The sequence below is a fragment of the Frigoribacterium sp. CFBP 13712 genome, from assembly GCF_014842255.1.
Classification (GTDB): domain Bacteria; phylum Actinomycetota; class Actinomycetes; order Actinomycetales; family Microbacteriaceae; genus Frigoribacterium.
Genome location: NZ_JACYVH010000005.1, coordinates 112508 through 226801, shown reverse-complemented (window position 1 = coordinate 226801; position 114294 = coordinate 112508). Strand labels below are relative to the sequence as shown.

Sequence of the window (114294 nt, the reverse complement as noted above, 5' to 3'; positions counted from 1 at the left end):
TGAACGACTTCGTGAAGCCGAACTGCTCGGCCTCGCGCCGCAGGATGCGCACGCACGCCGAGTGGAACGTCGAGATCCACATGCCCTCGCCGGCCTGCCCGACCAGGTGGGCGACGCGCTCGCGCATCTCGGCCGCGGCCTTGTTGGTGAACGTGATGGCGAGGATCTGACTCGGCCAGGCCTCGCGCGACGCGATCAGCCCGGCGATGCGGCGGGTCAGCACGCTCGTCTTGCCCGAGCCCGCGCCGGCCACGATCAGCAGCGACTGCCCGCGGTACTCGACCGCCTCTTTCTGCTGGGGGTTGAGCCCGGCCGTCAAGGGGTCGCCGGCGGCACCGGTGGGGTCTGAGGGGTCGAGCACGATCGTCATGTCCGGGTCAGTCTAAACGGGGCCACCGACAGTGGGGCCGAGGAGGTGCGGTGCAGGTGGACGGGCACCGCGCCTCCTCGGCTCCCCGGCGTCGGTCGGCCGCTCAGAGTGCGTCGCGGACGGCGATCGCGAGCTCGGGCTGGTCGGCGAAGACCCCGTCGAGACCGAGGGTCATCAGGGCGCGGAACTCGTCGGCGTGGTGCCCCTGGGCCGCACGCCCGCCCGGACCCCGGTGCGCCTTCGACAGGAACGCGTTCTCGGCCCGCAGCGTCCAGGCGAAGACCTGCAGCCCCGCGGCGTGCGCCCGGTCGACGACCCGCGGGTCGGTCGTCCCGTCGGCGTCGATCAGGGTCGTCTTGTCGAGGCTGATGCCGTGCAGGCCGTCGGCGGCGAGGCCCGCGAGCGACGGCTCGTCGAGCTGCTCGGCGTAGGTCGGCGCGGCCGAGCCCAGACTCGCGACGAGGTCGGCCGCCGCCCCGCGCTTCTCGAGCAGGTAGACGTAGCGCGCGCCGACGCCCCGGGCCCGCACCTGGTCGAGCACGGTCCGCTCGAAGCTCTCGATCGTGAGGCGCTCGTCGCTCGCCCAGCCCGCCGCCTGCAGCTCATCGGCCACGAGGGCGTCGAGCGGCAGCCCGATCGACTCGAAGTAGGCGGCGTGCTTGATCTCGGCGACCAGCCCGACCGGCCGGCCGGCGGCATCGAGGAGGCGCAGCAGATCGGGCAGGCGGAGCATGCCTCCCGTCCCGTCGTGCTCGGCGCTGCGCGGACGCAACTCGGGCAGCCGCTCGCGCACGGTCAGGGTCGAGAGCTCGGCCCAGGTGAGATCCTCGGTGAACCAGCCCGTGACGTCGGCGCCCTCGATGCGCTTCGTCGTGCGGCGATCCGCGAACTCGGGGCGGTCGGCGACGTCGGTCGTGCCCGAGATCTCGTTCTCGTGCCGGAGGACGAGCACTCCGTCGCGACTGGCCACGATGTCGGGCTCGATCGCATCGGCTCCGAGCTCGACGGCCAGGCGGTACGCGGCCTCGGAGTGCTCGGGGCGGTAGCCGCTGGCTCCGCGGTGGGCGATGACGAGCGGGACGGGGGTCACGCGGCCACGGTAGCGCGCCTCCCTCGACGTCCCGGTCGCTTCCGACCGCCGCCGCGTGAACGGTGCACGAACTGCATGTTCGCTCGGCGCGAATACGGCTCTCATCAGGCGTATCCCCAGCCATCCGAGACAAACCAACCGTTACGGTTGACCAACGGTCGACGAGTCCCTCGGCGGCCGACACGATCACCAAGACAAGGATCCTGATGGCATTCTCGAATCCCGGCTTCAGTCAGTCGCCGGCCTTCTCTGAGAAGGGCGCTGCCGTGATCCGGCAGCAGCAGGCCGGCGCCGCTGCTGGCCAGCGCCCCGTCGAGTACGACGGCATGACCGCCGAGCAGCTGCAGAACCTCTACACGCAGCCCTCGGCCGGCCCGTCGCAGACCGACCGCATGACCTACGAAGACACCATCACGAAGACGCTCCTCGCCTTCGCGGTCGTGCTCGTCGGCGCCGCAGTGGGCTGGTTCGTCCCGGCGCTCGCGATCGTCGGCGCCATCGCCGGCTTCGTGCTCGCGCTGGTCAACATCTTCAAGAAGAAGCCGTCGGCCGGTCTCGTGCTCGCCTACTCGGCCGCCCAGGGTCTCTTCGTCGGTGGCATCTCGGTGATCTTCGAGAACCAGTTCGACGGCATCGTCACCCAGGCGCTGCTCGGCACGGCCGCCGTGTTCACCGTCACCCTGCTGCTCTTCAAGAGCGGCAAGGTGCGCGCGTCGAAGCGCGCCACCAAGATCTTCATGATCGGAATGGTCAGCTACGGCCTCTTCTCGCTGCTCAACCTCGGTCTCATGGCCTTCGGTGCGAACAACAACCCGTGGGGTCTCCGCGGCGGCGAGATCTTCGGCATCCCGATCGGGTTCCTCATCGGCATCGTCGTCATCCTGATGGCCGCGTACTCGCTGGTGCTCGACTTCGACCAGATCAAGACGGGCGTCGAGCGCGGCGCCCCGCGCATCTACGGCTGGTCGGCCGCCTTCGGCATCGTCATGACCGTGATCTGGCTCTACGTCGAGATCCTGCGCATGCTCGCGATCCTGCGGGGCAACGACTAGGCGACACGGCTGCACCCACGGCGGGGCTCGTTCCGAGAGGAACGGGCCCCGCTTTCGCGTGCGTCGTGCGCGTACGCGCGGGGCTCGCGTGTGGCGCTCACCCCCGTGATCGAGTGGTCAGAAGATGTCCTTCCGGGGCCCTCGAAGAGCATCTCCTGACCATTCGAGCAGAGCGGCACGCCCGCCCCGGCACGGGACGCGCCACGGGGCGACACGGAAGACGCCCCTCACGCGAACGCGAGGGGCGTCTCCGGGCCGGTCGACTCGACCGGTCAGACCACGAGAGCGACGTCGCGCGTCACTCCCACTCGATGGTGCCCGGCGGCTTCGACGTGACGTCGAGCACGACGCGGTTGACCCCGTCGACCTCGTTCGTGATGCGGTTCGAGATGCGGGCCAGCACGTCGTACGGCAGGCGGGTCCAGTCGGCCGTCATCGCGTCTTCGGACGACACGGGGCGCAGCACGATCGGGTGACCGTAGGTGCGGCCGTCGCCCTGCACGCCCACCGAGCGGACGTCGGCGAGCAGCACCACGGGGCACTGCCAGATCTCGTCATCCAGGCCGGCGGCGGTCAGCTCGGCGCGGGCGATCGCATCGGCTGCGCGGAGCAGCTCGAGACGCTCGTGCGTCACCTCGCCGACGATGCGGATGCCGAGACCGGGCCCGGGGAACGGCTGGCGACCGACGATGACCTCGGGCAGACCGAGCTCGCGGCCGATGGCGCGGACCTCGTCTTTGAACAGCGTGCGCAGCGGCTCGACGAGCTCGAACTGCAGGTCTTCGGGGAGGCCGCCGACGTTGTGGTGACTCTTGATGTTGGCCGTACCCGTGCCTCCACCGCTCTCGACCACGTCGGGGTAGAGCGTGCCCTGCACGAGGAACTTCACGTCGGACTCGCCCTCGGCCGCCGCCTCGAGCACGAGCGCCTCGGCCGCGCCCTCGAAGCTGCGGATGAACTCGCGGCCGATGATCTTGCGCTTCTGCTCGGGGTCGGTGACCCCGGCCAGCGCGTCGAGGAACTGCTGCTCGGCGTCGACCGTGACGAGACGCACACCGGTCGAGGCGACGTAATCCTCTTCGACCTGACGACGCTCGTCGGCACGGAGCAGACCGTGGTCGACGAACACGCAGATCAGCTGGTCGCCGACGGCCTCGTGCACGATCGCCGCGGCCACGGCCGAGTCGACCCCGCCCGACAGCCCGCAGATGACGCGCGAGGTGCCGACCTGCGCACGGATGCGCTCGATCTGCTCGGCGATGACGTTGCCGCTGTTCCAGTCGGCGGGGATGCCCGCGGCCCGGTGCAGGAAGTTCTCGAGCACGGCCTGACCGAACGACGAGTGCTTGACCTCGGGGTGCCACTGCACGCCGTAGAGCTTGCGGGCGTCGCTGGAGAACGCCGCGACCGGGGTCGAGGCGCTCGAGGCGAGCACGTCGAAGCCCTCGGGGGCCTTCGAGACCGAGTCGCCGTGGCTCATCCACGTGGTCTGCTCGAGCGGCTGACCCGAGAGCAGCGTGCTCTCGCCCGGCACGAGGGTGACGTCGGTCGCGCCGTACTCGCGCTGACCCGTCTGCGAGACCTCGCCGCCGAGCGCCTTCGCCATGGCCTGGAACCCGTAGCAGATGCCCAGCACGGGCACGTCGAGGTCGAGGATCGCGGGGTCGAGACCCGGTGCGCCCTCTTCGTACACGCTCGACGGGCCACCGCTCAGGACGATGCCCACGGGGTTCTTCGCCGCGATCTCGGCGGCGGTGATCGTGTGCGGCACGATCTCGGAGTAGACGTTGGCCTCGCGCACGCGTCGGGCGATCAGCTGCGCGTACTGCGCACCGAAGTCGACGACGAGCACGGGGCTCTGGGCGGTCTCGGTGGCTTCTGTCACGCGGATGCTCCCTGGGGCTTCGGGGTGGTCTGATCGGGCCTGGCCGCCTTGTCGGCGACGAGAGCGGCGTGCTCACGCAGCGCCAGCTTGGTCATGTGGCTCTCGACGAAGAACGAGAGCAGGGGCACGACGCCGCCGAGCGCGATGATGAGGAACCGCGAGAACGGCCACCGCATCAGGCTCCAGAGACGGAAGTCGGCGAAGAGGTAGACGACGTAGAGCCAGCCGTGGGCGATGAGGATCGCCGTCGACAGGTTGAACCCGGTCGTGATGGAGCCCTCGGGCACCAGGAACCCGCCCTCGCCGCCGAGCTGCATCTCGAGCTGGAGGGGCGTGTACTTGAACACCATCTCGAAGATGAGCAGCAGGAGCATCACACCGGTGATGTACGCCGAGACGCGGTAGAACTTGACCGCACCCGGGATCTTCGGGATGTCGCGTTGCCGGGGCTTGGGAGGCATGGCGTCGATTCTACTCGGGGGCGACCGGCCCGAGAGTCGCCGAGGAGGCGCGGGCCGGGTGGGTCAGGAGGTCGCGTCGGCCTCGAGGCGGGCCTCTTCGGCCTCGTCGATCTCGCGCTCGTAGGCGTCGCGCACGAGACGGAACCAGAGGAAGATGGCGAAGCCGGCGAACACGACCCACTCGATGGCGTAGAAGATGTTGAGCCAGTTCAGCGACACGTCGGAGTCCGGTGCCGGCGAGCTGATCTGCTCGAGCTCGCCCCAGCTGTCGGCCGCCACGACGTAGCCGCCGTAGACGGAGCCGTCGAAGTCGCCCCACTCGTTGACGAGACTCGCGACCGAGACGACCGTCTCGCGGCCGTTCTCGAAGTCGCCGTCGGAGGGAGCCTCGCTCGGCGAGTACCGACCCGTCAGCGTCAGCTCGGTGCCCACGGGCACGTCGGCCTCGGCCTCGGTCGCGTCGGACTCGTCGGCCGACCAGCCGAGCGCCACCGCCGCAGACGCCCCGTTCGCGTCGTCGACGAAGCGTCCGATCAGCCAGTAGCCGAGATCGCCGTCGTTGACGCGGTCGGAGACGACGCGGAAGTCGTCGGGCGCGAATTCGCCGGTCACGCTGACCATCTGACCGCCGACCCTGTCGTAGAACGGGGTCTGCGGCTCGGTCACGTCGGACAGCACCTTGACCGTCTCGGTCTCCGGGTTGGCGACCTGACCGCTCTCGATGCTGCGCTCGAGCTGCCAGTGGCCGAGCCAGGCGAAGATGCCGGAGATGACCAGCGACAGCGCGAGCATCGCGATCCAGCGACCGCGACGGGCCACCTGCCACATGCTCTCGGGCAGAGGCGAGCCGTCGGGACCGGTCGTCAGGGGACGTTCGTCGGTGCGGCTCACGAACGGCATCGTACCGTCGGCCGCCGGTGACCCCGCTGGGTGCGCGGGCGCGCGGCGGCTCAGTACTCGGGGTCGCGCTGCCGGGTCGCCCGCTGGTCGGACTGCTGGCCGGCCTGCTCGGCCCAGAGCGCGGCCTCGGCGGCGTCCATCTCGTCGAGGTCGTCGAGGTCGTCGTCGTCCGCGGTGCCGCCGGGGCGACCGGCGGGGCCGCCCGGGCGCCCGGCCGCACCCTCGGCGGTCGTCACCCCGGGGCCGAGGCGCCGCACGCGCTCGGGCTCGGTCTCGGGTGCGCCATCGACCGACTCGGCGGCGTCCGGATCGGCGAGCGCCGCCTCCATCAGGGCTATCTCGTCCGTGCCGCGGGCTGCCTTCTCGCGGCGCCGACGCTCGATCTCCTCGCGCTCGGCGCGCTTGCGCGAGCGGAGCAGGACTCCGCCGATGCGCTCCGAGTTCGACGCGAGGAGCGGACCGACGACGGCCATGACCAGGACGTAGAGGCCGGCGAACGGCTGCAGGCGTTCGTCGAGGCCCGCCCCCATCGAGAGGGTCGCCAGGATGAGCGCGAACTCGCCGCGGTTCTGCAGGATCGCCGCCGTGTTGATGCCGGCCTGCGGCCCGAGCTTGTTGAGCCACGCGACGAACTGCCCGGCGAGGATGTTGAGGCCGACGGTGATTCCGATCGCGATCGCCACGGGCCCGAGCACCGTCGGGAAGAGCGCGGGGTCGAGCCCGAGCCCGAAGTTCAAGAAGAAGAAGGCGCCGAAGACGTCGCGCATCGGCAGGGCGAACTGCTCGATGCGGTTGCGGTAGCGGGTCGCCCCGGCGATCAGACCGATCAGGAACGCGCCGATGGCATCGGTGACGCCCAGCACCTCGCCGAGGCCGCCGAACAGGACGGCGAGACCGAAGAACAGCACGGTGAAGAGCTCGTCGTCTTTGGTGCGCATCAGCCGCGAGACGACCTTGCCGCCCCAGCGCGCGATCGAGAACATGATCACCAGGAACGCGAAGGCGACGACGAGCTTGAGGATCACCGGCAGCGGGTCCGTCTCGCCGCTCAGCACGACCGACACCACGGCGAGGTAGATCGCGATGAAGATGTCTTCGACGACCGTCACACCGAGGATCATCGGCGTCTCGCGGTTCGCCAGCCGGTTGAGCTCGATCAGCAGCTTCGTGACGATCGCGCTCGACGACGTCGCCGTCATTCCGGCGATGATCAGGGCCTCGCGGGTGCCCCAGCCCAGCATGAAGCCGAAGACGAGCCCGACGCCCATGTTGACGAGGATGTAGCTGCCGCCCGAGACGATCAGCCGCCCCGCGTTCGAGAAGAACTCGTCCTGGTCGAACTCGAGACCGAGGTTGAACAGCAGCAGGATCAGCCCGAAGATCGCGATCAGCTCGATGCTGTCGGTCTCGAAGCTGAGCGGGAACCACCCCGTGTTCGTGCTGGCCAGCAGACCGACCAGCATGTACACCGGGATCGACGGGAGGCCGATCAGCTTGCCGGCCCTGCCCAGGACGTACGCGAGCAGCAGGAGGATGCCGAGGACGATCAGCTCTTCACCCAGGTGCACGGGCGTCAGCCCCCGGGAGGAGCGTCGACCGGCGACCGGTGCTTGAGTTCACCCGTGCGGTAGTACGAGAACGCCTTCGCGACCTTCTCAGGGGAACCCGCGACCACGAGCGTGTCGCCGGGGAACACCTTGAAGTCGCCCGACGGCGCGGGGTTGGCGGCGTCGCCGCGCACGACGGCGACGACCGTGAGGCCGACCACGCCCCGGGCGCCGAGATCGCCGAGGGGCTGCCCGGCGATGTGGTCGTCGTAGTCGACCGTGAACCAGTCGATGCTGAGACCCGGGATCTGATCGAGCGCCGAGAGCGACTCGGTGATGCGCGTGCCGCCCAGCAGCTCGGCCAGGGTGTGGGCCTCGTCTTCACTCAGACGGAGGGACACCTTCGTGACGTCGGCCGCGTCGGCCTCGTCGCTGAACGTGATGAGGTCGCTGTGACCCGAGCGGTGCGTGATGACGCCGCACTTGCCGCCGTCGTCCGTGATGAAGGTGTGCAGCACCCCGACGCCGGGGAGCTTGACTCGACGCACGTCAACCATGGTTCGTCTCCAGTGCACTCGGGGGCAGTCGTCTCAGCCTAGCGTCGGGTGACGACGCCGAGGCCGGGCTGCTCACGGCGGGTGCAACGGCATGCCCACGGGGTTTGTTCCCGGGTGACCGAGGAGGCGCGGCGGCGGTCGTCCCGTCGCCGCGCCTCCTGCAGGTCGGTCGCCCCGCGACCCCCGCGGCTCAGCCCACGCTGCCGCCGGGGCGGTCGGCGGAGGTGTCGTCGCCGGGGGTGCCGGCGGGCTCGACGACGTTCTCGTCGGGCTTCGGCGCGCCTCCCTGATCGGCACCGGGCACCACCATGTCGTCCTCTTCGAAGCCGAAGGCGATGTCGGGAGCCTCGAGACGGACCCGGTCGGCCGACTCGTCGTCGGGTTCGAGCTGGCTGGCGCGCTCGGCCGCGACCCGCTTGAGGTAGTTCGCGACCTCGGCCTCGGCCTCGTCGTCGCTCCAGCCGATCACGCCCGCCATCAGCTTGGCGGCGACGGGCGCCGCGGACTCGCCGCGATCCCACGCCTCGATCGAGATGCGGGTGCGGCGGGCGAGGACATCCTCGAGGTGCAGGGCGCTCTCGTGGCTGGCGGCGTAGACGACCTCGGCGCGGATGTAGTCGTCGGCGCCGGGCAGCGGCTCGGCCAGCGACGGGTCGTCGCGGATGAGGTCGAGTATCTCGTCCGTCGTGGTGCCGTAGCGGTTCAGCAGGTGCTCGATGCGCACCTTGTGGACGCCGAACGCCTTCGCGATCTTGCCGCGCTTGTTCCACGCCGCGTGGTACCCCTCTGCGCCGATCAGCGGGATCTCCATCGTGGTGCTCGACGGGATGCGGCCGTCGAGGGCCGCGACGGCCTCGTCGATGGCGTCTTCGGCCATGACCCGGTAGGTCGTCCACTTACCGCCCGCCACCACGACGAGCCCCGGCACGGTGTGGGCGACGATGTGCTCGCGCGACAGCTTCGAGGTCTGGTCGGACTCGCCGGCCAGCAGCGGTCGCAGCCCGGCGTACACGCCCTCGACGTCGTCACGGGTGAGCGGCACCGCCATCACCTTGTTGACGTGCTCGAGGATGTAGTCGATGTCGGCCGCCGTCGCCGCGGGGTGCGCCTTGTCGAGATCCCAGTCGGTGTCGGTGGTGCCGACCAGCCAGTGGCGACCCCACGGGATGACGAACAGCACGCTCTTCTCGGTGCGGAAGATCATGCCCATGTCGGAGTGGATGCGGTCGCGGGGCACCACCAGGTGCACGCCCTTCGACGCCCGGACCTTGAACTGGCCCCGCTCGCCGACCATGGCCTGCGTGTCGTCCGTCCAGACGCCGGTCGCGTTGACGACCTGCTTCGCCCGGATCTCGAAGTGCTCGCCCGTCTGGTAGTCGTGCGCCTTGACGCCGACCACGCGCTCGCCCACCTTGACGAACCCCTCGACGCGGATGCGGCTGGCCGCATGAGCCCCGTAGGCGGACGCCGTGCGGACCAGCGACGAGACGTAGCGCGCGTCGTCGACCTGGGCGTCGTAGTACGTGAGCCCCCCGACGACCGCGTCTTTCGACAGGCTCGGGATCGCCCGCATCACCTGCGTCTTGGTGAGGTGCCGGTGGTGCGGCACCCCGGGCGGACGCCCGCCCGTCCAGCTGAAGATGTCGTAGAGCGCCATGCCGGCACCGATGTAGAACCGCTCGTAGACCGGCTTGCTCAGCGGGTACAGGAACCGCACCGGCTTGACCAGGTGCGGCGCGAGGCGCTGCAGCAGCAGCCCCCGCTCGATGAGCGCCTCGCGGACCAGGCGGAAGTTCAACTGCTCGAGATAGCGGATGCCGCCGTGGACGAGCTTCGACGAACGACTCGACGTGCCCGAGCCCCAGTCGCGGGCCTCGACGATGCCGACGCTCAGACCCCGGGTGACGGCGTCGAGGGCCGAGCCGGCGCCGACGATGCCGCCGCCGATGACGAGGATGTCGAGCTCTCTGGTCTTCATCACCTCGACGGCGGCCGCCCGTTCGTCGGGGCCGAGCTTCGTCGAGAGCGAAACGGACGCGGACCTGGCCATGCGAGCCTCCATCGTTGGATCGGAACGGGGACGCTCGTCGCGCCCACCCGTCCATCCAACGCCCCCACGGCCGAGCCCGCCATGAGGCGGCGCTCAGCTGGGGACGGGCGACCGGCTAGTGAGGCTGGTAAGGGGCGACGACGACCTCGCTGCGCTGGAACTCCTTGAGGTCGCTGTAGCCGGTCGTCGCCATCGAGCGTCGCAGGGCGCCGATCAGGTTCGCCTGGCCGTCGACCGTCTCGGCGGGGCCGTAGAGGATCTTCTCGAGCGTGCCGACCTGGCCGACGTGCACACGGCGCCCCCGGGGCAGCTCGGGGTGGTGCGCCTCGGCGCCCCAGTGGTACCCGCCGCCGGGCACGTCGGTCGCCCGGGCCAGCGCGGCGCCGAGCATGACGGCGTCGGCGCCGCAGGCGACGGCCTTGACGATGTCGCCCGAGGTGCCGAGGCCGCCGTCGGCGATGACGTGCACGTAGCGCCCACCCGACTCGTCGAGGTAGTCGCGGCGCGCCCCGGCGACGTCGGCGACGGCGGTCGCCATCGGCGCGTGGATGCCGAGGGAGGCGCGGGTCGTCGACGCGGCGCCGCCCCCGAACCCGACGAGCACGCCCGCGGCGCCGGTGCGCATCAGGTGCAGCGCCGACGTGTAGGTCGAGGCGCCGCCGACGATCACCGGGACGTCGAGCTCGTAGATGAACTTCTTGAGGTTGAGCGGCTCGGTCGTCTTCGACACGTGCTCGGCGGACACCGTCGTGCCGCGGATGACGAAGACGTCGACACCGGCGTCGACGACCGTCTGGTACAGGTCTTGGGTGCGCTGCGGGCTCAGCGAGCCGGCCACGGTGACCCCCGCGGCGCGGATCTCGGCGAGGCGGGCGGTGACCAGCTCGGGCTTGATCGGCTCGGCGTAGATCTGCTGCATGCGGGCGACCGTCTCGGCCTCCGGCAGGCCGCGGATCTCGGCGAGCACCGCCTCCGGGTCGTCGTAGCGGGTCCAGACGCCCTCGAGGTCGAGGACGCCGAGGCCGCCGAGCTGACCGATGCGGATGGCCGTGGCGGGGCTGACGACCGAGTCCATCGGCGCCGCGATGATGGGCGACTCGAACGTGAACGCGTCGATCGACCAGCTCACCGACACGTCGCGCGGGTCTCGCGTCCGTCGGCTCGGGACGATCGCGATGTCGTCGAATGCGTACGCACGGCGGGCGCGCTTGGATACGCCGATCTCTACCTCAGTCACCGGGCCACCCTACCGGAGGCGCGGCTCGTGCCCCCGGGTCGCTCGCGCCCGGTTCGCTCCCCCGCCGCTGGGCCCCCGTCAGCGGGCGAGTCCGGCGGAAACGGGCCACCGGAGGCGCCCGTCTCGATCGAACTCGCCCGCTTTCGCGCCGTCGACTCGGGTGAGACGCCCGCCCGGGCCAAGACCTCACCGAGGCGGCGGGTGTCGAGAGCCGTCGACCAGCCCCAGCGGGCGAACCCCTGCACCTCGGGCAGGGACCGGATCTCGTCTTCACGATGCTTCTCGTCGATGACGACCTGCTCGACGGTGCGACCGTTCATCACCGCCGGGTCGGTGTACTTGATGCGACCGTCGGATTCTCCGACCGCTCCTGCGTGCGGCCACCAGTTGTCGACGATGGCGACTCTCCGACCCGTCGTGTCGAACAGGGGATGCTGCAGCACGGGGTCGGGCAGCCCGAGCAGCCGGAACCCGACTCGGCTGACCGATTCGAGGGGCCCCGCCGAGAGCGGGGAGGCGAACTGCAGCACGGCGCGGACACGGGTCGCGCCTCGTGCGGTGTCGCGCGACGCGAATTCCTGAGCCAGCTGCTCGAGGGTGACCGCTCCGATGCGCAGCGCGTGATCGGTCATGACGACCGCTCGGAGGAACGACTCGGTCAGGCACACGTCGACCAGGGTCGTCTCGACGGGTGTCACCAGCACGCCATCGATCTGCGGCAGACCCGGCAGGTCGTAGTCGGAGCGGGCGTGCTTGACGAAGCCGTGCTCACGACGACTGCCTCCCGGCGGGGCCACGAGCACGTGCACCACCGGCGGCGGCGCCCCCACGAGCGGCAGGCCGTGCAGCACCGCGGCCGAGAGATGGCTGACCACGACCCGGGTCCGGCACGCGGCCGCCGCGGCGACGACCGTCAGCCGGTATCGCTCGTCGACTCCGAGCCGCCGCCACAGAGCGGACTCCACATACGCTCCCCGGCGGACGCCGACGAGTTCGCCACGCCTGCAGGCTCGACGGAGCTCGGCGTCGTCGAGCCCGAGAGCAGTGAGGTCGCGACTGAGGATGAGACCCGGGTGACGCGAGGTGAGGAGCATCGCCCCAGGGTGGCGGGCCCACGGGCGGTCGGCCGGTGGTCTCCGTCGCCCTGTGGACGGAGCTGAGTCGCCGGCTCCTGTGCAGGTCGCCTCGCGGGTCCCCTGTGCACATCCCGCGGACAGGCGAACGGGCGAGTCCGGCGGAGGCGGGCGTGGTAACACGACCGGCTCCGCCGGACTCGCCCGTTCTGGGCAGCGCACCGCGCCGCAGCGCGGGGCGGGGCGGCGGACTAGCGGCGGTAGTTGGGAGCCTCGACGACCATCTGCAGGTCGTGCGGGTGGCTCTCCTTCAGACCGGCCGCCGTGATGCGGACGAACTTGCCCTTCGCCTTCAGCTCGGCGACGGTGCGACCGCCGACGTAGAACATCGACTGGCGCAGGCCGCCGGTCAGCTGGTAGACGACGTTGCCCAGCGCGCCGCGGTAGGGCACCTGGCCCTCGACGCCCTCGGGGATGAGCTTGTCGTCGGAGGGGACGTCGGCCTGGAAGTACCGGTCTTTCGAGTACGACGTGTTCTTGCCGCGGGTCTGCATGGCCCCCAGCGAGCCCATGCCCCGGTAGTTCTTGAACTGCTTGCCGCCGACGAAGACCAGGTCGCCCGGGCTCTCGTCGCAGCCGGCCAGCAGCGAGCCGAGCATCACGGTGTCGGCCCCGGCGACCAGCGCCTTGGCGATGTCGCCCGAGTACTGCAGCCCGCCGTCGGCGATGACCGGCACGCCGACCTCGCGCGCCGCGAGCGACGCCTCGTAGACGGCGGTGACCTGGGGCACGCCGACACCCGAGACGACCCGGGTGGTGCAGATCGAGCCCGGGCCCACGCCGACCTTGATGGCGTCGGCGCCGGCCTCGATGAGGGCCTCGGCGCCCGAGCGCGTCGCGACGTTGCCGCCGATCACGTCGATCGCGACGAACGACGGATCGGCCTTGATGCGGCGGATCATGTCGAGCTCGCCCGAGCTCTCGCCGTTGGCCGTGTCGACCACGAGCACGTCGACCCCGGCGTCGCGGAGTGCGCAGGCGCGCTCCCAGGCGTCGCCGAAGAAGCCGATCGCGGCTCCGACCCGCAGTCGCCCCTCGTCGTCTTTGGTGGCGTCGGGGTACTTCTCGCTCTTGTCGAAGTCCTTGACGGTGATGAGACCGCGCAGCTTGCCGTCGGCGTCGACCAGCGGCAGCTTCTCGATCTTGTGCTCGGCGAAGATCGCGATGGCCGAGTCGGGATCGACGCCCTCGGGCGCCGTGATGAGCGGTGCCGACGTCATGACGTCGCGCACGAGGGTGGTCTGCATCTCGAACGTCGACACGAAGCGCATGTCGCGGTTGGTGATGATGCCTACCAGCGTGCCGTCGGCCTCGACGACCGGGAGACCGGAGACGCGGAACTGACCGCAGAGGGCGTCGACCTCGGCCACCGTCGCATCGGGGCTGGTCGTCACCGGGTTGGTGATCATGCCCGACTCGCTGCGCTTGACCTTGTCGACGTGCGCCGCCTGATCGACGATCGAGAGGTTGCGGTGGATGATGCCGATGCCGCCCTGGCGTGCCATGGCGATGGCCATGCGCGACTCGGTGACGGTGTCCATGGCGGCCGACAGCAGCGGGACGGCCACGCGGATGCGCTTCGTCAACCGCGACGAGGTGTCGGCCTCGCTCGGGATCACGTCGGTGCGCCCGGGCAGGAGCATGACGTCGTCGTACGTGAGTCCGATGAATCCGAACGGATCCGGCTGGTCCATGAGTGCCCTTCGAAGGAGCGGATGGGGGGCGGTGTGCACCGGATCGCCGTCGAGTGCCGGTAGTCGATGTTAACCCTCGCCGCGCCTCCTGCATTCCGAGGCTCGACGGTCCGAAACGGCCGAGGAGGCGCAAGAAGGTCACAGAACAGCGACGATTTTTCGACTCTTGCCTGTGTCGTGCACGAAACATGGCCGACACACGGCGAAAGTAGCGTCACCAACGACGGTAGCCAGCGGCACCCGGGGCATCGCCCCGACTGGCACCTGTCCAGGAGGTTCCGTGAAACCCGACACGACCATCGCTCCGCCGACACCGTTGCGGCCAGCCCTGTTCGTCACAGTCCTGACGCTGCTGCTCGCACTCGCCGGCGCCTTCCTGTCCGTGATGATCGCGCCCGAGCCCGCCAGGGCCCAGGGCGGGGCGACCGCCTCGTGCACCGTCGACGACGCCACGGCCTGCATCCAGGGCAGCATCCGCACCTCCGAGGGCGAGCCCGCCTCGGGGGTCGTGCTCACCGTGACGGGGCCCGGCGGCTTCGAGGGCACGGCCGAGGTCGACGGCACCGGCCGCTGGGCCCTGCCCGTGACCGAGGGCGGTCAGTACACGGTCGCCCTCGACACCGACTCGCTGCCCGACGGCGAGTTCCTGACGAACGCCGAGCAGGACGAGCGCATGGTCAACGCCACGCTCGGCGCCAACGCCGGCGTCATCTTCCAGCTCAGCGCGACCGAGGGCGCCACCACCGGCGATTCGGCAGCCGCCTTCAACTGGGAGCGCGTCGGTCAGCAGCTCGCCTCGGGCATCCGCCTCGGCCTGCTGCTCGCCCTGGCGGCGATCGGCCTCTCGCTGATCTACGGCACGACCGGGCTCAGCAGCTTCTCGCACGGCGAGCAGGTGACCCTCGGCGGCCTCCTGGCCTACGTCTTCGCGAACCAGCTGGGCATGAACATCTTCCTGGCCGCGATGATCACCGTCGTGATCTGCGCCGCGACCGGGTTCATCCAGGACTGGGCGATCTGGAAGCCCCTCCGACGGCGGGGGTTGAGTCTCACCCAGCTGATGATCGTCACCATCGGCCTCTCGATCGCGCTGCAGTACGCGTTCCAGTACTTCTTCGGCGCCGCGACCGTGCGGATCCAGACGGCGAACCCGTCGACGGTCACCCTGGCGGGCATCACCCTGACGGTGCAGTCGTACGTGGCCATGGGCATCTCGATCGTCGTGCTGGTGCTGACCGGTCTCTTCCTCACGAAGACCCGCACCGGTCGCGCCACCCGCGCCGTGTCCGACAACCCGGCGCTCGCCGCGGCCTCCGGCATCGACGTCGACCGCATCATCCGCCTGGTCTGGACCGTCGCGGCCGCCCTCGCCGGTCTCTCGGGCGTCATGCTCGGGCTCGTGCTGAACGGCGTCAACTGGATGACCGGTCTGCAGATCCTGCTGCTCATGTTCGCCGCGGTGACCCTGGGCGGACTCGGGACGTCGTTCGGCGCCCTCGCCGGCTCGCTCATCATCGGCGTCATCGTCGAGCTGACCAACCTGGTGCTGCCGGGTGACTTCAAGTACGCCACCGCGCTGCTGATCCTGATCGTGATCCTGCTGTTCAGGCCGCAGGGCATCTTCGGTCGCGCCGAGCGGATCGGTTAAGGGGACTACTCATGGACTACGTCATCTCACTGCTCCGTGCCCTCACCGGCGAGGCGCTCGCGCCCACCACGGCGGCCTTCGCCCTCGCGGCCATCGGCCTCAACATCCACTTCGGCTTCACCGGGCTGATCAACATGGGTCAGGCCGCCTTCCTCCTGGTCGGCGCCTACGGCTTCGCCATCTCGCTGACCAGCGGTCTGCCGATCGGGGTGGCCGTGCTGATCGGTCTGCTCTGCGGGGTGATCTTCGCGCTCATCCTCGGCGTGCCGACCCTGAAGCTGAGGGGCGACTACCTCGCCATCGTCACCATCTGCGCGGCGGAGATCATCCGCATGGTCGGCAGATCGAGCATCCTGACCGACGTCACCGGCGGCTCGAACGGCATCACCGGCTCGTCGTACCGCGACGCCTTCACCGCTCTCTCGCCCCTGCCCGACGGTCAGACCACGATCCTCTGGTTCACCTACGACAACAACGGGGTCAGCGGCTGGTGGATCCGCATCGTGGCCTGGGGCCTCGTCGCCCTGCTCTGCGTGATCGTGTTCCTGCTCAGCCGCAGCCCCTGGGGTCGTGTGCTGAAGGGCATCCGCGAAGACGAGGACGCCGTGCGCAGCCTCGGCAAGAACGTCTTCTCGTACAAGATGCAGGCGCTGGTCTTCGGTGGTGTGATCGGCTCGCTCGCCGGGATCATCTACGTGCTGCCCTCGTCGGTGCAGCCCGACGCGCTCGGCCGCTCGACGACCTTCTTCATCTGGACGGCCCTGCTGCTCGGCGGCGCCGCGACGGTGTTCGGGCCCGTGCTCGGCGCGATCCTGTTCTTCGTCGTCCGACTGCTGATCCGCACCCTGGCCGGCGACTTCATCCCCGCGAGCATCATGAGCAACCAACAGGCCGACCAGTTCTCGTACGTGCTCGTCGGCGTCGCCCTCATGTGCCTGATCATCTTCAGGCCACAGGGGATCCTCGGTAACAAGAAGGAGCTGTCGTTCAGTGTCTGAGACAACCACGACCGGTGGCCGCGCACGCAAGGCCGGCTACGACTACGACCGCGACGCCCTCCGCGCCAAGCTGACCGGCGTCGACCGCACCCCGGGCTCGTCGAAGCCCGACCCCATCCTGACCGTCGACAACGTCGTGCGTCGCTTCGGCGGCATGACCGCCGTCGACGTCGGACACGTGGAGGTGCAGCGCGGCGCGATCACGGCGCTGATCGGCCCGAACGGGGCCGGCAAGACGACCTTCTTCAACCTTCTGACCGGCTTCGACAAGGCCTCGTCGGCCCCCACCGCGTTCAACCGCGGCGAGGGCACGGCGAAGTGGGTCTTCGACGGCAAGCCGATGGGCAACGTCGGCGCCGCCAAGGTGGCGCGCGCCGGCATGGTGCGCACATTCCAGCTGACGAAAGCGCTGTCGCGGCTGACCGTGATGCAGAACATGCTGCTCGGCGCCCGCGACCAGCCCGGCGAGAACTTCTTCGTCGGCATCGTCCCGCCGCTCTGGAAGGCCCGTGAGCGCGAGATCACGGCGAAGGCCGAAGATCTGCTGAAGCGGTTCAAGCTCGACGACAAGCGCGACGACTACGCCGGCAGCCTGTCGGGCGGCCAGCGCAAGCTGCTCGAGATGGCCCGCGCCCTCATGAGCGACCCCGAGATGATCATGCTCGACGAGCCGATGGCCGGCGTGAACCCGGCCCTGACGCAGTCGCTGCTCGGTCACATCCAGAGCCTGCGCGACGAGGGCACCACGGTGCTCTTCGTCGAGCACGACATGCACATGGTGCGCCACATCTCGGACTGGGTGATCGTGATGGCCGAGGGCAAGGTCGTGGCCGAGGGCCCCGCCGACACCGTCATGGACGACCAGGCCGTGATCGACGCCTACCTCGGTGCGCACCACGACACCGACCTGGGCGACGACTCGCTGCTGACGGACGCGGTGCTCGAGGAGCTCGAGCAGGAGGTGGCCGCAGAGGACGCGGCCCGCGCGGACGACGCGACCAGCGCCTCCTCGGCCACCGGCGGCGGCATCGCCGGACGCGATCTGCCCGGCTCACCCGACCCCTCGACCCCCGCCGCCACCAACGCGGCGGACGACCAGCAGACCGGAGACAAGAAGGCATGAGCGCCTCGACCACGCAGATGCACCCGGGAACCGAGAAGTTCGCGGGCATCGAACCGATCATGAACGCCAGCGACCTCGTGGCGGGCTACCTGCCCGGGGTCAACATCCTGAACGGCTGCGACCTGGTCTGCTACCCGGGCGAGCTGATCGGCATCATCGGCCCGAACGGCGCCGGCAAGTCGACCCTGCTGAAGGCGCTGTTCGGCCTCGTCAAGATCCACTCGGGCGCCGTCACCCTCGGCGGCGAGGACATCACGAACCTCAAGGCCAACAAGCTGGTGCAGGCCGGCGTCGGCTTCGTGCCGCAGACGAACAACGTGTTCCCGTCGCTGACCATCGAGGAGAACCTGCAGATGGGGATGTTCCTGCGCCCCAAGAAGTTCGCCGAGCGACTCGAGTACATCTACGACCTGTTCCCGGTGCTCGCCGACCGTCGCGGTCAGCGGGCCGGATCGCTCTCGGGCGGTGAACGACAGTCGGTCGCCATGGCGCGCGCGCTCATGATGGACCCGAAGGTGCTGCTGCTCGACGAGCCGTCCGCGGGCCTGTCGCCGGTGCGCCAGGACGAGACGTTCATCCGCACCCGCCGCATCAACAAGGCCGGCGTCTCGGTGATCATGGTCGAGCAGAACGCCCGCCGCTGCCTGCAGATCTGCGACCGCGGCTACGTTCTCGACCAGGGGCGCAACGCGTACTCGGGCACCGGCCGCGAGCTCGCCGACGACCCGAAGGTGATCGAGCTCTACCTGGGCACGCTCGCGAAGGACGTCGACGACTCGCACTGACGCGTCACCCGCATCACCTGGAGGCCCCGCACGCTCGTCGTGCGGGGCCTCCGTCGTGCCGTGGCGGCATCGTCCCGCACCGCGACCCCAGGGTGGGCGGAAAGCGCCGTTCCGCACGCCGCGATGGGCGTCTTCTGACCACCGCAGGGCGCAAGGCGCACGAGCCCCACACGCGCACCCGTGCCGCGACCCAGGTTGGTCGGAAAGCGCCGTTCCGCACGCCGCGATGAGCATCTTCTGACCACCGACGCACGCGAGGCGCATGAGCCCGCACGCGCACCCGTGCTGGCGACCCCAGGGTGGGCGGAAAGCGCCCCACGTCACGCCGCGAAGGGCCGTTTCCGACCACCCAGGCGGTGAGGTGCGGGCCGGCGACAGCACCCGGGCGCACGACGGAGGCCCCGGNGTTACTGGACCGTGCCCTCGACCGCCGTCTGGTAGACGATCTTGTTGTCGCCGTCGAACTTGTAGATGCCGATGAAGGCGCTCGACGGGTCGTTCTGGTCGTCGAATGCTCCGATGCCCGAGGGGCCGGTGTAGGAGATGTCGTCGCCGGCCTCGATCGCCGTCTTGCAGTCGGCGAAGGTCGAGCACTCGGTACCGCCGTCAGCACCCGACACCGCGGCCATGTTGGCCTGGATGGTGCCGGAGTCCGTTCCGCCGCCCTTCACCGCGGCGAGCGCGGCGAGCATGGTGGCGTCGTACGACTCCTGTGCGTACGAGTAGTCGGTCAGCGCCGAGCCCGCGCTCTCCTGGTAGTAGGTGTTGAAGCGCTCCTGCAGGTCGGACGACGGGAACGCACCGGGGATGGTGCCCTGGGCGCCCTCGAGGGTGCCCGGGTCGAAGTCCTCGCTGTAGTCGGCCGTGTTGCCGTCGGACATGTAGATGCTGGTCATGTCCGCACCCTGGGCGACGAGCTCGGGGACGATCGACTTGGTCTCGTCGAACGCGAGGATCACGATCGCGTCGGGGTCGGTGGCCAGGGCCGCCGTCACCTCGGACGAGAAGGTGGTCTGACCGGGAGGGAACTCCTGGCCTTCGCCGGTGCCGCCGTAGACGACGGTGCCGCCCGAGGCCTCGACGGACTCCTGCACGGAGTCGCGGAGACCGGTGCCGTAGGTGTCGTTGAAGACGAGGAACGCGACGTTGGCGCGACCGTCGTTGACGATCTGGGTGCCGAGCGCCGACCCCTGGACGGAGTCCGGCGGCGCGGTGCGGAAGTAGTACGACGAGTAGCCGCTGAGCGAGGACGCCGTGTTGGCGGGCGAGATCTCGACGATGCAGGCGGCGGTCAGCTGGTCGATGACGTTCAGCGTGACGCTGGACGACTCGGCGCCGATCGCGACCGGGACCTTCGCGTCGATGAGCTGCGTCGCTGCGGCACTCGAGACGGTGAGGTCGTTGCTGTCGCCGGAGTCGGTGCGGGGTTCGACCGTGACGTCCTGGTCGAGCACGCCACCGGCGGCGTTGATGTCCTCGACGGCGAGACCGATGCCGGCCTCGGCGGGCGGAGCGAGGTAGGCGAGGGTTCCCGTGTTCGGCAGGATCGTGCCGATGCGGAGCGCGTCCTGTCCGGGGCTGCTGGGAGCCTCGCACGATGCTGCGGGGTCGGCCTTCTGCGAAGCCGAAGGCGACGACGACGCGCCGTCCTCCGGAGTCGACGACGTCGACGAACAGGCGGCCAGCAAGACGGAGGCGGCCCCTGCGAGCGCCAGAGCCTTCAGGCCTTTGGTGGATCGGATCATCCGTAGTCCCTTTCGTGAAGCGCGGAGAGCCGGACCGACACTAGGCAGACGGTCCTCGCGATTGAGTAGAAACTAGGGCTGGATTGTTTCTGGCGTGTGTTCTGGTCGTCACTGGACCGTTTCGTTAGCAATTCGTGACTTGCGCTCAATACCGCGATTCCGCCGCGACGATCGCACCGCGTCGGTGGAGAGCACGATGAGCGCGACCCAGACGATCGCGAAGCCGATCCAGCGGGTGACCGGCATCTCTTCGTGCAGCAGCACCACGCCGACGATCAGCTGCAGCACCGGTGCGAGGTACTGCGTGAGACCGATCGTGGCCAGCGGCAGACGACGTGCTGCGGCGGCGAAGAGGAGCAGCGGCACCGCGGTGACGACGCCCGAGCTGATCACGGTCAGGGTGTGGACGACCGAGACGGAGCCGAAGACGACCCCGCCGCCGACCCCCGTGACGGCCATGACGACGAGCGCCGCCCCGGCCACCGGGGTCATCAGCATCGTCTCGAGCGTGAGACCGCCGATGGCGTCGACCCGCCCGCCGACCTGCTTCTTGACGAGACCGTAGAGACCGAACGAGGACGCGAGCACGAGCGACACCCACGGCACGTCGCCGGTGCCGATCGCGATGACCAGCACGGCGACGCCGCTGAGGGCGACGGCCGCCCACTGCGCGGGGCGCAACCGCTCGCGCAGGACGACGACGGCCAGCAGCACGGTCACGATCGGGTTGATGAAGTACCCCAGAGCGGCCTCGACGACGTGCCCGGCGAGGGCGGCGGTGATGAAGACCGTCCAGTTGACGACGATGAAGACGCCGGCGAGCCCCATGGTCGCGACGAGGCGGGGCTGCCGCAGCAGGCGGACGAATGCGGGGAAGCCCCTGGTCGCGGCGAGCAGCGCGAGGCAGAACACGAGGGAGAAGACGATGCGCCAGGCGACGATCTCGAACGGCCCCGACGGCGACATCAGCAGGAAGAACACGGGCAGGACGCCCCAGAGACCGTAGGCGCCGACCGCGAACGCGAGCCCGGATCGGGCGGCCCCGCCGGCGGCACCGGGCGAGCCGCCACCCTGCGTCTCGGAGACGAGCGGGGCGGCGGGAGCCGAGGAGGCGCGGGGGCGGCTGGTGGTCACGTCACGACTGTAGGCCGGGCGACCGACACCGCGACACGTCCACCTCCGACAGGGTGGCGCGTCCGACCGCCGCTCTCGGGAGGCGCGACCTGTGGAGGAGGCGACCCGCGCCTCCTGCGGTCCCTTAACGACGAGAACCCCCGCCGAAGCGGGGGTTCTCGAGGAGCTGTGTCGAACGACTAGCGGACGACGACGGCGAGGACGTCGCGAGCCGAGAGGACGAGGAAGTCCTCTCCGCCGTACTTGACCTCGGTTCCGCCGTACTTGCTGTAGATGACCTTGTCGCCGACGGCGACGTCGAGCGGCACACGGTTGCCGTTGTCGTCGATGCGACCCGGACCGACGGCGACGACGTCGCCCTCTTGGGGCTTCTCTTTCGCGGTGTCGGGGATCACAAGGCCGGAAGCCGTGGTCTGCTCGGCTTCGACCTGCTGGATGACGATGCGATCTTCGAGCGGCTTGATGGAGACCGACACGGTTGCCTCTACTTTCTCGGAACTTCGAAAAACGTGGGTTGGCACTTGCCACGTGCGAGTGCCAGAAACAACTGTAGGGCGTCACTGGCACTCGGTCAATCCGAGTGCCAGTGATGCGCGTCGGTCTCGTCGACCCCGGGCCCCGGACCTCGGCGGATGCGTGAGACTGGACGACATGGATGCGTCGGAGCTGCTCGAAGTCCTCTCTCCCGAGGGGCTGCGGCTGCTCGACTCCCTCCCCCCGTGGCGGGCCTCCGACGACGTCGTGTCGTCGGTCGCCGCGCTGCGGAAGCAGGGCCACCCCGCCGAGCGCGTGTCGGCCGTGCTGACCCAGGCGCGCCTCCGCAGCAAGGCGGAGGGGAAGTTCGGCGAGTTCGCCAGTCGCATGCTCTTCACCGAGGCCGGTCTCGAGCAGGCCACGCGCCTCGGCGTCGCCGCCCGCCATGCCGATCGCTACCGCTCGGCCGGACTCACCAGCGTCGCCGACCTCGGCTGCGGCATCGGCGGCGACGCCCTGGCCTTCGCGGCCCTCGACCTCGACGTGCTGGCCGTCGACCGCGACGAGGTGACCGCCGCCGTGGCCTCGTACAACCTGTCTCCGTGGTCGTCGTCGCGAGTGCGTCAGGGCGACGCCGACACGACCGACCTGACCGATGTGCAGGGGGTATTCCTCGACCCGGCGCGCCGCACCGGCGGGCACAGCGCCACGAAGCGGATCGCCGACCCCGCCGACTGGTCGCCGTCGCTCGACGTCGCGTTCGCCTTCGCCGACCGCCTGCCGACGGGCGTGAAGCTCGGCCCGGGGATCGACCGCGACCTCCTGCCCCGCGACGCCGAGTGCCAGTGGATCTCGGTCGATCGCGACGTGGTCGAGGCCGGGGTCTGGTTCGGACCGCTGGCACGGGCCGGGGTGGGCCGGTCCGCCCTGGTGATCAGCGCCTCCGGGGCGGCGGAGCTGACGGCGCCCGCCGACTCGGACGACGTCGAGGTGGGCGATCTCGGCGAATGGCTGTACGAACCCGACGGCGCCGTGATCCGCGCGCGTCTGATCGGCGACCTGGCCCGCTCGATCGACGCCCGCATGATCAGCCGCGACATCGCCTGGCTGACGGCCGACCAGCGGATCGAGACCCCGTTCGCCCAGGGATTCCGGGTGCTCGAGACGTTCCCCCTCGACGAGCGGACCCTCAAGCGCGAGCTGCGGACGCGGGGCATCGGCCGCCTCGAGATCAAGAAGCGCGGGGTCGACGTCGACCCCGCCACGTTCCGCAAGCGCCTCTCGCTGCAGGGCTCGGGGTCGGCCACGCTCGTGCTGACCCGGGTCNCGAGGGTGCGGCGGCCTCCGTCGCGGAGCCGGGTCTGCGGCTCAGGTGCCGCTGTAGTACCCGTCGCCCGTCGACGGCATCTCCGAGAGCACGCTGAAGAACAGCACCCAGGCGCCGATGATCAGGAGCGACAGGCCGATGCCCACGTAGCCGGTGATGAGACCGGTCAGCCAGAACCCGCGCGCATGACGTTCGCGCTTCTGCCCCACGTGACCGAGCACCACGCCGGCGATCGAGAAGAGGACTCCCGACCCGAAGAGCACCAGCGACATCAGCACGCCGAGGATCGACCCCGACATCGACAGGATGCTCAGCAGACTCGAGGGCCTGGGAGCGCCACCCTGCTGATAGGTGGCGTACTGCGAGCCGTAGGGCTGCGGGGCGCCGTACTGCGGGGCTCCGTTCTGCGGGGCGCCGTACTGCGGGGCGCCGTACTGCGGGGCGCCGTACTGCGAGCCGTAGGGCTGCGGGGCGCCGTACTGCGGGGCTCCGTTCTGCGGGGCGCCGTACTGCGGGGCGCCGTACTGCGGGGCGCCGTACTGCGGGCTCCCGTTCTGAGGGGCTCCGTACTGCGGAGCGCCGTAAGGCTGCGGGCGTCCGTACTGCTGCTGGCCCTGCTGGCCCTGCTGGCCCTGCTGCGCACCATAGGGCTGCTGCGGAGCGGCGCCGTACGGCGCTCCCCCGCCCGGCTGCTCGCCGAACGGCGACTGACCGGGCCGGGTCGGCGCCCCGTACTGCTGACCACCCGACGACGGCTGGGGTCCGTCGGAGGCCTGCTGACCGGGCGCGGGTCGTCCGTACTGCCCCGGCTGCCCGTACTGGCCGTACTGCCCCTGCGGACCCGCGCCGTAGGGCGCCGACCCGGGAGGCCCCTGCGGCGCAGGAGCGGACCCGACCGGAGAGGCCTGCTGCCCCGGCGCGACGAACGGGTCGGCGACCGGTCGTGACCCGGCAGGAGGCGCGGGCTGGGTCGGAGGCGCGGGCTGGGTGGGAGCCCCGGGGTACGCGGTCGGGGGCAGCGACGGCGACGCCGCCCCGCCCTCGGCGGTCGCGACCGCGGGATCAGCGCCCGACGACTCGGCACCCGACCGATCAGCCCCCGACGAGCCCGACGTCTCGGACCCCGACGGCGCGGGCGAGGGAGTGGAGGCCGGAGGGACCGGGCCGGGAGGTGTCGTGTCGTCGGTGGCCATGAGGACCCTTTCGAGTGCGGTGCGGCGGTCGTGACGGACGGACGAGCGCCCGATGCACGAGGGGGCCCGCGCCGGTGAGCGCGGACCCCGTCATGGTATCGACGTCGTCGATGAGTGGACTCGGAGCGATCAGAACCCGGACTCGTAGCTCTGGTCGTACGCGAATCCGCCGGCGGCGATCGCGACGATGAAGAACACGACGACGGCGATCGCGCCGAGCAGGCCGAGGTAGCCGAGCACGAGGCCGATGATCGCCATGACCTTGCCCTGCTCGCCGGTCCGCTTGATCTGGCGCAGCGAGATGTGGCCCGTGACGATGGCGACGATGCTGAAGACGAACGAGCTCAGGATGCTCGCGACGAGCGACACGATGGCCAGCACGTTGGTCTTCGGCGACTGGCCGCCGTAGCCGCCCTGCCCGTAGCCGCCCTGCCCCTGGGCCTGCCCCTGATAGGGGTTCTGCTGATACGGCTGCTGCTGCGGCTGGCCGCCGGGCTGCCCCTGCGTGCTCTGCGAACCCTGCGGGTACTGCGGGTACTGAGGCGCCGGGGGGTTCTGCGGGCCCTGGCGGGCCGGGTCGTGGTCGGTCATGCCGAGGTCTCCTTCTGTCTGAGTGGCCCCGAGCCTACGCGGACCCGCCCGCGCTCCGCCCTGAGGGCCCCCACGCCCCACGCCCCGACGGCTCAGACCGCCTGCACCGTCGTCACCGGCAGCGTCGAGTCGGCGCCGAAGTCGAGCGGCGACGGCGCGTGCCCGCGGGCGACGAGTTGCGCACCCAGGGCCGCGATCATCGCCCCGTTGTCGGTGCAGAGCGACAGCGGCGGCACGCGCAGCTCGACGCCCGCCGCCTCGCAGCGCTCGAGGGCGAGCTGCCGCACGCGGGCGTTCGCGACCACTCCCCCGCCGAGCAGCAGGCGAGGCACGCCCAGGTCGGCGCAGGCGGCCAGCGCCTTGGTGAGCAGCACGTCGGCGACGGCCTCGCGGAACGATGCGGCGACGTCGGCGACCGGCACCGCGCCTCCTTCGTCCCGTCGGCGTTCGACCCAGCGGGCCACGGCGGTCTTCAGCCCCGAGAACGAGAAGTCGTATCGATGCTTGACGAGGTCTTTGGGCAGCGTCAGCCCGCGAGGGAACCGGATCGCGGCCGGGTCCCCGTCGGCGGCGACGCGATCGATCTGCGGGCCGCCGGGATAGGGCAGGCCGAGGAGGCGCGCGACCTTGTCGAAGGCCTCACCGGCGGCGTCGTCGATGGTCTCGCCCAGCAGCTCGACGTCGTCGACGAGATCGCGCACGTGCAGCAGCGACGTGTGCCCGCCCGAGACGAGCAGCGCGATGGTCGGCAGCTCGAGCTCGCTGCCGTCGGCCCGCAGCACGTCGGCGCCGACGTGCCCGACCAGGTGGTTCACCGCGTAGAGCGGCTTGCCGGTGGCGAGCGCGAGGGCCTTTGCCGCGCCCACGCCGACCATCAGCGCGCCGGCGAGACCCGGGCCGCTCGTCACCGCGATCGCGTCGAGCTCGTCGAGCGTGACGCCCGCCTCGGCGAGCGCGGCCTCGAGGGCCGGCTGCATCGCGTCGAGGTGCGCCCGCGCGGCCACCTCGGGCACGACCCCGCCGTAGCGCGCGTGCTCGTCCATCGACGACGAGATGACGTTCGCGAGCAGGGTCGTGCCACGGACGATGCCGACGCCGGTCTCGTCGCAGCTCGTCTCGATGCCGAGCACGAGCGGGCCCGTCGGCGAACCGGCGCCGTCCGACGAGGCGGGTGCGTCCGACGAGGCGGCGGAGCGGGGAGCCGAGGAGGCGCGGGTCGGGTTCACGAGGAGGGTCCTGTCTGTGCGGGCGCGTCGTCGGAGGAGGTCGCCATGCTGAGGCGCATCACGATCGCGTCGACCCCGTCGGGCATGTAGTAGCGCGGGCGCACCGCGATCGACTCGAACCCGAGCGAGGCGTAGAGGCGCTGGGCGCCGGGGTTGTCGGCACGGACCTCGAGGAACACCTCTCGGACCCGGCGGCGCCGCGCCTCGTCGATCATCGCGGACATCAGGGTGCGCCCCAGCCCGTGCCGCCGGGCCCCGGGCACGACCGCGATCGTCTGGACGTCGGCGTCGGGTGCGCCCGGCAGCGCCAGGAGCCCCGCGTAACCGACGATGCCGGTGTCGGCGCCGGTCTCATCACCGGTGCCGGTCTCGGCCTCGGCCTCGGCCACCAGGTACCACCCGTCGGGCGAGGCCAGCTCGTGGGCCATGCCCTCGCGCGACCAGGCGTCGGTGACGAAGACCGACGTCTCGATGGCCATGATCCCGTCGAGGTCGTCGATCGTGGCGCGACGTGTGCGGAACGTCATCGACCGACCGGCTTCGGACCCGCCGAGACGGTGACGTCGGGCTCGCGGAGGTAGAGCGGAGCCGGGTCGGCGAACCCGCGGCCGTGCTCGAACATCCGCTCGGCGAGCATCCCGAGGGCCGCCGCCGACACGACGGTGTCGTCGGGATCGGTCCGAGGCGACGCCGAGGAGGCGCCCAGCGCGTCGTCGAGGTCGGCCGGCTTCACGAGCGACGGGCCCTCGACCCGCACCGGCAGCCCCTCGTCGTCGAGCCCGCGGTAGGCCGTCCACGCGACCTCGCGACGACGGGCGTCGGTCACGACCACGAGGGGCGCGTCGACTCGGCCGCTCGGCACGGCGACCGACCCGCTGCCGCCCTCGCCCGCCGTGAGCCGCGCGAAGGCGATGGCGTCGTGGCTCGCGAGCGCCAGGCAGGGGCGCCCGACGCCGAAGGCGAAGACCCGCGCGGCGACGATGCCGACCCGGAGCCCCGTGTACGGGCCCGGCCCGACCCCGGCGACGACGGCACTGAGATCCGCGGGGGCGACACCGGCCCCGGCGAGGGCCGACTCGATCAGGCTGCCGACCACCTCGGCGTGCCGTCGGGTGTCGGACTCGGTGCGCTCCGCGAGCACGCCGCGGTCGCGGTCGACGACGGCGACGGTCGTTCCCGCGGAGGTGTCGATGGCCAGGATCACGGGTCAATCGTAGGCGGTCGACTCGAGACGACCCGCGCCTCCTCGGCCGCCCGCCGCTCGTCTAGAGGTCGGCCCAGCGAGGGCCGTACATCGTGATGGTCACGTGGCGCGGCTCGTCGACGGTGGCGTCGGGGTCGGCGTCTGGGTCGAGATCGAGGGGGTCGCTCGCCGCGCCGGGTTCGCGCGCGGCGTCGGCGCCGGCACCCGTCGGTCGCTCGATGACCACCTCGATCCACGACTCGGCGACCCCGTCGAGCAGACCGGCGCCCCACTCGACCACGACGACCGAGCCCTCGAAGTCGAGGTCGAGGTCGTCCAGCTCGGCCGCGCCGCCCAGCCGGTACGCGTCGACGTGCACCAGCGGGACGCCCGTGGCGCTGGGATGCGTGCGCGCCAGCACGAACGTCGGGCTCGCGATCTGCCCGCGCACCTGCAGCCCCTCGCCGACGCCGCGGGTGAAGGTCGTCTTGCCGGCGCCGAGCGGCCCGGTCAGCACGACCAGATCGCCGGCCCCGAGCAGCCGACCGAGACGACGACCCAGCCCCTCCATCGTCTCGGTGTCGGCGACCGGCCCGTCGTAGAGCGGGAGGTCGTTCGCGGTCATCCCCGACGGCCCAGGTAGACGCGTGGCACACGGGCCCCGATGCGGCACGAGACCTCTTCGGGGATCGTGTCGGTCGCGTCGGCCCATTCGCCGATGGTCAGCTCGCCGCCGTCGCCCGGGCCGAAGAGCAGCACCTCGTCGCCGACCTCGATCGGGTCGTCGCCGACGTCGATCAGGAACTGGTCCATCGCGACCCGACCGACGATCGGGTAGCGGCGCCCGCGCACGGTCACCTCGACGCCGTGCTGCGCGCGACGGCTCACCCCGTCGGCGTAGCCGATCGGCACGAGGGCGAGGGTCGTGTCGCGGTCGGTGCGGTACGTGTAGTCGTACGACACCCCGGTGCCGGCGGGCACGCGCTTCACCCGCACGACGCAGGCGCTGAGTGTCAGCACGGGGCGGAGACCGCGATCGCTCGCGCTGACCCCCTCGGTGACGGGGATCCCGTAGCCGTTCGACCCCATGCGGACCATGTCGAAGCGCCGCTCGGGGTGCTCCATGCCGGCCGAGCTCGACGACATGTGGCGCTTCTCGAAGGTCGCCCCGAGGGCCTCGGCGTCGGCGAGCGCCTTGCGGAACACGACCGAGGCCGCGTGATCGTCGGCCTCGCTCGTCTCGGAGACGTGCGAGAAGGCCCCGCGGAGGCGCACCACGCCCTCGTCGCGGAGGGTCACCGCCCGGGTCACCAGCTCGGCCCAGTCGGCGGGCAGGCAGCCCTCGCGATGCAGACCGGTGTCGATGGTCAGGTGGACGAGAGCCTCGCGGCCGGCGCCGCGCGCGGCCTCGGCGAAGCACTCGAGCTGGTCGAGGGTCGAGACGCCGAGGTCGACGCCGTGCTCGACGGCGCCCGCGTAGTCGTCGTCGGGGCCGAGCTGCCAGGCGAAGAACGACGCCTCGAGGGCGATGCCGGCGCGGCGCAGCCGGAGGGCGGGCTCCAGCTCGACCGTGCCGAACCAGCGGATGCCCGCCGCCACGGCCTCGGGCACCATGACGTCGATGCCGTTCGAATAGGCGTCGGCCTTGACGATGGCCAGCACCTCGACGGGCGCGAGACGCTCGACGAGGGACTCGAGGTTGGCCCGGTAGGCGGCGAGATCCACGGTCGCGCGACGCAGGTAGCCCGTGCTCATACGTACCTCCGGGTCAGGGCGCCCGACAGGCAGGCGACGGTCTCGTAGGTGATCCCCCCGGAGGCGGTGGCCCAGTCGGCCGCGCCCTGGTGCCCGGCCGCGGGGTCGCCGAACAGGACGACGTCGTCGCCGACCTCGACGGGGTCGTCGCCGACGTCGATGACGAGGGCGTTCATGGCGATACGACCACGGACCCGGTAGGTGCGGCTGCCGATCGTCACCGACGCCCGATCGCTCGCGGCCCGATCGACGCCGTCGGAGTAGCCGACCGGCACGACCGCGATCGTCGTGTCGCGCTCGGGCCGGAACACGTAGCCGTACGACACGCCCTCGCCGGCGGGCACGCGCTTGACGGTGGTGACCGGGGCGGACAGGGCGAGGGCGGGGCGGAGCCCCCACTCGGCGGCCGAGCGACCGGCGAAGGGGCTGAGGCCGTAGGCGGCGAGGCCGAAGCGCACGAGCCCGTAGCGGGTGCCCGGGTAGCTGAGACCCGCGGCCGAGGCGGCGAGGTGCAGCAGCCTCGGCTCGACGCCCAGCCCGCCCAGCACCCCCGTGGCGCGGACGAACGCCGCCGCCTGTCGGCCGTCCTCCTCGGGCGAGGCGTTCGAGAGATGACTCATCAGACCCTCGATCGGGAGGCGGTCGGCGAGTTCCGCCGCTCGGCGGAAGAACGCGGGCCACTCGGTCTCGACGGCGCCGTTGCGGCTCAGCCCGGTGTCGACGCAGAGGTGCACGGCGCGGACGCCCGCGGCCGCCGCCGCCTCGAGCTGGGCCAGGTCGGACACCGCGGGCGTCACGTCGTGCGCCGCGGCCGACTCGAACGTCTCGCCCGGCGCGTGCAGCCAGGCGAGGATCGGCGCGGTGATCCCCGCACGGCGCAGCTCGAGGGCCTCCTCGAGGTCGGCGACCCCGAGCCAGTCGACCCCGGCGTCGACGAAGGCCCTCGCCGACTCGACGGCGCCGTGCCCGTAGGCGTTGGCCTTGACGACGACCATGACGGCGTGCGGGGCGACGGCCTCGCGCAGCACCGCCACGTTGTGCCGGAGCGCCGACGTGTCGACGGTGATCTTGACGTCCTGCGTCACGCGCTGACCGCCTCCTCGGGTTCGTCTCGGTTCGGGGTGCCCGGTGCGGGCGAGCGGGCCGGCTCGGCCGGGCCGACCGGTGCTGCGGTCGTCGTGTCGGCGCCCTCGGCGATCACGTAGGCGACGGCGACGCCCCCGTCGTGGCTGAGCGAGAGGTGCAGCCGCGCGATGCCGCGGGCGTCGGCGAGCGCACGCGCCCCGCCCGTCAGCGTCAGCGACGGTGCGCCCTGCTCGTCGGAGACCACGACGATGTCGTGCCATGACACGCCGGTCGACCCGCCGAGCGCCTTGATCAGAGCCTCCTTCGCCGCGAACCGGGCTGCGAGCGACGGCACCTGGCGGGGTGCGCCGTCTCGCAGCACGGTCTCGTGGTCGCCGAAGAGCCGGCCCCGGAGGGCCGGCGTCCGGGCGAGCGAGCGCTCGAAGCGGGTCAGGTCGACGACGTCGACCCCGATCCCGACGATCATGCGGATGCTCGACGTGTCATCGGAGGCGGGCTCGCATCTACTCGACGGTCACGGACTTCGCGAGGTTGCGCGGCTGGTCGACGTCGAGGCCCTTGGCCGCGGCGAGCTCCATCCCGAAGATGTGCAGCGGCACGACGGCGAGCAGCGACTCGAACAGCGGCGCGGCGAGCGGGATGTGCAGCACCTCGTCGGCGAAGGGCAGAACGGCCGCGTCGCCCTCTTCGGCGATGGCGATGACGCGGGCCCCGCGGGCGCGGATCTCCTGGATGTTCGAGACGACCTTGGGGTGCAGGCTGCGGGGGTCGCGCGGGCTCGGCACGATGACGAACACGATCTGCCCGGGCTCGATCAGCGCGATCGGGCCGTGCTTCAGCTCGCCGGCCGCGAAGCCCTCCGCGTGGATGTACGCCAGCTCTTTCAGCTTGAGGGCGCCCTCGAGAGCGATCGGGTACCCGACGTGTCGACCGAGGAACAGCACCGAGCGCGTGTCGGCCATCCAGCCGGCGAGGGTGCGGATGCGCTCCGAGCTCTCGAGCACGCGGGTGATCTTCTCGGGGATGGCCTGCAGGTCGGTGATCTGCTCGGCGATCTGCTCGGCGGTCAGCGTGCCGCGGAGGGTCGCCAGGTGCAGACCGAGGAGGAACAGCGCCGTGCCCTGCGCGACGAAGGCCTTGGTCGACGCCACGGCCACCTCGGGCCCGGCGTGCGTGTAGATCACGGCGTCGGACTCGCGCGGGATGGTCGACCCCTGCGTGTTGCAGATCGACAGCACCTGCGCACCCTGCTCGCGGGCGTACTTGACGGCCATCAGGGTGTCCATCGTCTCGCCCGACTGGCTGATCGACACGACGAGGGTGCGTGCGTCGAGCACCGGGTCGCGGTAGCGGAACTCGTGGGCGAGCTCGACCTCGACGGGGATGCGCGCCCACTGCTCGATGGCGTACTTGCCGAGGATGCCCGCGTAGGCGGCCGTGCCGCACGCGATGACGATGACGCGGTCGACGGTGAGCAGCTGCTCGCGCACGCCGTCGAGGTCGGTGAGCGTGACGGCGCCGTCGACCGCGCGACCCAGCAGCGTGTTGGCGACGGCCTCGGGCTCCTCGCTGATCTCCTTCGCCATGAAGCTCGACCAGCCGCCCTTGTCGGCGGCCGAGGCGTCCCAGTCGACCTCGAACTCGGTGGTCTCGACGGGGCGGCCCTCGAAGTCCACCACCTCGACCGAGTCGGGTCGGATCGAGACGAGCTGGTCCTGGCCGATGGACATGGCACGGCGCGTGTACGCGATGAACGCGGCCACGTCGCTGCCCATGAAGTTCTCGCCGTCGCCGAGACCGACCACGAGCGGGGAGTTTCGACGGGCGCCGACCACGAGACCCGGCTGGTCGGCGTGGACCACCAGCAGCGTGAAGGCGCCGTGCAGGGTGTTGACGACGGTGCGCAGCGCCTCGGCGAGGTCGCCCGACGCGCGGTAGGCGCGGGCGACGAGGTGGGCCGCGACCTCGGAGTCGGTCTCGCTGAGGAACTCGACGCCCTCGGTGAGCAGCTCGGCCTTCAGCTCGGAGAAGTTCTCGATGATGCCGTTGTGGATGAGGGCGAGTCTGCCGTCGTCGGCGAGGTGCGGGTGGGCGTTCTCGTCGGTCGGCCCGCCGTGGGTCGCCCAGCGCGTGTGGCCGATGCCGGTGCGACCGTCGGTGAGGGGCGAGGACTCGAGGTCGTCGACGAGCATCTGCAGCTTGCCGGCCTTCTTGCGGCTGCCGAGCGTGCCGTCGGCGTCGACGACGGCCACCCCGGCGGAGTCGTAGCCCCGGTACTCGAGACGCTTGAGCCCCCCGAGCAGCACCTCGATGCTTCGCTCGCCGCCTACATAACCCACGATTCCGCACATGAGGACGATCCTACGGTGTCGGCCACCGGGTAGCCTCGAACCCATGGCCGACGCGACCCCGACGACGCAGGCGACCGGCCACGCCTCGCCGTTCGTCGAGATCGACCGGGACGCCTGGGCCGAGCTCGCGCCGGCCACGCGCCTCCCTCTCACCGAGACCGAGATCGTGCAGCTGCGGGGCCTCGGCGACCGCCTCGACATGCGCGAGGTCCAAGACGTCTACGTGCCCCTCAGCCGCCTCCTGAACCTCTACGCCGCCGGGGCCCGCAACCTGCACCGGGCGACCAGCGACTTCCTGGGCGAGCGGGCGCAGCGCACGCCGTTCGTCATCGGTGTCGCCGGCTCGGTCGCGGTGGGCAAGTCCACCGTCGCGCGCCTCCTGCGTGAGCTCCTGTCACGGTGGGACGACACGCCGCGCGTCGAGCTGGTCACCACCGACGGGTTCCTCTACCCGAACGCCGAGCTCGAGCGCCGCGGCATCATGCACCGCAAGGGTTTCCCCGAGTCGTACGACCGCCGCCACCTGCTGCGCTTCGTCTCGCAGGTCAAGAGCGGCGCCGAAGAGGTGCGGGCGCCGTTCTACTCGCACACCAGCTACGACATCATGCCGAGCGCCGAGGTGGTCGTGCGCCGGCCCGACATCCTGATCGTCGAGGGGCTGAACGTGCTGCAGCCCCCGCTCGGCGGCCGGCTCGCCCTCAGCGACCTCTTCGACTTCACCGTCTACGTCGACGCCCGCACCGGCGACATCGAGAACTGGTTCGTCGAGCGGTTCCTGGCGCTGCAGAAGAGCGCCTTCACCCAGGAGCGCTCGTACTTCCACCGCTTCGCCGACATGGACGAAGACGAGGCCCGCAGCTTCGCGTCGGGCATCTGGCGCGGGGTGAACGAGCCGAACCTGCTCGAGAACGTGCTGCCGACCCGGTCGCGGGCGACGCTCGTGCTGCGCAAGGCGTCCGACCACAAGGTCAGCTCGGTGCTGCTCCGCAAGATCTGACCCGGGCTGTCCGCCCGAGCCTCCGCGCCGTCCATCACGACACGCCGTCCGCCCGCGACCCCGGCGGCACGTCGTGACTCATCGCGGCGCCGAGGAGAGCGCAGGAGGCGCGGGTCAGTTCACACGGGCAGCAGCGACCACACGGCCGCGAGCGCGACGAGGGCCGCCGCCGCGAGGACGGCTACGGCGTTCAGTCGCCGGTGCTCGACCATGATGGCGATGTACTCGCGGAGGAACGCGCTCGGCACGTAGTAGGCGGCGGTCGGCGACCCGACGACCTGGGCGTCGCTCCCGATGGAGCGAGCCAGCAGCGCCGCACGCAGCACGTGATAGTCGTTCGTCACGACGAGCGTGGCGCCGTCGCGGCCGTCCGCACGCTGCACCTCGCGCGAGAGGAGAAGGTTCTCGCGGGTGCTCGTCGACGCCGTCTCGGGGCGGACGTCGGCCGCGTCGACCCCCTGCCCGAGCAGGTACTCGGCCATGGCCTCGCCCTCGGCGCGGGGCTCGTCGGCTCCCTGCCCGCCCGAGGGGATGAGCACGGGGCGGGGCCCGTCTACGGCGACAGCGCGGTAGACGGCGAGCGCCTTGTCGAGTCTGCTGCGGAGGAGGGGCGGCACCTCGCCTCGGATCAGGCCCGAGCCGAGCACCACGATCGCCCGGGGCGTCTTCGTGTGCCGGTAGCGGCTGTAGACGAGCGAGTAGAGACCGAAGGCGGCGAAGGTCGCGGCCGCGTAGAAGCAGCCGAACGCGACGAGCAGACCGATCGCGACGAGCAGCACGTCGACGACCGAGGGCAGGTCGAACTGACTCGGCAGCGTCACGAGGGCCACCGCGACGAGGGGCAGCACGAGGATGGCCACGCCGGCGACGAGCGACAGCAGATTGCCGAGGCTGCGACCCTCCGATCGGAGCATCGTCACGCCGTTGCCGATCAGGGCGACGGCGAGCACGCCGACGAGCACGACGGCGAGCAGGGCCCCCAGCGTGACGAGCGACTGCTGCGCCGGCCCCGACCCGTCCAGCTCGACGAGCCCGGCGAGGAGCAGGCAGCCGAGGGCCGCCACGAGGAACACGCCGTTCCGCAGGCGACGGGCGTCGCGTCGGCGGCTGACGACGTAGAGCACCGCGAAGACGAATGCCGGCACGAGGAGGATCATCTGCTCATGATGCCGGACTCTCCGAGCGGACCCGGCACCGCGCCTCCTGAGGAGGCGCCGGCAGGCAGGCGGGGCCGCGCCGGGTCAGAGGGCCAGGCGCTCGCGCACGACGTCGGCCAGCGCGTGGGCGACGCGGTCGGCGGTGGACTGGTCCGCCGCCTCAACCATCACCCGGATGACGGGCTCGGTGCCCGACGGACGCAGCAGCACCCGACCGGTGTCGCCGAGCTCGTCCGAGAACGCCGCGACGGCCTCGGCCACCCCGGCGTCGGCGGCGAGGCGAGTGCGGTCGACGCCCGAGACGTTGATCAGGATCTGCGGGAAGACGGTCATGACGGTGGCGAGCTCGGCGAGGCTCTTGCCGGTCGCGGCCATACGCGCCACCAGCGACAGGCCGGTGAGGATGCCGTCGCCCGTCGTCGCGTGGTCGCCGAAGACGATGTGACCGGACTGCTCGCCGCCGAGGTTGAAGCCGTGCTCGGCCATGTCCTCGAGCACGTAACGGTCGCCCACGCGGGTCTGACGCACGGTGATGCCGTGCTCGGCCATGGCCCGGGTGAGGCCGAGGTTGCTCATGACGGTCGCGACGAGGGTGTCGGACGCGAGCGCACCGCGCTCCTTCTGAGCCACGGCGATGATCGCCATGATCTGGTCGCCGTCGACCACGGCGCCGGTCGCGTCGACCGCGAGGCACCGGTCGGCGTCGCCGTCATGGGCGATGCCGACGTCGGCGCCGTGCTCGAGCACGGCCCGGGCGAGGTTGTCGAGGTGCGTCGACCCCACGCCGTCGTTGATGTTGAGGCCGTCGGGGTCGGCGCCGATGAGCGTCACCTTCGCGCCGGCGTCGGTGAACACCTCGGGCGAGACCGCCGACGCGGCACCGTGAGCGCAGTCGAGGACGACGTGGATGCCGTCGAGACGGTTCGGCAGAGCGCCGAGGAGGTGGAGGACATAGCGGTCTTCAGCATCGGCGAACCGGCGGATGCGACCGACATCGCGGCCGATGGGCATCAGCTGGGGATCGTCCATCGCGGCCTGGATGCGATCTTCGACCTCGTCGGGCAGCTTCGTGCCGCCGAAGGCGAAGAACTTGATGCCGTTGTCGGGGGCCGGGTTGTGCGAGGCGCTGATCATGACGCCGAAGTCGGCGCCGATGTCGTCCACGAGGAACGCCGCCGCTGGGGTCGGGATGACCCCGGCGTCGAGCACGTCGACACCGGAGCTGGCCAGACCCGCCGACACGGCGGCGGTCAGGAACTCCCCCGAGATGCGGGGGTCGCGTGCGACGACGGCGACGGGTCGCAGCCCTTCGGCACGACGGGCATCGGCGTGATGCCCCTTCGTGAGCACCACCGCGCTCGCCTGGGCGAGGCCCAGGGCGAGCACGGCGGTCAGCTCACGGTTGGCGAGGCCCCGCACACCGTCGGTACCGAAGAGACGCGACATAGCGAGACCTGCTTTCGGGTGCGCTCTTAGCGCTTCGAGAACTGCGAGGCCTTGCGGGCCTTCTTGAGACCCGCCTTCTTGCGCTCGATGACGCGGGCGTCACGAGTCAGGAAGCCGGCCTTCTTCAGCGTCGCGCGGTTGTTCTCGCGGTCGATCTCGTTGAGCGAACGGGCGATGGCGAGACGCAGCGCGCCGGCCTGACCCGAGGGGCCGCCACCGGTCACCTTGACGGTGACGTCGTAGGCGCCGAGCAGATCGAGGACCTTGAACGGGTCGTTGATCAGCTGCTGGTGCAGCTTGTTCGGGAAGTACTCTTCGAGCGTGCGGCCGTTCACCACGAAGGTGCCCGAACCCGGGACGAGGCGAGCGCGGGCGATCGCCTCCTTGCGGCGGCCGACGGCCGAACCGGAGACGTTCAGGACGGCGCGGGGCGTCGCCTCGGCCTCGGTGGACGTGCTCTCGGTGGTGAAGCTCTGGGGAGCCTGGTCGATGGAATCTGCGATCTGAGCCACTGTGTGGGAGTCCTTAAGTCTGAAGGCGGACGCTACTGAGCGACCTGGTCGAGGGTGTAAACCGTGGGCTGCTGAGCAGCGTGGGGGTGCTCGGCACCCGCGTACACCTTCAGCTTCTTGATCTGGGCGCGGCCCAGCGAGTTCTTCGGCAGCATGCCGCGGATGGCCTTCTCGACCGCACGCGTGGGGTGCTTCTCCACCATCTCGGAGTACGTGGTGGCCGTGAGGCCGCCCGGGTAGCCCGAGTGACGGTAGTAGAGCTTCTCGGCCAGCTTGGAGCCGGTGAGGGCCACCTTGTCGGCGTTGATGACGATGACGAAGTCGCCCATGTCCATGTGGGGGGCGAAGGTCGGCTTGTGCTTGCCGCGCAGCAGTGCTGCCACGTGGCTGGCCAGACGGCCGAGCACGACGTCGTTGGCGTCGATGATCAGCCAGTTCGGCTGAACGTCAGCCGGCTTGGGGGAGAAAGTGCGCGTCACAGTAGTGCTGCTTTCTTGTCGAGGTGAGAGGTTCGTGAATCCCGCTCCGGCGCCGTTCTCGAGGCAGATGCGACGAGAACGAATCAGGTGGAGGGCTCAACTTCGGGCGAAGGCGCGCAGTTGCGCAGACACCAAGGGGCAACGATACCCGACACCCCCAGGGGCGTCAAACGTCACTCGTCGACCTGAGCGGCCGACCGCTTCACCTGCGTCAGCTCGGTGCGCGCCGCGACCTCGTCGTCGGGCGGGTACCCGACCTCGACCATCGTGAGGCCGTGCGCGGGCACGACTCTGAACTCGCCGTTCCGCTCGGCCTCGCGGCGGATCCCCACGGCCCGGTGCTGGGGCAGCACCCCCTCGCCCACCGCGACGCAGGCACCGACGAGATTCCGCACGAGGTTGTGGCAGAAGGCGTCCGCCTGCACCGTCGCGACGAGCACGCCGTCGGCCTCGCGCCTCCATCGGAACTCCTGCAGTTCGCGGATGCTCGTCGCGTACTCGCGGTACCGGCAGTACGCGGCCCAGTCGTGCAGACCCAGCAGCCCGGCGGCCGTGGCGTTCATCAGGTCGAGGTCGAGCCGCTGGTCGTACCAGAGCGTGTGACCGCGCCGCGCGGGGTCGCGCTCGGCACCGCGATCGGCGATGCGGTACTCGTACCGTCGCCAGAGCGCCCCGAAGCGGGCATGGAACCCGGGAGGCGCGAGCCGGCCTCCCGAGACGACGATCTCGTCGGACGCGCCGGCCAGCCCGTTGAGCCGCCGGGCGAGCACCGTCGGGGCGTCGAGCGGGGTCCTGTCGACCATGCCCCGGTGAGGGCGCTGCAGCTGCGCGATCTGGGCGTCGGTGAGATCCAGGTGAACCACCTGACCACGGGCATGCACCCCCGCGTCGGTCCGCCCCGCCACCGTCACGGTGGGGACGTCGCCGAGCCGGCGGAAGAGGGTGACCAGGGCCTGCTCGATCTCGCCCTGCACGGTGCGACGGCCGGGCTGCTCGCTCCACCCCGAGAAGTTCGTGCCGTCGTATGCGACGTTCAGCCGGATGCGCGTCAGGTTCGGCCGGTCGAGGGCCGCGTCGTCCGGGGTCGGCTCGTCGGTCGTCGTCACCCTGGGATTCTACGAGAGACGACGACAGGGCCCCGCGTCCACGACGCGGGGCCCAGCCGTCTCATCGGCGGGTCGGGGTCATCCGACCCGGCGGGTCACCGCCAGCGCCAGCCGAACAGCTGCTTGAACCAGTCGATGACCGCGGTGACGATGGCCGTGACGATCTGGCCCAGGGTGGGTGCGCCTCCCCCGTGACCGGGCTCATCGGGCTGACCCGGGTCGCCCGGCTGCTCGGGCTCGCCCGGGTCGACGTCGCCGACGAGCTCGAGTCCGACGACGACCGGGTCGTGGTCGCTCGACCGGTACGGGCCGTCCGCGTAGAGCGGGGCCGCGTTGTAGTCGTACCGGCTGTACTCGAGCCCGACGGACTCGCCCGCGTTGATGTTCCAGATGTCGACGCCCGTGACGGCCTCGGCCGCGGCCGGGCTGGCGAGCACGTGGTCGAGCGATCCGCTCAGGCCGCCGAACACGTAGCTGTACTCGTCGGTCTCGGTCGAGCCCAGGTCGGTGTAGCCGGCGTCGCGCAGCACCTCGATCGGGTCCTCCTGCGAGTAGGCGTTGAAGTCGCCGACCAGGAACGCCTTGTCGGTCCCGGCGTCGGACTGGACCCGCGTCGAGAAGTCGGCCAGCGCCTCCGCCTGGTTGACGCGCGAGGCGTTCGAGGCGCCCTGCCCGTCACCGAGGTCGGCGTCGACCCCCGACCCGCTGCCCTTCGACTTGAAGTGGTTCGCGATGACGACGAAGTCGGCGTCTGCGGGGGCGCCGACGGGCGCGAAGGTCTGCGCCAGCGGCTGACGGGCGTTGCTGAACGCCGGGGCGTCCGTCAGGATGCGCGACTCGCCGACGGTCTCCGCGGTGGCCTTCTTGTAGATGAAGGCCAGGCGGATGACGTCCTCGTTGGCGGGGACGGTCGCGGGGGACGGCACGAACGCCCACTCGTCGGCACCCAGGTCGGCGTTCAGCGCGTCGACCAGGGTCGAGAGCGCCGCGTCGCGGTCCTGTCCGAAGCGGGCCGAGTTCTCGATCTCCTCGAGCGACACGACGTCGGCGTCGAGGCCGTTGATGGCGGCCACGATCTTCGCCTGCTGACGCTCGAAGCTCGCCTGGTTCGCGGCGCCTCGCGCGTCGCAGCCGCCCTGGACGGTCACCGGGTTGCCGAAGCGGTCGGTGTAGTACGTGCAGCCGCTCAGCTGGTCGCCCGTCGTGGGGAAGTAGTTCAGCACGTTGAAGCCGGCGAGGCGCAGGTCTCCCCCGACGTCGCGGGGCGCCGCCTCACGGATGTCCTCGAACGAGACGGGCAGGTCGGCCGTGTCGGTGTCGCCGGTGATCCGCTCGGTGGGCTGCAGCTTCCAGCTGGAGTTGCGGAAGTCGAGCACGAGCGGCTCGTCGAAGGTCACGGCCGCGCCCACGGTGACGGGGGCCTCGGTCGAGAGGTACGGCACAGGGATCCCCTGGTTCGAGGCCGTGAAGAAGTTCACCGACGAGCCGTCGTCGAGCACGAGCTTCCGGGCGGCGTTGTCGGCGACCGTCGCCGTGTACTCGGCACTGCCCGGGCGGGCGACCTCGGTCGGCTGGATGAGCGGCTTCGTGCCGGAGGCCAGCACGACCTCCCCGTACTGGTTCGTCGTGTAGACGTCACTGACGGTGAAGTCGCCCTGCGGCGCGATGAGCATGCTCTCGAGCTCCTCGCGCTCGGCGTCGGTCTCGGGGAACCCGACCGTCGCGGGCACCGGCGCCGTCACGGACGCGGCGTCGAGCACGGCGAGGTCTGCGGCGGTGGCGACGGTCAGCTGGGTCAGACCGAAGTACTCGCTCGCCGTGCCGGTGGTCTCGACGTAGTCGCCGATGGACACCGAGGAGGCGGTGGCCGAGGAGTAGACGAAGACCGCGTCCGACGCGACGTGCGTCGCGGAGTCGAGCGCGCCTCCGGTGCCCGGAGTCTGGATGACGTAGCCGTTCAGACCGCCGGTCGGGTACGCCGCGGTCACGACGCCGCGGGTGGTCACGCGCTGCCCGGCGAACGGACTCGTATCGGTCGTCCCCTGCAGCTCGGCGATCGTGACGTCGACCGCGGGAGTCGGCTCGGTCGGCAGCTCGGGCTCGTCGGGGTCGGTCGGCACGTCGCCGCCGCCGGCCGAGTTCCGAGGCGTGACGTCGGCGGTGACGCTGAAGTCGGCGGCGTTCACGTCGGTGTCGACATGGTCGGTGCGCGTCAGCGAGTTGGGGACGGCGTTGCCGCCGGAGGTCGCCGCGACCGTGGTCTCGTAGGTGTTCGAGGTGCCGTAGCCGAGCAGGTCGACGACTCCGTCGACACCCACCGAGGAGGCGCCGGTCGGCAGGGTCACGGCCGTCGCCTGGTCCGACAGCACGATGGTGCCTGTCGAGCCGCTCGGGTTCAGACCCAGCGTGGCGTCGGGCGTCGGCAGGGCCTCACCCGTGGTGCCGTTGCTGCCGAGCTGGACGAGGAAGCTGCCGCCTGCGGGGACGGTGCCGGCGAGGGCGCCGACACCCGAGACCGCGCTGGCCGTGGCCGCACGGTACTGCAGTGACCAGCCCGCCAGAGTCACCGCGCTGGTCGTGGGGTTGTAGAGCTCCACGAACTTGTTCGTGAAGGGTGCGTTGGCGCTGCCGCCCTTCAGGTAGGCCTCGTCGATGACCAGGCCGCCGGCCACGGCGGTGGCGGTCGACGTCGCGGGCGCAGCGGTCGCCGCGGTGAAGGGGACGAGGGGTGTGACGAGGAGAGCGAACCCGGTCGCGACGGCGATGTGCTTCCGGGTCAGAGGGCGGGGGCGAACGGACATGTGATCCTTCGTCGGAGAGGCAGGGATGAATCGACCCTACGTTTCTTGGCTCCTTCACAGGTTTCTGTCACATGTCGCCGAGATGAACACCCCCCGAGAGGGGTACACCGCAGCCCCCCATGCGGTGGACCGGAGACGCCGAAGGGCCCCGCAGCACGGATGCTGCGGGGCCCTTCGAAGCGGAACGGGACTACTTCGTGTCGTCCGACTTCGCGGCGTCGTCCGACTTCTCGGCGGCGTCGGTCTCGACCTCGTCGGCGGCAGCCGTCTCGGTCTCGGTCTCGACGGGTGCCGACTCCTCGACGGTCTCGGTCTCCTCGACCGGGGCCTCTTCGGCGGGCGCGGCGGCCGCGGGGGCCGACGTGCTGCTCGACGACTTCACCTTGGGGGTGACGGGCTCGAGCACGAGCTCGATCGACACCATCGAGGCGTTGTCGCCCTTGCGGAAGCCGAGCTTCGTGATGCGGGTGTAGCCGCCCTCACGGTTCTCGACGAGCGGCGCGATCTCGGTGAAGAGCATGTGCGCGGCGTCCTTGTTGTTGCGCAGCGTCTGCATCGCACGACGACGCGACGCGAGGTCGCCCCGCTTCGCGAAGGTGACGAGGCGCTCGGCGACGGGGCGGAGGCGCTTGGCCTTCGTCTCGGTCGTCTTGATGCTCTTGTGCTCGAAGAGCGACGCGGCGAGGTTCGCGAGCATCAGACGCTCGTGAGCCGGGCCGCCTCCGAGGCGGGGACCCTTGGTGGGCTTGGGCATGATCGTTGTTTCCTAGCTGTCGAAGATGATCAGGGCGTCGGGAGACGAGACCTAGTTGGTCTCTTCCTCGTCGTAGCCGCTGTAGAAGTGGGCTCCGTCGAACCCGGGGACCGTGTCCTTGAGCGAGAGGCCGAGCTCCACGAGCTTGTCCTTCACCTCGTCGACCGACTTCTGACCGAAGTTGCGGATGTTCATGAGCTGCGTCTCCGAGAGGGCGACGAGCTCGGACACCGTGTTGATGCCCTCGCGCTTCAGGCAGTTGTAGCTGCGGACCGAGAGATCGAGGTCTTCGATCGGAGTCTGCAGCTCGCTCGAGAGGACGGCGTCGACCGGCGCGGGGCCGATCTCGATGCCCTCGGCAGCGGTGTTGAGCTCGCGGGCCAGGCCGAAGAGCTCGGTCAGCGTGCGACCGGCCGACGCGATGGCGTCGCGCGGCGAGATCGCCGGCTTCGTCTCGACGTCGACGACCAGGCGGTCGAAGTCGGTGCGCTCACCGGCACGAGTCGCCTCGACGCGGTAGGTCACCTTGAGAACGGGCGAGTAGATCGAGTCGATGGGGATCTGACCCGCTTCGCTGAACTCGCTGCGGTTCTGGACGGCGGAGACGTAGCCGCGGCCACGCTCGATGGTCAGCTCGAGTTCGAACTTGGCCTTGTCGTTCAGGGTCGCGATGACCAGCTCGGGGTTGTGGATCTCGACACCGGCGGGAGCCGAGATGTCGGCGGCCGTGACCTGACCGGCACCCTGCTTGCGCAGGTACGCCGTGATGGGCTCGTCGTGCTCGCTCGAGACGACGAGCTGCTTGATGTTGAGGATGACCTCGGTGACGTCTTCTTTCACACCGGGGACGGTGGTGAACTCGTGCAGCACACCGTCGATGCGGATGCTGGTGACAGCGGCTCCGGGGATCGACGACAGAAGAGTGCGGCGCAGCGAGTTGCCGAGGGTGTAGCCGAAACCGGGCTCGAGGGGTTCGATCACGAAGCGTGAACGGAACTCCGAGATGTTCTCCTCGGTGAGGGTGGGGCGCTGTGCAATGAGCACTGTGGATTCCTTTCGGCGAAGAGTCCGCTATATGACTCTTGGCGGTACGACAGGTGGCGGGCCGGTCGGGTCTGTTGAGTTGTGATGCCCCTGCCGGTGGTGCAGGAGGCGGTGCGAACGCGGTGTAGCCCGCCGCGCCTCCTCGACCCTGATACCGGGTGAGGGAGGCGCGACGGGCGGTAACTCAGTTAGACGCGACGACGCTTCGGCGGGCGGCAGCCGTTGTGCGCCTGCGGGGTGACGTCGTTGATCGAACCCACCTCGAGGCCTGCGGCCTGGAGCGAGCGGATCGCCGTCTCGCGACCGGAACCCGGACCCTTGACGAACACGTCGACCTTCTTGACGCCGTGCTCCTGCGCCTGTCGTGCAGCCGACTCGGCCGCGAGCTGCGCGGCGAAGGGCGTCGACTTGCGCGAGCCCTTGAAGCCGACGGCGCCGGACGAAGCCCAGCTCAGCACGGCACCCGAGGGGTCGGTGATCGAAACAATGGTGTTGTTGAACGTGCTCTTGATGTGGGCCTGACCCACAGCGACGTTCTTCTTCTCTTTGCGGCGGGGCTTACGCGCGGCCGACTTCGGTGCTGCCAATTTTTTCTCCTACAACCTAAGGGCGAGTACGGCGGGAGCCGGGGCCTATCGAGCCTTCTTCTTGCCGGCGACGGTGCGCTTCGGGCCCTTGCGGGTACGAGCGTTCGTCTTGGTGCGCTGTCCACGGACAGGCAGACCGCGGCGGTGGCGGATGCCTTCGTAGCTGCCGATCTCGACCTTGCGGCGGATGTCGGCGGCGACCTCGCGACGGAGGTCACCCTCTACCTTGAAGTTGCCCTCGATGTGGTCGCGGAGAAGGACGAGCTGGTCGTCCGTCAGGTCCTTGACGCGGATGTTGCCGTCGATCTCGGTGTCAGCGAGAGTCTGGAGCGCACGGGTGCGGCCGACTCCGTAGATGTAGGTCAGTGCGACTTCCACGCGCTTGTCGCGCGGGATGTCAACGCCTGCTAGACGTGCCATGGTGGCTTCTCCTCAGAGAGTGGTGGAGGTCTGTCACAGCACCGGTGCCCGGGCCTCCGCCCCGGGGTGTCCCCGCGACCGCCGGAGCGTTCGTGGTTCTGGTGCTGCTTTGTCGATGTTGCTGTGGGCCGGCTCACCGGCCCGGCATCTTCAGACCGCGCGGACGCGGCCTGAGAGCTAGCCCTGACGCTGCTTGTGGCGCGGGTTGCTCTTGCAGATGACCATGACGTTGCCCTTGCGGCGGATCACCTTGCAGTGCTCGCAGATGGGCTTGACGCTGGGGTTGACCTTCATTGCTGATTCCTTGATCTCGCTGGCTTCGTGCCCCGCGGGTGCGCGGGGCCGTTCCTTTCCAGCACGCCCTACTTGTAGCGGTAGACGATCCGGCCGCGGGTCAAGTCGTAGGGCGAGAGTTCGACGATCACGCGGTCTTCGGGGAGGATGCGGATGTAGTGCTGACGCATCTTGCCGGAGATGTGGGCGAGAACTCGGTGGCCGTTCGTCAACTCAACGCGGAACATCGCGTTGGGAAGAGCCTCGATCACTGCGCCTTCGATTTCGATGACACCGTCTTTTTTGGCCATAGCCTCACTGTCGCTCAGGTTCGGGGGTGTTGGTCGTGCGGGGATGCGGTGCCCTCTGTCAGATGAAGCCGACACAAGACACCAAGGGTCGATCTTATGTGATGCCGCTATAGTTCAGCAACCTGCGTTGTCGATGCGACACGCCGGATCGTCGAGACATGCCGAGACAGGGAGCCCGAATGCCCGGACGAACCACTCCGACGAGCCCCCGCGGCATCGCCCGTCACGGGCGGCTGCGACGTCGAGGTCCGGTCCGCCCTCTGCTCGCCCTCGTGGCGGGTGGGCTCGCCGTCGTGCTCGTCAGCGGCGCATCGGTGGCGGCCATCGCCGTCCGTTCGGCCACCTCCGAGGTGTCGACGGTCGTGCTGGGTAACGAGGACACCGTCCAGGACGTCCGGATCTCCGAGATCACCGGCGGGGCGAACATCCTCCTCGTCGGCACGGACGTCCGAGCCGCCGACAGTCAGATCGACGCCGGCACGACGGACGGCGCTCGCAACGACGTGACGATCCTCGTGCACCTCTCGGAGGACCACTCCCAGATGAGCGCCGTGAGCTTCCCCCGCGACATGATCGTCTCCGTCCCCGACTGCACGGGACCCGACGGCACGTACTACCCGGCCGAGAGCCGCGTCCAGTTCAACACCACCCTCGATCGCGGTGGGCTCTCCTGCACGGTGTCCACGGTCGAGTCCATCACCGGGCTCGCGATCCCCTACGCCTCGGCGATCACCTTCGACGGCGTCATCGAGATGTCCAACGCCCTGGGCGGGGTCGACGTCTGCGTCGCCCAGCAGATCACGGACACGGACAGCGGCCTGGACCTCTCCCCCGGGACGCACTCCCTGCAGGGCGTCGACGCTCTGGCGTTCCTGCGCACCCGTCACGGCGTCGGCGACGGGAGCGACCTCGCGCGGATCAGCTCCCAGCAGGTCTTCCTGTCGGCCATGATGCGGCAGATCCTCTCCGTCGGCACGCTGTCCAACCCGGCGACGCTCTACAAGCTCGCCTCCGCGGCGCTCAGCAACATGGAGCTCTCGTCGACGCTGAACTCCCCCGACACGCTCGTGCAGCTGGCCTACGCCGCACGGGATCTCTCGCCGGCCGAGATCGTCTTCGTCCAGTACCCCGTCGTCGACGACCCCTACGACTCGAACCGGGTCGTGGCGTCCGAAGCCGATGCGGCGACGTTGAACGCGGCGCTGGCGGCCGACACCAAGTTCACGGTCGGCGACGAGAGCAACGGTCGCGCATCCGTCGCTCAGGATCCCAGCGCGGCGCCTTCCGCGCCCGCCAGCCCGTCGACTCCTGCGGCCGACGCGGAGGCCGCGCCCACGGCACCTGCCACCGAGGCGCCCGTCTCGACGCTGCCCTCGACCATCTCCGGGCAGACCGCAGCGGAAGAGACCTGCAGCGTCGGCAACGGGTGATCCCACCGGACGGAGTGCTGGCTCCACCACGTCGGACGCCGCGCTCGAGTCGCCTCAGGCGATCGGGACCGGCCTGATGCCCAGCGGGGCGAGACCGGCTGCGCCGCCGTCGGCGGCGGTCAGCACCCAGATGCCGTCATCGTGGACGGCGATCGAGTGCTCCCAGTGCGCCGCGTCGGACGCATCGACGGTCGAGACCGTCCACTCGTCGGCACCCGTGACGGTGTCGATCGTGCCGGAGGTGATCATGGGCTCGATGGCCACGACGAGGCCGGGCTTGACCGAGGGGCTGCGCCCCGAGACCCGGTAGTTGAAGACGGGCGGGTCTTCGTGCATGGAGCGGCCGATGCCATGACCCGTGTAGTCCTCGATGATGCCGAACCGGCCCTGGCTCTCGACGTGGTCTTCGATGGCGCCACCGACCTCGTCCAGCCTGCGCGCCGTCGCGAGTGCCGCGATGCCGTGCCACAGAGCCTGCTCGGTGACGTCGTTGAGCCGTCGGCGCGAGGCGACGACGTCGGGACGCGAGGGATCGTCGATGACGAAGGTGCGGGCACTGTCGCCGTTCCAGCCGACGACCTCGGCGCCGCTGTCGATGGAGACCATGTCACCCGCGCGGAGCACACGATCACCCGGCATGCCGTGGACGACCTCGTCGTTGACCGACGCGCAGATGGTGTGGCGGTATCCGGGCACCAGCATGAAGTTGGGCACGCCGCCCCCGGCTCGGATGACGGCCTCGGCTATGGCGTCGAGCTCTCGGGTCGTGACACCCGGTCGGATGGCCGCGGCTACCGCGTCGAGCGATTCGGCCGTCAGGAGACCGGGACGGACCATGGAGCGCATCTCGTCCCGGCTCTTGTAGATGCCGGGTCTCCGCAGACCCACGCGGGTCAGGAGGCCGCAGCGGTGGAGCGGAAGCCGCGCTCGGTCAGCGCCGAGTCGATGCGTGCCGCCACCTCGGCGATGCTGCCCAGACCGTCGACCTCGACGAGCAGACCGCGTTCGCGGTACGTCTCGACCAGCGGCGCCGTCTCACGCAGGTACACGTCTTGACGGTGACGGATCGCCTCTTCGGTGTCGTCTTCACGACCCTGCTCGAGTGCGCGCTTGCGGAGACGCTCGACGATCTCGTCGCGATCGGCGACGAGCTGCACGACGCCGGTGAGCGACTCGCCCCGCTCGGCGAGGTGGGCGTCGAGGAAGTCGACCTGAGCCATCGTGCGCGGGTAGCCGTCGAGCAGGAACCCCTCTGCGGCGTCGCTCTGCTCGAGTCGATCCGAGATGAGCTCGTTGGTCAGGCTGTCGGGGACGTAGTCACCGGCCGCCAGGATGGCCTTGACCTTGAGCCCCAGCTCGGTCTCGTTCTTGACGTTGGCACGGAAGATGTCACCAGTCGACACGGCGGGTATGCCGTACGCCTCGGCGATGGCCGACGCCTGAGTGCCCTTGCCGGCCCCGGGGGGACCCACGATGAGGAGGCGCGGACTGATGTGTCCTTCGACACCGATGCTCATCGGAGGAGCCCTTCGTAGTGACGCTGCTGGAGTTGCGAGTCGATCTGCTTCACCGTCTCGAGACCGACACCCACGATGATCAGGATGCTCGCGCCTCCGAAGGGGAAGTTCTGGTTCGCGCCCACGGTCGCCAGCGCGATCAGCGGGATGAGGGCGATGATGCCGAGGTAGAGCGCACCGGGGAGCGTGACCCGCGTCAGGACGTAGTCGAGGTACTCGGCGGTGGGGCGACCGGCGCGGATGCCCGGGATGAACCCGCCGTACTTCTTCATGTTGTCGGCGACCTCTTCGGGGTTGAAGGTGATCGCGACGTAGAAGTACGTGAACCCGACGATGAGCGCGAAGTACACGAGCATGTAGAGGGGGTTGTCGCCGGACGTCAGGTTGGCCTGGACCCAGCTGACCCATGCGGGCGGAGCCGTGCCGTCGGCGGGCTGGTTGAACTGCGCGACGAGGGCGGGCAGGTAGAGGAGCGACGAGGCGAAGATGACGGGCACGACACCGGCCATGTTCACCTTGATCGGGATGTAGGTATTGTTGCCGCCGTACGTCCGTCTGCCGACCATCCGCTTCGCGTACTGGACCGGGATACGGCGTTGGGACTGTTCGACGAAGACCACGGCGGCCATGATGACCAGGCCGACCGCGATGACCATGAGGAAGATCTCGAAGCCGCGGGCCTGGGCGATGCTCCAGAGAGCCGTGGGGAACCGGGCGGCGATCGACGTGAAGATGAGGAGCGACATGCCGTTGCCGATGCCACGCTCGGTGATGAGCTCGCCCATCCACATGATGAGGCCGGTACCGGCGGTCATGGTGATCACCATGAGCATGACGGCGTACCAGGCGTCGTTCGTGATGAGCTGGCTGCATTCGGCTGCGCCGGATCCGCTGAACAGGGCGCCGGAACGGGCCACGGTGATCAGGGTCGTCGACTGCAGGATGCCGAGGGCGATCGTGAGGTAACGGGTGTACTGGGTCAGCTTCGCCTGGCCCGACTGGCCCTCTTTGTAGAGGGTGTCGAAGTGCGGGATGACGACCCGGAGCAGCTGCACGATGATCGACGACGTGATGTACGGCATGATGCCGAGCGCGAAGACCGAGAGCTGGAGGAGGGCGCCACCGCTGAAGAGGTTGACGAGCTCGTAGAGACCCGATGTGCCGGTGTTGCCGGCGAGACAGAGCTGCACGTTCTGGTAGTCGACGAACGGTGCGGGGATGAACGAACCCAACCGGAAGAGCGCGATGATGCCGAGCGTGAACCCGATCTTGCGACGCAGGTCGGGGGTGCGCATGATTCGCGCGACAGCTCTGAACACGTGGTGCCTCCCGGTACGAGGATAGACGACTGATGGGGGTGGCCCTCTCGGGCCACCCCCTCAGGTGATTACTTGGTGACGGACCCGCCGGCGGCGACGATCTTGTCTTCGGCGGAGCCGGAGACCTTGTCGACCGCGACGGTCAGCTTGACGCTGAGGTCGCCCTGTCCGAGGACCTTGACCTTCTCGTTCTTGCGGACTGCACCCTTGGCGACGAGGTCGCTCACGGTGACGTCGCCACCCTGGGGGTAGAGCTCGCCGAGCTTCTCGAGGTTCACGACCTGGTACTCGACGCGGAACGGGTTCTTGAACCCGCGCAGCTTCGGAGTACGCATGTGGAGCGGCATCTGCCCACCCTCGAAGCCGACCTTGACCTGGTACCGGGCCTTCTGGCCCTTGGTTCCACGCCCAGCGGTCTTACCCTTCGAACCTTCACCGCGTCCCACGCGGGTCTTCGCCTTCTTGGCACCGGGAGCCGGACGAAGGTGGTGCACCTTGAGCACCTGGGGACGGGCGACGTCGTCGGACGACTTCGCGGCGGGAGCGGCCTTGGTGGTCGAACCCGTCGAAGCGGCGGCCTTGTCGGCAGCCGGCTTCTTGGCGGCTGCCTTGGGGGCAGCCTTCGTGGTCGTCGCCTTGGTGGCGGCGGCCTTCTTCGGAGCGGCCTTCTCAGCCGTCTCCTTCTTCTCGTCAGCCATTAGTCAATCTCCTCGACCTTCACGAGGTGGGCGACCGTGTTGACGTAGCCGCGGTTCTGCTTGTTGTCTTCGCGCACGACCGACTGGCCGATGCGCTTGAGGCCCAAGCTCCGCAGCGTGTCACGCTGGTTCTGCTTCTCGCTGATTACGGACTTGATCTGGGTCACCTTGAGGTTGGCGGCCATCATGCACCTGCCTTCGCGGTTGCTGCGTCACGCGCCGCCTGCTCTGCACGGACCATGAAGGCCGGCATGACGGCGTCGATGTCGAGCCCACGACGGGCGGCGACGGCACGCGGCTCTTCGAGCTGCTTGAGCGCCTCGACGGTCGCGTGAACGATGTTGATCGTGTTGGACGAACCGAGCGACTTGCTCAGCACGTCGTGGACACCGGCGCACTCGAGCACGGCGCGGACGGGACCACCGGCGATGACACCGGTACCGGCAGAAGCCGGACGCAGCATGACGACGCCGGCAGCGGCCTCACCCTGCACGGGGTGCGGGATCGTGTTGCCGATGCGGGGGACGCGGAAGAAGTTCTTCTTCGCCTCTTCGACGCCCTTGCTGATGGCCGTGGGGACCTCGCGGGCCTTGCCGTAGCCGACGCCGACGAGTCCGTTGCCGTCTCCGACCACGACGAGCGCGGTGAAGCTGAAGCGACGACCGCCCTTGACGACCTTGGACACGCGGTTGATGGTGACGACGCGCTCCAGGAACTGGCTCTTGTCGTCGCGGTCACCGCGGCCTCGGCCACCGGCGTTGCGATCTCCGCGTCCCTGACCCCCGCGGCGGTCGGTACGACCACCCTCGCGGTTGTTGGACTCGGAGCCTGCAGCCGTCTCGACGGGACGCTCGACGACGGCCTCGGCCGGAGCCTTGGTCGCCTCGGTCGTCGCAGTCGCCTCGGGCTCGGCGGGGGGTGTGGTGTTCGTAGCGTCGCTCACAGGTTCAAACCAGCCTCTCGGGCGCCTTCGGCGATGGCCGCGACGCGTCCGGCGTACTTGTTGCCGCCGCGATCGAACACGACGGCCTCGATGCCCGCTGCCTTGGCGCGCTCGGCGACGAGCTCGCCGACCTTGCGGGACTTAGCGGTCTTGTCACCGTCGAACGACCGCAGGTCGGCCTCGAGGGTCGATGCGCTGGCGACGGTGAAGCCCTTGCTGTCGTCGACGACCTGCACGAACACGTGCCGGGCCGAACGGGTGACGACGAGACGGGGGCGCTCTTCGGTGCCCACGACCTTCTTGCGCAGGCGGGTGTGACGGCGCTTGGTGGCGGCCGACTTGCTCTTTCCTCGTGTACCGAGACCCATGATTACTTACCTGACTTTCCGGCCTTGCGGCGGACGACCTCGCCGGCGTAGCGCACACCCTTGCCCTTGTAGGGCTCGGGCTTGCGCAGCTTGCGGATGTTGGCGGCGACTTCGCCGACGGCCTGCTTGTCGATTCCGACGACCGTGAGCTTGTTGTTGCCTTCGACCGTGAAGCTGATGCCCGCAGGCGGCTCGACGGTGATGGGGTGCGAGTAACCGAGGGCGAACTCGATGTTCGAGCCCTTGGCCTGGACGCGGTAGCCGGTTCCGACGACCTCGAGGCCCTTCGTGTAGCCCTGCGTCACACCGATGATCTGGTTGGCGATGAGGGTACGCGTGAGGCCGTGCAGCGAACGCGACTCGCGCTCGTCGTCGGGGCGGGTCACGACGACCGTGCCCTCTTCGAGCTTGGCTTCGATGGGGCTCTTCACGATGAGCGACAGCTCACCCTTGGGGCCCTTGACGGTGACGGCCTGGCCGTCGATCTTCACGTCGACCCCGGCAGGGATCGAGATGGGGAGTCTTCCGATTCGAGACATGACGAGTTACCACACGTAGGCGATGACTTCTCCGCCCACGCCCTTCTTCTGGGCCTCACGGTCGGTCAGCAGACCGGAGGAAGTCGACAGGATGGCTACACCGAGTCCACCGAGCACCTGAGGGATCTCGGTCGACTTCGCATAGACCCGGAGACCGGGCTTCGACACGCGCTTGATGCCCTTGATGGAGCGCTCACGGGCGGGGCCGTACTTGAGGTCGATGGTGAGGGTCTGTCCGACGCGGGCGTCTTCGACCTTCCACGACTCGATGAAACCCTCGCGCTTGAGGATCTCGGCGATGTGGGACTTGAGCTTGCTGCTCGGAAGCGACACGGTCTCGTGGAAGGCCGAGTTCGCGTTGCGCAGTCTGGTCAGCAGGTCTGCGACCGGATCTGTCATCGTCATGCGATTGATCTCTTTCTCATCCGGTTTCGACATCCGGTACACCGGGTGCCGACCTGGACGATCGGGTGGTCGCAGAGCGAATCTCTGCGACCTCAGGGGAACGGTCGGCAACTCGACGTGCGAGTTGCCGACCGGACGATCTTACTTGGCCGAGTCGGCCGAACGGAACGGGAAGCCGAGCGCCTTCAGCAGCGCGCGCCCCTCGTCGTCGTTCTTGGCGGTGGTGACGACGGTGATGTCGAATCCACGCACGCGGTCGATGCGGTCCTGATCGATCTCGTGGAACATGCTCTGCTCCGTGAGACCGAACGTGTAGTTTCCGTTTCCGTCGAACTGGCGGTCGCTGAGACCACGGAAGTCGCGGATGCGGGGAAGAGCGAGCGACAGCAGCCGGTCGAGGAACTCCCATGCACGGTCGCCGCGAAGCGTCACGTGGGCGCCGATGGGCTGACCCTCGCGGAGCTTGAACTGGGCGATCGACTTGCGAGCCTTCGTGACCTGAGGCTTCTGACCCGTGATGGCGGTGAGGTCCTTGATGGCACCGTCGATGATCTTGCTGTCACGGGCGGCCTCGCCGACACCGGTGTTCACGACGATCTTGACCAGGCCGGGGACCTGGTGGACGTTCGTGAAACCGAAGTCGCTCTTCAGCTGCGGAAGGATCTCCGCGCGGTACTTCGCCTTGAGGCGCGGCAGCGCAGTCGGGGTGGTGGTGGTGTCAGTCATCAGAGGTTCTCTCCCGACGCCTTGGCGTAACGGACACGGACGGTCTTGGTGACGCCGCCCTTGGTGACCGTCTCTTCACGGAAGCCCACTCGCGTCGGCTTCTTGGTCTTGGGGTCGACGATGGCGACGTTCGACACGTGGATGGGTGCCTCGTGCGTCTCGATGCCACCGGTCTTCGTGCCGCGCTGCGTCTGGCCGACGCGAACGTGCTTGGTGACGAGGTTGACGCCCTCGACGACCACGCGGTTGCGCTCGACGAGGACCTCGAGGACCTTGCCCTGCTTGCCACGGTCGCCGCCACGCGTCTGCGTCGCGCCGGTGATGACCTGAACCAGGTCACCCTTCTTGATGTTTGCCATGACTTAGATAACCTCCGGCGCCAGCGAGATGATCTTCATGAACTTCTTGTCGCGAAGTTCGCGACCGACCGGCCCGAAGATACGGGTACCGCGGGGGTCCCCATCGGCCTTCAGGATCACTGCGGCGTTCTCGTCGAACTTGATGTAAGAGCCGTCCGGACGACGGACCTCTTTCTTGGTGCGAACGATGACGGCTTTGACGACGTCACCCTTCTTGACGTTTCCGCCGGGGATGGCGTCCTTCACCGTTGCGACGATGACGTCACCGAGACCCGCGTAACGACGGCCGGAGCCTCCGAGGACGCGGATGGTGAGGATCTCTTTCGCACCGGTGTTGTCGGCGATCTTGAGGCGGGATTCCTGCTGAATCACTTGTGTCTCCTTCTACGCAAGCAGGCCGCGAGGCCTACTTCGCCTTCTCGAGGATCTCGACCAGGCGCCAGCGCTTGGAGGCGCTGAGCGGACGGGTCTCGCTGATCACGACGAGGTCGCCGACACCGGCCGCGTTGGCCTCGTCGTGCGCCTTGACCTTGGACGTGCGGCGGATGACCTTGCCGTACAGGGGGTGCTTGACGCGGTCCTCGACCTCGACGGTGATGGTCTTGTCCATCTTGTCGCTGGTCACGTAGCCGCGACGGGTCTTGCGGTAGCCGCGGGTCTCGACGGCTGCCGAGTCGACCTCGGTCTTGTTCTCGGTAGCCATTACTTCTCCTCGGCGGTCTCGACGGTGTCGGCGGCGGGCGCCTCGTCGGCGGCGGCCTTCTTGGTCGACTTCTTGGTCGCCTTGGGAGCGGCCTCGACGGCGACGGGGGTGGCACGGATGCCGAGCTCGCGCTCACGCAGGACCGTGTAGATGCGAGCGATGTCGCGCTTCACGGCACGCAGGCGGCCGTGGCTCTCGAGCTGGCCCGTGGCCGACTGGAAGCGCAGGTTGAACAGCTCTTCTTTGGCCTTCTTCAGCTCGTCGACCAGACGCTCGTCTTCGAAAGTGTCGAGCTCGGTCGGACGGAGCTCTTTGGATCCGATCGCCATTATGCGTCGCCCTCCTCGCGCTTGATGATGCGTGCCTTGAGGGGCAGCTTGTGGATCGCACGAGTGAGTGCCTCGCGCGCGATTTCGTCAGACACGCCGCTGAGCTCGAAGAGCACGCGACCGGGCTTGACGTTGGCGACCCACCACTCGGGCGAACCCTTACCGGAACCCATGCGGGTCTCGGCGGGCTTCTTCGTGAGGGGGCGGTCGGGGTAGATGTTGATCCAGACCTTGCCGCCGCGCTTGATGTGACGCGTCATGGCGATACGAGCGGACTCGATCTGACGGTTGGTCACGTAAGCGGGCGTGAGTGCCTGGATGCCGTACTCACCGAAGCTGACCTTGGTGCCACCAGTGGCCTGGCCACTGCGACCGGGGTGGTGCTGCTTGCGGTGCTTGACACGACGGGGGATAAGCATGGTTACGCCTCAGCTCCTGTGGTGGCGGGTGCCTTCTGCTCGCGGGGAGCGCGGTCGCCCCCGCCGCGACGGGCACCGTCACGGTCGTTACGGCGCTCGGGGCGAGACGACTTCTGGTTCGCCTGCTCGCGTGCGAGCTCCTTGTTGGTGATGTCGCCCTTGTAGATCCAGACCTTGACACCGATGCGACCGAAGGTGGTCTTGGCCTCGTAGAAGCCGTAGTCGATGTTCGCGCGGAGCGTGTGCAGGGGCACGCGGCCCTCGCGGTAGAACTCCGAGCGGCTCATCTCGGCGCCGCCGAGACGACCGGACACCTGGATGCGGACACCCTTGGCACCGGCGCGCTGCGCGCCCTGGAGGCCCTTGCGCATCGCACGACGGAACGCGACACGAGCAGCGAGCTGCTCGGCGATGCCCTGTGCGACGAGCTGAGCCTCGGCCTCGGGGTTCTTGACCTCGAGGATGTTGAGCTGGATCTGCTTGCTCGTGAGCTTCTCGAGGTCGCCGCGGATGCGCTCGGCCTCGGCGCCACGACGACCGATCACGATGCCCGGACGGGCGGTGTGGATGTCGACGCGGACGCGGTCACGGGTGCGCTCGATCTCGATCTTGGCCACGCCGGCGCGGTCGAGCGAGGTCTTGAGCAGGGTGCGGATCTTCACGTCTTCGGCGACGTAGTCGCTGTAACGCTGGCCCGGCTTGGTGCTGTCGGTGAACCACCGCGACACGTGGTCGGTGGTGATGCCCAGACGGAAGCCGTACGGGTTTACTTTCTGGCCCATTACTTGCTCGCCTTCTTCGTAGCGTCGGCAGCCTCGACCTCATCAGGCGTCGCGAGGACGATCGTGATGTGGCTGGTGCGCTTCAGGATCTGGAAGGCGCGCCCCTGGGCTCGCGGCTGGAACCGCTTGAGGGTTGCACCCTGATCGACGAATGCACGGCTCACGTAGAGGTCCTGCTCGTCGAGGTAGCTGTTGTCTTTGTCCGCCTTGACACGGGCGTTGGCCATGGCCGACGCGACGAGCTTGTAGACGGGCTCGCTCGCACCCTGGGGCGCGAACTTCAGGATGGCCAGGGCCTCGAGGGCCTGCTTGCCGCGGATCAGGTTGACGACGCGACGGGCCTTCATGGGGGTGACGCGGATGTGACGCACGCGTGCGATCGACTCCACCATTTCTCTCCTCCTTACGTCGCCGCGTTAGCGGCGACGACCCTTCTTGTCGTCCTTCACGTGACCACGGAAGGTGCGGGTGGGCGCGAACTCACCGAGCTTGTGGCCGATCATGCTCTCGGTCACGAACACGGGGATGTGCTTGCGTCCGTCGTGCACGGCGATGGTGTGTCCCAGCATGTTCGGGATGATCATCGATCGGCGCGACCAGGTCTTGATGACGTTCTTGGTGCTGGCCTCGTTCTGCGTGACGACCTTGCGGAGCAGGTGGTCGTCAACGAAGGGGCCCTTCTTAAGACTGCGTGGCATCTTCTACAACTCCTACTTACGCTTCTTGCCAGCGTTACGACGACGGACGATGAGCTTGTCGCTCTCCTTGTTGGGGTGGCGCGTGCGGCCTTCTTTCTGGCCCCACGGGCTGACCGGGTGGCGACCACCGGAGGTCTTGCCCTCACCACCACCGTGCGGGTGGTCGACGGGGTTCATGGCGACACCACGGACGGTCGGGCGGACGCCCTTCCAGCGCATGCGGCCGGCCTTGCCCCAGTTGATGTTCGACTGCTCGGCGTTGCCGACCTCGCCGATGGTGGCGCGGCAGCGGGCGTCGACGTTGCGGACCTCGCCCGACGGCAGACGGAGCTGCGCGTAGGGGCCGTCCTTGGCGACCAGACGGACCGACGCACCGGCGGAACGGGCCATCTTCGCGCCTCCACCGGGCTTGAGCTCGATGGCGTGGATGACGGTACCGACGGGGATGTTCTTCAGCGGCAGGTTGTTGCCGGGCTTGATGTCGGCCCCGGCACCCGACTCGACGATGTCACCCTGCGACAGCTTGTTCGGAGCGATGATGTAGCGCTTCGAGCCGTCCATGAAGTGCAGGAGCGCGATGCGCGCCGTGCGGTTGGGGTCGTACTCGATGTGAGCGACCTTGGCGTTGACGCCGTCCTTGTCGTGACGACGGAAGTCGATCACGCGGTACTGGCGCTTGTGGCCACCACCGATGTGACGGGTCGTGATGCGACCGGCGTTGTTGCGCCCACCCGACTTGGTCAGCGGACGGAGCAGCGACTTCTCGGGCGTCGAACGCGTGATCTCCGCGAAGTCGGCGACCGACGAACCGCGGCGACCCGGCGTCGTGGGCTTGTAGTTACGAATAGCCATGTTTTATCCCTCTGCTCCCTAGCCGACAGCCGTGAAGATGTCGATGGAACCGGACTTGAGCGTCACGATGGCGCGCTTGGTGTCTTTACGCTTGCCGGTGCCGAAACGGGTGCGACGGGTCTTGCCCGTCCGGTTGAGCGTGTTGATGCTGTCGACCTTGACGTCGAAGATCTTCTCGATGGCGAGCTTGATCTCGGTCTTGTTCGACCGCGGGTCGACGATGAAGGTGTACTTGCCCTGATCGATCAGGGAGTAGCTCTTCTCGGAGACGACGGGCGAGATGATGACGTCGCGAGGGTCCTTGCCGTAGCCGCTCATGCGGAGGCCTCCTTCTTGGTCTTCGAGGCGACGAAGCCGTCGAAGGCGCTCTTCGTGAAGACGATGTCGTCGCTGACGAGCACGTCGTAGGCGTTGAGCTGGTCGTACGTGATCACGTGGACCGTGGTCACGTTGCGAACGCTCTTGCGGGTCAGCTCGTCGTCGCGGTCGACGACGATCAGGACGTGCTTGCTCGACGCGACGGACGCGAGGAGGTCGAGCGCGACCTTGGTGCTGATCGAGTCGGCGACGAAGCTCTCGACGACGTGGACGCGGGCACCGCGTGCACGGTCGGACAGGGCGCCGAGGAGGGCTGCGGCGATCATCTTCTTGGGCGTGCGCTGCGCGTAGTCACGCGGCTGCGGCCCGTGGACGATGCCACCGCCGGTCATCTGGGGGGCGCGGATCGAGCCCTGACGAGCGCGACCGGTTCCCTTCTGCTTGAACGGCTTGCGACCGGCGCCGGAGACCTCGCCACGACGCTTGGTCTTGTGGGTTCCCTGACGGGCGGCGGCCTGCTGGGCGACGACGACCTGGTGGATCAGCGGGACGTTGGTGACGACGTCGAAGAGCTCGACGGGCAGCTCGACGGTGCCGGTCTTCGAGCCGGTGGCGTCGAGGACGTCGACCGAGGCGGCCGATGCGGTAGTGGTGGCCATGAGCTACTTCCCCTTCACGGCGGTACGGACGAAAACGATGCGGCCGCGAGCACCGGGGACGGCGCCCTTGACGAGCAGCAGACCCTTCTCGGCGTCGACGGCGTGCACCGTGAGGTTCAGGATGGTGACCCGGTCGCCACCCATGCGACCGGCCATGCGCATGCCCTTGAAGACACGGCTGGGGGTCGACGAAGCACCGATCGAACCGGGCTTGCGGTGGTTGCGGTGGGCACCGTGCGAGGCGCCGACGCCCTTGAAGTTGTGACGCTTCATGACACCGGCGAAGCCCTTGCCCTTGGAGGTGCCGACGACGTCGACCTTCTGGCCGGCCTCGAAGGTGTCGACCGTGAGCTCCTGGCCGAGTGCGTACTCGGCGGCGTCGGCGGTGCGGACCTCGGTGAGGTGGCGGCGGGGCGTGACACCGGCGGCGTCGAAGTGACCGACGGCCGGCTTGGTGGCCTTGCGGGGGTCGATCTGACCGGCGGCGATCTGGACGGCCGTGTAGCCGTCCTTCTCGAGCGAGCGGACCTGGGTCACGACGTTCGGAGCGATCTCGACGACGGTGACGGGGATGAGCTTGTTGTTCTCGTCCCAGACCTGGGTCATGCCGAGCTTCTTGCCGAGCAGGCCCTTGACGTTCTTCGTGGTGCTGATGGTCATGGTCGCCCCCTACAGCTTGATCTCGATGTTGACGTCGGCGGGGAGGTCGAGGCGCATGAGCGAGTCGACGGCCTTCGGCGTCGGGTCGACGATGTCGATGAGGCGCTTGTGCGTGCGCTTCTCGAAGTGCTCGCGCGAGTCCTTGTACTTGTGGGGCGAACGGATCACGACGACCACGTTCTTCTCGGTCGGCAGCGGCACGGGGCCGACCACCGTAGCGCCCGCGCGGGTGACCGTGTCGACGATCTTGCGCGCGGAGGAGTCGATGACCTCGTGGTCATACGACTTAAGTCGGATGCGGATCTTCTGTCCCGCCATGTGTGACTCTCTCTCGTTCGGACGTCGCGCACCTCGAAGGCCGCCTGACGCTGTTTGCTGGGCAAACATCTGGCACTACGTGTCTCTCGCGTACCGCTGTTCTTGTGTCAATCCATCTCGGAACCCGGCCGATGGCCGCGGAGAAGACCCGGGGAGGGCAGTCATCGTGGTCATCGCCCCGCCTGCCGCACCCCGGAGGGCGGGCGTCGCAAGGGATTCGATTGTGAGATGCGTCCTGCTACCCGCGGCCCAGACGCGATACGTCTGTGCACTGCCTGGCAGTGATCCGTGGTGGCGCCCGTGGCGCAACCCGAAGTGTGGAACTAGACGATTTTGCCACACGCCTGCATTTGCTGCAACCCGGGCGTGTCGCGGATTTCGAGGAGGGGCCGCGCGCGCCTCCTGGGCGGACGCGGCCCCTCGTGGATCAGACCTGCTCGACGGGCGAGGGTCGGAACCAGGGCGGGTAGACCGAGATGCGCGGGGCGTGCCCGCCGGCGTCGGCCACCAGGTTCTTGACGGCGTCGCGGACCTTGTCGTTCGGCACGCCCACGAGGGTGACGGCGTCGAAGGCGACACGCGACGGGACGAGCACCTCGGGCTCGAGCAGGTCGGGGTCGGCGAGCGAGAACCGGCGCACCATGCCCGCGGCGTCGTCGACGCCCACACCGGCGCGCACGCCCTGGACCGCAGCGTCACCCTCGGTCACGACGAAGTCGTCGCCCAGGGCCGAGATCGGGACGACGAGCATGACGAAGTCCGTGGCCTTCGCCGTGCGGGCGGCGTCGGACCACTCGTAGCCCTCGGCACCGGAGCGCACGGTGTCCCAGGCGGTGGCGTGGGGCGAGAGCGAGAACGGGACGTGGTCGGCGAGCGGGGCGCCGGAGGCGGCGGTCACCGATGCGCGGAGCGCACGGGTGGCCTCGGAGCTGACGTCGAGCACCGGCGTGGCGCCGGCACGGATCTCGCCGGACTCGAGGATGCCGGGCAGGTTGGAGACGTGGGTCCAGTGGTAGACGCGCTGCTGGGAGAACACGGGGACGGGCGTCTGGGCCGCCTGAGCGGCCACAGCGGACGCCGCCATGTCTCGAGGGAGTGCGGGGGTGCTGCGGAGCGACTCGGGCTTCCGGGAGGCGGCACGCCGCTTGGGCACGAGGGTCTTGACCTGACCGTCGGCGTCGACCTGGGGCTCGCGTCGGCGAGGCGCGCAGATGTCGCACAGCTCTCTCTCGAAACCGTGGATGCACTCGTCCATCACTGCAGTAGTTCCTCTCGGGCGCCGGACTCGATCCGACGCAACCCTCAACGGTACGTCATCGAGCCGAGCGCTGGCGAACGCTCGGGGCGGCTTCACCGGTAGAGGAGCGCCCTGACCTCCGACTCGGCGGCGGCGATGCGAGCCGGATCGATGGTCTCCCCGTGCTCGTAGGCGTCGATCAGACGCGGGTCGACGTACGACGCCCGGGCGACGGAGGGGGTGTTGCCGAGCACCTCAGCGGCCGCCGCGATGGCCTGCGAGACGGCCTTGCGCCTCCTCGTGGGGGTCTGCTGCGGGCCCGCCTTCGCGAGACCGACCGCTGCCGCCACCGTGCCGTGCAGCGTGCGGAAGTCCTTCGCCGTGAAGTCTCCCCCGGTCTGCTCTCGGACGTAGTCGTTGATCTCGACCGCGTGCAGCGGGCGCCACGGGTCGCCGGCCGCAGGACGCCAGGCCAGGAGGCGCGCCCGGGGGCCCCGGCTCTTGAGCCCGCGGACGACGGAGGCGAGGTCCGCGTCGCGGATCGACGACTCCCACGCCTGACCGCTCTTGGCGGGGAACGCCAGCGACACCGCGTCGCCGGAGACCGACACGTGAGCGCAGAGCAGCGTCGACAGCCCATGACTGCCGTGCTGCTCGGCGTAGCGTTCGGACCCGACCCGGAGGGAGCCGGTGTCGAGCATGCGGAAGCCGGTCGCCAGAGCGCGCTCACGCACGGGCTCGGCGAGTCGCAGATGCCGGGTGACGCGCCCGCGGGCCGCCGGCAGCGATTCTGCGAGAGCCATCGCGCGATCGAACTTGAGGCGGTCCTTCTGCTCACGCCAGGTGGGGTGGTAGACGTACTGCCGACGCCCGGCGGCGTCCACACCCGTCGCCTGCACGTGGCCGTTCGGATAGGGCGCGATCCAGACGTCGGTCCAGGCGGGTGGGATGCCGAGATGATCGATCCGAGCCCTCAGCCCGGGGTCGGTCACGAGCGCCCCGTTCTCGTCGCGGTAGGAGAAACCGGAGCCGGCCCGCCTGCGCGAGATGCCGGGTCGCGTGGCATCGGTTCGGCGGAGGCGCGGCATCCGTCGAGTAAACACCCGACGGGCGACCCGGGGTGATCCCTGGCCGCCCGTCGTTCATGACACCGTCAGCGGTCGCCGAGCTTCTCGTCGGCCTGCCGCCGTGCCTGCTCGATCTTGTCTGAGTGCTTGCCGCCGGTGGCCTTGTCGGCCGCCTTGGCGACGGCGTCGAGCACGGAGTCGCTGACGCCCTCCGCCTTCTCGCTCTTCAGCGCCTCCTGGACCTTGCCGTCTTTCAGGAAGGCCTGGGCCTTCTTGCTGATGTCGTCGAAGCCTGCCATGGGGATCTCCCGTCCGTGCCGGTCGGTCCGGCTCGAGTCCATCGTGTACCCGGAGACGAGAAAGAGGCCGGACCCCGAAGGGTCCGACCTCTCTCGAGATCAGCAGTGCTGGAGGACCAGTACTTACTTGACGATCTTGGTGACGGTACCGGCACCCACCGTGCGACCACCCTCGCGGATGGCGAAGCGGAGGCCCTCTTCCATGGCGATCGGCTGGATCAGCTGAACGGTGATCTCAGTCGTGTCGCCGGGCATGACCATCTCGGTGCCCTCGGGCAGCGTGATGACACCCGTGACGTCGGTGGTGCGGAAGTAGAACTGCGGGCGGTAGTTCGCGTAGAACGGGTTGTGACGGCCGCCCTCGTCCTTCGAGAGGATGTAGACGTTCGCCTCGAACTCGGTGTGGGGCGTGATCGAGCCGGGCTTGACGACGACCTGGCCGCGCTCGACGTCTTCACGCTTCGTGCCACGGAGCAGGAGTCCGACGTTCTCACCGGCGCGTGCGTCTTCGAGGGTCTTGCGGAACATCTCGATGGCGGTGACGGTGGTCTTGGAGGACTTCTCCTTGATGCCGACGATCTCGACCTCGTCGTTCGGCTTCAGGATGCCTCGCTCGACACGACCGGTGATGACGGTTCCACGACCGGTGATCGTGAAGACGTCCTCGACGGGCATGAGGAAGGGCTGGTCCGTCGCACGGACGGGCTCCGGCACGTTCTCGTCGACCTGGTCCATCAGGTCGGCGACCGTGGCGGCCCACTTCTCGTCGCCCTCGAGGGCCTTGAGAGCGGAGACCTGCACGACGGGAGCGTTGTCGCCGTCGAAGTCCTGGCTGGAGAGGAGCTCGCGCACCTCGATCTCGACGAGCTCGAGGATCTCCTCGTCGTCGACCATGTCGGACTTGTTCAGGGCCACGACGATGTAGGGCACGCCGACCTGACGGGCGAGCAGGACGTGCTCACGCGTCTGGGGCATCGGGCCGTCGGTGGCGGCGACCACGAGGATCGCGCCGTCCATCTGAGCCGCACCGGTGATCATGTTCTTGATGTAGTCGGCGTGGCCGGGTGCATCGACGTGAGCGTAGTGGCGCTTCTCGGTCTGGTACTCGACGTGCGAGATGTTGATCGTGATGCCGCGCTGCTTCTCTTCGGGCGCGTTGTCGATCTGGTCGAACGCCGACGCCTCGTTGAGGTTGGGGTACTTGTCGTGCAGCACCTTGGTGATCGCCGCGGTGAGCGTGGTCTTGCCGTGGTCGACGTGACCGATGGTTCCGATGTTGACGTGCGGCTTGGTCCGCTCGAACTTGGCCTTAGCCACTGTGGGTCCTCCTCAGGACTCGGTTGCAGTGGAGCCGGGGGCCGGGTCGATGACCCGGCCTACCGGACACTGCGGATTGGTGTGTGTACATGTTACGCGGTCGAGGTTCGGCCGCGTGGTTCGGGACTATTCGCCCTTGTTCTTCTGGATGATCTCCTCGGCGACCGCCGAGGGGACCTCCTGATAGGACTCGAACGTCATCGAGTAGACGGCACGACCCGAGGTCTTCGACCGCAGGTCACCGACGTATCCGAACATCTCCGACAGCGGCACGCTGGCCCGAACGACCTTCACACCACTGGCGTCTTCCATCGACGAGATCTGCCCGCGTCGCGAGCTGAGGTCGCCGATGACGTCGCCCATATACTCTTCGGGCGTACGGACCTCGACCGCCATGAGCGGTTCGAGGAGAACGGGCTGGGCCTTGCGAGCCGCCTCTTTGTAGGCGATCGACCCGGCGATCTTGAAGGCCATCTCGGACGAGTCGACGTCGTGCGCCGCACCGTCGAGCAGCAGCGCCCGGACACCCACGGTCGGGTAGCCCGCGAGGACACCCACCTGCATGGCGTCCTGGATGCCGGCGTCGACCGAGGGGATGTACTCGCGCGGCACGCGACCACCGGTGACCTTGTTGACGAACTCGTAGGTCGACTCGGCGGTGACCTCGTAGGGCTCGAGCGCGATCTGGATCTTCGCGAACTGACCCGAACCACCGGTCTGCTTCTTGTGCGTGTAGTCGTACCGCTCGATGCCCTTCTTGAGGGTCTCGCGGTAGGCGACCTGGGGCTTGCCCACGTTCGCCTCGACGTTGAACTCGCGCTTCATGCGGTCGACGAGGATGTCGAGGTGGAGCTCGCCCATGCCCTTGATGACCGTCTGACCGGTCTCGACGTTGAGCTCGACGCGGAACGTCGGGTCCTCTTCGGCGAGCTTCTGGATGGCCAGCGAGAGCTTCTCCTGGTCGGCCTTGGTCTTCGGCTCGATGGCGACCTCGATGACGGGCTCGGGGAACGTCATCGACTCGAGCACGATCTGCTCGGACGGGTCGCACAGGGTGTCGCCGGTCGTGGTGAACTTCAGGCCGATGACCGCGTAGATGTGGCCAGCGGTCACGCTCTCGACCGGGTTCTCCTTGTTGGAGTGCATCTGGAAGATCTTGCCGATGCGCTCCTTCTTGTCTTTGGTCGAGTTGATGACCTGGGCGCCGGACTCGATCGAACCCGAGTAGACGCGCACGTAGGTCAGACGACCGAAGAACGGGTGCACCGCGACCTTGAAGGCGAGAGCCGAGAAGGGCTCCGACGACTCGGGCTTGCGGATGATGACCTTCTCGGCGTCGCGGACGTCGTGGCCCTCCATGGGAGGCACGTCGAGCGGCGAGGGGAGGTAGTCGATGACCGCGTCGAGCATCGGCTGGACGCCGCGGTTCTTGAAGGCGGAGCCGCAGAAGATCGGGTACAGCTCGGAGTTGACCGTCATCTTGCGGACGGCGGCCTTGATCTCGGCGATCGTGAGCTCTTCGCCACCGAAGTACTTCTCGAGCAGCGCGTCGTCCGACTCGGCGACCGTCTCGAGGAGCTTGGCGCGGTACTCCGCGGCCTTCTCCTTCAGGTCTTCGGGGATCTCTTCGATCTCGTACTTGGCACCCAGCTCGACGTCACCCTTGGCGTCACCGCGCCACGTGAGGGCGCGCATCTCGACCAGGTCGACGACGCCCTCGAAGGAGCTCTCGGCACCGATGGGGAGCTGCATGACCAGCGGCTTGGCGCCGAGGCGGTTGATGATCGTGTCGACCGTGAAGTAGAAGTCGGCGCCGAGCTTGTCCATCTTGTTGACGAAGCAGATGCGGGGCACGTCGTACTTGTCGGCCTGACGCCAGACGGTCTCGGACTGGGGCTCGACGCCCTCCTTGCCGTCGAAGACGGCGACGGCGCCGTCGAGGACGCGGAGCGAGCGCTCGACCTCGACCGTGAAGTCGACGTGACCGGGGGTGTCGATGATGTTGATCTGGTTCTTGTTCCAGAAGCACGTCGTCGCAGCCGAGGTGATGGTGATGCCGCGCTCTTGCTCCTGCGCCATCCAGTCCATCGTGGCCGCACCGTCGTGGACCTCACCGATCTTGTGGGTGATGCCCGTGTAGTACAGGATGCGCTCGGTGGTCGTCGTCTTGCCAGCATCGATGTGAGCCATGATGCCGATGTTGCGGACCTTGTTCAGGTCGGTGAGCACATCTTGTGCCACGGGTTCCTCCGAAGGGATAGGTGGGGAGTGGGGGGACGAGGAGGTGCGGTGCGCGGGATGCGCACACCGCGCCTCCTCGGCCGGTTACCAGCGGTAGTGCGCGAAGGCCTTGTTCGACTCGGCCATCTTGTGCGTGTCTTCGCGACGCTTGACAGCGGCGCCGAGACCGTTCGAGGCGTCGAGAATCTCGTTCATGAGACGCTCGGTCATGGTCTTCTCGCGACGAGCCTTGGCGTAGCTGGTGAGCCAGCGGAGAGCCAGGGTGTTGGCGCGGTGGGGCTTGACCTCGACGGGGACCTGGTAGGTCGAACCGCCGACGCGACGCGAACGGACCTCGAGAGTCGGGCGCACGTTGTCGAGCGCCTTCTTCAGCGTGGCGACCGCGTCCTGGTCGTTCTTGGCGGAGACGCCGGCGAGAGCACCGTAGACGATGCGCTCGGCGAGCCCCTTCTTGCCGTCGAGGAGGATCTTGTTGACGAGCTGGCTGACGATCGGCGCACCGTAGACCGGGTCGGCGACGACAGGGCGCTTGGGCGCGGGTCCTTTACGAGGCATTACTTCTTGTCCTTCTTCGCACCGTAGAGGCTGCGAGCCTGCTTGCGGTTCTTCACGGCCTGGGTGTCGAGGGCGCCACGGACGATCTTGTAGCGCACACCGGGGAGGTCTTTGACACGACCGCCGCGGACGAGCACCATCGAGTGCTCTTGCAGGTTGTGGCCCTCGCCGGGGATGTAGGCGGTGACCTCGGTGCCGTTCGAGAGCTTCACACGAGCGACCTTGCGGAGCGCGGAGTTCGGCTTCTTGGGGGTGGTGGTGTACACACGCGTGCACACGCCACGCTGCTGGGGGTTGGACCGCAGGGCGGGGGCCTTGGTCTTGACGACCTTCGGCGTGCGTCCCTTGCGGACCAGCTGCTGAATAGTTGGCACTGGTTCTCCTCGTTCGATCTCGGCCCGGTCTGACGACCCGGTCGAGTCGCGCTGCTCTCGCATCGCTGTGCTCTGTCCGGCGGAATCGCCGGAATCCTCGTCTCGGAGACCGAGACGGTCGCTACCCGACTCGACGGCGACGCCGAGGGGTATTCGGTGTGGGCGCGGTTAAACGCACACCCGCTAGAGCATAGCTTCGACCCGGGGGGTTAATCAAATGTCGGCCGGCCGCGGGGCAGACCGCGGGCAGCCCCCGACGACCTACGTCTGGGGTGCGACACGCGAGACGGCGACGGTGCCCGCCACGACGAGACCCGCCCACAGCGCGGAGCCGAGCACGAGCGGCGACAGCGCGTACCGCCCGGCGAAGAGCGTCGCCCAGAACAGGTCGTCTCTGACCAGCCCGTACCAGACCGACCCGACGAGCAGCATCGCGAGATAGACGAGCGCAGCGGTCGTGATCGCGGCCGGCAGCAGCGGAGCGTGCCGCGGACGGAGCTCGTCGTCGGGATCGAGCGCCGGCCGGGTCGCGGCTCGCCGGGCGGGATCGTCGGCCGGCTGGGCGGGGAACGCGCCGCGCATGGTCGGCGCGGCCCCGTCGACGGCGTCGGCCAGGGCTGCGGACCGCAGGAGCGACAGCAGCACGATCAGCACCGCCACCGCGAACATCGCGGGGCCGAGGAGGGTGCCGGCGTCGGGTTCGGCGATGACGTCGCGGTCGAGGAGCACGCTCTCGAACGCGGCGGTGGTGATGATCAGCGCCGCGAAGAGGACGGTGCCCATCACCGCGTAGACGGCGCGATTCATGTCGTCGAGGCTACGCCGAGCCGAGGAGGCGGTGGTACAGCACGTGGTCCTCCCACACGCCCGCGATGCGCAGGTAGCTCGCCGCATAGCCGTACTCGACGAAGCCCGAGCGGGTCAGCACGGCCCGTGACGCGGCGTTGCGGGGCAGCGCTCCCGCCTCGAGGCGGTGCAGACGCAGGGTCACGGTCGCGAAGTCGACGACGGCTCCGACGGCGGCCGTCGCCAGCCCCCGACCGACGTGCTCGTGGTCGAGCCAGTAGCCGACCGTCGCCCGCTGCACGGGGCCGCGGACGATCTGGTTGAGCGAGATGCCGCCGACGACCTCGTCGCCCTCGATCAGGAGGAACGACTGCCCCTCCCCCGCCGCCGAGGACGCGAGCCGACCGGCCAGGACGCTGCGCTGACCGTGCTCGGTGAAGAAGGAGGGCGTGCGCTCGGGATCCCAGGGGGCGAGGTGCGCCCTGTTGCGGTCGTAGGCGGCGGCGAGGGACGCGGCGTCGTCGACCCGCGCCTCCCTCAGGTGGACCGTGTCTGACAGCTGCCGTTCGTAGCGCACGCCGCCGACCCTATCGCCCGGTAACGGTCACCCGCCGGAGTGAGGCGGGGACGACGGAGGGCCCCGGTCCACGCACGAGGCGTGGGCCGGGGCCCTGTGTCGATTCGAGGAGGCGCGGTGCGGGACTGACCCTCACCGCACCTCCGCGGATCAGTTGTAGGTGCCGGGCGTGAAGTCGTCCGACGAGAACGAGTCGAAGTCGACGAAGCTGAGGTCAGCCTCGTTGAACGACGCGTCGTCCGTGAACACGCGGTTGGGGTACCGCTCGGCCTTCGCCTCCTCCGTCGCCTCGACCGAGACGTCGCGGTAACGCGACAGACCGGTACCCGCGGGGATCAGCTTTCCGATGATCACGTTCTCCTTCAGACCGACCAGCGGGTCGCTCTTGCCTTCCATCGCGGCCTGCGTGAGCACGCGGGTCGTCTCCTGGAAGGACGCGGCCGACAGCCACGACTCGGTCGCCAGCGAGGCCTTGGTGATGCCCATGACCTCTTGACGAGCGGACGCGGTCCGCTTGCCCTCGGTCAGCGCAGCACGGTTGATCTCGTTGTACTTCGACCGGTCGACGAGCTCTCCGGGGAGGAGATCGGTGTCGGCGTGGTCGACGACGGTGACCTTGCGGAGCATCTGACGGACGATGACCTCGATGTGCTTGTCGTGGATCGGCACACCCTGCGAGCGGTAGACGTCTTGCACGCCGCCCACGAGGTGCTGCTGAACGGCACGGACGCCCTTGACTCGCAGGACCTCCTTGGGGTCGACGGCGCCCGCGATGATCTGCGCGCCGAGCTCGACGTGCTGACCGTCTTCGACGAGGAGGGTCGAGCGCTTGAGCACCGGGTAGATGACCGGCTCGTCTCCGTTGTCGAGGTTGAGGATGACGCGGCGAGCCTTGTCGGTGTCCTCGATGGTGATGCGACCGGCACCGTCGGCGATCGGGGACGCACCCTTGGGGGTACGCGCCTCGAACAGCTCCGTCACGCGGGGAAGACCCTGCGTGATGTCGTCGGCCGAAGCCGAACCACCGGTGTGGAAGGTGCGCATCGTGAGCTGCGTGCCGGGCTCGCCGATCGACTGGGCCGCGATGATGCCGACGGCCTCTCCGATGTCGACGAGGTTGCCCGTGGCCAGCGAACGGCCGTAGCACTGGGCGCAGACACCGACGGCGGCCTCGCAGGTGAGGACGGAGCGGACCTTGATGGTCTCGACACCGGCCGCCACGAGCTCGTCGATCAGCACGTCTCCGACGTCGGCACCGGCCTCGGCCAGCACCGTGCCCTTGGCGTCGACCGCGGCCGCGGCGAGAGACCGTGCGAACACGGTGTTCTCGACGGTCGCGTCGCGCACCATGACGCCGTCGGCGTCGGGTGCGGCGATCGGCATCTCGAGGCCTCGCGAGGTGCCGCAGTCGTCTTCACGGATGATGACGTCCTGTGACACGTCGACGAGTCGACGGGTCAGGTACCCCGAGTCGGCCGTACGGAGGGCCGTGTCGGCCAGACCCTTGCGGGCACCGTGCGTCGCGATGAAGTACTCGGCCACCGACAGACCCTCGCGGTACGACGAGATGATCGGGCGGGGGATGATGTCGCCCTTCGGGTTGTTCACCAGGCCTCGCATGCCGGCGATGTTGCGCACCTGCAGCCAGTTACCACGAGCACCCGACGTCACCATGCGGTTGATGGTGTTGTCGATCGGGAAGTTCGCCCGCATCTCGGCGGCGACCTCGTTCGTGGCCTCCGTCCAGATCTTGATCAGGTCGGCACGACGCTCGGCGTCCGAGATCAGACCCTTGTCGAACTCCGACTGGACCGCTGCGGCCTGCTTCTCGTAGCCCGCGACGATCTCGGGCTTGCGCGGCGGCGTCAGCACGTCGGACAGCGCGACGGTCACACCGGAGCGCGAGGCCCAGTAGAAGCCGGCGTCCTTGATGTTGTCGAGCGCCGCGGCGACCGCGACCTTCGGGTACCGCTCGGCCAGGTCGTTGACGATGGTCGAGAGCATGCCCTTGTCGGCGACCTCCTGCACGAAGGGGTAGTCGGCGGGGAGGTTCTCGTTGAAGCGAGCGCGACCCAGCGTCGTCTCGAGCAGGATGTCCTGACCGACCTCGTAGCCCTCGGGCGCCTCGCCCTCGGCGAAGTGCACGCCGTTCATGCGGATCTTGACCATGGCGTTGAGATCGAGCGACCCCTGGTCCATGGCCATGATCGCCTCGGACACCGACGAGAACGAGCGGCCCTCACCGGTGGCGCCGGGGGTGACCGTCGTCAGGTAGTGCAGACCGATGATCATGTCCTGTGCGGGCAGGGTCACCGGACGGCCGTCGGACGGCTTCAGGATGTTGTTCGACGCGAGCATCAGGATGCGCGCCTCGGCCTGGGCCTCGACGGACAGCGGCAGGTGGACGGCCATCTGGTCGCCGTCGAAGTCGGCGTTGAACGCCGCGCAGACGAGCGGGTGCAGCTGGATGGCCTTGCCCTCGACGAGCTGGGGCTCGAACGCCTGGATGCCGAGACGGTGCAGCGTGGGCGCACGGTTCAGCAGCACGGGACGCTCGCGGATGATCTCTTCGAGGACGTCCCAGACCTGCGGACGCGAACGCTCGACCATGCGCTTCGCCGACTTGATGTTCTGAGCGTGGCTCAGGTCGATCAGGCGCTTGATGACGAAGGGCTTGAAGAGCTCGAGAGCCATCTGCTTGGGCAGACCGCACTGGTGCAGCTTGAGCGTCGGGCCGACGATGATGACCGAACGACCCGAGTAGTCGACGCGCTTGCCCAGCAGGTTCTGGCGGAAGCGACCCTGCTTTCCCTTGAGCATGTCGCTCAGGGACTTCAGGGCGCGGTTGCCGGTACCCGTGACGGGACGACCACGACGGCCGTTGTCGAACAGTGCGTCGACGGCCTCCTGCAGCATCCGCTTCTCGTTGTTGACGATGATCTCGGGGGCACCGAGATCGAGCAGACGACGGAGGCGGTTGTTGCGGTTGATGACGCGGCGGTACAGGTCGTTCAGGTCGGACGTCGCGAAACGGCCACCGTCGAGCTGGACCATCGGGCGGAGCTCCGGCGGGATGACCGGCACCACGTCGAGCACCATCGCCGCGGGCGAGTTGCCCGTGGCGAGGAAGGAGCTGACGACGCGCAGGCGCTTGATCGCGCGGATCTTCTTCTGACCCTTGCCCTCGGAGATCTGCAGGTGCAGGTTCTCGGCCTCGGTGGTGAGGTCGAAGCCCTCGAGGCGCTTCTTGATCGCCTCGGCGCCCATGTGGGCCTCGAAGTAGATGCCGAAGCGGTCCTGGAGCTCGTGGAAGACGGCGTCCTCCGGCTTGAGGTCGCCGACCTTCAGCGACCGGAAGTCCTCCCAGACGCGCTCGAGGCGGTTGATGTCCTCGTCGAACGACTTGCGCGTCTGCGACATCTCCTTCTCGGCGCCGTCCTTCGCGCGGCGCTTCTGGTCGCTCTTCGCACCCTCTTCTTCAAGAGCGGCGAGGTCGTCCTCGAGCTTCTGGAGACGGTCGGCGATGCGCGTGTCGCGCTGCGACTCGAGCTGCTTGATCTCGAGGCGGAGCTCGTTCTCGAGTCCGGGCATGTCGGCGTGACGGCCCTCCTCGTCGATCGAGATGACCATGTAGGCGGCGAAGTAGATGACCTTCTCGAGGTCCTTCGGCGCCATGTCGAGCAAATAGCCGAGGCGCGAGGGGACGCCCTTGAAGTACCAGATGTGCGTGACGGGAGCGGCGAGCTCGATGTGGCCCATGCGCTCACGGCGCACCGACGACTTCGTGACCTCGACGCCGCAGCGCTCGCAGACGATGCCCTTGAATCGGACTCGCTTGTACTTGCCGCAGGCGCACTCCCAGTCGCGCGAGGGCCCGAAGATCTGCTCTCCGAAGAGGCCGTCCTTCTCGGGCTTCAGCGTGCGGTAGTTGATGGTCTCCGGCTTCTTGACCTCACCGTGCGACCAAGCGCGGATGTTGTCGGCCGTTGCGAGGCCGATCCGCAGCTCGTCGAAAGTTGTTGCTTCGATCAATGTTTATCCCTTTGTGAAAAAAGTGTCGACGTCGTCTGGGGAGGGCTTAGATCTCGTCGACGTTCGACGACTCGAAGCGGGAAGAGATGTTGATGCCCAGCTCTTCGGCGGCACGGAAGACCTCGTCGTCCGTGTCGCGCAGGCTGACCGTCTGGCCGTCGGCCGAGAGGACCTCGACGTTCAGGCAGAGCGACTGCATCTCTTTGATGAGGACCTTGAAGCTCTCGGGGATGCCGGGCTCCTGGATGTTCTCACCCTTGACGATCGCCTCGTAGACCTTGACGCGGCCGAGGATGTCGTCGGACTTGATGGTCAGGAGCTCCTGCAGCGCGTACGCGGCGCCGTAGGCCTCGAGGGCCCAGACCTCCATCTCACCGAATCGCTGACCACCGAACTGCGCCTTACCACCCAGCGGCTGCTGCGTGATCATCGAGTACGGACCCGTCGAGCGAGCGTGGATCTTGTCGTCGACGAGGTGGTGCAGCTTGAGGATGTACATGTAGCCGACCGAGATCGGGTTCGGGAACGGCTCACCCGAGCGACCGTCGAAGAGGCGGGCCTTACCGGACGAACCGATGAGGCGCTCCCCGTCGCGGGTCGGGAGGGTCGAGTCGAGCAGACCCTCGATCTCGCGCTCGGCGGCACCGTCGAACACCGGGGTGGCGACCTTCGTGCCGGGAGCGGCGCTGAGCGCCTCGGGGGGCAGGTTCTTCGCCCACTCCTGGATGCCCTCGACGTTCCAGCCCTGCGCCGCGATCCACCCGAGGTGGATCTCGAGCACCTGGCCGAAGTTCATTCGACCGGGGACGCCCAACGGGTTCAGGATGATGTCGACGGGGGTTCCGTCGGCGAGGAAGGGCATGTCTTCGACGGGGAGGATCGTCGAGATGACGCCCTTGTTGCCGTGACGACCGGCGAGCTTGTCACCCGCGGTGATCTTGCGCTTCTGGGCGATGAACACCACGACGCGTTGGTTGACACCCGAGCCGAGCTCGTCGTCTCCGTCTTGCGAGTCGAAGACCTTGACGCCGATGACGGTCCCCTGCTCGCCGTGAGGCACCTTCAGGGACGTGTCGCGGACCTCGCGGCTCTTCTCGTTGAAGATCGCACGAAGCAGACGCTCTTCGGCGCTGAGCTCGGTCTCGCCCTTGGGCGTGACCTTGCCGACGAGGATGTCGCCGGGGCGGACCTCGGCGCCGATGCGGATGATGCCGCGCTCGTCGAGGTCGGCCAGCAGATCCGGGCTGACGTTGGGGAGGTCACGGGTGATCTCCTCCTTGCCGAGCTTCGTGTCGCGGGCGTCGACCTCGTACTCCTCGATGTGGATCGAGGAGAGCGTGTCGTCCTTGATGAGGTTCTGCGACAGGATCATCGCGTCCTCGTAGTTGTAGCCCTCCCACGGCATGAACGCGACGAGCAGGTTCTTGCCGAGTGCGAGCTCGCCGTTCTCGGTCGCGGGTCCGTCGGCGATGACCTCGCCGACCTCGATGCGCTGACCGGCGTCGACGATCACGCGGTGGTTGTAGCTGGCGCCCTGGTTCGAGCGGTCGAACTTGCGGAGGTAGTACTCCTGGGTTCCACCGGCGTCGAGCTGGACGGTGACGACGTCGGCCGAGACCTCGGCGACCACGCCGGCGGCGTCGGCGGTGACCACGTCACCGGCGTCGATGGCCGTGTAGCCCTCCATGCCGGTGCCGACGAGCGGGCTCTCGCTGCGGACCAGCGGGACGGCCTGACGCTGCATGTTGGCACCCATGAGGGCGCGGTTCGCATCGTCGTGCTCGAGGAACGGGATGAGCGACGTGGCGACCGAGACCATCTGGCGCGGCGAGACGTCCATGTAGTCGACCTCGTCCTTGCCGACGAGCTCGACCTCTCCGCCCTTCTTGCGGACCAGGACCTTGTCGTCGACGAAGTCGAACTTGTCGTCGAGGGGCGCGTTGGCCTGCGCGACGACGTACTCGTCTTCCTCGGACGCGGTCAGGTAGTCGATCGTCGTGGACACGTTGCCCTTGACGACACGACGGTACGGGGTCTCGATGAACCCGAAGGAGTTGATGCGGGCGAACGACGCGAGCGAGCCGATCAGACCGATGTTCGGGCCTTCCGGGGTCTCGATCGGGCACATGCGGCCGTAGTGCGAGGGGTGGACGTCTCGGACCTCGACGCCGGCGCGCTCACGCGACAGACCACCCGGTCCGAGAGCGGACAGGCGGCGCTTGTGGGTCAGACCCGACAGCGGGTTGTTCTGGTCCATGAACTGCGACAGCTGAGACGTCCCGAAGAACTCCTTGATCGCGGCGACGACGGGGCGCACGTTGATCAGGGTCTGCGGCGTGATCGCCTCGATGTCTTGAGTGGTCATGCGCTCGCGGACGACGCGCTCCATGCGCGACAGACCGGTGCGGACCTGGTTCTGGATCAGCTCGCCGACCGCGCGGATGCGACGGTTGCCGAAGTGGTCGATGTCGTCGACGTCGAGACGCAGCTCGACGGACTCGCCCTCGCGGACTCCGTCCATCGTCTTCTGCTCGGCGTGCAGCGACACCAGGTACTTGATCGTGGCGACGATGTCGTCGACGGTCAGGACCGAGTCGACCAGGGGCGCGTCGATGCCGAGCTTGCGGTTGATCTTGTAACGACCCACCTTCGCCAGGTCGTAGCGCTTCGGGTTGAAGTAGAAGTTGTCGAGCAGCGCGCGCGCGGCCTCGGCAGCGACCTGCTCGCCGGGACGCAGCTTGCGGTAGATGTCTTTGAGCGCCTCCTCCTTGGTGAGGATGGCGTCCTTCTCGAGGGTCGCCTCGATGGAGGCGAAGCCCTTGAACTTCTCGGTGATCTCTTCGCTCGTCAGACCGAGGGCCTTGAGGAAGACGGTGACGCTCTGCTTGCGCTTGCGGTCGATGCGGACGCCGACCTGGTCGCGCTTGTCGATCTCGAACTCGAGCCAGGCACCACGGCTCGGGATGACGCGAGCCGAGTAGATGTCCTTGTCGGAGGTCTTGTCGGAGGCGCGCTCGAAGTACACGCCCGGGCTGCGGACGAGCTGCGACACGACGACACGTTCGGTGCCGTTGATGATGAAGGTTCCGCGCTCGGTCATCAGCGGGAAGTCGCCCATGAAGACCGTCTGCGTCTTGATCTCACCGGTGAGGTGGTTCATGAACTCGGCGTTGACGTACAGCGGTGCGGCGTAGGTCTTGCCGCGCTCTTTGCACTCGTCGATGGTGTACTTCGGCTCTTCGAGCTCGGGAGCGGTGAACGACAGCTGCATCGTCTCGCCGAGGTCCTCGATCGGGGAGATCTCCTCGAAGATCTCCTCCAGGCCGGAGTGGAGGGCGAGGTCGGTGCGACCCTGCTCGGTCGCCTCGGCGAGGCGCTCCTTCCAGATGTCGTTGCCGACGAGCCAGTCGAAGCTCTCCGTCTGCAGCGCCAGAAGGTCGGGGACCGTCAGCGTGTCGGTGATCTTGGCGAACGAGAGTCGCGATGCGCCTCGGCCGTTCTTGGGTGAGTTGGTGTTTGCGGTGTTCGCAGCAGCCAAGGAAGTTACCTCCGTGGACCCCGTCGGGTCATCACTGTCGGACAGTATGGTGAGTGGTGAACGGCCCTCCCGGGGGACGTCGGCCCCGCGGCGCATGGCCGGAGGTCGAAGCCGAGGACGCCCCCGCCGCGATATTCGGGGGCCTGAACTCGGAGGTGCGTCGCCGACCGGAATATGACGAGTCGACGCACGGGGAGCGCAAAGGTCCATACTAGGTCGCTGCGGACACGCCTGGCAAGCCCTGTCGTTGACCTTCTGTGCCGGATTCGGTATAACCCGTGCCAGGGTTGACCCCATGGCCGCACAGCACGACGAACCCCCCGCCGAGATCTCGATCGGCGCGGGTCTCGCGCGCATCGACGAGGACCGCCACCGCCCCGGCGCCTACACGCTGATCGTCGACGGGACGCCGCAGTCGCATGTGGACCTGGACGACCCGACCCACCTCGCCTTCGAGTACGTGCACCGCATCGGCCACGCCATCGATCTGCTCCCCGAGGGCCCCGTGACGGCTCTGCACCTCGGCGCCGGCGCCCTGACGCTGCCCCGCTACGTCGAGGCCACCCGCCCCGGGTCGCGCCAGCAGGTCATCGAGCTCGAGGCGGGTCTCGTGGCGCTGGTACGGGAGCGACTGCCCTTCCCGCGGGGCGCCTCCATCCGGGTCCGCTACGGCGACGCCCGCGAGGTCATGGTGAAGCTGCCGGCCGGGCTGCGGGGCACGGTGGATCTGCTCGTGGTCGACGTGTTCGGCGGGTCGCAGATCCCCGCGCACGTGACCTCGCTCGAGTTCTACTCGGCCGCGGCGGAGTTCCTGTCGCCGACCGGGATGCTCATCGTCAACTCCGCCGACGGCGCCGGCCTGGCCTTCGCCCGGGGGCAGGCGTCGACCCTGGCGACGGTCTTCGAGCACGTCGCGGCCGTCGCGGACCCCGCCACCCTGAAGGGCAGGAGGTTCGGCAACGTCGTGCTCATCGGCTCGCCGTCGCCGCTGCCCACCGACCGCATGCCCCGGCTCTACTCGTCGGACCCGCTGCCGGCCAAGGTCGTGCACGGTCGTGAGCTGCGCGACTTCATCGCCGGAGCGCCGGTCGTCACCGACGCCACCGCCGTGCCGTCGCCCGAGCCGTCGCGGAGCGTGTTCGGGGCGCGGTAGCCGCGATCACAGGAGGAGCCGCCCACCGGCCCTCCCTCCCCGCCCCAGGGCGTCGGGGAGTCGCCGGATCGACACCGAGACGTCGACGACGAGGCAGACCAGGACAGCCGCCGCCGCGGGGCGGAGGTCGGGCGCGGAGACGACGACCGTCGACCCGGTCACCTCGGCGAGACCGAGGGCGGCACCGAGAGCCAGCAGGGCCAGCGCCACAGGGGGCACCCCGGCGGCGCAGGTCTGCAGAGACGCCTGAGCCAGAGGCACGAGTCGCGCGGAACGCCGCGACAGACCCATCCCTGCGAGCGCGATCCAGTCGCTCGAGTCCTGTCTGGACGCGACGAGCATCGCCGCGACACCCCCGCTGAGAGCGATCACCACCGCAGGGCCGAGGCTCCAGGCGACTTCGAGCCACTGCTCCGCGACGGTGGTCTGCAGTTCGAAGCCGGTCATGGCGGCGAGGTCGAAGGTGGCCTGGGTCAGAGCCACCAGCCCGACCAGGATGACGGTGGCGGAGGCGGACGCGGACGTGACGGCGACTCGTTCGACTGCGATGCGGCGGGCGAGATACCAGACTACGCCTCGCAGGGGGGCGAGGGCCGCGGCAGCCCGGACCAATGCCACTCCGACGACCGGAGCGAGCATCGCGAGGGTCACGACCACGGCCAGCGTCGAGGCCACCATGAACGCCATCGCCCACGACCCCTCGGACATCTCGACCAGCCTCTCGACGCCCCGCAGCTCCTCTGGCGAGAGGGCCGGGCTCAGCGCTCGGACGAGCCGTGGGAGCGCCGGAGACAGGAGGGCGAGGGCCACCACGGGACCGATCACCGAGACCAGGACGACGAGCGACGCGGCCACGCGGAATGCCGAGGACGGGAACGCGCGACGACTCGTCTCGCGGAGCGCCGCGGCCGGCAGCCTCCGTCGCGAGGGGATGGCCGCGGCGAAGGCGGAGAGGCAGAACATCGACATGACCGCCAGAGACGCCATCGCGACCGTGGTGGCTGATTGACCGACGGGCGGCTGGACGGTCTGGGCGGCCCTGTCGAGCAGTCGCACGGAGGTGTCGAGTCCCGATGAGACGACGATCGGGATCATGAGCACTCCGGCGATGAGGGCCCCGCCGGCGGCGAGCAGAACCGAACGCAGCGCACAGGCGACGGTCACGGCTGCGGGGTCGGCACCGAGACTGATCAGGGCCAGCAGGACCGGACGCCGAGCGTCGTGGACGGCCCGGACGGTGGCGCTGACGACCGCAGCAGCCGTGACGACCGCGAAGGTGAGCGCCGTCGCAGTCGCGTCCGCCGACTCGTCGGCGGCAGACGGCACGCTGGCGACTGCCGCCAGGTGCGCGGAGACGATGAGGGCGAGAGCGAGGACGGACGCGCACGAGACCATGACCTCCGCCCAGAGGGCCGCTCGCGAGGACGAGGCTCGATGGACGAGCCCGACCAGCCTCACCTGCGGTCGCTCCTGATCATCCCGCGCTCGAGCAGCACCCGACGATGGGCCCTGGCCGCCGCGTCGGCGTCGTGCGTCACCATGACGACCGTGCACCCCCGCTCGGCCTGATGCCGGAGCAGATCGACGACGATGCCGGCGCCGTGTCGGTCGAGCGCCTCCGTCGGCTCGTCGGCGAGGATCAGCGGCACCCGGGAGGCGAGACATCGCGCGACGGCGACCCGCTGACGCTCTCCACCGGAGAGCTGAGCCGGACGAGCCTCGGCCCGGTCGGCCAGACCCACCGCATGGAGCGCTTCGAGCACCTGCGTGTCGGGAAGCGGTCGACCCCGGATGCGCGCAGGGAGGCCGACGTTCTCGGCGACGGATAGAGCCGAGAGGACGTTGTCGCGCTGCAGGACGAGGCCGACGCCATGGGAACGCAGGGCGGCCAGACGACGAGGTGAGAGCGACCGGAGATCGACTCCGTCGAGGGCGACGAGGCCCCGGGACGGCCGATCGAGACCGGCGAGGCAGGCCAGCAGGGTCGTCTTGCCGGCGCCCGATGCCCCCTCGAGGGCGACGAACTCCCCGGGCAGGACGGTCAGGTCGATCCCGGCGAGGATCGGCGGTCGTCGCCGGTCGGGATGCGTCACGACGACATCTCGTAGATCGATGCGGGTCATGCGAGACCTCGAGCCGAGCTGGTCACGATGCCTGGCTCGAGCCCCGGCCCGACCGGCGCGCTCTCGTCTCGAACCGGATCTCGGGGCCTGACGTCGTCTTCGACCATGAGTCACCTCTCGCCATCTGCCGACACCCGGTTAACATTACAGGCGTGAGGCATTTCAGCGCCAGGCGACCAGATCGTCGCGGAGCGTGTTCGGGGCGCGGTAGCCGCGGTCGGAGGAGGTGCGGCGGGGGTCAGCGGGGGGCGGGGCCGCCGAGGGCGGCTCGGAGGCGGGCCTCGGCGTCGGCGGGGGCCGCGGCGGCCTCGGCGTTGGCCTCGGCGACGGCCTTGACGACCTCCTCGCGCTGGATCTTCACCCCGCGAGGGGCGTCGATGCCGATGCGCACACCGTCGCCACGGGAGTCGAGCACGGTGATGACGATGTCGTCACCGATGAGGATCCGCTCCCCGACCTTGCGCGTCAACACCAGCATCCGACCACCTTACCCAGGCTGACGCGAACGATCGGTCTAGAGGGACTCGCGCCATCCGACGGGCACGCCCAGCAGGTGCACCGTGCCCGGCGTGGCGGTGTCGGCCTCGCCCACGACCGCGGCGGCGGCGACCTCGGAGACGACCCGCACCTCCTCGACCCAGCGGGCCGTGTCGTCGTGCTTGCGGCCGACGTCGACCGCGACCCACACCTGGTCGGCGGACATCGAGCGCAGGGCATCCGCCGCCGACGCGTCCCACGCGAGCGCGGTGACCACGGCCGTGCCGCCGTTGACCCCCTCGGCGCGGGCCAGGATGGCGCTCCGCCGGTCGTCGACGTCGACCGACCGCAAGCCGAACGACGACGCCATCTGCGCCGCCACCCGGAACGCGTCTCCGGGGCGCCCCACGACGACCACGAGGTCTCCGGCACCGGTCAGGACGGCAGGAGGCGCGGGCACGTCGATCTCGGACCTCGCGACGAGCGCGGGGGACGAGGAGGCGGCGGCCGCGGCGAGGAACTCCGCGGCGTTCGTCAGGGGGCCGGGCCGCGCCTCCTCGGCGGGGACGACCGGCTCGCGCGATGCCGGGGCGATGCCGTTGAAGGTGAGGTCGTCCATGATCTCGGCGAACGCGTCGCTGCGGGTGGCCGGCTGCACCCCGGGTGTCGCGTCGCGAGGTGCGGCGGCGGACGCGGCGGCGGCACGGGCCGCACGTCGCGGGCTGTCGCCGGGCACCCGCGCGCCCGACATCACCTGGTCGAACGGATCGGCCCCCGGACTCGCCGAGGGTGCGGACCCGAGCGCGGCCGGCGCAGCGGGCGCAGCGGGCGCAGCAGGCGAGAACCCGTCGGCGGCGTCGGCGTCGGCCAGCAGCGCCGCGATGCCGGCCCGGGACGCCGGCGGGGTGATGGTGACGCGGGCCGACGGCTGGTCGGCCGACGGGTCGGGCACGTCGACGGTCGCCTCGTAGTGCTTGCGCGCGAAGAGCCCGCCCACTCCCCCGACGGTCACCCGCTGGGCCGCGACGATCCGCGCGCCCGGGCCGTGCGCCTCACGCACGCGCCGACGCAGCTCGTCGAGGGACTCGCCCGTCATCACCACTCGCGTCGGAGCCATCTCAGGCCACGATCGCATCGCTGGCGCGCACGACGCCCACGGTCTCGATGGTCGATCCGGCCGCCGTCGCCTCTTGGTACGACAGCACGGGCAGGCCGTTCTGTTGCGCCGAGACGAGTCGGTGGATCGCGGGGCGGAGGGCGGGTGCGCAGACCAGCACCGCGCTCAGCCCCTGCGACTCGACCGCCGCCACGGAGTCGCGGAGCGAGCCGAGCACCTGCTCGACCCGGTGCCCGTCGAGCAGGATCTGCGTGCCCTGGTCGGACGGCCGCAGCCCCTCGAGCATCGACTGCTCGAGCCCCGGGTCGATCATGATCACCCGCAGCACGGAACCGTCGAGATGACGAGCCGCCAGGGCGGGCCCCAGGGAGGCGCGGGCCGCCTCGACGAGCCCCTCCGGGTCGGTCGACACCTTCGCCCGCAGCGTCAGCCCCTCGCAGATCCGCCCGAGGTCGTTGATCGGCACCCGCTCGGCCAGGAGCCCCTGCAGCACGCGCTGCAGCTCGGCCAGCGAGAGCATGCCGGGCACGAGGTCGTCGATCGCCGACGGGTTGATCTGCTTGACGCCCTCGGTGAGCACCCGGACGTCCTCGCGGCTGAGCAGCCGCGCCGCCTCGTCCGCGATGATCGACGACAGGTGCGTGACCAGCACCGACACCCGGTCGATGACGGTCGCGCCGGTCATCTCGGCGCTGTGCCGCATCTCGGCGGGAACCCACTTGCCGGCCAGACCGAAGACCGGCTCGACGGTCGCCGTGCCGGGCAGCGCGTCGAGGTGCTCGCCGAGGGCCAGCACCGATCGGGCGGGCGCCTGACCGCGGCCGGCCTCGACCCCGGCGATCCGGATCGAGTAGGTCGACGGCGGCAGATCGACGCTGTCGCGCGTGCGGACCGGGGGCACCACGATGCCCAGGTCGACGGCGATCTTGCGACGCAGCGCCTTGACGCGGCCGAGGAGGTCGTCGGACGAGCCGCCGACCATGTCGACGAGGTCGGGTGCCAGGAGGATCTCGAGCGCGTGCACCCGCATCTGCTCGAGCAGGTCGTCGGTGGTGTCGGTGGGGGCGACGACGGCGGCCTGCCGGCTCTCGAGAGCCGCGCGCGCCTCCTCGGCCTTCGACTTCGCCGCGAGCCGCTGGGCGACGATCAGCAGCGTCGCGCCGACGACCAGGAACGGCACGATCGGCATGCCCGGGATGAACCCCATTCCGATCGCGGCGACGCCGGCCACCGCGATCGCGATGCGCGACTGCCCGAGCTGGGTCGCGGCCTGCGAGCCCATGTCGCTGTCGGCGCCCGAGCGCGTGACGATCATGCCGGTCGAGACGGCCATCAGCAGCGCCGGGATCTGCGTCACGAGACCGTCGCCGATCGTCAGCAGGCCGTAGTGGTTCAGGGCCTCGCCGATCTCCATCCCGTTCTGCAGGGCGCCGATCGCGACCCCGCCGACCAGGTTGATGATGATGATGATGATGCCGGCGATCGCGTCGCCCTTGACGAACTTCGACGCGCCGTCCATCGCGCCGTAGAAGTCGGCCTCGGCGCTGACGTCGGCCCGGCGCTGCTTCGCGACCTCGTCGGTGATCAGACCCGCGTTCAGGTCGGCGTCGATCGCCATCTGCTTGCCGGGCATCGCGTCGAGGGTGAAGCGCGCCCCGACCTCGGCCACGCGCTCGGCGCCCTTCGTCACGACGACGAACTGGATGACCACGAGGATCAGGAAGATCACCGAGCCGATGATGATCGACCCGCTGACCGCCACGTGACCGAAGGCCTCGATCACCTCGCCGGCGAAGCCCTCGCCGAGCACGAGCCGCGTCGACGCCACGTTGAGACCGAGCCGGAACAGCGTCGCCACGAGCAGCAGCGACGGGAACACCGAGAAGTCGAGCGGCTTCTTGACGAACAGGGTCGTCAGCAGGATCACCAGCGCCAGCAGGATGTTGAGGATGATCAGCACGTCGAGCATCGGGGCCGGCACCGGCACCACGAGCAGCAGCACGATGCCGACGATGCCGACCGGGACGGCGAGCTTGGGGAGGGTCTTGATCATCAGGCGGTTCCTCCGGAGGCGGACGGACGGGGAGCGGGGCGGGAGGGGCGGGCTGCGAGCCCGGGAGGCGCGGGTGGGGCGGCCGCGTCGCGAGCGATCCGCAGCCGCTGCGGCACCGCCTCGGCCGCGAGCGACCCGGGCGTCAGCACGGCGGCGACCTCGTCGGGGGTGGTCGGACGGGGGTTCGCGTGGGTGCCCGCGACGGCCGACGCGCCGCGCGCCCGGAGGGCCATGACGAAGGTCAGCACCCGGGCGACCGGCGTGTAGAGGTCGACCGGGATCTCGTCGCCCAGACCGCAGTTCGCGTGCAGGGCGCGGGTCAGCGGGACGTCCTCGACGAGCGGGACCCCGTCGGCGGCCGCCTGCTCGCGGATGCGGGCCGCGACGGCGCCGGCGCCCTTCGCGACGACCCGCGGAGCGGAACGACCCGGCTCGTAGCGGACGGCCACCGCGTAGTCGGTCGGGTTGACCATCACGACGTCCGCGTCGGCGATCGAGGCCATCATGCGGTTGCGACTCATGGCGAGCTGCCGCGAACGGCGCTGCGACTTGACCAGCGGATCGCCGTCGGTGCTCTTGTTCTCGTCGCGCACCTCCTTCTTGGTCATCCGGGTCTTCTTGCGGTTGCGGCGCATGACGACGAAGACGTCGGCGGCGGCGAGCACCAGACCGGCGACGACCGCGGCCTGGAGGAGGATCGCCGTGCCGGACGTCGCCTCGTCGAGCAGGGCCGAGACGCTCAGGCCGCCGCCGTTCATCAGCACCGGCATCAGCCCCTGGATGGCCATCCACAGCACGAGACCGACCACGGCCGTCTTGATCAGGGCCTTCGCGCCGTTCCAGAGGGCCTGACCGCCGAACGTCGTCTTCAGCCCGTTGATCAGGTTGAACTGCTCGTAGTTGCCCGTCATCCGCTTGATGTGGACGCCGCCCTGCACGATCGCGGTGAGCAGCACGACGATGCCGACGACGGCGAGCATCGGGCCGATCGTCGCCGCCATCGAGCCCACGCCCTCGCCCAGCAGCGTGACCACGGTCTGCGCGTCGGGATGCCGGATGGCCTGACCGATCGAGAACAGCTGATCGGTGCCGGCCTCGGCGCCCCGCTCGATGGTGGTCGGGATCATGACGGCGGCCGCGCCCACCCCGAGCCAGGCGCTGAGGTCCTGCGACCTCGACAGCTGGCCCTTCGAGTGGACCTCCTTCATCCGCTTCTGCGTGGCGTCCTCTGAGCGCTCGCCGGAGTCGTCGGCCATGGCTACCTCACCCCCGTGAGCAGGTCGGCGGCGTCACCGGAGAGGTTCTGCACCACGCTCGGCAGCGCCAGGAACACCCCGCCGGCGAGCATGACCGTCATCAGGATCTTCAGCGGGAAGCCCATCGCGTAGGCGTTCAGAGCCGGGGCGACCCGGCTGAGCAGACCCAGCCCGACGTCGGCGAGGAACAGCACGACGCAGAGCGGCCCGGCGATCTGCAGCGTCGCGAGGAACATCTGCGTGACCCCGTTGGTCATCAGCGACACCGGGTCGGCCAGGTCGATGCCGAGCCCCAGCGGCACCGCGTCGAACGACCGGGTGAGACCGCCGATGATCAGCTGGTAGCCGCCGCTCGCGAACATCAGCGCGAGGGCCGTCATCTGGAACAGCCGCGTGAACTGCGCGCCGTTGATCATCGACTGCGGGTCGAACGCCTGCGCCAGGGTGAACCCGCCGAACAGGTCGATCAGGCTGCCGGCCGCCTGAACCGCCGAGAAGACCAGGAGGACGAGGAACCCCAGCACGGCGCCGACGACGACCTCGAGCACCAGGGCGAGCACGAACGGCCCCGTCGCCAGCGACTCGTAGCCGGGCGAGACCCGCGGGGCCACGGCGAGCGCGAGCCCCAGCGCCAGCATCGCCTTCACCCGGCCGGGGAACGCCCGGTAGGAGAACGGCGGCGCGACGACGATGAACGCGGTCATCCGCACGGCGGCGAGCAGGGTCGCTTCGAGACCGCTGAGGTCGAGGTCGAGATCCATGGTCGGGGTCAGCCGCCCGTGAGCAGCTGCGGGATGCGGTCGAACACCACGTGCGTGAAGGTGACCATCTCGGCGATCATCCAGTGCCCGCAGACGATCAGGGCGATGCCGACGGCGACGGCCTTCGGCACGAACGAGAGCGTGACCTCCTGGATCTGCGTGATCGACTGCAGGAGCGAGATCGCGAACCCCACGACCAGCGAGGTGATGAGCACCGGCGCGGCCAGCTTCGCCGTGATGACGAGGGCCTGCATCGAGATGTCGAGGACGGCGTTGGAGTCCATCAGGCGGTCACCTGATAGCTCTCGATGAGACTCGTGATGATGAGCCCCCACCCGTCGACCAGCACGAACAGCAGGATCTTGAACGGCAGCGAGATCATCACCGGCGGGAGCATCATCATGCCCATCGACATGAGCGCGGCGCTGACGACGAGGTCGATGACGAGGAACGGGATGAAGATGACGAACCCGATGATGAACGCGGCGCGCAGCTCGCTGATCATGAACGACGGGATGAGCGTCAGCATCGGCACGTCGGCCTGGCTGTCGGGGTTCGGCTGGTCGGCCGAGCGGGTCATCAGCGCGAGGTCCTCCTGGCGGGTGTGCGCGAGCATGAACTCGCGGAGGGGCGCGCTGCCGGCGTCGATCGCCGCCTGGAAGTCGATGCTGCCGTCGAGATAGGGCTGCACCGCGTCGGCGTTGATGTGCTCGAGGATCGGAGCCATGATGAAAAGACTGAGGAACAGGGCGAGCCCGGCCAGCACCTGATTCGGCGGGATCGACGGCAGCGCGAGGGCGTTCCGGGTCATCGCGAGCACCACGAAGATCTTCGTGAACGACGTCATCATCAGCAGCAGGGCCGGCGCGACGCTCAGCAGCGTGATGCCGAGCAGCGTCACGACCGCCGTGCTGGGTGCACCGTCGGGGCCGTTGATGTCGATGTTCAGACCGCCGGTGCCGCTGCCGTCGGACTCGGTCTGGTCGCCGTCGGTGAAGTCGGTCGGGGTGGTGCCGGTGGTGCCGGGGGTGCCTGTGCCTGGGGTGCCGGTGCCGGGCTCGACGGGGGCCGTGGGGGCGGTGGGCTCGACGGGCGCGGCGAGGGCCGTCTGACCGATCAGCATGATGAGACCCGACGCGACGATCATCGCGAGCAGGGCTACGACGACGGCGCGGGCGAGACGGGTGTCGGCGAAACGCTGAGGGGCGGTGCCGACGGGGGCGGCGCCGAGGGCGTGCCGTGCGAGGGCTCGACCGCGCAGGCCGTCGCGCAGGGTGGGCCCGGCGAGGCGGGCGACGGCGGTGGCGAAGGAGGCGCGGGTCGTCCGGGCGGACGGAGCGCGGAGGGTCATCCGGCTCGACCGCTGCGGAGGGCCGAGGCCGCCTGCCGCCAGGTGTCGGGGGCGAGGATCGAGCCGTCGAGGGCCTTCGCGGCGCGACCGGTGCGACGCTCGGCGAGGTCGCGCGGGGCGCGCTCGCGGACGGCCGCCGCGCGGCGCGCGGCGCCGCGCGGCCGCAGCATCGGCTCGCTGCTCGCGGCGCTCGCGCCAGCGTCGCCGGCCGCGCCGGCCGCGGGCGCAGGCGCGATCGATGTGACGCGTCGGGCGGCTTCTGGGGCGGGGACCGCACCGGTTGCGTCACCTCGATGGGCGGAGAGCACCGCGGCGACGCTCTGGGCGGCCGCAGCGGGCACAGGCGCGATCGACGTGACGCGTCGGGGGGCCTCCGGGGCGGGGACCGCACCGGTCGCGTCACCTCGATGGGCGGAGAGCACCGCGGCGAAGCTCGGAGCCGGTGCCTGGGCCGGAGTCGCAGCCCGAGCCGGGGCCGCAGCGGGAGCCGGGACGAGCTCGAGCGCGACCGGTTCGACCGGACGGTCGGCGGCGGCCAGCACCGTGACCGACGCGTCGGTGACCCCGAGCACGAGTCGCTCGCCCTCGACGTCGACCACGACGACGCTGGCCTTCGCACCGATCCCCTGGCGCGCCACGACCGTCACCTGCGCGGCCTGACGACCGGCGCGACCGCCCTTGACGATGCGCTTCTGCAGCACGTAGAGCAGTGCGAGCACGACGCCGAGCGAGAGGACGACGCGGAGTCCGACGAAGAGCGTGTCCACGATCAGATCGCGCCGTCGGCGACGTCGAGGATGGTCGTGATGCGGACCGCGTAGTCCTGGTCGACGACGACGACCTCGCCGTGCGCGATCAGGCGCCCGTTCAGCAGCACGTCGGCGGGGGCCCCGGCCGAACGGTCGAGCTCGACGACGGCGCCGGGCTCGAGTCCGAGTACGTCGCGGACGGACATCCGCGTGCGACCGATCTCGACGGTGAGGGCCATCTCGACGTTGTTGATGCGACCGAGGTTGCCGGCCATCGACGAGAACAGCGGGGCGGCGTGATCGACGGGCGCCGCGCCTCCTACCGTCCCGTTCTCGCGGAGGCGGATCGCGAACCAGCCGGCGGGCGCTCCCGCTGCGGTCAGATCGAAGACGACCGTATCGGGGTCGGCGAGCAGCGTGTCGGCGGGCTCGCGACGGCTCTCGCCGAGCACTCCCACACCGAGCACCGACGTCGCGGCCTCGAGCGCAGGCCGGAGCACGTCGGTCACCGAGACCAGCGGGCTGTCGGTGCCGGCGGCGGCACCGAGACGGTCCATGTCGACGAGCACCAGCGCCGTGTCGGCCGAGACCCCGCCGACGAACGACGTGACGACGACCGGGGAGGCGGCGGTCCGGTTCTGCGCGGACTGCCCGGCGTCGAGGAGGACGGCCCGCAACGGCGTGGGCGTCGGCAGCTTCGCGACCAGGGCCTCGGCCGCCGCGGTGTGCAGGGTGATGGTCGTGGCGGTCATGAGGTTCCTTCTTCGGTGCCGGTCAGTGAGGTGGAGACGACGATCCCGGCGAGACGGGAGCCGTTCGAGGCGACCGCGGCGCGACCCACGGGCTGACCGTCGACGCGGATCTCGAGCGGACGCGACTGCGGGTGCGGCAGGGGCAGCACGTCGCCGACGGACAACCCGAGCACCACGCTCGGCAGCACGGCGGCCGGGGCGAACTGCAGGGAGACGCCGACCGGCACCGAGGCCAGCTGCGCACCGAGCAGACGCCGGGCGTCGGCCGGGTCGACCGTCGGCGTCGCGTCGCCCAGCTGGGGCAGCAGCACGTCGGCCGGCAGGGCGACGGTCGCGAGCGACGAGCGCTCGCCGACCTGGATCGTGAAGACCGCGACGATCATCAGATCGGACTTCTGCGCCGCCTGGGCGAACTGCGAGTTGTACTGGAAGCCGCCGACGCCGATCTGATCGACGAGCAGCCCGCCGAACGAGTACCGCAGATCGTCGAGGGCGTCTTCGATGAGACGCCGGACGAGCGCCTGCTCGATCGGCGTGAAGGCGCGCTCGGGGGTCACCGGGGGCTTCGCCGCACCCAGCATGTGACCGACCCAGGCCAGCGCGGCCGAGGCCGAGAACTGGACGACGGCCTTCGCCGCGACCCCCTCGAGGGGGCAGAGCACCATCGCCGTGGTCGCCGGCAGCGACGCGGCGTAGTCGTCGTAGGTGAGCATCTGGACGCTCTCGGAGGTGACCTGCGACAGCACGCGCACCTTCGCGGTGAGCTGGGTGCCCCACTGGCGCGCGAACGTCTCGAAGGCCAGCTCGAGCACGCGGGAGTGCTCGCGCGCCAGCGTCGTCGGGCGGCGGAAGTCGTAGACCTCGACGGTCCTCTGCGGGCGCGCCGACGGGCCGGCGGTCGCGGCCGGTGCGGGAGCGTCGAGGAGGGTCACGGACGGACCTATCGACCCGCGCCTCCTGGGCGTTAGAGAACGGTGATCAGTGCCCCCCGGACTGGGCCCCCTCGGAGTCGTGGTCGGCGGCGGCGTCGTCGGGGGCCTCGTCGGCGGCGGGCGCCTCGGCGTCGAGCGGCTCGGGAGCCTCGGCCGTGGTGGCGGCCACCTCGGCGGCGGCGTCGTTCCGGCCCGCGGTCACCGCGCCTCCGGCCCCCTCGGCGGCCCTCTGCAGCTCGGGCAGCAGGGCGCTGACGTCGTCGGACTGGTTCGACAGGACGACGATGTCGACCCGGCGGTTCGCCGCGAGATCGGCGGGCGACCCCCCGGCGGCCAGCGGACGCGACGAGCCGAACCCGACGGCCTGGATGTGCTCGACCGGCATGCCGCCCCGCTCGACCAGATCGCGCAGCACCTGCGTCGCCCGCGCGGACGAGAGCTCCCAGTTCGTCGCGAACGGCGCCGTCGAGCTGCGCTGATCGGCGTGACCCTCGACCGACACGTCGTGCGCCGAGGTGCTGAGCACCGGCGCGATCGCGTCCATGACCCTCGTCGCCTCGGCGCTCAGGTCGGCGCTGTTCGTGCCGAAGAACGTCTCGGAGCCGACCAGCCGCACCGTCAGCCCCCGGGCGTCCGTAGCGAACTGCACGTCGGCGCTGAGGCCCGACCCGTCGAGATTCGCCTCGATGGCCGCCTTGATCGCCGTCAGGTCGTCGAGCTCGCTCTTCGCCAGGGCCTCGGACGTCTCGGTGCCCTCGCCGGTCTCGGCCTCGCCTGACGCCGCGGCCTCGGCCATGTCGGTCTCGTCGCCCGCCGAGTACCCCTCGCCCTCGGGGGTCACCTGGTCGACCGGCACGACGGTGCCCGACGCCGAATCGATCGCGCCGAGCTCGGTCTGCCCGAAGCCGGTCGCGAGCGAGTTGCGGAGCGCGACGTATTTGTCCTGATCGACCGTCGACATCGCGTACAGCACGATGAACATGCACATGAGCACCGTGATCATGTCCATGTACGAGGCCATCCAGCGCTCGTCGGGGTGCTCGTCCTCGTGGACCTTCTTCTTGCGAGCGCCGCGCGACCCGCTCATACCGAGACCCCCCGGTCGCCGGCGTCGACCCTGCTCGTGGCCTTCGCGCCCTTCGCGCCCTGCTCGAGGGCATGCGACGGGACCATCGCCTTGAGGCGTTCGCCGAGGAGGCGCGGCTGGCTTCCCGCCTGCACCGCCAGCACCCCCTCGAGCAGCAGCGTCATGCGGGCCTCGTCGAGATCGGCCAGCTTCTTGAGACGGGCGCCGATGGGCAGCCAGAGGAAGTTGGCGGTGAGCAGGCCCCAGAGCGTCGCGACGAACGCGGCGGCGATCATGTGGCCGAGCTCGTCGGGCTGGGCGAGGTTCTCGAGCACGTGCGTGAGGCTGACGACCGTGCCGACGATGCCCACGGTCGGCGCGTACCCGCCGAGACTCATGAAGAACTTCGACGCCGTGCGGTCGGCCGCGAGACGCGACTCCATCTCGTCCTCCAGCAGGATCCGCAGCTCCTCGCCGTCGGTGCCGTCGGCGATGTTCTGCAGGGCGCCCTTCATGAAGGGGTCGTCCATCTTCTCGGCCTCGGCCTCGAGCGACAGCAGCCCCTCGCTGCGCGCCTTCTCGGCGAGACCCACGATGCCGTCGATCACCGACTGCGGCGGGATCACCTTGCCGGTGAAGGCGCGGGGGATCTTCGTGAAGCTGAGGATCGCATCACGGATCGTGGTGCCGGCGATGCCGACGCCGATCGTCGCCCCGAACACGAGGATGATCGGCGCGGGCAGCAGCAGACCCATGAGGTTCACGCCCTCGAGCTGGATCATGCCGAACAGCGCACCGAACGCGAGGACGATGCCGATTATGGTCGCGGGATCCACGTCAGCGCCCCGCGGGGGTGGTGGCCGGGGCGGGTTCGTCTGCGGGGGCCGGGCGGAGGTCGCTGAGTCGACCCGCGCCTCCTGAGCCTCGGACGAGCCCGAGCTGCGGACCGGTGCCGCTGCGCGTGCCGAGCGGCTGCACGGACGGCGACGTCGCGTGCGGCTCGTCGTAGGCGATCGCGACGATGCGGGCCCGGTAGCGGGCGATCATCTCGATGACCTCGGACATCGGCTCGGTCACGATGTACTTCGCCCCGTCGACCATGATCAGCGTCGTGTCGGGCGTCTCGTGGATGCGCTCGATGAGGTCTGGATTGACAGCGAATCTGCTGTCGTTGAGTCGCGTGACGACGATCATCGGCCCGTCCTAGGTCTGTGTTCTCCCGCCTCCATCCGTGGGGGCGGGGTGGCCTCCCGTCCTGGGTGGCTACGGGTCACTATCGGCCGGGGGTCGGTGGCCGTTAGGTGCGGGGTGGTGGCGGCATCGAGGTGACGCGTTCGGGGCCTTCGCGGGGCGCGGGGCCCCCGGATGAGTCGCATCGATGCGGCGGCCGAGGAGGCGCGGGGGCTTTCCACAGGGGAGGGTACGGATATCGGGCGATAGGCTGACATTCGCTATCGTTACGGCTGGCCACGCGGCGACAGCGCCGCCCGACGAAAGCGACGCCCTTGGATCCCCTCCGCCCCTCCCCCTCGCCAGCATCCCCCCTCGCCCTCGGTTCGGAGCCCGTCGTCCACCGACCCGCATGGTCGTCGTTCGGGCGCCGGGCGAAGCGGACGCTGATCCCGCTCGCCCTCCTCCTCGTGCTCGTCACGGCTCGCGTGGGGCCCAGCACGCTGATCGTGCTCGCCGTCGGCGTCGCGATCGTCGCCCCCACCCTCATCGTCTTCGTCCGCACCGCCACGGTGACCGTGACGGCCGACCGCCTGACCTACCGGCGCCTCGGGCGCGAGAGCACAGTGCTGCTCGACGGCACGCAGCGCGGCGTCCACTGCCGCCTGAAGCAGGGCCTCGAAGAGCTCGAGTACGTCGGCGTGCGCGACTCGTCCGGCAGCCTGGTCGGCCTGACCGAGGCGTACTTCGCGCCCGAGGCGCTGGCCGACGTGGCGCGACGGGTCGGTGCGGATCCGACGCCGCTGCAGCGGACCATGACGGGGCCTCAGGCCGAAGCGGAGATGCCGGGCACCCTGACGTTCACGCTCCGCCGGCCGGGTGTCACGGGACTCCTCGTGCTCGTCGCGACGACGATCGTGGTGGTGCCCCTGGTGCTGGCGACCGCCGCGTGAGGGCTGGTGCATCGAAGTGACCCGTTCGGTGCCCTCGGGGGGAGGGAGGGAGGGCGGGGCGGCATCGAAGTGACTCGTTCGGGGCCTTCGCGAGGTGGGAGGGCCCCGGATGGGTCACTTCGATGCGCGGGGTGGGTGCCGGCGACACGAGCGCGTAACACCGGGCTGGCAGGATGCTCCGGTGACCGATACCCCCGCGAACGACGGCACGCGCGACGCCACCCCTGTCGCCCGGCCCTCCTCCCCCACCACCGCCTCCCCCTCGACCGGGCTGGACGCCGCGCTGTCTCCCGACACGGCGACCCCGCTCGTCGACGACCCGGCCCTCACCGAGACCATCGCGACCGTCGACGCCAACCGGCACACCCTCGTCGAGAACGTGATGGGCGTCGTGACCGGGGTGTTCCTCGCCTCGTTCGGGCTGTATCTGCTCAAGGAGAGCGGATCGGTGTCCGGCGGCACCGCCGGGCTGGCGCTGCTGCTCAGCTACGCCACCCACATCTCGTTCGGCGTGCTGTTCTTCGCCGTCAACATCCCGTTCTTCGCCCTCGCCCTGTGGAAGAAGGGCCTCGCCTTCACCCTCCGCACGACCCTGACCGTCGCCCTCGTCTCGGCGTTCTCGTACCTGCACCCCCTCGCCTTCCGGATCGACAGCCTCAACCCGGTCTACGGCACCCTCGGCGGCAACCTGATCGTCGGCGTCGGTCTGCTCATCCTCTTCCGCCACGGTGCGAGCCTCGGCGGCATCAACATCCTCGCCCTCGTGCTGCAGGAGCGACTCGGCTGGCGGGCCGGATACGTCCAGATGGCCGTCGACGTCGTCATCGTCGCCCTGTCGCTGATCGTCGCGTCGCCCTGGGTCGTGCTGCTCTCGGCTCTCGGCGCGGTCGTGCTGAACCTCGTGCTCGCCCTCAACCACAAGCAGGGGCGGTACCTGGGCCGCACGTGAGCCGCCGAGCTCGACCGGCCGGCCTCATCGCCCCGAGCGCATCAGTCCGAGCGCATCACCCCGGTCACGTCAGGCCGAGCGACCTCAGCACGGTGTCCATCCACTGCACGACCACGTCGCGCTGCAGGGCCGCGGCGATGGCGATCGTCAGCTGGAGCAGCGCCATCACGTTGGCCAAGGCGATCCGCGGCACCGTGGTCGACGGCGGCACGAGGGCGATCGCGGCCAGGGTCACGAGCACGAAGGTGTTGCCCGCCGAGTTCATCGGGACCGTGCCGATCACGAATCCGAGCAGCACCGCCGCCAGCAGGAGCGTCCCGACCACACCTCCCGCGAGGCGCCGCACCACGGTGGTCATCAACCATGCGCTGGCCACGGGTGCGAGCAGCAGCAGGCCGAACGGCGTCGTGAACAGCGACCAGAAGATCGGCCAGCGCGAGGCGTCGTAGTCGAGCACGCTGCGGAACGCCCCGAGGGGGTCGCCGCCGAAGCTCCACTGCACGAACATCAGGGCGGCGAGCGCCGACAGCGTCGGGAACACCAGCACCAGCGCATGCGCCCGGTGCACGCCGACCTGATGCCGCCCGTGCGTCAGGAACGGCACCGTCAGCACCGCGGCCGTCGCGTAGAGCAGCCCGTTGGGGTCGGTGAGTGTCGCGAGCATCAGCAGGATGCCGGCCCGGAACCCGGACTGCGTGTTGCGGTACGTCACGAACCGGACGACGTCGGTCATCGCGAGCCCGAAGAACGCGATGCCGAGGAACGCCGGCAGGTTCTCGGTCGCCAGGAAGAAGAACAGCGGGTTCGCGACGAGGGCGAGCGTCAGCGCCGTGACGGTCGACGCGTGGAAGCCCCGCTGCACCATCAGCTCGATCATGGCGTGCACGACGACGCCGGCGCAGAGGGCTCCCACGATCGACAGGCCGAACGCGCCTCCCGGGGTGATCGCCGCGACCACACCCGTGATGGGCGGGAACGTGTCGCCCAGCCAGGCGGCCCCCGACCCCGTCCAGTCGACGGTCGCGGTCCGGGCCACGAGCAGGACGTTCGCCGACACGGATTCGGACACTCCCCCGACCTCGAGCAGCACCGCGACGATCACGAAGGGCGCCGCCAGCAGCAGCCGCATCGCGGTGCGCCCGGCGAGGGTCCGCGGGAACGCCGAGTGCGTCATGCCGGCGAGCACCGACGCGAGGCGGCGCTCCTGGACGAGCTCGCGCAACGCGAGCGCGCGGGCCGTGCCGCGCGGTCGCCCGACCGATGCCGCAGGAGGCGCGGGTCGCTGCACCGGGACCGGTCGCTGCAGCGGGACGGATCGCTGCTGCGGCTCAGGTCGCTGCTGCGGGGCGGGTCGCTGCACCGCGACGGGTCGCCGCAGCGGCGGCAGCGTCAGCCCGAGGTCCACCGAGGAGGCGCGGGTCGGGGCGGCGGTCGCGACCGCCTCGTCGACCGGAGCGACCCCGTCTGCCGTCGCCGCGCCTCCTGCGGGTCCCGTGCCGTGCTCGTCGACCTCAGGACGAGTGCGTGGTGAGGCCATGCTCGGTCTTCTCCCAGTAGTGCGGTCGGGTCAGCAGCTGGGCCAGCGCCTTGTACGACGCGACGGAGTGGAGGATCCAGTAGACGGGGTTGAGCAGCGCCCAGTGGATCAGGTGGAAGGTGCCCCGCTTGTAGGGGCCCATCATCGAGAGGTAGACCATGATCCCGTTGCCGATGACGAAGTTGAACAGGCAGATCCAGAGCACCCAGGCGGGGAACACCGCCGCGAGCCACTCCGACGGCAGCAGCAGCGCGACGACGGTGCCGATGTACGAGGGCAGCACGCCCAGGAACGTCGCCGGGGTGCCGCCGATCAGCAGCGCGAACGACGCGAAGCGGACGAGCCCGATCTGACGGATCAGCCGCAGCGGCCGGCGCGCGTGCACGAGTGTGGTCTGCATGTAGCCCTTGATCCACCGGCTGCGCTGACGCACGAAGTTCGGGATGGAGGTGTTGGCCTCCTCCATCGTCGTCGAGTTGATGACGCCCACGCGGTAGCCGAGGGCGCTCGCGCGGATGCCCAGGTCGGCGTCTTCGGTGACGTTGTACGGGTCCCAGCCGCCGAGCCCGACGAGAGCCTCGGTGCGGAAGTGGTTCGACGTGCCGCCGAGCGGGATGGGCAGGTCGGCGTGGTCGAGCCCGGCCAGCATGTAGTCGAACCAGTAGCTGTACTCGAGCGTGAACATGCGGGTCAGCGCGTTCTCGGTGGCGTTGAAGTAGTTGAGCGCCGCCTGGACGCAGACGGTGCGCTCGCCGCCGCGCTCGAAGGCGATGACGGCCTTCTTCAGCTGATCGGGGTCGGGGGTGTCCTCCGCGTCGTAGATCACGAGGAAGTCGCCCGACGCGAGATAGAGACCGACGTTGCAGGCGCGCGGCTTCGTCTGCGGGTGCCCCTTCGGCACGGTGACGACGTGGAAGTGCGCCGGCGGGTCGGCGGCGGCGATCGCGTCGCGGGTGGCGTCGTCCTCCTCCTCGATGAGGATGAGCACCTCGAGCTTCTCGAGCGGGTAGTCGAGCCCGCCGAGGTTGTCGATCAGCTGCGCCACGATGTTCGCCTCACGGAACACCGGCACGAGAACGGTGTACCGCGGCAGGTCGGCGTCGTCGAGCGCGGCGACCTCGGCGTCGGTGATCCGCTCGACCACGTCGAACCGGGCGCCCCGCATCGCGACGACGAACTTGAAGCCGGTGCCGAGGAGGAACACCACGCTGACGATCGCGATCAGCGTGCTGGCCAGGACGGCCGGAGCGAGCACGGCCGCCGCGAGCATCACGGCCCCGAGCACCGCCCCGCCGATCTTCTGACCGCGCGAGAACACCACGCGGGCCGAGAGCGCCGGGTTCGCCCGGTACAGGTCGTTGGCCGCGCTGTCGGCGACGATGTCGTCGAAGACCCGCAGCGTCGCGTCCTTGATGCCCCAGGTCGAGGCCACCCGGAACTCCACGGGGGCGCCGAGCTCGGCCTCGAGATCCGCCTGCCGGTCGGGGGTCGGACGCCGCGCCGTGGCGACCAGCACGCTGCCGTCTCGACGCCGGTGCACGGGCATCCAGTCTTCGGCGATGTACCGCTGCCCCGAGCCCGACCGCACGAGGTCACGGTCGAAGCGGACCGTCTCGGTGTCGAGGGTGTCGACTGTCTCGGCGGTGTCGGCGGTGTCGGCGGTGTCGGCTTCGTCGGCGGTGTCGAGCGGCGGATCCGTGCGGTCGGCGTCGCTCGTCGACGGGCGGGTCGGGTCGGGGGCCATGCCCTCAGCGTGTCCTCGGAAATGAGGACACGGCACCCCCCGATGAGGCCGCCCGCCCCGTTGTGACCAGAACTGGGGTCCGCGACGGGGCCCGAGGAGGCGCGGGCTGGCCGCGGAGCGAATGTCGCGTCGCCGAGGCGGTCGGCCCGGTGCCGGGCCGGCACCCGTGGCGGGGCCGGCACCCATGCCGGAGCCGACCCCCGTGGCGGGGCCGGCACCGGCTCACGGGTCAGCGCTTGAGGTTCGTCAGCTCCTGCAGCACCTCGTCGGAGGTGGTGATGATGCGGGCGTTCGCCTGGAAGCCGCGCTGCGCGACGATCAGGTTGGTGAACTCCTGCGACAGGTCGACGTTGCTCATCTCGAGCGTGCCGCTGGCGAGCGAGCCGACGCCGGGCGAGCCGGGAGCGCCGATGCGAGCGTCGCCCGAGTTCGCCGTCGCGCGGTAGCCCGACCCGCCGGCCTTCTCGAGACCGCCGGCGTTGGCGAACGTGGCGAGCGCGATGCGACCGACGGCCAGCGACTCGCCGTTGCTGAACTGGCCGACGAGCGTGCCGTCCTTCGAGAGCGAGAAGCCCTGCAGCGTGCCGGCCTCCCGGCCGTTCTGGTCGGTGACGGCGACCGTGTTGAGCGTGGCGAAGCCGGTGATGCCGCCGAGTGCGACGGAGACGCCGCCGACGGTCAGGGAGGCGCCCCCGGCGGGCTGCCGGCCGTCGGCCCCGAAGGTGAGCGCCGTCGCGGGCGCTCCCGCCTGGTCGCCGCCGCGGACGGTCCAGCCCTGCGCGGTGCGGGTGAAGGTCAGCGAGAGGGTGCTCTCGTTGCCGGCCGCGTCGTAGACCTTCGTGTCGCGACGGACGACGCCGCCGATCGCGGTGTCGGAGGGCAGGTTGCCGCCGAGGGTCGCCGTCGTCGTCCGGACGGCGGGTGCTGCGCCGTTCAGGGGCAGCGTGATGTCGCCCACCGCGCCTCCTTCGTTCACGACGCCGTTCGTGGCCGAGTAGCCCTGGACGAGCTTGCCGTCGGCCGAGGTCAGACGCCCCTGGGCGTCGAAGTCGAACGACCCGGCGCGCGTGTAGACGGTGTCGTTGCCGAGCCGCGTGACGAAGAAGCCGTCACCCGAGATCATCAGGTCGGTGGCCTTGCCGGTGGCCTGCGCCGAGCCCTGCGCGAAGTTCGTCGAGATGCCCGCGACCTGCACGCCGAGACCGACCTGCGCCGGGTTGGTGCCGCCGACACCGGTCTGCGGGCCGCCGGCGCCCTGGGTCATCTGCGACAGCGTGTCCTGGAACTGCGTGGTCGACGCCTTGAAGCCCGAGGTGTTGACGTTGGCGATGTTGTTGCCCGTGACGTCGAGCATGGTCTGGTGCGAGCGGAGGCCGGAGATGCCGGAGTAGAGCGAGCGGAGCATGAGTGCTGCCTTTCGAGAGGAGAAGAGGGGGTCGAGAGCGTGAGGGGGGCCGAGCGCGTGAGGCGGGCCGAGGGCGTGAAGCGGGTCAGGGCGTGAGGCGGGTCAGGGCGAGGTCGTCGCGGAGATGCCGGAGATGAGATCCAACGCGATCTCCTTCCCGGCGACCGTGACCCGGGGGACGGCGTCGGCGAACGAGACGCTGGTCGCCGTGCCGGTGACGGGCTTGCCGTCGGCGCCCGTGTAGCTGACCTCGCGACCGACGAGGTTCGACGCGGCGATGCGCATCTGCAGCGAGAAACCCTCGGTCGCCGTCGTGGTCTGGTTGGTGATCTGCTCCATCATCGCGAGCTGGGTCGTCTGGCCGATCATGGCGTTCGTGTCCATCGGCGACGACGGATCCTGGTTCTTGAGCTGCGAGACGAGCAGCTGCATGAACATCTCGCTGTCCATGCTCTGCTTCGGGGTGCGCGACGCGGCGTTCGAGTTCGCGAGGGCCGCGGCGGCGCTCGCGGCGTCGACGCTTCCGCTGATCTGGTCGATCGAGGGCATGGCGTAGTCCGTTCAGGCCAGGACGTCGAGGGACGTCGAAGGGAGGGAGGTGCGGGTCGGGTCGACCGCGGCGGTCGGGTCGAGGGCGTCGGTCGGGTCGAGGGCGTCGACCGCGGGGCGGCGGGTGCCGGGGGTGGATGTGTCGCCGGGCTGGCCGGGGGTGCCCGATCGACCGGGCTGGCCGGGGTCCCCGGGCTGGCCCGATTGGCCGGACTGGCCGGGCTGCGCCCCGGTGCTCTGGGTGCGCGCGTCGGAGGGCTGGTTCTGGCTCGACAGGTCGATGCCGACCTGAAGACCCGCGCCTCCCATGTCGCGTCGGAGATCGGGGATGATCGCCCGCACCGCGTCGCGCGCCGCGTCGGAGCCGGCGAACATCTCGACCTGCATCCCGGTGGACGACACGTGGGCTCGCACCGTGACGGGGCCGAGCGCCTCGGGGGCGACGGTCACCGTCACCGTGTGGGTGCCGCGGCCTGCCGAGGCGAGCGAGAACAGGGGGCGGGCGAGCTGCTGGCCGAGCGGGGCGGGGGTCTGCGGGGCGGCGGGGGTCTGCGCCGGAGCGGTCGCCGTGCCGGGCCCGGGCGTCGCCGGCGCGGGCGCCGCGGGAGGGAGCGCCGGAGGCAGGGCGGCGGCCTGCACGGACCCGGTCGCAGTCGCAGTCGCGTTCGCGGTCGCCGCCGCGGACGCAGTCGCGGTCGCGGAGGAGGCGGGAGGCGCGGCTTCCGACGAGTCCGAACCCGCCGTGAGCGACACGGGTGCGCCGAGCGACGGGGAGGGAGATGCGTCGGCGGGGGCGGGCGTCGTCATCGGTGCGGCGGCGGGCGGCATCGTGGGTGCAGCGGCTGCGGGCGGCATCGCAGGCGCGGGGGCTGGGCTGGCGACGGGGCCGCCTACGGGCGGCGTCGCAGGTGAGGCGTCGGGGCCGGCGGCGCCGCCGCCGGCGGGCGAGACCGGGAGCGGGGCGGGGAGTGCGCTCGCTTCCGCTATTACGCCTGCATGCGTAGCGGCACCGGCGGAGGGAGGCGCGGCGGGGGAGGCACCGGCAGCGGCACCGGCACCGGCGCCCGCGCCCGCACCGGCACCGGCGAGGGATGCGGGCGAGGCGGGGAATGCGGGCAGGGCGGCGGCGACCGCGGCGTTCGCTCTTGGAGCAGGGATGACGGTCGGATCAGCTGTTACGCCTGCATGCGTAATAGCCGAAGAGGGGGATGCAACCGGAGCCGACGCCGCGGACATGCCCGCAGTTGCCGGGTGAGCGGCGGGGGCGGCGCTGGTGCGAAGAGCTCCTACGCCTTCTTGCGTGATAGCCGATGTCGAGGATGCTCCGGGTACGGGGGGCACAGGGGGCGCGGACGCGAGGGCAGCTGCCAGAGCTGCCGCGGGCGCCACGTCGGAGGGCGCCACGTCGGCGGGCGCCGTGTCGGCGGAATCGGCTATTACGACCCCATGCGTAATAGCCGATGTCGAGGTTGCTCCCGGCTCGGAGGCTCCGGACACCGGGGCAGCCGTCGAGACCGCGGCGCGGTCGGGAGCCGGGGCGGCTGGGGTGGCGACGTCCGGGCGGTCGGGGGTCGCGCCTCCTCGGGTCGTTCCGGCGGAGGGCGCGTCGGATGACGAGGCACCGGCAGCTCCGGCGGCACCCGCAGCACCGGCCGAGAGCATCGCCGCTCCGAACACGACGTCGGTCGCCCGGCCCGAGGCGGAGACTCCGGCGCGCCCACGACTCGACGCCGCACCATCGACGGGTGCCGCCACGAACGGCAGGGTGCGCAGACCGCTCACGAGCCGACCCCCGCCCGCATGAGCTGCTGCAGCGCCGCGGTCGTCATGTCGGTACCGGCGAACGCCGGTGCACCGAACCCCGCCGCACCGACCCCCGCGGCTCCGGCCGACACCGCACCCGCCGCCCCGGTCGCCGGGACGACGCGACGGATCGTCGACAGGTCGGCGTCGCTGTACCAGTTGTCGACGATCTGGACGTCCTTGCCGGGGCGAGGCGCGTGCAGCACCTTGCCGTCCCCGACGTAGATCACGATGTGCCCCTCGCCCTTCGCCACGAGCAGGTCGCCCGGCCGCGCATCGGCGAGCGAGCCGACCTCCGCACCCATCCGCGCCTGGTCGGGCACGACGCGCGGCATCGCGACACCGAGCTCCTTGAACACGGTCTGCACGAGGCCCGAGCAGTCCATCCCGCTGCGGTCCTCTCCCCCGAAGACGTACGGCACCCCGAGGTACTTCTCGGCACCCGAGACCACATCGGCCCCGGAGGCCCCGCTGCCCGACGCGACGGCTCCCTTCACGGCATCGACGGAGGTGGTGGTCGCCCCAGCCGCCCCGGCACCCGTCGCCGACGGACCCGCCGCACCCGCACCGGTCAGACCGAGGGCGGCCGCAGCCGCCGCAGCCGACCCCGCGGAGCCGAGCGTCGAACCGGTCGCCGACAGCGCCGACGCGAACGCCGACGCCGACGCGGCCCGATCGGCCGACGACCCGGAGGCGCCGGTCGCGTCGATCAGACCCGCACGGCCCGCACGGACCTGCTCCAGCTGCGATCTGATGTCGTCGATCCGGGACAGGACCTCGCTCACGGGACTCATGTCGCGCCTCCTCGGCTCTGCGATGCGATCTCGTCGAGCACGGTCTGCTCGGCCCGGAGATCGTCGGCGGCGGTCGTCGCGGCGTGCTGCGCCTCGAGCTTCTCGAGCGCCAGGGCGGCACGGCGCGCCTCGTTGAAGGCCCGCTGCGCCTCGTCGGCCTCAGCACGACGACGCTCGGCGACGGCGTCGAGCTCGGAGAGCATCCCCCGCGTCGACGCCCGCGAGGCCGCGATCGCACTGAGCATCGCGGCGTCGGAGACCTCGACCGGGCCGTCGTCGAGGGTGCGACGCGCCGCCATGCGACGATCGGACGCCTCGCGCAGCCGCTCATTCGCATCGGCCAACGTCGCCGCCGCCTGACCCTGCTGGGCATGACGCAGTCGGAGCAGCCCGATCAGCGAGAAGACGCGCGCCATCAGGCACCCCCGAGCCGGGAGGTCAGCTGCGCGAGGCGGTTCCACGAGTCGGCCGACGTCGACCGCTCGTCCATGCCCTGCTGCAGGAACGCGTCGATGGCCGACTGGTTGTCGACGGCCGCATCGACCAGCGGGTTCGCCCCGCGCTGATAGGCGCCGACGTCGAGCAGATCCTGAGCGGCCCGACGCGCGGCCATCACCTTGCGCAGCACCGTCGCGGCGGCGCGCTGCGGCGGACTCGTCACCTTCGACGCCACGCGCGACACCGAGCCGAGCGCGTCGACCGACGGGAAGTGCCCGGTCACGGCCAGCTTCCGGTCGAGCACGACATGGCCGTCGAGGATGCTGCGGGCCGCGTCGGCGATCGGCTCGTTGTGGTCGTCGCCGTCGACCAGCACCGTGTACATGCCCGTCACCGAGCCGACCCGATCGGTGCCGGCGCGCTCGAGCAGCCCCGCGAGCACCGAGAACGTCGACGGCGGGTAGCCGCGCGTCGCCGGGGGCTCGCCCACCGACAGGCCGATCTCGCGCTGCGCCATGGCGACGCGCGTCAGCGAGTCCATCATCAGCATCACGTCGGAGCCCGCGTCACGGAACGACTCGGCGATCCGCGTCGCCACGAAGGCCGCGCGCAGACGCATGAGGGCGGGCTCGTCGCTGGTCGAGACGACGACGATCGAGCGGGCGAGACCCTCGGGGCCGAGGTCGTCCTCGAGGAACTCGCGCACCTCCCTGCCGCGCTCGCCGACGAGGGCGATCACGCTGACCTCGGCGTCGGAGCCGCGCGCGATCATCGACAGCAGCGACGACTTGCCGACGCCCGACCCGGCGAACAGCCCCACGCGCTGACCTCGGCCCACGGTCGTCAGGGTGTCGAGCACGCGGACGCCGAGCTGCAGCGGCGTATCGATGCGCGCCCGGTGCATCGCGGAGGGGGTCGCGTGGTCGAGCGGCACGAGATCGACGGGGCCGCCGCCCGGGCCGACCAGCGGACCCCTGCCGTCGATCGGACGACCGAGGCCGTCGAGCACGCGGCCGAACAGCCCCGCACCGGTCGGGACGAGCAGCGGGCGCCCGGTCGACCGCGCCGACGTGCCCGAGGTGATCCCGGCGAGCCTGCCGAGCGGCATGCAGCGGACGCCGTCGGGAGTCGTCGCGACGACCTCGGCGAGGTTCGAACCGTCGGTCGCGTCACCGACGCTGACGACGTCGCCGACCGCGGCGTCGAGACCGACGATCGTGATGCCGAGACCGACGGCGGTGCTGACCCGGCCGACGCGCTGCGGGCGGGCGGCGGCGCGGGCGGCCGCGATGCGGGTCTGCGCGACGCGGGCCTGGGCGACGCGGGCGGGTGCGGGGGCGACGCGGGCGGGTGCGGGTGCGACGCGGGCGACGGGGGCGGGCGCCAGGGCGGTCGGCGCGGTCACGAGGTCGCTCCGGTCGTGGACGGCGGGGTGTCCGCGGGCGCGCCCAGCAGGGCCTGTCGCGCGCGGGCGAGCGCCGTGTCGAGACGGGCGTCGATCAGCCCGACCGGCAGATCGGCCTCGGCGTCGCCCCGTCCGAGCGACGGATCCGCGGCGAAGACGACCCCCGGAGCCGAGGAGGCACGGGTCGACTCGTTTAGGAGCGCCAGATCGAGAGGGTGCAGCCGCAGGGTGGTCACGACGCTCCCGTCCGCTCCGGCGAGGGCGCGCGCGACGGCGGCCCGGGCGGTGCGTCCGGCGCGGGGATCGGGGTCTCCGGGGGTCGCGGGCTCGTCCACCGACGGCTCGTCCGCCGACGGGTCGTCCGCCGCGGGCGCGTCCGCCGCGGGCGCGTCCGCCGCGGGCGCGTCCGCCGAGGGCTCGGAGGCGCGGAGTTCGTAGCCGACCACCGCCTCCGCGAGGTCGAATGCGGTGGCGACCAGCACCTCCTCGGCGTCGGAGACCGACTGGACCACGCGGGCGTCCAGCGCCCTCGCTGCCGTGACCAGGATGTCCGCCGCGGCGATGCCGTGCGCCATGAGCCGCTCGTGCAGCTCGGCGTGCTCGGCCTCGAGGGCGGCACGGCGCGCGGCGAGTTCGAGCTCGGCGGCGCGGAGACCCGCGGCGTACCCGGCGGCGTGGCCCCGGGCCTCGGCGCGCACGTCGTCGGCGTCGCGGGCGGCGGCGCGGTCGGACCCCGGTCCGGCGATGGTCGGATACACGACACGCGCGACGGAGCCCGGCGCGGAGGCCGGGGGGTTCATCACGGGATCGAGCATCACGGGCCGTTCGGCGTTCGAGGACGACGGCCGATCCGTGGCCGGGGTGAGGTGAGCGATCCGTGCTCAGCTGCGACTCTCGACCGGGGGCGGGCCGGCGTTAGGAGCTGCCCCGAAGGGGGGCCGCGGTGGGTGGCCGGGCTACTCGACCAGGGCGTCGTCGTCAGCGCGGTGCACGGTGATCGAGCCGAGCGCCTCGAGTTCGCGGATGGCGCGGACGACCTCGGCCCGCGCCTCCTCGACCTGCGACCGGCGCACCGGTCCGAGCGAGGCCAGCTCGTCGTCGAGCAGCTCGGCGTTGCGGGCCGACACGTTGCCGCGGATGACCTCGGTCACGGCCGACGGCGCGCCCTTCATCGCCAGGGCGAGCACGGCCGCGTCGATGCCGCGCAGCACCTGCTGGATGTCGCGCGTCTCGAGTCGGACGATGTCCTCGAAGGTGAGCATCCGCGACCTGACCTCCTCGGCCAGCTCGGGGTCGCGGGCGTCGAGACCGTCGAGCAGCGCCCGCTCGGTCGCGCTGTCGCTGCGGTTGATGATCTCGACGAGGGGCTGGATGCCGCCGACGACCTCGATCTGGTCGCGCGGAGCCACGACGGCCCCGGCCCGGATCTTGAGCGTCGCCGCGACGATCCCGACGGCCTCGGGCGTGGCGGTGCCCATGGTGGCGATCGCCTGGGCGACGTCGGCTCGGACGTCGAGGTCGAGCCCGGCGAGCACGGCGGACGCCTGGGGCGGACGCACATGCGCGAGCACGAGGGCGATGGTCTGCGGCAGTTCGCCGTCGAGCAGAGCGACGACCTGACCGGGGTCGGCCTCGTCGAGGAACTCGAACGTCTTGCGGGCCATGTTCGACGCGAGCCGCTCCATGACGCCGGCCGCGCGCTCCGACCCGAACGATGCCTCGAGCAGACCGATCGCGACGTCGTGTCCGCCGCGCGGCTGGTGCTGACCCGACACGCTCAGCTCGTGGAACTCGGCCACGGTCGACTCGGCGACGGCGGCGTCGACCCGGCGCATCCGCACGATCTCCGTCGTGATCTCCGCCGCCTCGTCCTCGCTGAACTGCTGCATGACGGTCGCGGCGCGGCTCTGCTCCATCTGCATCAGGATGACGGCGACCTTCTGCGGCCCCGTCAGGGCGGTCGGCGCCTGCGGGGTGGCGGCGAAGGGCACGACGAGGTCGGTCACAGTCCGCTCCGCTGGTCCATCAGGCCGCGCAGCAGCTCGGCCGTCTTGGCCGGGTCGCGTTCGGCGAGCGCGTCCACCTCGGCGCGGCGGCGCTCGGCCGACAGCACCTCTGGCGACGGCTCGGGGGCGTCGACCGTGGGCAGCATCTGCGTCGCCGTGTCGTCTGCGCCGAGCATGGAGCGTCCGGAGGCGGCGTCCAGGTCGAGACGCATGGTCGCATCCCAGGTCTGGGCTGCGTTCGCGGACGCGAGCTCGCCGAGGTCGACGTCCTCCCGGGCCTGACGGCGGCTCCGACGGGCGAAGACGATGAGCGCGACGATGGCCGCGAGCGCGACGAACCCGACGATGCTCGCGGTGCGGATCGTCGACCACATCGCCTCCGTCGCGGCGGCGGCGTCGGCGGCGGCGAGCGCCTCCTGCGCGGCGGCGGCGGCCGAGGTGTCGAAGTCGACCATGGCCACGTCGACGGTGTCGCCGCGGGCGCCGTCGATCCCGGCCGCGCTGTCGACCAGGTCGCGGATGCTCTGCATGTTGACGCCCTGCGCGGCCGTCGCGTTCAGCGCGACGGACACCGTCTGGCGGGCCACCGTGCCCGACGGCACGCTCATCGTCTCGGTGACCTTGTCGACCGCGTTGTTCTTCGTCGCCGACTCGTTGACGTACCCGTCGCCCGCGGCGCCGTCGGCCGTCGCGGCCTCGCCGTCGCCGCCCGCGGGCACGGCGATGTTGTCGGGGCCGAGCACCCCGGTGGTGCCGGTGCCGGCGCCGTCCGGGCCGTACTGCTCGGTGGTGCTCGACTCGTTCAGCGCGAGGGGTCCGCTCTCGGGCTCGGTGAACGACTCGGTGACGCGCGTGCCCGAGTTCTGGTCCAGCTGAGCGGCGACCACGACCGACGAGTTGCCGACGCCGACGACCTTGTCGAGCATGGTCTGCACGGCCGTCTGCACCTTCGTCTCGTACTCGCCGGCCTCGCCCGCGCCTCCTCCCGTCGCCCCGGTGCCGACCTCGGAGAGCACCGTGCCTGTCGAGTCGGTGACGGCCACGCCGGTCGGGGTCATGCCCTCGACGGAGGCGCTGGTCAGGTTGACGATCGCCTGCACCTGCTTCGTGGTGAGCGAGACCCCCGCCTGCGTCTCGACGAACACCGACGCCGTGGGGTCGCGCTGCTCGGCGACGAACACGGTCTCCTCGGGGATGGCGAGCTGCACGGTCGCGTTCTTCACGCCCTCCATCGCCTTGATGGTGTTGGCGAGCTCGCCCTCGATGGCGCGCTTGTAGGTGACGTCCTGCTGGAACTCCGACGATGTCACGCCCATCGTGTCGAGCAGCGTGTAGCCGCCGGTGCCGGCGGTCGAGGGCAGTCCGGCGGCCGCGGCGGTGAGGCGCTCCTGGTAGACGTGCTCCTCGGGCACGAGGATCGTGTTGCCGCCGGCGGTCAGCTCGTACGGCACCCCGTCGGCCTGCAGCTGCTCGACGATGGCGCTCGCGTCGGCCGGGTCGACGCCGCTGAACAGCGGCGTGTAGGTCGGCTTCGACAGCCACGCGGACAGCGCGACGACGCCGAGCACGAGGGCGGCGAGCAGGATGACCGCGATGGTCTTCTGCGCGATCGAGAAGCCCGCGAGGGTCGCGCGCATCCGGTCGAGCGAGTTCTTGACGGCGGTGGGCATCAGGCCTGCATCCTCATGATCTCGTTGAAGGCGTCGACGCCCTTGTTGCGGACGGCGCTGACGAGCTCGAGGGTGACCTGGGCGCGGGTCGCCGCGATGGTCGCATCGTGGATGTCGGTCAGATCGCCGGTCACGGCCTTCACGGCGAGGGTCTTGGCCTCACCCTGCATCTGCTGGAGGCCCTCGACGGCACCGGCCATCGACGCGCCGAAGGTCGCCCCGGAGGCGCTGGTCGCGCCTCCTCGTCCGGTCGCGTCGAGAGCGCCCGCGGCACCCGACGCGCCACCGGCCCCCTGCAGCAGCGAGGCGGCGTCGGCGTAGCCGGACGGTTGGACGGCTCCGAGAGCCTGGATCGCCGAGAGGGGCATCAGCCACGTCCGATCTGGAGTGCGGCCTCGTAGGCCGTCTTGGCACGGTCGACGACAGCGGCGTTGGCCTGGTAGCCGCGCTGCGCCATGATGAGGTCGCCCATCTGGGCGCCGAGGTCGATGTCGGGCATGCGCACGTAGCCCTCGGCGTCGGCGAGCGGGTGGTCGGGCGAGTACGTGACGCGCCCGGCCTCGCTGCCATAGCGGTCGGCTCTGACGAAGACGCCCGAGGTGCCGTCGCCCTCCTGCACCTCGATGTAGCGGGCCTGGAACGCGGTGTCGTCCATCGACTTGACCGTGTTCGCGTTGGCGATGTTGTCCGAGACGGCGTCGAGCCACTTGCGGTGCACGGTCAGGCCGGTGCTCGCGATGCCGATCGCGTCGAAGGCGGTCATCAGCTCGTCCTGAACGCGGCGCGCACGGCCGTCAGCTCGGAGTTCATCGCCTGCGTCGCGAACTGGTACCGCAGCACGGTGTCGACGTTCGACAGCGTCTCGGTGTCGAGGTTCACGTTGCTGCCGTCGGTGCGCGTCGGCTCGAGCGAGCGGGCCGTGGTCGCCTGGACCGCCCCGCCGCCCTCCGCGACCGACCGGCCCAGCGCCTCCTCGAACTGCACGCGCTTGGCCTGGTAGCCGGGCGTGTTCACGTTGGCGATGTTGTTCGCGATCGACTTCTGGCGCAGCGACAGACCGTCGAGGGCGCTCTGCAGCGCCGCTTGCGTCACGGATTCGAGTGGCATGGCCGTCCCGGGGAGGTTCGAGGTGCCCTGTGCGTGCTGCTGCTGCGTGCGTGCTGCGTGCTGCGTGCTGCTGCTGCTGCTGCGTGCTGTGTGCTGCGTGCTGCGTGCTGCTGCGTGTTGCGTGCTGCGTGCTGCGTGCTGCGTGCGTGCTGCTGCGTGCGTCGGGCGGGGGCCGATCCGTGGCCGGGTGGGCGAGCGATCCGTGCTCACGTCGCTCTATCGACGTCCGGAGCTGCGCCGTAAGCCCCCACCCCGTACTGGGGGGGGGTGCGTCGAAGTGACGCGAACGGGCCCCTTCGGGGGCGCGACCACCCCCTTTGCGTCACCTCGACGAGCGGGGGGGCGAGCCGGGGAGGCGCGGCGCACCTCAGACGCGCAGCAGCAGCATCGAAGTGACGCAAGCGGGCCCCTCCGAGCTCGCGGCCACCCCCTTTGCGTCACTTCGACGAGCCGGGGGAGGGGGGAGGCGAGCCGGGGAGGCGCGGCGAGCGTCAGACGCGGAGCAGCACCATCGAAGTGACGCAAGCGGGCCCCTCCGAGGCCGCGACCACCCCCTTTGCGTCACCTCGACGAGCGGGGGGGGGGACGGAGGCGAGCCGAGGAGGCGCGGCGCACGTCAGACGCGCAGCAGCAGCATCGAGGTGACGCGAACGGGCCCCTCCGAGGCCGCGACCACCCCGTTTGCGTCACCTCGACGAGCCGGCGAGCGGAGGAGGCGCGGCGCGCGTCAGGCGCGGGAGTAGCGGTGCTCGGGGCGGCCGGTCGCTCCGTAGCTCAGCCTCATCGTGACGAGGCCGTCGGCGGCGAGCGCGGCGAGGTACCGCTGCGCGGTCGCCCTCGACACACCGACCCGAGCAGCGACGTCGGCGGCGGAGAGCTCTCCGTCCGCGCCCCCACCGGCGCCCGCACCCGCACCGGAACCCGCACCGGCACCGGCACCGGCGCCCGCAGCACCCCCACCAGCACCCGCACCCCCACCCCCACCGGCACCCGCACCCGCACCCGGCACCGCGAACTGCTCGAGCACCGACTGCTCCGTCGCCGAGCGCGACGGCGACGCCGCCTTCGCCGCGTCGCCCGAGTGCAGGATGCGGAGTGCGCGCTCGAGGGCCTCCTGGTCGACGCTCCCGCGGTCGTCGAGCACGTTGCGATAGCGCTGATAGGCCCGCAGCCGGTCGGCGAGCACGCCCGAACCGAACGGCTTGATCAGGTAGCCGACGACCCCGCGCCGCAGCGCGCGCCGCACCGTCTCCCCGTCGGAGGCCGCGCTGAGCACGAACGCGTCGACGTCGACCTCGCGCAGCAGGTCGAGGCCGCTCCCGTCGGGCAGGTGCACGTCGAGCAGCAGCAGGTCGACCGGGGTCTCGGCGAGCACGCGGCGCATCTCGGCGACCGTTCCGACGGGTGCCAGCGCGCGGAACCCCGGCACCTCGTCGACCTGCCGCCGGTGCAGCTCGGCCACGTAGAAGTCGTCGTCGACGACGAGCACGGTCAGGTCGGGGGTGGTCACGGGTCGATCCTCTCAGGAGGCGCGGGCGGCTGGACGGCGTCGGCCAGACGCGCGCAGAACACGGCACCGTGGCCGTCTCCGCCGGGCGAGCCGAGCCAGACGTCGCCGCCGCGCCGCCGGGCGATGTCGCGCGAGAGCGGCAGACCGAAGCCGAGCCCGTGCACGCGCGAGGGGTCGTCCGGGTCGACCGCACCGTCGGGCGGGAGCGCCGCTGCCCCGCCACCGGCCTCGGCGCCGCTCGCACCGCCCGCCGCCCGCTCGAACAGCGCGTCCGCGTCGGCGACGCCGCGGCCCGAGTCCATCACCGACAGGTGCAGGTCGGTGCCGTCGTCGAGCACCTCGACCTCGATCCACGCGGGGCTGACGTCGCCGGCGACCGCGGCGCGCACGGCGTTGTCGACCAGGTTGCCGAGCACCGTGGTGACGTCGCCGGCCTCGACGACCGTGCCCGACACGAGCGTCTCGGGGCCGAGCTTCAGCAGCACCCCGCGCTCGGCGGCCTCGACCCCCTTCGCCCCCAAGAACGCCTGCAGGTACGGCTCGGTCAGCCGATCCGCGTGGGCGACCGGGTAGCGCAGCGGACCGTGGTCGAGCACGTCGGCGAGGTAGCCGCGCGCCTGCTCGGTGCGACCGAGCTCGAGCAGCCCGGACACGGCGTGCAGCCGGTTGGCGAACTCGTGCCGCTGGGCGCGCAGAGCGGTGGTCATCGCGCCCACCGCGTCGAGGCGGCGGGTCAGCGCCTCGACGTCGGTCCGGTCGCGCAGCACCGCCACGCGTCCGAGGTCGACGCCGTCGTGCGAGACCGCGCGCACGTCGACGAGCAGCACGTGAGGCCCGACGACCAGCGTGGTGTCGGCGGGGCCGGGGCCGGTCTGCGGGGCCCGGCCCGCGCCTCCTCGGCCATCCGGCGACGTGCCGACCAGCATCTCGACGAGCACGCCCGGCAGCTCGAGCGAGTCGACCCGTCGGCCCACCACCGGGTCGGGCGGCAGGCCGAGGAGGCGCGGTGCCAGATCGTTGCAGACCGTCACCACCCCGTCGCGCGAGACCGCGAGCACTCCCTCGGCGACACCGCCGAGCACGGCCTGCTGGTTCTGCACGAGGGCGGCGAGCTCCTCGGGCTGGAGCCCCAGGGTCAGCCGGTCGAGGCGCCGACGGATGAGCACGGAGGCGACGACGCCGATCGCCAGCGCGAGCAGGGCGACGCCGATCACGGGCAGGCTGTCGCGCGCGAGCGTCTCGTAGACGCGCGCGGGGGCATAGCCGACGCTGACCTCGCCCACCACGTCGGCGGCGTCGGCGACGCGCGCGGACCCGGCGTCGCCTGACCCGGTCGGAGCGCCGGCCCCGCCCGGGACGTCGGCCGATCCGCCTGCCGAGCCCGCGCCTCCTGCACCGGATCGCGGGTCGTCCGCGGTGGGCGCGACGATCGGCACCTTGGCGCGGGCCGACTCGCCGAGGGTGCCGCGCTCCCACGAGACGACCTCCTCCCCGCGGAGCGCCGCGTCGGGGCTCGTGCTGACCCGCTCGCCGATGCGCGTCGGGTCGGGGTGCGCCAGACGGACGCCGCGGTCGTCGGTGATGACGACGAAGAGCGCTCCGGTGCGCAGCTGGGCCGCGACCGCCGTGCGCTGCAGGTCGCCCGCGGCGAGGGCGCCCTCGTCGATCGGCGTGCCGTCGACGCTGAGGGCCGCGACCTCGGCCCGCACATCGGTGTCGGAGGCGACGCTCTGCGCCACGGCGAGCGCCGTCGACTCGGCCTCGCGGGCCAGACGCTGCACGGCGATCGCGGCGAACACGGCGCTGGTGAGGACGACGATGGCGGTGACGACGGCGAGCTGCAGCAGCAGCACCTCGGTGGCGAACCGGCGGGGGCGGAGGCGGAGGCGGGCGCCGGGCCGCGAGCGCGGGCGTGAGCTGTCGTCGGTCACGTCGGCCAGGGTACCGGGCGCGGTCGGGGCGACCCGCGCCTCCTGCGATCCCTGCCCACGCCGCTCGCGTTGCGGCCCGCGGGTTCGGCGGGTTCCCGTCATCGGCGGCGGGTCAGCGCTGACCCGCCCCCGATGACACGAACCCGCCCCACCCCCGCGACGCACTCCCGCGCGCGTGAGCAGAACGCGCAGAACACGACCAACGCGCGATAGTCGGCGAATGCGCAGAAGCGCGACGCGACCGAGGAGGCGCGGCTAGCGTGCCCGGACACGCTCGGCTCCTCCACGGTGCCGCTCACGGACGAAGGAGTTCGGATGCTCGTCGTACTCGGTTACCTCATGGTGCTGACCTTCATGGCGCTGATCATGACCAAGAAGCTGTCGCCGATGCTGGCCCTGATCATGGTGCCGACCATCTTCGGGCTCTTCGCCGGCGCGGGTCTCGGCATCGGCGACATGGTCATCGAGGCGATCGGCGATCTGGCCCCGACGGCCGCACTGCTGATGTTCGCGATCATGTACTTCGGTCTGATGATCGACGTCGGGCTGTTCGATCCGCTGGTGCGGCTCATCCTGCGGGTGACCGGCAACGACCCCGCGAAGGTCGTGCTCGGCACGGCGCTGCTCGCCGGGGCGGTCTCGCTCGACGGCGACGGCTCGACCACGTTCATCGTGACGACCGCGGCCATGCTGCCCATCTATCTCAAGCTCGGCATGAGCCCCGTGGTGCTGACCTGCGTCGCCGGTCTCGCCAACGGGACTCTGAACATCGTGCCGTGGGGCGGCCCGACCGTCCGTGCGGCGGCGGCCCTCGGCGTGCAGCCGAGCGACATCTTCGTGCCCCTCGTGCCGTCGCTGATCGCCGGCCTCGTGCTGGTCTTCGTCTTCGCATGGCTGATGGGGCTGCGCGAGCGCCGCCGCCTCGGCACACTCGAGATCGGCGACTCGCGCCTCGGGGCCGCGGCGGCTGCGATGTCGCCGCTCTCGCAGGAGCTCGCGACCGCCTCGCGCGGCGGCGGCACCGGCATCCCCGGGGTCGGCGTCTCGATGTTCACCAGCCCGACGGTCGCCCTCGGAGTGCGGGGCGGACGGGCCGACGGCAGCCGCGCCGACGCACCCGGCGAGCGCGCGGTCGACAACCCCGCCGGCGCTGGCGCGGGCGCCGGCGCGGGCGCGGCGGCCTACGGCGGCAACGAGAACGGCACCCCCGGCGGAGCGACCCTGGCCGACACGATGCTCGACCCCGACCGCCCGACGCTCCGCCCGAAGATGATCTGGTTCAACCTCGTGCTGACCGTCGCCGTGATGGTGCTGCTCGTGGCCGACCTGTTCCCGCTCGCCTACGTGTTCATGGTCGGCACGGCGATCGCGCTGCTGGCGAACTTCCCCCGGGTGAAGGAGCAGTCGGCCGAGATCGTGGCGCACGCGCCGAGCATCGTCGGAGTCGTCTCGATGGTCTTCGCCGCCGGCGTGCTGATCGGCGTGCTGAACGGCACCGGCATGGTCGACGCGATGGCGCAGTGGCTGGTCGACGTGATCCCCACCTCGATGGGCCCGTACCTCGCGGTGATCACCGGAGTGCTGAGCCTGCCGCTCACCTTCTTCATGAGCAACGACGCCTTCTACTTCGGCATCCTGCCCGTGCTGGCGCAGAGCGGCGCGGCGTTCGGCATCGACCCGGTCGAGATGGCGCGGGCGTCGGTGGTCGGTCAGCCGGTGCACCTGCAGAGCCCGCTGGTGCCAGCGATCCTGCTGCTCGTCAGCCTCGCGAACGTGAACCTCGGCGACCACCACAAGAAGGTGCTGTGGCGTGCGGCGATCGTGTCGCTCGTGATGCTGGCCGTGGCGATCGTGGTCGGCGTCATCCCCTGGGGCTGACCCGCGCCTCCTGCCCCGCGCACGCCGCCACCGACTCCGCACCCCGCCACCGGATCGCGTGGCGGCGTGTCGAGAACGTGGCGGCATGGACGCCGGCCCCTCGCACGCCGTGCGGCGAGGCGTCAGCCGAGGGCGTCGAGGTACACGGGCCGACCGGGCTCGTGCGAGGCCTCGACCCGGCGGACGGCGCCGAGCTGCTGCTGCACCGCGGAACGCGCCTCCAAGAGACGGGCCACGAGCACCGACTGGCGAGAGAGCACCGAGGAGGCGCGGTCCGACAGAGCGGCCGGCATCGGCCCCAGCCCCGTGGGCGGCGCCCAGGGCAGCGGGGGCGCGTGCGGGCTCGACGCGGCTCCGGCCGGCTCGACCCCGCTCCGCTGCTCGACCCCGCTCGACGGCCCCGGCCCCGACAGCGTCCGCTCGGCGTCGTCCAGCCAGCGCTCGAGGTCGTCGAGCACGGCCGACCACCGCGGGTGATCTCCCATCCCGCCAGCCGGCACAGCCCCCTCAGCCGACACCCGAACCCGACATCCCGGCGCCCGACGCGCGCCCCTCGGCCTGCAGCGACGCGGCGGCCTCGTGCCACGTCTGGCGCAGCGGTTCGAGCAGCGCGATCACCTCGCGGGTCACGGCGACGTCGCGGTGGATGTTCGCGTTGACCAGGGCGGTCGACGAGTACGTGTAGAGGGCGAGCAGGCCCTCGCCGCCATCCCACACGTCGATCCTGAGCGACGACGACAGCTCGGCGACGATCGCCTGGGCGTGCAGCAGCTGCTCCGAGGCCGCGGCCCAGTCGGCGGCCGTCTGGGCGACCTCGGCCCGAGAGAGGTCGAGCAGCAGGCGGTCGTAGAGCATGGTGACGAGCTGAACGGGCGTCGCCGACTGCACGGCCTCGGCCGTGTATCGGGCGCGCTGCTTCTGCACGACGGCGGTCGGGGCGGACGAGGCGGCGGCGAAGGCCGCGAACGAGGTGGCGTCCATCAGCTGCTGCTCGCCGACAGGCCCGCGAGCTGGCTGGTGATGTAGCTCTGCTGGGCGGTGAGGGCGCTGAGGGCGACCTCGAGGGCGGAGTAGGTCTTCTGCAGGTTCTCGCGTCGCGCGGCGAGGCGGTCGTCCCAGATGCCGACGCGGTCGTTCAGGTCGCGGACGACCGACTGCTGACCGGTGATGACCTTCGTGAGCGATCCGTCGAACTTGTCCGAGACGGCGGTCGACGTCGACGCGACGCGCTCGGCGATGGCGCTCATCGTCGCCTGCACCCTCTCGGGGTCGGCGGCGAGGGCGGCGGCGAACTTCTCGGCGTCGACCGCGAACTGCCCGGTCTTCGCGTCGATCGAGATGCCGATCGCGCTGGGCGACTGTCCGTCGACGGGGCTGAGGACGGCATCGGTCAGGCGCTGCGTGATGCCCCGCGTGGTCGAGTCGCCGCCGAAGACGCCGGCGGTGACCGTCGTGACGCCCGCCGCGCTGGTCGAGGTCGACGCGGCGCTCTTGCCGGCGATGATCGTCAGGGCGGCGTTGACCCCGGCGACGAGGTCGGTGGCGACCTTCGTGGCGGCGGTCGCGTCACGGGCGATCGAGAGGTGCACGGGCTCGGTGGTCACGGCCGACACCGTCACCGAGACGCCGGGGATCACATCCGCGAACGTGTTGCTGCTGCTGGTGACGACCTGCTCGGCCGCCGTCCCCGCCCACAGCGTGATCGAGGCGTCGCGCGCCTGCGAGATCACGGCCGCGCCGGGTTCGGTCATCAGGTCGGTCGCCGTGCCCGCCGCGACGTCGGCGGCGCTGCCGCGGTGCACCTCGAAGCCGCCCTCGGCCCCGGTCTTCTCGCTCGAGAGCTGCAGTCGGTACTGCACGGCGCCCGAGGCGTCCGTGCCCGAGGCGACCTTCACGGCCGAGACGCCGGCGGCCGACGCGTTGACGGCCTTGACGACGTCGTCGAGCGACGAGGAGGCGGCGGTCACCTCGGTCACCGCTCCCGACGCCGAGACGAAGGTGAGGGTCGCGGGCGAGTCGGGCCAGGCCGTCATGGCCGCGGTCACCGCGGTCTTGGACGACGCGACGGCGCCGACGACGAGGTCGACCGAGCCCGAGACGGCGCCGGCGGAGGTCTTCGCGGTCACAGCGGTCGAGCTGCTGGTCGGCGTGAAGAGCGAGAGCGAGCCGGTCTTGGCGGTCGCGGCGGCGAGCGTCGCCAGCTCGGCGATCTTCGTGTTGAGCCCCTGCAGGGCCGCGACGAGCGTCTGCCCGGTGGTGGCCTTGTTCTTGAGGATCGTCTGGGGCACGGCCTCGGACTGCATCAACGAGTTGATGAGCGCCGTCGTGTCCAGCCCGCTGACGAGGCCGTCGATGCCGAACGAGGCCATGCGGTGCTCCTGTCGAGGGGTGGTGGGCGTGCGGATCAAGGGGACTGCAGGAGGCGCGGTGACCGTGTCGAGACCGGGTGGCAGGAGGTCGCAGGATCAGCTGCGACCCCTCGCCACCCGGTCTCCGAGCGAGGCGGGTCGAGACGTCAGCCCCGTGCTGGGAGCACGGAGCCGGGCCCCGGTCCGACTAGCGGAGCAGCGACAGGACGCTCTGCGTGCTCTGGTTCGCCTGGGCCAGCATCGCGGTGCCGGCCTGGCTGAGCACGTTCGAGCGCGTGTACTTGACCATCTCCTCGGCCATGTCGACGTCGCGGATGCGCGACTGAGCCGCCGTGAGGTTCTCCTTCGCGACGTTGGTCGACGCGATGGAGTGCTCGAAGCGGTTCTGCACGGCACCGAGCTCGGAACGCGCCGACGACACGGCGGTGATCTGCGTGTCGAGCTCGGCGATCGAGGCGAGGGCGTTGGCGGCCGAGTCGAAGGTCAGACCCGCGACGGTCGTGGCGACGGCCGTGATGTCGGTCAGGCTGACCGAGATCTGGTCGTTCTCCGCGACCGAACCGGCGCCGACCTGGAACGTCAGGCTGCCGGCGCTGTTGAGCAGGTCGATGCCGTTGAAGTTGGTCGAGTTGCCGATGCGGGTCAGTTCCTCGCCGAGGGCCGTGACCTCGGTCTGGATGGCCGTGCGGGCGTCCGCGTTGTTCGAGTCGTTACCGGCCTGAACAGCGAGGTCGCGGAC

At 70.2% G+C, this 114294-nt stretch carries 116 protein-coding genes, 1 pseudogene and 1 CRISPR repeat array (2 of these 118 only partly in view); of the genes and pseudogenes, 12 read left to right on the top strand and 105 right to left on the bottom strand.

All coding sequences use genetic code 11. The features are described from left to right. Positions 1-370, bottom strand: partial view of an ATP-dependent helicase gene (locus IFT51_RS10785; protein WP_192061076.1) — the 5' end (the start) only. 2069 nt of this gene lie to the left of the window's left edge; the window shows 370 of its 2439 coding nt (coding positions 1-370); it begins with the start codon at positions 368-370; the stop codon falls past the left edge of the window. Between the two features lie 103 nt (positions 371-473). Continuing rightward, a complete protein-coding gene (locus IFT51_RS10780) occupies positions 474-1460 on the bottom strand; it encodes a glycerophosphodiester phosphodiesterase family protein (protein ID WP_371740759.1) in 987 nt (328 codons plus the stop codon). Between the two features lie 206 nt (positions 1461-1666). On the opposite strand from IFT51_RS10780, the gene IFT51_RS10775 reads away from it, so the two are divergent. Continuing rightward, entirely contained in the window at positions 1667-2512 is an 846-nt protein-coding gene (locus IFT51_RS10775) for a Bax inhibitor-1/YccA family protein (protein WP_192061074.1), read from the top strand. 298 nt (positions 2513-2810) lie between these two features. Here IFT51_RS10775 and guaA read toward each other — a convergent pair whose 3' ends face one another. The 9 genes from guaA to guaB all read right to left on the bottom strand — a co-directional run bounded on the left by guaA (position 2811) and on the right by guaB (position 13976). Next, entirely contained in the window at positions 2811-4397 is a 1587-nt protein-coding gene (gene guaA / locus IFT51_RS10770; RefSeq protein ID WP_192061073.1) for a glutamine-hydrolyzing GMP synthase, read from the bottom strand. Continuing rightward, positions 4394-4858, bottom strand: a complete 465-nt coding sequence (locus tag IFT51_RS10765; RefSeq protein WP_192061072.1) for a DUF3817 domain-containing protein — start codon at positions 4856-4858, stop codon at positions 4394-4396. Before IFT51_RS10765 ends, guaA begins: the two co-directional genes overlap by 4 nt. A gap of 63 nt (positions 4859-4921) precedes the next feature. Next, entirely contained in the window at positions 4922-5749 is an 828-nt protein-coding gene (locus tag IFT51_RS10760) for an SURF1 family protein (protein ID WP_192061071.1), read from the bottom strand. A 59-nt stretch (positions 5750-5808) separates the two neighbouring features. Beyond that, positions 5809-7326 (bottom strand): cation:proton antiporter, encoded by a 1518-nt coding sequence (locus IFT51_RS10755; protein WP_192061070.1) that lies wholly within the window; start codon positions 7324-7326, stop codon positions 5809-5811. A gap of 5 nt (positions 7327-7331) precedes the next feature. Next, a complete protein-coding gene (locus IFT51_RS10750) occupies positions 7332-7862 on the bottom strand; it encodes a cation:proton antiporter regulatory subunit (protein ID WP_192061069.1) in 531 nt (176 codons plus the stop codon). Between the two features lie 190 nt (positions 7863-8052). Next, positions 8053-9912, bottom strand: a complete 1860-nt coding sequence (locus tag IFT51_RS10745) for a glycerol-3-phosphate dehydrogenase/oxidase (protein ID WP_192061068.1) — start codon at positions 9910-9912, stop codon at positions 8053-8055. Positions 9913-10027: 115 nt separating this feature from the next. Then, positions 10028-11149 (bottom strand): GuaB3 family IMP dehydrogenase-related protein, encoded by a 1122-nt coding sequence (locus IFT51_RS10740; RefSeq protein ID WP_192061067.1) that lies wholly within the window; start codon positions 11147-11149, stop codon positions 10028-10030. Beyond that, the gene (locus IFT51_RS10735) at positions 11146-12243 is read right to left on the bottom strand and encodes a type IV toxin-antitoxin system AbiEi family antitoxin domain-containing protein (protein WP_192061066.1); all 1098 of its coding nucleotides are present in this window, start codon (positions 12241-12243) and stop codon (positions 11146-11148) included. Before IFT51_RS10735 ends, IFT51_RS10740 begins: the two co-directional genes overlap by 4 nt. 230 nt (positions 12244-12473) lie before the next feature. Further along, the gene (gene guaB, locus IFT51_RS10730) at positions 12474-13976 is read right to left on the bottom strand and encodes an IMP dehydrogenase (RefSeq protein ID WP_192061065.1); all 1503 of its coding nucleotides are present in this window, start codon (positions 13974-13976) and stop codon (positions 12474-12476) included. A 280-nt stretch (positions 13977-14256) separates the two neighbouring features. On the opposite strand from guaB, the gene IFT51_RS10725 reads away from it, so the two are divergent. The 4 genes from IFT51_RS10725 to IFT51_RS10710 all read left to right on the top strand — a co-directional run bounded on the left by IFT51_RS10725 (position 14257) and on the right by IFT51_RS10710 (position 18530). After that, positions 14257-15624: a branched-chain amino acid ABC transporter permease gene (locus IFT51_RS10725; protein ID WP_243215248.1), complete on the top strand. Its 1368-nt coding sequence runs from the start codon at positions 14257-14259 to the stop codon at positions 15622-15624. Between the two features lie 11 nt (positions 15625-15635). Further along, complete coding sequence (locus tag IFT51_RS10720; RefSeq protein ID WP_192061064.1) at positions 15636-16622, top strand: branched-chain amino acid ABC transporter permease; 987 nt, start codon at positions 15636-15638, stop codon at positions 16620-16622. 70 nt (positions 16623-16692) lie between these two features. Beyond that, complete coding sequence (locus IFT51_RS10715) at positions 16693-17745, top strand: ABC transporter ATP-binding protein (protein WP_197981995.1); 1053 nt, start codon at positions 16693-16695, stop codon at positions 17743-17745. Between the two features lie 17 nt (positions 17746-17762). Next, the gene (locus IFT51_RS10710; protein WP_371740764.1) at positions 17763-18530 is read left to right on the top strand and encodes an ABC transporter ATP-binding protein; all 768 of its coding nucleotides are present in this window, start codon (positions 17763-17765) and stop codon (positions 18528-18530) included. 407 nt (positions 18531-18937) lie between these two features. On the opposite strand, the gene IFT51_RS10705 is transcribed toward IFT51_RS10710, so the two are convergent. The 3 genes from IFT51_RS10705 to groES form a co-directional block, all read right to left on the bottom strand. After that, positions 18938-20275, bottom strand: a complete 1338-nt coding sequence (locus IFT51_RS10705; protein WP_192061061.1) for an ABC transporter substrate-binding protein — start codon at positions 20273-20275, stop codon at positions 18938-18940. Between the two features lie 108 nt (positions 20276-20383). After that, entirely contained in the window at positions 20384-21409 is a 1026-nt protein-coding gene (gene rarD / locus IFT51_RS10700; RefSeq protein ID WP_192061060.1) for an EamA family transporter RarD, read from the bottom strand. A gap of 179 nt (positions 21410-21588) precedes the next feature. Beyond that, complete coding sequence (groES, locus tag IFT51_RS10695; RefSeq protein WP_192061059.1) at positions 21589-21885, bottom strand: co-chaperone GroES; 297 nt, start codon at positions 21883-21885, stop codon at positions 21589-21591. Between the two features lie 175 nt (positions 21886-22060). Here groES and IFT51_RS10690 point away from each other — a divergent pair. Continuing rightward, positions 22061-23209, top strand: a pseudogene (locus IFT51_RS10690) (SAM-dependent methyltransferase); the annotation flags it as partial. Between the two features lie 42 nt (positions 23210-23251). Here IFT51_RS10690 and IFT51_RS10685 read toward each other — a convergent pair. The 10 genes from IFT51_RS10685 to glmS all read right to left on the bottom strand — a co-directional run bounded on the left by IFT51_RS10685 (position 23252) and on the right by glmS (position 32595). Continuing rightward, complete coding sequence (locus tag IFT51_RS10685; protein WP_192061058.1) at positions 23252-23509, bottom strand: DUF4190 domain-containing protein; 258 nt, start codon at positions 23507-23509, stop codon at positions 23252-23254. Between the two features lie 75 nt (positions 23510-23584). Then, a CRISPR array of direct repeats spans positions 23585-23788; the repeat unit is 24 nt; unit sequence CTGCGGGGCGCCGTACTGCGGGGC. Positions 23789-24532: 744 nt separating this feature from the next. Then, the gene (locus IFT51_RS10680) at positions 24533-24994 is read right to left on the bottom strand and encodes a DUF4190 domain-containing protein (RefSeq protein ID WP_192061057.1); all 462 of its coding nucleotides are present in this window, start codon (positions 24992-24994) and stop codon (positions 24533-24535) included. A gap of 92 nt (positions 24995-25086) precedes the next feature. Continuing rightward, entirely contained in the window at positions 25087-26124 is a 1038-nt protein-coding gene (gene tsaD / locus IFT51_RS10675) for a tRNA (adenosine(37)-N6)-threonylcarbamoyltransferase complex transferase subunit TsaD (protein WP_192061135.1), read from the bottom strand. A 92-nt stretch (positions 26125-26216) separates the two neighbouring features. Beyond that, the gene (gene rimI / locus IFT51_RS10670) at positions 26217-26747 is read right to left on the bottom strand and encodes a ribosomal protein S18-alanine N-acetyltransferase (RefSeq protein ID WP_192061056.1); all 531 of its coding nucleotides are present in this window, start codon (positions 26745-26747) and stop codon (positions 26217-26219) included. Further along, a complete protein-coding gene (gene tsaB, locus IFT51_RS10665; protein ID WP_192061055.1) occupies positions 26744-27424 on the bottom strand; it encodes a tRNA (adenosine(37)-N6)-threonylcarbamoyltransferase complex dimerization subunit type 1 TsaB in 681 nt (226 codons plus the stop codon). Before tsaB ends, rimI begins: the two co-directional genes overlap by 4 nt. Positions 27425-27485: 61 nt before the next feature. Then, positions 27486-28028 (bottom strand): tRNA (adenosine(37)-N6)-threonylcarbamoyltransferase complex ATPase subunit type 1 TsaE, encoded by a 543-nt coding sequence (tsaE, locus tag IFT51_RS10660; protein WP_197981976.1) that lies wholly within the window; start codon positions 28026-28028, stop codon positions 27486-27488. Further along, a complete protein-coding gene (gene alr / locus IFT51_RS10655; protein ID WP_192061054.1) occupies positions 28025-29158 on the bottom strand; it encodes an alanine racemase in 1134 nt (377 codons plus the stop codon). The genes tsaE and alr (IFT51_RS10655) overlap by 4 nt, the downstream gene beginning before the upstream one ends. Continuing rightward, complete coding sequence (alr, locus tag IFT51_RS10650; RefSeq protein ID WP_192061053.1) at positions 29155-30243, bottom strand: alanine racemase; 1089 nt, start codon at positions 30241-30243, stop codon at positions 29155-29157. Before alr (IFT51_RS10650) ends, alr (IFT51_RS10655) begins: the two co-directional genes overlap by 4 nt. Next, positions 30240-30710 (bottom strand): holo-ACP synthase, encoded by a 471-nt coding sequence (locus IFT51_RS10645; RefSeq protein ID WP_192061052.1) that lies wholly within the window; start codon positions 30708-30710, stop codon positions 30240-30242. Before IFT51_RS10645 ends, alr (IFT51_RS10650) begins: the two co-directional genes overlap by 4 nt. Positions 30711-30747: 37 nt before the next feature. Next, positions 30748-32595, bottom strand: a complete 1848-nt coding sequence (gene glmS, locus IFT51_RS10640) for a glutamine--fructose-6-phosphate transaminase (isomerizing) (protein ID WP_192061051.1) — start codon at positions 32593-32595, stop codon at positions 30748-30750. A gap of 43 nt (positions 32596-32638) precedes the next feature. Here glmS and coaA point away from each other — a divergent pair, with 43 nt between their 5' ends. Then, the gene (coaA, locus tag IFT51_RS10635) at positions 32639-33592 is read left to right on the top strand and encodes a type I pantothenate kinase (RefSeq protein WP_192061050.1); all 954 of its coding nucleotides are present in this window, start codon (positions 32639-32641) and stop codon (positions 33590-33592) included. Positions 33593-33711: 119 nt separating this feature from the next. Here coaA and IFT51_RS10630 read toward each other — a convergent pair whose 3' ends face one another. From IFT51_RS10630 to infA, 12 genes are all read right to left on the bottom strand, one after another. Next, complete coding sequence (locus IFT51_RS10630; protein ID WP_192061049.1) at positions 33712-34749, bottom strand: YdcF family protein; 1038 nt, start codon at positions 34747-34749, stop codon at positions 33712-33714. Positions 34750-34833: 84 nt separating this feature from the next. Beyond that, positions 34834-36195, bottom strand: coding sequence for a phosphoglucosamine mutase (gene glmM / locus IFT51_RS10625; protein WP_192061048.1), 1362 nt, complete (start codon positions 36193-36195; stop codon positions 34834-34836). A 26-nt stretch (positions 36196-36221) separates the two neighbouring features. Beyond that, the gene (rpsI, locus tag IFT51_RS10620; RefSeq protein WP_192061047.1) at positions 36222-36707 is read right to left on the bottom strand and encodes a 30S ribosomal protein S9; all 486 of its coding nucleotides are present in this window, start codon (positions 36705-36707) and stop codon (positions 36222-36224) included. A 32-nt stretch (positions 36708-36739) separates the two neighbouring features. After that, positions 36740-37186: a 50S ribosomal protein L13 gene (gene rplM, locus IFT51_RS10615; RefSeq protein WP_055799954.1), complete on the bottom strand. Its 447-nt coding sequence runs from the start codon at positions 37184-37186 to the stop codon at positions 36740-36742. A 173-nt stretch (positions 37187-37359) separates the two neighbouring features. Continuing rightward, the gene (locus IFT51_RS10610; protein ID WP_320479796.1) at positions 37360-38292 is read right to left on the bottom strand and encodes a tRNA pseudouridine synthase A; all 933 of its coding nucleotides are present in this window, start codon (positions 38290-38292) and stop codon (positions 37360-37362) included. A 95-nt stretch (positions 38293-38387) separates the two neighbouring features. Beyond that, positions 38388-41093 (bottom strand): ExeM/NucH family extracellular endonuclease, encoded by a 2706-nt coding sequence (locus IFT51_RS10605; protein WP_192061046.1) that lies wholly within the window; start codon positions 41091-41093, stop codon positions 38388-38390. 190 nt (positions 41094-41283) lie between these two features. Beyond that, the gene (gene rplQ, locus IFT51_RS10600; protein ID WP_192061045.1) at positions 41284-41847 is read right to left on the bottom strand and encodes a 50S ribosomal protein L17; all 564 of its coding nucleotides are present in this window, start codon (positions 41845-41847) and stop codon (positions 41284-41286) included. Between the two features lie 51 nt (positions 41848-41898). Beyond that, positions 41899-42891 carry a DNA-directed RNA polymerase subunit alpha gene (locus IFT51_RS10595; RefSeq protein ID WP_055799947.1) on the bottom strand — a complete coding sequence of 331 codons (993 nt, stop codon included), beginning with the start codon at positions 42889-42891 and terminating at the stop codon, positions 41899-41901. 188 nt (positions 42892-43079) lie between these two features. Next, positions 43080-43478 carry a 30S ribosomal protein S11 gene (rpsK, locus tag IFT51_RS10590; protein ID WP_055799944.1) on the bottom strand — a complete coding sequence of 133 codons (399 nt, stop codon included), beginning with the start codon at positions 43476-43478 and terminating at the stop codon, positions 43080-43082. Positions 43479-43523: 45 nt separating this feature from the next. Next, the gene (gene rpsM / locus IFT51_RS10585) at positions 43524-43898 is read right to left on the bottom strand and encodes a 30S ribosomal protein S13 (protein WP_055799939.1); all 375 of its coding nucleotides are present in this window, start codon (positions 43896-43898) and stop codon (positions 43524-43526) included. 177 nt (positions 43899-44075) lie between these two features. Then, complete coding sequence (rpmJ, locus tag IFT51_RS10580; protein WP_043593327.1) at positions 44076-44192, bottom strand: 50S ribosomal protein L36; 117 nt, start codon at positions 44190-44192, stop codon at positions 44076-44078. A gap of 68 nt (positions 44193-44260) precedes the next feature. Then, a complete protein-coding gene (gene infA, locus IFT51_RS10575; RefSeq protein WP_043593329.1) occupies positions 44261-44482 on the bottom strand; it encodes a translation initiation factor IF-1 in 222 nt (73 codons plus the stop codon). Positions 44483-44661: 179 nt separating this feature from the next. Here infA and IFT51_RS10570 point away from each other — a divergent pair, with 179 nt between their 5' ends. Continuing rightward, positions 44662-45912: an LCP family protein gene (locus tag IFT51_RS10570; protein ID WP_192061044.1), complete on the top strand. Its 1251-nt coding sequence runs from the start codon at positions 44662-44664 to the stop codon at positions 45910-45912. A 54-nt stretch (positions 45913-45966) separates the two neighbouring features. Here IFT51_RS10570 and map read toward each other — a convergent pair whose 3' ends face one another. The 34 genes from map to rpoB form a co-directional block, all read right to left on the bottom strand. Then, complete coding sequence (map, locus tag IFT51_RS10565) at positions 45967-46800, bottom strand: type I methionyl aminopeptidase (protein ID WP_371740757.1); 834 nt, start codon at positions 46798-46800, stop codon at positions 45967-45969. Between the two features lie 5 nt (positions 46801-46805). Continuing rightward, positions 46806-47429, bottom strand: a complete 624-nt coding sequence (locus tag IFT51_RS10560; RefSeq protein WP_192061043.1) for an adenylate kinase — start codon at positions 47427-47429, stop codon at positions 46806-46808. Then, a complete protein-coding gene (gene secY, locus IFT51_RS10555) occupies positions 47426-48748 on the bottom strand; it encodes a preprotein translocase subunit SecY (protein WP_192061042.1) in 1323 nt (440 codons plus the stop codon). Before secY ends, IFT51_RS10560 begins: the two co-directional genes overlap by 4 nt. Before the next feature lie 68 nt (positions 48749-48816). Continuing rightward, positions 48817-49446, bottom strand: coding sequence for a 50S ribosomal protein L15 (gene rplO, locus IFT51_RS10550; protein ID WP_082475306.1), 630 nt, complete (start codon positions 49444-49446; stop codon positions 48817-48819). After that, positions 49446-49631: a 50S ribosomal protein L30 gene (gene rpmD, locus IFT51_RS10545; RefSeq protein ID WP_055799925.1), complete on the bottom strand. Its 186-nt coding sequence runs from the start codon at positions 49629-49631 to the stop codon at positions 49446-49448. Before rpmD ends, rplO begins: the two co-directional genes overlap by 1 nt. Continuing rightward, positions 49631-50389: a 30S ribosomal protein S5 gene (rpsE, locus tag IFT51_RS10540; protein WP_243214132.1), complete on the bottom strand. Its 759-nt coding sequence runs from the start codon at positions 50387-50389 to the stop codon at positions 49631-49633. Before rpsE ends, rpmD begins: the two co-directional genes overlap by 1 nt. Next, the gene (gene rplR / locus IFT51_RS10535) at positions 50386-50757 is read right to left on the bottom strand and encodes a 50S ribosomal protein L18 (protein ID WP_192061041.1); all 372 of its coding nucleotides are present in this window, start codon (positions 50755-50757) and stop codon (positions 50386-50388) included. The genes rpsE and rplR overlap by 4 nt, the downstream gene beginning before the upstream one ends. Positions 50758-50759: 2 nt before the next feature. Further along, the gene (rplF, locus tag IFT51_RS10530; protein ID WP_192061040.1) at positions 50760-51296 is read right to left on the bottom strand and encodes a 50S ribosomal protein L6; all 537 of its coding nucleotides are present in this window, start codon (positions 51294-51296) and stop codon (positions 50760-50762) included. A gap of 6 nt (positions 51297-51302) precedes the next feature. Beyond that, the gene (rpsH, locus tag IFT51_RS10525) at positions 51303-51701 is read right to left on the bottom strand and encodes a 30S ribosomal protein S8 (protein WP_192061039.1); all 399 of its coding nucleotides are present in this window, start codon (positions 51699-51701) and stop codon (positions 51303-51305) included. A gap of 141 nt (positions 51702-51842) precedes the next feature. Next, entirely contained in the window at positions 51843-52427 is a 585-nt protein-coding gene (gene rplE / locus IFT51_RS10520; protein WP_192061038.1) for a 50S ribosomal protein L5, read from the bottom strand. After that, positions 52427-52786 (bottom strand): 50S ribosomal protein L24, encoded by a 360-nt coding sequence (gene rplX / locus IFT51_RS10515; RefSeq protein ID WP_192061037.1) that lies wholly within the window; start codon positions 52784-52786, stop codon positions 52427-52429. The genes rplE and rplX overlap by 1 nt, the downstream gene beginning before the upstream one ends. Before the next feature lie 3 nt (positions 52787-52789). After that, positions 52790-53158: a 50S ribosomal protein L14 gene (gene rplN, locus IFT51_RS10510; RefSeq protein WP_043593350.1), complete on the bottom strand. Its 369-nt coding sequence runs from the start codon at positions 53156-53158 to the stop codon at positions 52790-52792. Positions 53159-53192: 34 nt separating this feature from the next. Then, a complete protein-coding gene (gene rpsQ, locus IFT51_RS10505; protein WP_055799902.1) occupies positions 53193-53489 on the bottom strand; it encodes a 30S ribosomal protein S17 in 297 nt (98 codons plus the stop codon). Then, entirely contained in the window at positions 53489-53818 is a 330-nt protein-coding gene (rpmC, locus tag IFT51_RS10500) for a 50S ribosomal protein L29 (RefSeq protein WP_192061036.1), read from the bottom strand. Before rpmC ends, rpsQ begins: the two co-directional genes overlap by 1 nt. After that, the gene (rplP, locus tag IFT51_RS10495) at positions 53818-54237 is read right to left on the bottom strand and encodes a 50S ribosomal protein L16 (RefSeq protein ID WP_055799897.1); all 420 of its coding nucleotides are present in this window, start codon (positions 54235-54237) and stop codon (positions 53818-53820) included. Before rplP ends, rpmC begins: the two co-directional genes overlap by 1 nt. Before the next feature lie 2 nt (positions 54238-54239). Next, positions 54240-55019, bottom strand: coding sequence for a 30S ribosomal protein S3 (gene rpsC / locus IFT51_RS10490; protein WP_043593357.1), 780 nt, complete (start codon positions 55017-55019; stop codon positions 54240-54242). Continuing rightward, positions 55019-55411: a 50S ribosomal protein L22 gene (gene rplV, locus IFT51_RS10485; protein ID WP_055799894.1), complete on the bottom strand. Its 393-nt coding sequence runs from the start codon at positions 55409-55411 to the stop codon at positions 55019-55021. Before rplV ends, rpsC begins: the two co-directional genes overlap by 1 nt. A 24-nt stretch (positions 55412-55435) precedes the next feature. Beyond that, positions 55436-55717 (bottom strand): 30S ribosomal protein S19, encoded by a 282-nt coding sequence (gene rpsS / locus IFT51_RS10480; protein WP_123355173.1) that lies wholly within the window; start codon positions 55715-55717, stop codon positions 55436-55438. Between the two features lie 12 nt (positions 55718-55729). After that, positions 55730-56569, bottom strand: coding sequence for a 50S ribosomal protein L2 (gene rplB, locus IFT51_RS10475; RefSeq protein ID WP_192061035.1), 840 nt, complete (start codon positions 56567-56569; stop codon positions 55730-55732). 18 nt (positions 56570-56587) lie between these two features. Beyond that, complete coding sequence (gene rplW / locus IFT51_RS10470) at positions 56588-56887, bottom strand: 50S ribosomal protein L23 (RefSeq protein ID WP_055799883.1); 300 nt, start codon at positions 56885-56887, stop codon at positions 56588-56590. Further along, a complete protein-coding gene (rplD, locus tag IFT51_RS10465; protein WP_192061034.1) occupies positions 56884-57546 on the bottom strand; it encodes a 50S ribosomal protein L4 in 663 nt (220 codons plus the stop codon). Before rplD ends, rplW begins: the two co-directional genes overlap by 4 nt. A gap of 3 nt (positions 57547-57549) precedes the next feature. Next, positions 57550-58200 carry a 50S ribosomal protein L3 gene (rplC, locus tag IFT51_RS10460; RefSeq protein ID WP_167627285.1) on the bottom strand — a complete coding sequence of 217 codons (651 nt, stop codon included), beginning with the start codon at positions 58198-58200 and terminating at the stop codon, positions 57550-57552. 15 nt (positions 58201-58215) lie between these two features. Next, complete coding sequence (gene rpsJ, locus IFT51_RS10455; RefSeq protein ID WP_056259724.1) at positions 58216-58524, bottom strand: 30S ribosomal protein S10; 309 nt, start codon at positions 58522-58524, stop codon at positions 58216-58218. Between the two features lie 427 nt (positions 58525-58951). Continuing rightward, a complete protein-coding gene (locus IFT51_RS10450) occupies positions 58952-59779 on the bottom strand; it encodes a DarT ssDNA thymidine ADP-ribosyltransferase family protein (RefSeq protein ID WP_206758087.1) in 828 nt (275 codons plus the stop codon). A gap of 95 nt (positions 59780-59874) precedes the next feature. Beyond that, a complete protein-coding gene (locus tag IFT51_RS10445; RefSeq protein ID WP_192061032.1) occupies positions 59875-60849 on the bottom strand; it encodes a DNA topoisomerase IB in 975 nt (324 codons plus the stop codon). A gap of 65 nt (positions 60850-60914) precedes the next feature. Continuing rightward, a complete protein-coding gene (locus tag IFT51_RS10440) occupies positions 60915-61127 on the bottom strand; it encodes an Rv0909 family putative TA system antitoxin (RefSeq protein ID WP_192061031.1) in 213 nt (70 codons plus the stop codon). A gap of 123 nt (positions 61128-61250) precedes the next feature. Further along, entirely contained in the window at positions 61251-62444 is a 1194-nt protein-coding gene (tuf, locus tag IFT51_RS10435; protein WP_192061030.1) for an elongation factor Tu, read from the bottom strand. Between the two features lie 126 nt (positions 62445-62570). Further along, on the bottom strand, positions 62571-64685 hold the full coding sequence (gene fusA / locus IFT51_RS10430) for an elongation factor G (RefSeq protein ID WP_192061029.1): 2115 nt from the start codon (positions 64683-64685) through the stop codon (positions 62571-62573). Positions 64686-64769: 84 nt separating this feature from the next. After that, on the bottom strand, positions 64770-65240 hold the full coding sequence (gene rpsG / locus IFT51_RS10425) for a 30S ribosomal protein S7 (protein WP_055799861.1): 471 nt from the start codon (positions 65238-65240) through the stop codon (positions 64770-64772). Then, positions 65240-65614 (bottom strand): 30S ribosomal protein S12, encoded by a 375-nt coding sequence (rpsL, locus tag IFT51_RS10420; RefSeq protein WP_043593380.1) that lies wholly within the window; start codon positions 65612-65614, stop codon positions 65240-65242. The genes rpsG and rpsL overlap by 1 nt, the downstream gene beginning before the upstream one ends. A 261-nt stretch (positions 65615-65875) precedes the next feature. Next, on the bottom strand, positions 65876-66421 hold the full coding sequence (locus tag IFT51_RS10415) for a DUF6121 family protein (RefSeq protein ID WP_192061028.1): 546 nt from the start codon (positions 66419-66421) through the stop codon (positions 65876-65878). A 10-nt stretch (positions 66422-66431) separates the two neighbouring features. After that, positions 66432-66977 (bottom strand): GNAT family N-acetyltransferase, encoded by a 546-nt coding sequence (locus IFT51_RS10410; protein WP_192061027.1) that lies wholly within the window; start codon positions 66975-66977, stop codon positions 66432-66434. Positions 66978-67127: 150 nt separating this feature from the next. Further along, positions 67128-71009, bottom strand: a complete 3882-nt coding sequence (locus IFT51_RS10405; RefSeq protein ID WP_192061026.1) for a DNA-directed RNA polymerase subunit beta' — start codon at positions 71007-71009, stop codon at positions 67128-67130. Positions 71010-71055: 46 nt separating this feature from the next. Next, positions 71056-74547: a DNA-directed RNA polymerase subunit beta gene (gene rpoB, locus IFT51_RS10400; protein WP_192061025.1), complete on the bottom strand. Its 3492-nt coding sequence runs from the start codon at positions 74545-74547 to the stop codon at positions 71056-71058. Positions 74548-74842: 295 nt separating this feature from the next. Here rpoB and IFT51_RS10395 point away from each other — a divergent pair, with 295 nt between their 5' ends. Beyond that, a complete protein-coding gene (locus tag IFT51_RS10395; protein ID WP_192061024.1) occupies positions 74843-75700 on the top strand; it encodes a spermidine synthase in 858 nt (285 codons plus the stop codon). Positions 75701-75706: 6 nt separating this feature from the next. On the opposite strand, the gene IFT51_RS10390 is transcribed toward IFT51_RS10395, so the two are convergent. The 15 genes from IFT51_RS10390 to IFT51_RS10320 all read right to left on the bottom strand — a co-directional run bounded on the left by IFT51_RS10390 (position 75707) and on the right by IFT51_RS10320 (position 89531). Further along, positions 75707-77158, bottom strand: coding sequence for a hypothetical protein (locus IFT51_RS10390; RefSeq protein ID WP_192061023.1), 1452 nt, complete (start codon positions 77156-77158; stop codon positions 75707-75709). Next, positions 77155-77823: an ABC transporter ATP-binding protein gene (locus tag IFT51_RS10385; protein WP_192061022.1), complete on the bottom strand. Its 669-nt coding sequence runs from the start codon at positions 77821-77823 to the stop codon at positions 77155-77157. Before IFT51_RS10385 ends, IFT51_RS10390 begins: the two co-directional genes overlap by 4 nt. A 238-nt stretch (positions 77824-78061) precedes the next feature. After that, complete coding sequence (csrA, locus tag IFT51_RS10380) at positions 78062-78301, bottom strand: carbon storage regulator CsrA (RefSeq protein ID WP_192061021.1); 240 nt, start codon at positions 78299-78301, stop codon at positions 78062-78064. 36 nt (positions 78302-78337) lie between these two features. After that, positions 78338-79417: a hypothetical protein gene (locus tag IFT51_RS10375; RefSeq protein WP_192061020.1), complete on the bottom strand. Its 1080-nt coding sequence runs from the start codon at positions 79415-79417 to the stop codon at positions 78338-78340. Position 79418: 1 nt separating this feature from the next. Beyond that, entirely contained in the window at positions 79419-81470 is a 2052-nt protein-coding gene (locus tag IFT51_RS10370; RefSeq protein ID WP_192061019.1) for a flagellar biosynthesis protein FlhA, read from the bottom strand. Beyond that, positions 81470-82726 (bottom strand): flagellar biosynthesis protein FlhB, encoded by a 1257-nt coding sequence (locus IFT51_RS10365; RefSeq protein WP_192061018.1) that lies wholly within the window; start codon positions 82724-82726, stop codon positions 81470-81472. Before IFT51_RS10365 ends, IFT51_RS10370 begins: the two co-directional genes overlap by 1 nt. 2 nt (positions 82727-82728) lie before the next feature. Beyond that, positions 82729-83487, bottom strand: coding sequence for a flagellar biosynthetic protein FliR (locus IFT51_RS10360; RefSeq protein WP_192061017.1), 759 nt, complete (start codon positions 83485-83487; stop codon positions 82729-82731). Between the two features lie 8 nt (positions 83488-83495). Next, the gene (fliQ, locus tag IFT51_RS10355) at positions 83496-83771 is read right to left on the bottom strand and encodes a flagellar biosynthesis protein FliQ (RefSeq protein WP_192061016.1); all 276 of its coding nucleotides are present in this window, start codon (positions 83769-83771) and stop codon (positions 83496-83498) included. Further along, positions 83771-84634, bottom strand: coding sequence for a flagellar type III secretion system pore protein FliP (fliP, locus tag IFT51_RS10350; protein ID WP_244637216.1), 864 nt, complete (start codon positions 84632-84634; stop codon positions 83771-83773). The genes fliQ and fliP overlap by 1 nt, the downstream gene beginning before the upstream one ends. A gap of 200 nt (positions 84635-84834) precedes the next feature. Beyond that, the gene (locus IFT51_RS10345) at positions 84835-85605 is read right to left on the bottom strand and encodes a flagellar biosynthetic protein FliO (protein WP_192061015.1); all 771 of its coding nucleotides are present in this window, start codon (positions 85603-85605) and stop codon (positions 84835-84837) included. Positions 85606-85607: 2 nt separating this feature from the next. Then, the gene (gene fliN / locus IFT51_RS10340) at positions 85608-86339 is read right to left on the bottom strand and encodes a flagellar motor switch protein FliN (RefSeq protein ID WP_192061014.1); all 732 of its coding nucleotides are present in this window, start codon (positions 86337-86339) and stop codon (positions 85608-85610) included. After that, entirely contained in the window at positions 86336-87271 is a 936-nt protein-coding gene (locus tag IFT51_RS15620; protein ID WP_192061013.1) for a flagellar motor switch protein FliM, read from the bottom strand. Before IFT51_RS15620 ends, fliN begins: the two co-directional genes overlap by 4 nt. A gap of 46 nt (positions 87272-87317) precedes the next feature. Next, positions 87318-88358, bottom strand: a complete 1041-nt coding sequence (locus IFT51_RS10330; protein WP_192061012.1) for a flagellar motor protein MotB — start codon at positions 88356-88358, stop codon at positions 87318-87320. Then, positions 88355-89173: a motility protein A gene (locus tag IFT51_RS10325; RefSeq protein ID WP_192061011.1), complete on the bottom strand. Its 819-nt coding sequence runs from the start codon at positions 89171-89173 to the stop codon at positions 88355-88357. Before IFT51_RS10325 ends, IFT51_RS10330 begins: the two co-directional genes overlap by 4 nt. A 1-nt stretch (position 89174) precedes the next feature. Further along, positions 89175-89531 carry a flagellar FlbD family protein gene (locus IFT51_RS10320; protein WP_192061010.1) on the bottom strand — a complete coding sequence of 119 codons (357 nt, stop codon included), beginning with the start codon at positions 89529-89531 and terminating at the stop codon, positions 89175-89177. Between the two features lie 311 nt (positions 89532-89842). Here IFT51_RS10320 and IFT51_RS10315 point away from each other — a divergent pair, with 311 nt between their 5' ends. Together IFT51_RS10315 and IFT51_RS10310 are read left to right on the top strand one after the other, a co-directional pair. Beyond that, positions 89843-90460, top strand: coding sequence for a hypothetical protein (locus tag IFT51_RS10315; RefSeq protein WP_192061009.1), 618 nt, complete (start codon positions 89843-89845; stop codon positions 90458-90460). A 271-nt stretch (positions 90461-90731) separates the two neighbouring features. Then, positions 90732-91409 (top strand): YitT family protein, encoded by a 678-nt coding sequence (locus IFT51_RS10310; RefSeq protein WP_244637214.1) that lies wholly within the window; start codon positions 90732-90734, stop codon positions 91407-91409. Between the two features lie 64 nt (positions 91410-91473). Here IFT51_RS10310 and IFT51_RS10305 read toward each other — a convergent pair whose 3' ends face one another. From IFT51_RS10305 to IFT51_RS10230, 16 genes are all read right to left on the bottom strand, one after another. Then, a complete protein-coding gene (locus IFT51_RS10305; RefSeq protein ID WP_192061008.1) occupies positions 91474-92946 on the bottom strand; it encodes a hypothetical protein in 1473 nt (490 codons plus the stop codon). Continuing rightward, a complete protein-coding gene (locus IFT51_RS10300; RefSeq protein WP_192061007.1) occupies positions 92921-94690 on the bottom strand; it encodes a glycosyltransferase in 1770 nt (589 codons plus the stop codon). The genes IFT51_RS10305 and IFT51_RS10300 overlap by 26 nt, the downstream gene beginning before the upstream one ends. A gap of 229 nt (positions 94691-94919) precedes the next feature. Beyond that, a complete protein-coding gene (locus tag IFT51_RS10295) occupies positions 94920-96095 on the bottom strand; it encodes a flagellar hook protein FlgE (RefSeq protein WP_192061006.1) in 1176 nt (391 codons plus the stop codon). Positions 96096-96197: 102 nt separating this feature from the next. Next, positions 96198-96644: a flagellar hook assembly protein FlgD gene (locus IFT51_RS10290; protein ID WP_192061005.1), complete on the bottom strand. Its 447-nt coding sequence runs from the start codon at positions 96642-96644 to the stop codon at positions 96198-96200. A gap of 12 nt (positions 96645-96656) precedes the next feature. Continuing rightward, positions 96657-97451 (bottom strand): flagellar hook-length control protein FliK, encoded by a 795-nt coding sequence (locus IFT51_RS10285; protein WP_192061004.1) that lies wholly within the window; start codon positions 97449-97451, stop codon positions 96657-96659. 971 nt (positions 97452-98422) lie between these two features. Beyond that, positions 98423-99241, bottom strand: coding sequence for a C40 family peptidase (locus tag IFT51_RS10280; RefSeq protein WP_192061003.1), 819 nt, complete (start codon positions 99239-99241; stop codon positions 98423-98425). After that, complete coding sequence (locus tag IFT51_RS10275) at positions 99238-99657, bottom strand: hypothetical protein (RefSeq protein WP_192061002.1); 420 nt, start codon at positions 99655-99657, stop codon at positions 99238-99240. The genes IFT51_RS10280 and IFT51_RS10275 overlap by 4 nt, the downstream gene beginning before the upstream one ends. Further along, on the bottom strand, positions 99657-100970 hold the full coding sequence (locus IFT51_RS10270; protein WP_371740762.1) for a FliI/YscN family ATPase: 1314 nt from the start codon (positions 100968-100970) through the stop codon (positions 99657-99659). Before IFT51_RS10270 ends, IFT51_RS10275 begins: the two co-directional genes overlap by 1 nt. A gap of 110 nt (positions 100971-101080) precedes the next feature. Next, positions 101081-101887: a hypothetical protein gene (locus IFT51_RS10265; protein WP_192061001.1), complete on the bottom strand. Its 807-nt coding sequence runs from the start codon at positions 101885-101887 to the stop codon at positions 101081-101083. Positions 101888-102040: 153 nt separating this feature from the next. After that, positions 102041-103090: a flagellar motor switch protein FliG gene (fliG, locus tag IFT51_RS10260; protein ID WP_320479775.1), complete on the bottom strand. Its 1050-nt coding sequence runs from the start codon at positions 103088-103090 to the stop codon at positions 102041-102043. Further along, positions 103087-104760 (bottom strand): flagellar basal-body MS-ring/collar protein FliF, encoded by a 1674-nt coding sequence (fliF, locus tag IFT51_RS10255; protein ID WP_192061000.1) that lies wholly within the window; start codon positions 104758-104760, stop codon positions 103087-103089. The genes fliG and fliF overlap by 4 nt, the downstream gene beginning before the upstream one ends. Next, positions 104760-105128: a flagellar hook-basal body complex protein FliE gene (gene fliE, locus IFT51_RS10250; RefSeq protein WP_192060999.1), complete on the bottom strand. Its 369-nt coding sequence runs from the start codon at positions 105126-105128 to the stop codon at positions 104760-104762. The genes fliF and fliE overlap by 1 nt, the downstream gene beginning before the upstream one ends. After that, entirely contained in the window at positions 105128-105523 is a 396-nt protein-coding gene (locus IFT51_RS10245) for a flagellar basal body rod protein FlgC (protein ID WP_192060998.1), read from the bottom strand. Before IFT51_RS10245 ends, fliE begins: the two co-directional genes overlap by 1 nt. Beyond that, a complete protein-coding gene (locus IFT51_RS10240) occupies positions 105523-105867 on the bottom strand; it encodes a flagellar basal body protein (RefSeq protein WP_192060997.1) in 345 nt (114 codons plus the stop codon). Before IFT51_RS10240 ends, IFT51_RS10245 begins: the two co-directional genes overlap by 1 nt. 727 nt (positions 105868-106594) lie before the next feature. Beyond that, a complete protein-coding gene (locus IFT51_RS15155) occupies positions 106595-107377 on the bottom strand; it encodes a response regulator (protein WP_371740756.1) in 783 nt (260 codons plus the stop codon). Beyond that, a complete protein-coding gene (locus tag IFT51_RS10230) occupies positions 107374-109308 on the bottom strand; it encodes an ATP-binding protein (protein WP_371740755.1) in 1935 nt (644 codons plus the stop codon). The genes IFT51_RS15155 and IFT51_RS10230 overlap by 4 nt, the downstream gene beginning before the upstream one ends. Before the next feature lie 315 nt (positions 109309-109623). Here IFT51_RS10230 and IFT51_RS10225 point away from each other — a divergent pair, with 315 nt between their 5' ends. Further along, a complete protein-coding gene (locus IFT51_RS10225; RefSeq protein ID WP_192060995.1) occupies positions 109624-111186 on the top strand; it encodes a CitMHS family transporter in 1563 nt (520 codons plus the stop codon). A 122-nt stretch (positions 111187-111308) separates the two neighbouring features. Here the strand turns inward: IFT51_RS10225 and IFT51_RS10220 are convergent, their stop codons facing one another. The 4 genes from IFT51_RS10220 to IFT51_RS10205 form a co-directional block, all read right to left on the bottom strand. Then, complete coding sequence (locus tag IFT51_RS10220; RefSeq protein WP_192060994.1) at positions 111309-111671, bottom strand: hypothetical protein; 363 nt, start codon at positions 111669-111671, stop codon at positions 111309-111311. Positions 111672-111693: 22 nt separating this feature from the next. Further along, entirely contained in the window at positions 111694-112167 is a 474-nt protein-coding gene (gene fliS, locus IFT51_RS10215; protein WP_192060993.1) for a flagellar export chaperone FliS, read from the bottom strand. Further along, positions 112167-113555 carry a flagellar filament capping protein FliD gene (fliD, locus tag IFT51_RS10210; RefSeq protein WP_192060992.1) on the bottom strand — a complete coding sequence of 463 codons (1389 nt, stop codon included), beginning with the start codon at positions 113553-113555 and terminating at the stop codon, positions 112167-112169. The genes fliS and fliD overlap by 1 nt, the downstream gene beginning before the upstream one ends. A 187-nt stretch (positions 113556-113742) precedes the next feature. Further along, positions 113743-114294, bottom strand: the 3' portion of a protein-coding gene (locus IFT51_RS10205; RefSeq protein WP_192060991.1) for a flagellin. The gene runs 273 nt beyond the window's last position; the window shows 552 of its 825 coding nt (coding positions 274-825); its start codon lies off the right edge, out of view — the gene reads right to left on this strand; the stop codon is at positions 113743-113745.

Coding starts and splice junctions, on each gene's coding strand:
- fliS (WP_192060993.1), bottom strand. CDS start 112,167: ATGGACGCCACCTCGTTCGCGGCCTTCGCCGCCGCCTCGTCCGCCCCG.
- IFT51_RS10765 (WP_192061072.1), bottom strand. CDS start 4,858: ATGCCTCCCAAGCCCCGGCAACGCGACATCCCGAAGATCCCGGGTGCG.
- rpmJ (WP_043593327.1), bottom strand. CDS start 44,192: ATGAAGGTCAACCCCAGCGTCAAGCCCATCTGCGAGCACTGCAAGGTG.
- IFT51_RS10735 (WP_192061066.1), bottom strand. CDS start 12,243: ATGCTCCTCACCTCGCGTCACCCGGGTCTCATCCTCAGTCGCGACCTC.
- rplV (WP_055799894.1), bottom strand. CDS start 55,411: ATGGTGGAGTCGATCGCACGCGTGCGTCACATCCGCGTCACCCCCATG.
- IFT51_RS10375 (WP_192061020.1), bottom strand. CDS start 79,417: ATGGCTCCGACGCGAGTGGTGATGACGGGCGAGTCCCTCGACGAGCTG.
- fliE (WP_192060999.1), bottom strand. CDS start 105,128: ATGCCCCTCTCGGCGATCCAGGCTCTCGGAGCCGTCCAACCGTCCGGC.
- IFT51_RS10630 (WP_192061049.1), bottom strand. CDS start 34,749: ATGATCCTCCTCGTGCCGGCATTCGTCTTCGCGGTGCTCTACGTCGTC.
- rpmD (WP_055799925.1), bottom strand. CDS start 49,631: ATGGCCGCCAACCTCAAGGTGACCCAGATCAAGTCCGTAATCAGCGAG.
- IFT51_RS10280 (WP_192061003.1), bottom strand. CDS start 99,241: ATGAGTCCCGTGAGCGAGGTCCTGTCCCGGATCGACGACATCAGATCG.
- IFT51_RS10225 (WP_192060995.1), top strand. CDS start 109,624: ATGCTCGTCGTACTCGGTTACCTCATGGTGCTGACCTTCATGGCGCTG.
- fliD (WP_192060992.1), bottom strand. CDS start 113,555: ATGGCCTCGTTCGGCATCGACGGCCTCGTCAGCGGGCTGGACACGACG.
- rpsH (WP_192061039.1), bottom strand. CDS start 51,701: ATGACGATGACAGATCCGGTCGCAGACCTGCTGACCAGACTGCGCAAC.
- rpsG (WP_055799861.1), bottom strand. CDS start 65,240: ATGCCTCGTAAAGGACCCGCGCCCAAGCGCCCTGTCGTCGCCGACCCG.
- fliP (WP_244637216.1), bottom strand. CDS start 84,634: ATGATCGTCGCGTCGGGTCTCATCATGCTGATCGGTCAGACGGCCCTC.
- IFT51_RS10750 (WP_192061069.1), bottom strand. CDS start 7,862: ATGGTTGACGTGCGTCGAGTCAAGCTCCCCGGCGTCGGGGTGCTGCAC.
- rimI (WP_192061056.1), bottom strand. CDS start 26,747: ATGACGTTCCGCACACGTCGCGCCACGATCGACGACCTCGACGGGATC.
- alr (WP_192061054.1), bottom strand. CDS start 29,158: ATGAGCACGGGCTACCTGCGTCGCGCGACCGTGGATCTCGCCGCCTAC.
- IFT51_RS10305 (WP_192061008.1), bottom strand. CDS start 92,946: ATGGCCTCACCACGCACTCGTCCTGAGGTCGACGAGCACGGCACGGGA.
- rplF (WP_192061040.1), bottom strand. CDS start 51,296: ATGTCTCGAATCGGAAGACTCCCCATCTCGATCCCTGCCGGGGTCGAC.
- IFT51_RS10710 (WP_371740764.1), top strand. CDS start 17,763: ATGCACCCGGGAACCGAGAAGTTCGCGGGCATCGAACCGATCATGAAC.
- IFT51_RS10370 (WP_192061019.1), bottom strand. CDS start 81,470: ATGATCAAGACCCTCCCCAAGCTCGCCGTCCCGGTCGGCATCGTCGGC.
- guaB (WP_192061065.1), bottom strand. CDS start 13,976: ATGGACCAGCCGGATCCGTTCGGATTCATCGGACTCACGTACGACGAC.
- rpsQ (WP_055799902.1), bottom strand. CDS start 53,489: ATGGCTACCGAGAACAAGACCGAGGTCGACTCGGCAGCCGTCGAGACC.
- fliF (WP_192061000.1), bottom strand. CDS start 104,760: ATGCCCACCGCCGTCAAGAACTCGCTCGACCGGATGCGCGCGACCCTC.
- rplR (WP_192061041.1), bottom strand. CDS start 50,757: ATGGGTCTCGGTACACGAGGAAAGAGCAAGTCGGCCGCCACCAAGCGC.
- rpsS (WP_123355173.1), bottom strand. CDS start 55,717: ATGCCACGCAGTCTTAAGAAGGGCCCCTTCGTTGACGACCACCTGCTC.
- IFT51_RS10415 (WP_192061028.1), bottom strand. CDS start 66,421: ATGAATCGCGCCGTCTACGCGGTGATGGGCACCGTCCTCTTCGCGGCG.
- IFT51_RS10220 (WP_192060994.1), bottom strand. CDS start 111,671: ATGGGAGATCACCCGCGGTGGTCGGCCGTGCTCGACGACCTCGAGCGC.
- IFT51_RS10685 (WP_192061058.1), bottom strand. CDS start 23,509: ATGTCGGGGTCGATCCTCGGCGTGCTGATGTCGCTGGTGCTCTTCGGG.
- IFT51_RS10275 (WP_192061002.1), bottom strand. CDS start 99,657: ATGGCGCGCGTCTTCTCGCTGATCGGGCTGCTCCGACTGCGTCATGCC.
- rpsJ (WP_056259724.1), bottom strand. CDS start 58,524: ATGGCGGGACAGAAGATCCGCATCCGACTTAAGTCGTATGACCACGAG.
- IFT51_RS10560 (WP_192061043.1), bottom strand. CDS start 47,429: ATGAGCATCGGTGTCGAAGGACACATCAGTCCGCGCCTCCTCATCGTG.
- rpsM (WP_055799939.1), bottom strand. CDS start 43,898: ATGGCACGTCTAGCAGGCGTTGACATCCCGCGCGACAAGCGCGTGGAA.
- rplE (WP_192061038.1), bottom strand. CDS start 52,427: ATGACTGACACCACCACCACCCCGACTGCGCTGCCGCGCCTCAAGGCG.
- coaA (WP_192061050.1), top strand. CDS start 32,639: ATGGCCGACGCGACCCCGACGACGCAGGCGACCGGCCACGCCTCGCCG.
- IFT51_RS10705 (WP_192061061.1), bottom strand. CDS start 20,275: ATGATCCGATCCACCAAAGGCCTGAAGGCTCTGGCGCTCGCAGGGGCC.
- IFT51_RS10385 (WP_192061022.1), bottom strand. CDS start 77,823: ATGACCCGCATCGATCTACGAGATGTCGTCGTGACGCATCCCGACCGG.
- infA (WP_043593329.1), bottom strand. CDS start 44,482: ATGGCCAAAAAAGACGGTGTCATCGAAATCGAAGGCGCAGTGATCGAG.
- IFT51_RS10395 (WP_192061024.1), top strand. CDS start 74,843: ATGGCCGCACAGCACGACGAACCCCCCGCCGAGATCTCGATCGGCGCG.
- IFT51_RS10445 (WP_192061032.1), bottom strand. CDS start 60,849: ATGCCGCGCCTCCGCCGAACCGATGCCACGCGACCCGGCATCTCGCGC.
- rpsC (WP_043593357.1), bottom strand. CDS start 55,019: ATGGGCCAGAAAGTAAACCCGTACGGCTTCCGTCTGGGCATCACCACC.
- rplW (WP_055799883.1), bottom strand. CDS start 56,887: ATGAGCGGCTACGGCAAGGACCCTCGCGACGTCATCATCTCGCCCGTC.
- IFT51_RS10605 (WP_192061046.1), bottom strand. CDS start 41,093: ATGTCCGTTCGCCCCCGCCCTCTGACCCGGAAGCACATCGCCGTCGCG.
- IFT51_RS10680 (WP_192061057.1), bottom strand. CDS start 24,994: ATGACCGACCACGACCCGGCCCGCCAGGGCCCGCAGAACCCCCCGGCG.
- IFT51_RS10645 (WP_192061052.1), bottom strand. CDS start 30,710: ATGATCGTCGGGATCGGGGTCGACGTCGTCGACCTGACCCGCTTCGAG.
- rplX (WP_192061037.1), bottom strand. CDS start 52,786: ATGGCAAACATCAAGAAGGGTGACCTGGTTCAGGTCATCACCGGCGCG.
- IFT51_RS10300 (WP_192061007.1), bottom strand. CDS start 94,690: ATGGCCCCCGACCCGACCCGCCCGTCGACGAGCGACGCCGACCGCACG.
- rpmC (WP_192061036.1), bottom strand. CDS start 53,818: ATGGCGATCGGATCCAAAGAGCTCCGTCCGACCGAGCTCGACACTTTC.
- IFT51_RS10285 (WP_192061004.1), bottom strand. CDS start 97,451: ATGACGACGCCCGCCCCCGCCGACGCATCTCCCTCCCCGTCGCTCGGC.
- IFT51_RS10775 (WP_192061074.1), top strand. CDS start 1,667: ATGGCATTCTCGAATCCCGGCTTCAGTCAGTCGCCGGCCTTCTCTGAG.
- IFT51_RS10240 (WP_192060997.1), bottom strand. CDS start 105,867: ATGCCACTCGAATCCGTGACGCAAGCGGCGCTGCAGAGCGCCCTCGAC.
- IFT51_RS10365 (WP_192061018.1), bottom strand. CDS start 82,726: ATGGCCGACGACTCCGGCGAGCGCTCAGAGGACGCCACGCAGAAGCGG.
- fliQ (WP_192061016.1), bottom strand. CDS start 83,771: ATGGACTCCAACGCCGTCCTCGACATCTCGATGCAGGCCCTCGTCATC.
- rplP (WP_055799897.1), bottom strand. CDS start 54,237: ATGCTTATCCCCCGTCGTGTCAAGCACCGCAAGCAGCACCACCCCGGT.
- tsaE (WP_197981976.1), bottom strand. CDS start 28,028: ATGACCGCGAACGACCTCCCGCTCTACGACGGGCCGGTCGCCGACACC.
- IFT51_RS10440 (WP_192061031.1), bottom strand. CDS start 61,127: ATGGCAGGCTTCGACGACATCAGCAAGAAGGCCCAGGCCTTCCTGAAA.
- IFT51_RS10320 (WP_192061010.1), bottom strand. CDS start 89,531: ATGATCGTCGTCACGCGACTCAACGACAGCAGATTCGCTGTCAATCCA.
- rplO (WP_082475306.1), bottom strand. CDS start 49,446: ATGGCTGACGAGAAGAAGGAGACGGCTGAGAAGGCCGCTCCGAAGAAG.
- IFT51_RS10330 (WP_192061012.1), bottom strand. CDS start 88,358: ATGAGCGGGTCGCGCGGCGCTCGCAAGAAGAAGGTCCACGAGGACGAG.
- rplQ (WP_192061045.1), bottom strand. CDS start 41,847: ATGCCCAAGCCCACCAAGGGTCCCCGCCTCGGAGGCGGCCCGGCTCAC.
- IFT51_RS10745 (WP_192061068.1), bottom strand. CDS start 9,912: ATGGCCAGGTCCGCGTCCGTTTCGCTCTCGACGAAGCTCGGCCCCGAC.
- csrA (WP_192061021.1), bottom strand. CDS start 78,301: ATGCTGGTGTTGACGCGCAAGGTCGGGGAGCGGATCCTCATCGGTGAC.
- IFT51_RS10295 (WP_192061006.1), bottom strand. CDS start 96,095: ATGCTCCGCTCGCTCTACTCCGGCATCTCCGGCCTCCGCTCGCACCAG.
- IFT51_RS10245 (WP_192060998.1), bottom strand. CDS start 105,523: ATGACCGCCTTCGACGCGATCGGCATCGCGAGCACCGGCCTGACCGTG.
- IFT51_RS10360 (WP_192061017.1), bottom strand. CDS start 83,487: ATGGATCTCGACCTCGACCTCAGCGGTCTCGAAGCGACCCTGCTCGCC.
- rplD (WP_192061034.1), bottom strand. CDS start 57,546: ATGGCCACCACTACCGCATCGGCCGCCTCGGTCGACGTCCTCGACGCC.
- IFT51_RS10450 (WP_206758087.1), bottom strand. CDS start 59,779: ATGGACGAGTGCATCCACGGTTTCGAGAGAGAGCTGTGCGACATCTGC.
- fliN (WP_192061014.1), bottom strand. CDS start 86,339: ATGACCGCCACGACCATCACCCTGCACACCGCGGCGGCCGAGGCCCTG.
- rplB (WP_192061035.1), bottom strand. CDS start 56,569: ATGGCTATTCGTAACTACAAGCCCACGACGCCGGGTCGCCGCGGTTCG.
- IFT51_RS10720 (WP_192061064.1), top strand. CDS start 15,636: ATGGACTACGTCATCTCACTGCTCCGTGCCCTCACCGGCGAGGCGCTC.
- glmS (WP_192061051.1), bottom strand. CDS start 32,595: ATGTGCGGAATCGTGGGTTATGTAGGCGGCGAGCGAAGCATCGAGGTG.
- IFT51_RS10570 (WP_192061044.1), top strand. CDS start 44,662: ATGCCCGGACGAACCACTCCGACGAGCCCCCGCGGCATCGCCCGTCAC.
- IFT51_RS10290 (WP_192061005.1), bottom strand. CDS start 96,644: ATGCCCTCGATCGACCAGATCAGCGGAAGCGTCGACGCCGCGAGCGCC.
- glmM (WP_192061048.1), bottom strand. CDS start 36,195: ATGTCGCGTCTCTTCGGTACCGACGGTGTGCGGGGCCTCGCCAACCGT.